The sequence below is a fragment of the Modestobacter sp. VKM Ac-2983 genome (assembly GCF_026967885.1).
In the GTDB taxonomy this organism is placed as follows: domain Bacteria; phylum Actinomycetota; class Actinomycetes; order Mycobacteriales; family Geodermatophilaceae; genus Modestobacter.
Genome location: NZ_JAPVBK010000001.1, coordinates 973,814 through 1,085,516 on the forward strand (window position 1 = coordinate 973,814; position 111,703 = coordinate 1,085,516).

Consider the following 111,703-nt stretch of genomic DNA (forward strand, 5'->3'; position numbering starts at 1 on the left):
GGGTCCCCGAGCAGGGCGGCAGCCAGGCCGAGCCGCTGCCGCATGCCCAGGGAGAACCCGCGCACCCGCCGGTCGGCGACGGCGGTCAGGTCGACGGTGTGGAGGACCTCGTCGATCCGGCATCCGGGCAGGCGGTTGCTCGCGGCGAGCCAGCGCAGGTGTGCCCGCGCCGTCCGGCCGGGGTGCGGTGCGCTGCTGTCCAGCAGCGAGCCCACGGTCCGCAGCGGGTCGCGCAGTTCGGCGTAGGGGGAGCCGTTGATGCGGGCGGTGCCGGCGGTCGGCCGGTCCAGCCCGAGCAGCATCCGCAGCGTGGTCGACTTCCCGGCCCCGTTGGACCCCAGGAAGGCGGTGACCACGCCCGGTGCCACGTCGAACGTCAGCCCGGTCACCGCGGTGACCCCGCCGTACCGCTTGGTCAGTCCGCGTACCTCGATCACGTCGCGCTCCCGTCGTCCGGCATGCACCCACGCTGGCCGACCGGGGGCCCCTGCGCCTCCATCGCGCGATCACGTCGACTCCCTCTCCAGCGGGACGCCGTGGCGGCCGGGAGACGGGATCATGGCCGCGTGCACAGCGTCCTGCGGCCGGCGACCAGCAGGACGACGTGGACGCGCGTCCTGCACCTGGTGGTCGGACTGTGGTTCGCGGTCGCCTGCGCGATGGTCTGGCCGGGGCTGGAGGACACCTCGCCGGGCACGCTCGCCGGGCTCTCGTTGGCCCCGTTGCCGCTGCTGGTGTTGCTTGCCGGCGTCCCGGTGGTGCGGCGCAGCGAGGGCGTCCAGGTGCGCGCCCTGGTGCTGCCCGGCGACGACGACGTCACGGTCGACTCCTCGCGGAGCTGGTCGGACCGGGCGCGGCTGCTGGCCTGGCTCGTCGTGCGGGTCGAGCTCGGCGTGCTGGCCGGGCAGCTGACGGCGGTCACCGTGGCCACCGTGCTGGGCCTCGCGTCGGGGGCGGCGGGGGGTGCCCCGGGCTGGGCCCGCCTGCTGCTCGCCCTGCTGCTGGTGGTCGCGCTGGTGTACGCACTCGCCGCGTTGGGCGGGCTGCTCGCGGCAGCGGCCCGGCACCTGCTGCACCCCTCGGCGGCCGAGCGGCTGGCCGCGCAACGGGCCCGCACCGAGCGGCTGCAGGAGCGCACCCGGCTGGCCGCCGAGCTGCACGACTCGATCGGGCACGCGCTGACGGTCACGCTGCTCCAGGCCGGTGCCGCGCGAGAGGTCGCCGGCCGGGACCCGGCGTTCGTCGACGGCGCGTTGCGCGCCATCGAGGACTCCGCCCGGCAGGCCACCACCGACCTGGATCGGGTCCTCGGCCTGCTGCGCGACACCTCCCGCCCGCCCGTGGCGGCGCCCACGCTGGCCGACCTCGACCGGCTGGTGCACTCCGCCGAGGCCGCCGGGGCGCAGGTCGACCTGCACGTCGCCGGCCAGCTGGCCGACCTGCCGGGGCAGCTCTCCGAGGAGGGCTACCGGATCGTGCAGGAGGCGCTCACGAACGCCCTGCGGCACGCCGGCCCGGTGCCGGTGCGGCTGCGGGTCGAGGTGGACGGCGGGGGACTGGTCGTCGACGTCCGCAACCCCACCCCGGTGGCGCTCCCCGCCGCAGCCGGCACCGGCAGTGGAGTGCCCGGCCTGCGCCACCGGGCCGCCGCGCTCGGCGGCACGGTGGAGGCCGGCCGGGTGGACGACGGCTGGCGGGTCGCCGTCCGGCTGCCGGTGCCCGGATGACCGTCCGGGTGCTGCTGGTCGACGACGAGGAGCTGGTGCGCAGCGGCTTGCGCACCATCCTCGACGCGCAGCCGGACATCGAGGTGGTCGGCGAGGTCGCGGACGGGGCCGTGGTCGTGCCGGCGGTGGTGCGGTTGCGCCCGGACGTCGTCGTCCTGGACATCCGGATGCCGCTGGTGGACGGGATCGAGGCGACCCGGACGCTGCGGCGCCACCACCCCACCGCCCCGCGGGTGCTGGTGCTGACCACCTTCGCCGACGACGAGAACGTGGTCGCGGCCCTGCACGCCGGGGCCGACGGGTTCCTCCCGAAACGGGCGCGGCCGGCCGAGATCGTGGACGCCGTGCGGATAGTCGCCCGGGGCGAGAGCCTGCTGTTCCCGGCCGCGATCCGGTCCCTCGCTGCGCGGCACGCGGGCGGGGGCACGGCCCGAGGTGCGGCGCGGGTGGCGTTGACCGACCGGGAGGCGGAGGTGCTGCGGCTGATGGCGCACGGGCTGAGCAACGGTGAGATCGCCACCGAGCTGTTCCTCGGCCTGCAGACCGTCAAGACCCACGTCAGCAGCCTGCTGCGCAAGCTCGGCGCCCGGGACCGCACGCAGGCCGTGATCGCTGCCTACGAGTCGGGTCTGGTGCCGCTGCGCTGAGGGTTGGGGCCCGGCTGCGCACGATGGCGCAGCCCGTGGGGTCACCGAGCTGTCGACCGGGCAGGACCTCTCGGGCCGCACCGCCTGGACGACGCCCGCCGCCGCGCTCCGCGATGTCTCAAGGGTCCACCTGCGCTCGCCGGATCAGCCGGGCGCCCGGGCCCTCTGTGGCTGCCTCGTCGCCCGGGTTGTACAGCGGGCACCGGTCGAGGGAGAGGCAGCCACAGCCGACACATCCGTCGAGGTCGTCGCGGAGGGCTGTCAGCTCCGCGATGCGCGCGTTGACGTGGGAGCGCCACGACGCCGACAGCGCCGACCACTCGGCGCGGGTCGGTGCTCGGTCGGTGGGCAGCTCGGCGAGTGACTGGCGGATCTGGGCCAGGGACAGTCCGACGCGCTGCCCGGCGGCCACGACGGCCAGCCGGCGCAACGTCCAGCGCGGGTAGCGGCGGTGGCGGCCTGCCGAGCGGGTGCTGCTGATGAGGTCGATCTCCTCGTAGTAGCGGAGGGTCGCCGGGGACAGTCCGGCCCGGTGGGACAGCTCTCCGATGGTCAGCAGCACATCGGCAGCCTCACGGGCTGAGGGGTTGATCTCAAGTCCCCTTGAGATGTGAGGGTCCTCCTGGGTGACGCAGAGCGCGTCGCTGGGCGAGGAGGACAGATGTTCGCCGTGGTCTACCGGTGGCGGCTGCGACCGGGGAGCGAGGAGCAGTTCCGTGACGGCTGGGAGCGGGTGACCCGCGCGATCCGTACCGGTTGCGGCAGTCACGGGTCCCGCTTGCACCGCGCCGCCGATGGCACGTGGGTCGCCTATGCCTGCTGGCCCGATGCGGCCACGCGGGAGCGTTGCGCGTTCGATGAACCCGAGGGGGAGCGGTTGATGTCGGAGTCGGTGGCTGAGCGCTTCCCCGAGCTGACCCTCGAGTTGATCAGCGATCTGCTGACAGAGCCGACCGCAGCCTCGTCACGCCTCCGGCCACCCCTTGACCTTGACACTGTGTGAGTGGGTGACGTGGGTGGCGACATGTTGAGCATCGGGAAACTGGCGTACCGCGCAGGGGTCTCCCGACGCATGCTGCGTCACTGGGAGGAGGTCGGCCTCGTGGCGCCAGCCGAGGTGGACGACAGGACCGCCTACCGGAAGTACAGCCCGAGTCAGACGGGTCGGGTCCGTGCCATTGCGGCACTTCGTGCTGTCGGCTTCGGTCTGGACGCCATCGCCGATCTCCTCAGCGCTGATCTCTCCGAGGCTCGGCTCATGGCGCTGCTCCACGCGCGTGAGGTCGACCTGGCAGCGCAGGTCTCCGAAGCATCGACGCGTCTGCAGGAAGTGCGCCTCCGCATCGACTCCCTACGGGAAGGACGTCGCGTCATCATGAGCTCTCTCGAACTGGGTCCCCTTCCGGGCCTGCACGTGGCGTCGCTGCAGTCGTCGGTGGGCGACGAGTCCGAGATCGGGGTCGCCGTGGAGGAGTTGATCCGCGCGTTGCGCTCCCGTCTGACTGCTGTCGACCGGGACGATGCTGACGTCGTCCTCACCTACGACGGGATGGCGGATGAGCAGTCGATCCGCGTGACGGCCGGCGTGTCCGCCAACGACCAGGAGATCGGCCCCGAGCTCTCGCTCGTCGCCGTTCCCTCGTCCGAGCGCGGAGTGACGGTCCGCTACGAAGCCGCACCCCGGAGCATCGGTGACGCGTGGATCACGCTCGATGCGCAGCTCGAGCAGTACGGCTTGCGCACGCATGGGGTCTACCGGCAGACGCTGACCTCCGCGGGTGGGGTGGTCCTCCAGGCACCGGTGGTCCCCCTGCTCTAGATCCGCTGTTCGTCGGGCAGTGCGTACGGCGTTGGCCGGTCGTTCTGCGGCGACCGCCACGGGAGGGTGCCCCGTTGTGTCGGTGGGGGTGGAACGGCATGCTGCTCGGCATGACGACGACGTGGTGGCCCACCCGCTAGGTGGTCCACGTCCGAGTCCACCTGTTCCGGTGGGCTCGTCGTCGCACGCGGTCCGCCTCCTCCGAGGAAGGACCGCCCGTGCCCTCGCTCCCCACTCTCCGGCCCCTGGACGTCGCTGAGTCCGGTGAACTGCTCACGCTGCAGCGGGCCGCCTACGTCACCGAGGCCCAGCTGTACGGCGACGTCCGGCTGCCCGCGCTCGTGCAGACCCTCCCCGAGCTGCTCACCGAGCTCACGGCCGCCGGCTGCCTCGGGGCCTGGCTGGGCTCTCGACTGGTGGGCGCCGTCCGGGTGTGCGAGGACGACGGCGTCCTGCACATCGGCCGGCTGGTGGTCGCGCCCGACCTGCAGGGTCAGGGCATCGGCAGCCGGCTGCTGGCCGCTGCGGAGGCCGCCACGCGACTGCCCCGGGCGACCCTGTTCACCGGTGCGCGCAGTACGGGGAACCTCCGGCTGTACGCCCGGTGCGGGTACGTGGAGAGCGCCCGCGAGGAGCTGCGGCCGGGCATCCAGCTCGTGCACCTGGTCAAGCAGTTGGCCGGCACCCGGTGAGCGGCCGGCAACCCGAGGCCCGCAGCATCGGGGAGTTCCTCGTCAGCGCGCGCGATGCCGACGAGTACCAGGCGATGTTCGACCTCACCGACGGCGACCTGACCGGCCGGGTGCTCGACTGCCCCGGCGGCGGGGCGAGCTTCACGGCCACCGCCTGTGCCCGTGGCGTCGACGCGGTCGCTGTCGACCGGGTGTACGGCGCACGGCCGGCAGCGCTGATCGCCCAGTTGGACGCCGAGCTCGCCCGCGGTGCCGCCTGGACCCGGGCCACCGCCGAGCGGTACGCGTGGGGCTTCTACGGTGACCCGGCCGCGCACGCCCGCCGCCGCCGGGAGTCCGCCGGGGTCTTCGCCGCCGACCTGCTCGCTCACCCGGAGCGGTACGTCCCTGCGTCGCTGCCCCACCTGCCCTTCCCCGACGGCTCGTTCGACCTCGTGCTCTCCTCCCACCTGCTGTTCACCTATGCCGACCGCTTGGACCACGACTGGCACCGAGCGGCGCTGCAGGAGATGGTCCGGGTCAGCCGCGGCAGGGTTCGGGTCTTCCCGCTGGTCGACCAGGCCGGTGGACGGCTCACCGGGCTGGTCGAGCACCTCGTGTCCGAGGTGAGCGCAGCCGGCATCGCTGCGGTCCTGCGTCCGGTCCCGTTCGAGTTCCAGCAAGGAGCCCGGGAGATGCTCGAACTCGACGTCTCCCAGCGATGCTGAGGGTTGAGGCCTGGGGCGTGCCGACGTCGAGGACGTCGTCGCTCACTCGCAGAGGGCGGCGTCGACGACGTCCTCGACGTGCACGATCTGCTCCAGCTCGGTGGGCAGCGCGGTGACCGCGAGCATGACGCCGCGCCCGTCCTCGGTGACCGCACCCCGGGTCTCGTAGCCGGGGATGTCGCCGCCGTGGGTCCAGGCGGTGCCGCCGCAGCTGAGCGTGAACGTCTGCAGCCCCAGGCCGTAGGCCTCGTCGCCGCTGGCGGCCGAGCCCGGCGCCGGCACCGTCGACTGCATCTCGGTGTGCATCGCCGGGCCGAGCAGCTCGCCGTCGACCAGGGCGGTGAAGAAGTCCAGCAGGTCGCCGGGGCTGGCGACCAACTGGCCGGCGGCCCAGCCGAAGGCCGGGTCCTGCACGGTCACGTCGGCGTACTCGGCCCCCGGCTCGGCGGCGTAGTACCCGTGCGGGTGGTCCCCGCGGAGCTCCTGCTCGCCCTCGTGCGGCCAGTAAGTGTCGTCCAGATCGAGCGGCTCGATGATCCGGGTGGTGATCTCCGCGCCGATCGGCCGGCCGGTGACCTCCTGGACGAGCAGCCCGGCCAGCACGTAGTTGGTGTTGCTGTACTCCCAGCCGGCGTCGGGGGCGAAGGAGGCCGGCCGGGCCAGCGCGATGTCGAGCAGCTGATGGGGCTCGACGTAGCGGTGCTGCACCGCGAGGTAGTCGGCCACCACGACGTCGTCGTAGTCGGGGAGCCCGCTGGTGTGCTGCAGCAGCTGGCGCACGGTGATGGCGTTGCCGTCGCCGCCCGGTCCACGCACGAGCCCGGGCAGGTACGTCTCGATCGGGGCCTCCAGGTCGACCAGGCCTTCCTCGACCAGCTGCAGGACGACGGTGGCGACGAAGGTCTTGGTGTTGCTGGCGATCCGCACCTCGCCGTCGACCGGCACCGGCTCGCCGGTGGTCAGGTCGCCGACCCCGGCGGTGAGGTGGTGCACCCGGCCACCCGGGCCACGGACGGCAGCGAGCGCGCCGGGGAACCCGTCGTCGACGACGAGCGCGTCCAGCTCACCCTGCAGGGCGTGCACCGGCCGGGCGGCATCAGCCGCAGCGTCGTCCGGGCTCAGCAGGCCGGTGGCGCCGGCGGCTGTCACCGTGGCGGCGGCGACCAGCAGCGTGGCCCAGGTGCGGCGGGGGACGGGGGAGCGGTTCGGGTCGGTGGCTGCGGACACGGGGACTCCTCGGAGCAGGTCGGTCGTGCGGACCTCCCGAGCCTGTCCGGGCAGGCCCCGCCGATCGATCCCGCCCAGGGGTCACCCGAGGTGGCGCAGGCTGCACCCAGGCGTGGGTGCAGCCTCAGCCCTCGATCGAGGCGCAGGCCGACCAGGCGGCGCCCTCGGCCAGGACCTCGTCGTCCAGCGGCAGCACGATGAGCGATGTGCCGTCCTCGTCGGCCAGCAGGTCCAGGTCGAACTCCCCGGCCAGGGTGTCCAGCCGGCCGACCTCCAGCTCGGTGACCGGCAGGGCCGGCAGGTCGGCCACCGGGGCGCCGTCGATCGCGTCCTCGGTGCAGCCGCCCTCGCTGACCAGGAGCATGTCGTGGTCGCCCGGGGCCAGTCCGCTCGCCTCCACCTCGATCTCCGTCCCGAGGTCGGTGCTGGTGAAGGTGGCGGTGCCCAGCACGCTGCCCTCGGGATCGACCAGCTCGCCGGTCAGGTCGACCAGCACCTCGGGTTCCTCGGTCACCTCCCCGTTGCCCAGCCCTTCGAAGGAGCCCCCGACGCCGGCCGTGCTCTCGCCCCCGCAGGCGGTGAGGCCGAGGGCGGCGGCGGCGGTGGCGGAGAAGAGCATCGTCCGCTTCACAGGGAACTCCTTCAGGTCGTGGGCATGGTCCGGGAGGGGACTGCCCCTGTTCCCCGCGTCCCATTCCCGTCGGTCACCGACTCGATGCCGAGCCGTGACCTGGGCCAGCGGGTAGGAACGACACATGGAGTTCCGACACCTGGGCCGCAGCGGCCTGAAGATCAGCGAGATCACCTACGGCAACTGGATCACCCACGGCGGGCAGGTGGAGGCCGAGGCGGCGAACGCCTGCGTCCGGGCCGCCCTTGACGCCGGCATCACCACCTTCGACACCGCCGACGTCTACGCCGGTGGCCGGGCCGAGGAGGTGCTGGGCGCGGCCCTGGCCGGTGAGCGGCGCAGCGGCATCGAGCTGTTCAGCAAGGTCTACTGGCCGACGGGGCCCGGTCGGAACGACCGCGGACTGTCCCGCAAGCACGTGCTCGAGTCGATCGACGCGTCACTGCGCCGCCTCGGCACCGACTACCTGGACCTCTACCAGGCGCACCGCTACGACTACGAGACGCCGCTGGAGGAGACGATGCTGGCCTTCGCCGACGTCGTGCGCAGCGGCAAGGCCCTCTACATCGGCGTCTCGGAGTGGCGGGCCGAGGAGATCCGGGCGGGGAAGGCCCTCGCCGACGAGCTCAACATCCCGCTGGTCTCCAACCAGCCGCAGTACTCGGCGCTCCACCGGGTGCCCGAGGCGGAGGTCATCCCGGCCTCCCGCGAGCTGGGCATCAGCCAGATCGTCTTCTCCCCGATCGCCCAGGGCGTGCTCACCGGCAAGTACCTGCCGGGCCAGCCCGTGCCGGCCGGCTCGCGGGCGACTGACGAGAAGGGCGGCGGGGCGAACATGATCGCCCGCTGGATGAAGGACGACGTCCTGGAGCGGGTGCAGGAGCTCAAGCCGATCGCCGACGACCTGGGGCTGACGATGGCCGCGCTGGCGGTGGCCTGGGTGCTGCAGGAGGAGAACGTCGCAGCGGCGATCATCGGGGCCAGCCGGCCGGAGCAGGTGACCGACAACGTCAAGGCCTCCGGGGTCCGGCTCGACGACGACGTCAGGAAGCGGATCGACGAGGTGCTCGCCCCGGTGGCGCTGACCGACCCCGCGCTGACCAAGAGCCCCGACCCTCGGCCGTGAGACCGGGCCGGGCCGGCTCATCGGAGCCCGCCCGGCCCGGCTCGGTCAGGACGGCCGCTGCTGGGGCTGCGGGGTGGTGGCCGGGCCGCGGCCGTGCGGCGGGCGGCGGCCGGCGACGTGCCCGGTGTGCGGGACCGGCGAGGGCTGGTGGGTGTCCCGCGGGGCGTCCCGGTGCGCGTCCCGCTGGGCGGGGGTGATCCGGGGCAGCTCGCTGGTGAGCCAGCGGACCGGACGCCGCTGGGCCGGACGACGGGCGGCGAGGAAGTCCAGCGCGATCGCCGCCGTCCACGACTGGTCGCGGCTGCCGAGCGTCTCGCCGGTCACCGGCTGGTAGTACTCGGCGAAGTCGCAGTCGATCAGCTGGGACAGCCCGGCCAGCCGCAGCTGGTTGGCCGCCTCCGGCTCGCCGGAGCGGTTCAGCGCCCAGGCCATCAGCCAGTTGAGCACCGGCCACTGCGGCCCGCGCCAGTAGGTCTGCTCCCGGAACGCCGGTGAGGCCGGGGAGACCGAGGGCATGACCGGCCAGCGCAGCCGGGAGTGCCCGCACCAGCGCGGCCCGAGCAGCAGGTCGCGCTGCCGGCGGGTGAGCGCCTCGTCGCCGCCGCACACCAGCGGGGCGAACCCGGCGGCGCTCTCCACGTCCAGCCACTGGCCGGTGCGCAGGTCCAGGTCGCGGGCCAGCCCGGTCCGCGGGTCGACCGAGCGCAGCACGCCGGTGCGGAACCGGCGGGCGATCGCCCGGGACTGCTCGACGCCCCCGGCCGTGCCTCCGCCGATCCCCAGCTCCTCGCCCATGTCGGCGAGCAGGTCGCTGGCGGCGGCCAGCAGCGCCGACACCAGCACGTCGCCCACGACGAAGTCACCGGTCGCCCGGTAGGCGGTGTCGTCGTAGCGGGTGCGGACCTTCTGCTCCAGCAGCCACAGGTAGCGGGCGTACTCGGCGTCGGTCGGCCGCTGCGACGGGTCCGCGACGTGGGCCAGGTCGGCTCGGACGAACGGCGGCATGTCCGGCTGCGGGTGCACGTTGGCGTACGGGGAGTCCCAGCGCGGGGAGTCGTCCATCCCGGACTCCCAGCCGTGGTGGATCTCCACCAGCCCGTAGGAGTACGGGTCGCGGGCGGTCGCCAGGTAGGAGTGCCAGGCCAGCCACTGGTCGAAGGTCTCCCGCACGAACTCCTCGGCCAGCTCCTGGTCGGCGCCGCCCTTCCGGCGGGCGTCGTGCAGGATCCGGGACAGCGCGATGACGTGGATCGGCGGCTGGCAGATGCCCGACGTCAGCACCCCGGCCGGGCGGGCGGCGGCCACCTGGGTGCGCCAGCGCTCCGGGCCGGGGAAGTAGTCGCTGGGCTCGTGGAACAGGATGTGCGGGATCATCCCGGTCGCCCACTGCCCCGACAGCAGGCTGCGCAGCTCGTTGAGCGCCCGGGGGACCGAGACCGTCGCGATGCCCAGCGCCACGAAGCCGGCGTCCCAGCTCCACATGTGCGGGTAGAGGGTGGGGGAGGCGACGGTGAAGGCGCCGCGGTCGTTCGCCCGCAGGACGTAGCCGGCGCGGCCGGACATCAGCCCGATCTCCACTGCGCTCGGTTGGGACACGGTCATCTGCTGGTCCGCTCCTCTCGCCGGTGCCCGGCCATCCTCACCCGGAACGCTCGGGGACGCCGGTCCCTCGCGGACATTTCACGCGAACGTCACGCTGCAGTCGTTGACCGCCACGCCAGCAGCTGTCTTCGTGCCCCTCCGGGGTGACCCGCTCCAGCGATCACCTCCCCGTGCCGATCACGATCGGACAAGGTGGACGGCACGGCCGCGCGTCCAGGGACGGGCGCAGCGGTCGGGGAACAGCAGGAGGTACGGACGAGGTGGCAGACGTGGTGGCCGGAGCCGGTCGAGCAGGCGCGATCGGCGACGGCCGCGCAGCGCCGACCCCGGTCGGTGGCTGGGCCGCCGCTCTGGACGCCGTGCTCGCCGACCCCGCCCAGCCGCGGCTGGTCTTCCAGCCGATCGTCGACCTGCGTCGCGGCGTGGTCGCCGGCTACGAGGCGCTCTCCCGGTTCGACGGGCCGGCCGGGTGCGGACCGGACCGGTGGTTCGCCATGGCCGACGTGCTCGGGTTCGGCCCCCGGCTGGAGGCCCGGGTCGTCGCAGCCGCCCTCCGCGTCCGCGCCGACCTCCCCCCGCACCGCTTCCTCAGCGTGAACATCAGCCCGCACCTGCTCACCGAGCCCGAGCTCGCCGATCTGCTGCTGGCCGAGGACGACCTCTCCGGCCTGGTGCTCGAGCTCACCGAGCACGTCCCGGTGGAGGACACCGGCCCGCTCCTGCGGCTGCTGGACCGGCTGCGGGCGGTCGGTGCCGCGATCGCCCTGGACGACGCCGGTTCGGGCTACTCGGGGCTGCAGCAGCTCGCGCTGCTGCGGCCGGACTTCGTCAAGCTCGACCGTGCCCTGGTCGACCATGCCGACCGGGACGAGGCCAAGCTGGCCCTCGCCGAGCTGCTGGGCACGTACGCCGGTCGCCTGGACGCCTGGCTGCTGGTGGAGGGGATCGAGCGGCCCGAGGAGCTGGAGGCGTTCGTCCGGCTCGGGGTGCCGCTGGCCCAGGGGTACCTGCTGGCCGAACCGGGGCCCGGCTGGCCCGAGCTGCGCCCCGGGGTGTCCGAACGTCTGCAGGCGATGGCCGCCGGCAGCGCCGCCGTCGACCAGGTGGCCGCGCTGGTGGAGGTCGTGCCCACGGTCCGCTCCGGTGATCCGGCCGGTGACCCGGCGGCGCTGACCGCAGCTGCTGACCTGCTGGCCGCCGACCCCGGTCTCGACCTCGTGGTCGCCGTCGACGACCTGGGCTGCCCGGTCCACCTCATCCGTCCCGGCTCCCGGGACGACGAGCCGGGCACCGACGTCCAGCTCATGCCGGTCAGCCTGCGGGTGCGGCCGGCCGCGCAGCTGGTCGACGTGGCCACCCGGGCGATGACCCGGGTCGCGGCCCGTCGCTTCGACCCGGTGCTCTGCGTCGACGAGCTGGGCCGGCTGCTCGGGCTGGTCCGGGCGGAGCGGATGACCCTGCGGCTGGCCGAGCTGTACGGCGGCGCCGACGTCGCGCCCACCCGCCCCGTCCCCGGCCCGGCGCCCGCCGAGCCACTGCTCACCTCAGGAGTCCCTCGATGAAGGAGTTCGACTGCGCCGACGTCGTCCCCGGCTGCGGAGCCAGCTTCCGCGCCCCGACGTCCGGCGAGCTGATCGCCCACGGCCGGCTGCACGCCCTGCACACCCACGGCAAGGCCGAGCCGGACATGCCGGCGGTGGACGTCGCCGTCCGCGCGGCCATCCGCGACGTCGGCTGAGGCGGTCGGTCCCGCCCAGCCCTTCCCGGTCCTGCTCAGCCCTTCTCGGCCGAGGCCCGGTGGGCCTTGACGACCACGAGGACGTCCTCGCTCTGCAGGGTGCCGATCAGCGGGTCGTCGAAGCGCAGCGTGCGGCCGCCGCGGGCCACGGACAGGACGACGTCCCGCAGCTGGCGCGGCCCCAGGCCGACCTCGGACTGGCTGACCGTGCGCTGTGCGAGGTCCAGCCCCCGTCCGCTGGTCAGCAGGTCCTCGACGACCGCGACCACGCCGGGCTGGTCGGTGGACAGGCCGAGCAGCCGCCCGGAGGTGGCCGAGGAGGTGATCACCGAGTCGGCGCCGGACTGGCGCAGCAGGCTGGCGTTCTCCTCCTCGCGGACGCTGGCGGTGATCGGCACCGTCGGGTTGAGCTGCCGCACGGTCAGGGTGATCAGCACGGCGGCGTCGTCGCGGTCGGCCGCCACGACGACCGCCCGGGCCTTCTCGACCGACGTGCGGCGCAGCACCTCCATCCGGCCGGCGTCACCGAGCACACCGGTGAACCCGGCGGCGGTGGCCTCGTCGATGGCCCGGGGATCGGGGTCGACGACCAGGATGTGGTCGGCGTCGGTGCCCGTGCTGAGCAGGGCGCGGATGGCGCTGCGGCCCTTGGTGCCGTAACCGCACACGATGACGTGCTGGCGCACGCGAGACCTCCAGCGTCGGATCCGGAACTCCTCCCGGGAGCGCGCGGTGAGCGCCTCCAGGGTCGTCCCGATGAGAACGATCAGGAACATGACGCGCAGCGGCGTGATCACGATGATGTTGACCAGCCGTGCCCCGGGGGTGACCGGGACGATGTCGCCGTAGCCGGTGGTGGAGAGGCTGACGGTCGCGTAGTAGGTGGCGTCCAGCAGGCTGATCTCGCCGCCCTGGTTGTCCGCGTAGCTGTCCCGGTGCAGGTAGACGATCAGCACCGTGGCGATCAGCACGGTGGCGGCGATGATCACCCGGCGCCAGACCTGCCGGGCCGGGGACTCCTCGGTGTGCGGCAGGTGGACGCCGGTGCGGTCCTCGATCACGGTGCCCCGCTCCCTCTGCCCGTTCACCGGGCCGGCTGCTCGCACGTCACCGGCGGGACGATAGCCGCCGTGGCTGGGGACTGCGGCCCGGCGGGGCGGTCAGGACGGGGTGTCGGCCGGTCCGGGGTTGGGCTGCGGCCCGCCGAGCCGGTCCGCCCCGGGCGGTGCCTGCACGGCGGCGAGCACCCGGTCCAGCAGGCCGTGCAGCGTCGCTGCCTCCGCCTCGGTCAGCCCCAGGACGGCGGGCCGGCCCAGGTCGGCCAGCACCGGACCGGCGGCCAGCAGCGCCTGGTGGCCGGCCTCGGTGAGGTGCACCTCGGCCCGCTGGCCGCGGCGGACCGGCCCGGGCCGCTCGACCCAGCCGGCGTCGACCAGCCCGTGCAGCAGGGCGCTCATGCTCTGCGGCGTCAGCTGCAGCCGGCGGGCCAGCTCCGCGGAGGTGAGCGTGCGGGCGCGCGCCAGGTGGACCAGCACCACGAAGGTGTGCGGTCGCAGCCCGACGGTGGCCAGCTGCCGGGCGAAGAGCGCGTTGACCGCGGCACCGGCCCGGGCCAGGGCGTAGGCGGGGATGCCGGCGGGGTCCTCGGCGAGCCAGGGGGGCAGCCCGGCGCCCGGGCCGTCGCCGTGCACTGGATCCGCCACGGAGGACACCGTAGGTTGTCGACAGAGCATCAGTCTCCTGATGCTTACGGTCGAGGGGGACGAGATGGGTCGACTGGCCGACTGGGTGCTCGGGCACCGCCGGATCGTGGTGCTCACCTGGCTGGCGCTCGCCGTCGTGGGCGGGGTGCTGGCGCCGACCACGATCGACCGGCTGGGGTTCGACTTCTCCACGCCCGGGCAGCCCGCGTACGAGGCGAACCAGGCCATCGTCGAGCAGTTCGGCACCGGCGGGGGCGTCGACCCGCTGGCGGTCACCGTGGCGCTGCCCGAGGGCAGCAGCATCGCCGAGAACCGCGAGGAGCTGGCCGCCGTCGTCGACCGGCTGCGGCAGCCCGGCTGGCGGGTGGCCAGCCCGCTCGACGAGGGCACGGCGGCCGAGGTGCTCGCCGCCGAGGGCACCGCGGTCGTGCTGGTCTGGCCCCCGGCGGTCGAGGGTCCGGCGCCCTACGCGGCCGCGCTGCCCCAGCTGGAGGGGGCGCTACAGGGGGTCACCGTGGCCGGGGTCGAACCGGTCGTCACCGGCACCCCGCTGCTGGCCGAGGGGGGCGGTGAGGAGCGGCCGATCATCGTGGAGATCGCCTTCGGCGCCGGCGGGGCGATCGTCGTCCTGGTGCTGGTGTTCGGCTCGCTGCTGGCGCTGGTGCCGCTGCTGGTCGCCGCGGTGGCGATCACCACGACCTTCCTGCTGGTGCTCGCGCTGACCACGGTCACCGACGTCAGCTTCATCGTGCAGTACCTGGTCGGGCTGATCGGGCTGGGCGTGGCGATCGACTACTCGCTGCTGGTGGTCATGCGCTGGCGGGAGGAGCGTGCGGCCGGCGCCGACGACCTGACCGCGGTGCGCACCGCGATGACCACCGCCGGCCGCGCGGTCGTCTTCAGCGGGGTCACCGTGGCGATCTCGCTGCTGACCCTGGTGGTGCTGCCGCTGCCCTTCCTGCGCACGGTCGGCTTCGGTGGGCTGTTCATCCCGCTGGTCAGCGTGCTCGTCGCGCTCACCCTGCTGCCGGTCGTGCTCGCCTCGGCCGGGCGCCGGCTGGAGTGGCCGCGCCGGGAGGCGCGCGGCTCGGAGAGCCGTACCTGGCGCCGGATCGGGACGACGGTGGTGCGGCACCGCTGGGTCTCCGCGGTGCTGGCGACCGCGCTGCTGCTGCTGCTCGCCTCCCCGGTGCTGGGCATCCGGCTGGGCTCCCCGCAGGTCTCGGCGATCGCCACCGGGTCCTCCCCGGCGGCGACCGCCTTCCAGGAGCTCACCGGCGACGGCCTCCCGGCCGGGCTGGTCCGCCCCGTGGAGGTCCTCACCGGGGACCGCACTGCGGCCGTCGAGCGGCTGTCGGAGGTCGAGGGCGTGGCCGGGGTGCTCGCGCCCGAGGGGGAGGCCTGGCAGGCCGGCGGGACGGGGCTGGTGGACGTCGTCCTCGCCGACGACCCGTCGTCCATGGCCGGCCGGGAGGCGCTGACCGCCGTCCGGGCGGCCGCCGACGAGCTCCCCGGGACCCGGGTCGGCGGCACCGCGGCCGGCGACGCCGACTCGGTCGAGGCGATCTACGGCAACGCCTGGTGGGTGCTGCCGCTGGTCGTCGTCATCACCTTCGCGCTGCTCGCCCCGGCGCTGCGCTCCATCTGGCTGCCGGTCAAGGCGCTGCTGCTGAACGTGGTGTCGATCGCGGCCGCCTACGGGATGACCGTGTGGATCTGGCAGGAGGGGAACCTCACCGACACCCTCTTCGGCGCCTCCGCCACCGGCACGCTCACCTTCTGGGTGCCGGTGGCCGCGTTCTCGTTCCTGTTCGGGCTGTCGATGGACTACGAGGTCTTCATCCTGTCCCGGATCCGGGAGGGCCGGGACGCCGGGATGAGCACCGACGAGGCGACCGTGCACGGCGTCGCGTACACCGGCCGGCTGGTCACCTCGGCGGCGCTGATCCTGTTCCTCGCCTTCGTGGCGCTCTCCACGGTGCCGGTCGTCGACGTGAAGATCTTCGCGACGACGCTGGCGCTGGGCATCCTGCTCGACGCCACCGTGGTCCGCGGGGTGCTCACGCCCGCACTGGTCGCCGTGCTCGGCGACGTCAACTGGTGGTGGCCGTTCGACCGTCCCCGGCACCTGCCGGCGCACGCGGCCCCGCGGCACGGGGCCCCGCGGCACGCTCACGCGCGCTCAACTCGCGCTTGAGCACCTTGCCGGCCGGCGACACCGGCAGGGCGTCGACGAAGACGACGTCGCGCAGCCGCTTGTACGGCGTCACCTGCTCGTTGACCACCGCCATCACGCCCGTGGCGGTCAGCGCCGCACCGGCGTCGTCGGCCCGGCGCACCACGTAGGCGACCGGCAGCTCGCCGGCCTCCGGGTCCGGCCGGCCGACCACCGCGGCGGCCGCCACCCCGGGCGTGCCGAACAGGATCTCCTCCAGCTCGCGCGGGAAGACGTTGTAGCCCTTGTAGAGCAGCATGTCCTTGGTCCGGTCGACGATCGACAGGTAGCCGTCGGCGTCCAGCACCCCGACGTCGCCGGTGTGGAACCAGCCGTCCGGGTCGATCGACTCGGCCGTCGCGTCGGGCCGCCCGGCGTAGCCGCGCATCAGCTGCGGGCCGCGGAGGCAGACCTCGCCGCGCTCGCCGGCCGGCAGCGGGTCACCGCCGCCCAGCGGACGGATGCTGACCTCGGTGTCCGGCAGCGGGACGCCGACCGTGCCGGGCTTGCGGATCCCCGAGGTGTGCGGCGGGTTGCCGGTCGCCATCATCGTGACCTCGGTCAGCCCGTAGCCCTCGGCGATCACCACCCCGGGCACCAGGGCCGCCATCCGGTCGATCAGCGGCACCGGCAGCGGGGCCGCGCCGCTGGAGAAGCCGCGGACGCCGGACAGGTCGGCCTCGGCGATGCCCGGGACCTGCAGCAGCGCGACGAAGACCGGCGGCGCGCCGCCGATGCTGGTCACCCGGTACCGGACGGCGTCGGCCACGTAGAGCGCCGGGTCGAACCGGTCGTGGACCACGACGGTGGCGCCGCTGAGCACCTGCCCGTTGAGGTACCCGATCACCCCCATCGCGTGGAACCAGGGCGTCAGGTTGATCAGGGTGGCGGTGCCCAGCCGGGTGGGGTGCTCGGCCGGGTCGCCGAACTGGTCGAGCGTGACGTCTCCCTCGGCGTCCAGCGCCGGCATCGAGCCGGTGGTGAAGCAGGCCGACTGCAGCACGTTGGTGACCACGGCCCGGTGCGGCAGCTCCACGCCCTTGCTGACCCCGGTGGTGCCGCCGGTGTAGGCGAGGTGCGCCAGGTCGGTGACCGGGTCGAGGTCGGCGTCGCGGTGCGCGTCGGTCGGGTCGGCGGCCAGCAGGTCCCCGAGGGAGACCGCGCCCGGCAGGTCGGCGAGGTCGACGGCGGCGGTCGGGTCGCCGATCTGCTGCGGGCCGGTGACCACCACGGTCTGCACCCCGGTCTCGGGCAGCGCCAGCCGGACGACGGGCAGCACCGGCTCCCAGGTGACCAGTGCCCGGGCGCCGGCGTCGGCCAGCTGGTGCGCCAGCCCGGCCGGGGGCAGCAGCGGGTTGGTGGGGGAGAAGGTCGCCCCGGTCAGCAGCACGCCGTAGTAGACGGCCGGGTACTGCAGGCAGTTGGGCAGGTGCACGGCGACCACGTCACCCCGGCCGATGCCGCGAGCCGCGAGCCCGGCGGCCACCGCGTGCGCCCGGCGGCCCAGCTCGGTGAACGACAGCTCGACGTCGTGGTGGACGAACGCCGTCCGGTCGCCCCACCGGCGCACCGCGGCCCGCAGCACCGAGCCGACCGGGACGAGCGGGTAGCTCAGCGAGCGGGGCAGCCCGGGCGGCCAGGGGGAACGCCCGGCAGACGGCTCGGTCGGTGCCGGGGTGCTGCCGGGGGCCTGCGTCGTGGTCATCCGTCGTCCTCACGGTCGGCGTCGTTGCCGAGCGCCAGAGTGGCGTACGTCACTCGCTGCGTCGAGACCGGTGGCGTGCGTCAGGATGACCTGATGAGCTCGCAGCGCACGGCCCTGGTCCTCGGCGGCGGCGGCGTCACCGGCATCGCCTGGGAGATCGGGGTCCTCGCCGGGCTCGCCGACGCCGGCGTCGACCTGACGTCGGCCGACCTCGTCGTCGGCACCTCGGCCGGCTCGGTGGTCGGTGCCCTGGTGACCACCGGGGCCGACGTCGAGTCGCTGCACGAGCGGCAGCTGGAGCCGGTCGGCCCGCAGGAGACCGCGTCGCGGATGGGCCGCGGCACGCTGGCCCGGTACGGGCTGGCCATGCTGCTGGCCCGCCGCGACGACGTCGCCTTCCGCCGCCGGATCGGCCGGCTGGCGCGCACCGCCGCCGACACCGGCCGGACGCCGTCGGAGGAGGAGCGCCGGGCCGCGATCGAGCGGCGGCTGGCCGGCGCACAGTGGCCCGACCGGCCACTGGTGGTCACCGCCATCGACACCGAGAGCGGCGAGTTCACCCCGTTCACCCGCGACTCCGGGGTCGACCTGGTGACCGCGGTGGGCGCCAGCTGCGCCGTCCCCGGGGTCTACCCGCCGGTGACCATCGGCGACCGGCGCTACATGGACGGCGGCATGCGGTCAGCGGCCAACGCCGACCTGGCCGCCGAGTACGAGCGGATCGTGGTGATCGCCCCGCTGCCCCGCGGCGCCGGCCCGATGGCCAGCGTCGACGCCCAGGTCACCGGCCTGGTCAGCCGGGTCGCCGTCGTCTCCCCGGACGAGGCCAGCCGGGCCGCGATCGGCAAGAACGTGCTCGACCCCGCCGCCCGTGCACCGTCGGCCCGCGCCGGGCGCACCCAGGCGGCGAGCGTCGCCGCGCGGGTCGCCGAGGTGTGGCACGGCTGAGTCCGGGCCCCCGACCCCCACGAGAGGACAGGCCATGACCGCACCGGTGCTCACCGAGGTGACCGACGGGGTCGGGGTGCTCATCCTGAACCGGCCGGCGGCGAAGAACGCCGTCGACCTGGCGACGACCGAGGCCCTGGCGGCCGCGATCGACGAGTTCGAGGCCCGCGACGACGTCGCCGTCCTGGTGCTCACCGGGGCGGGCGGCACGTTCTGCGCAGGCATGGACCTCAAGGCCTTCGCGCGGGGCGAGCGGCCGCGGATCGAGGGCCGCGGGTTCGCCGGGCTGACCGAGGCGCCGCCGGCCAAGCCGCTGATCGCCGCGGTCGAGGGCTGGGCGCTGGCGGGCGGCTGCGAGCTGGCGCTCTCCGCCGACCTGGTGGTGGCCGCCCGGGACTCCCGGTTCGGCATCCCGGAGGTCAAGCGCGGGCTGTTCGCCGCCGGTGGCGGGGTGCTGCGGCTGGCCAAGGCGCTGCCCTACCAGCGGGCGATGGAGATGGCGCTCACCGGCGACCCGCTGCCCGCCGAGGAGGCGCACCGGTTCGGCCTGGTCAACACCCTCACCGAGCCCGGCGGTGCGCTGGCCGGTGCGCATGAGCTCGCCGCCCGGATCGTGGTCAACGGCCCGCTCGGGGTGCGGGCCAGCAAGCAGCTGATCGCCGGGTCGGTCGGCTGGACCGACCGGGCCGCGCTGGACGCCCAGCGGGAGCTGGCGGACCGGGTGTTCGGCTCGGCCGACGCGCTGGAGGGCGCCCGGGCCTTCGCCGAGAAGCGCCCCCCGGTCTGGCGCGGGGAGTGAGCTCTCCGGCGTGGCGGTGACCCGCTGACGCGACCCGCCGGGCGACTCGCCGACCACGCCGGCCGACTTCACCGGGTGTTCGCCGGGCATTGCCTGTGCGGCGGCTGAGGTCCCACTGTGCTGGGTGGCGGGCCGCCGGCGATGGTCGCCGTCCGAGCCCGTGGGGGTCCCGATGAGCCGTACGTCCCGGCTGTCCGCCGCTGTGCTGACCGCCCTGCTCGCCGTCCTGCTGTCCCTGGTGGTCGCCCCGGCGTCCTCGGCCACCCCACCGGGCGGCGCGCACCACGGCGCCGACCCCGCCGAGGAGCTGCTGGTCATCGGCCACCGGGGAGCCTCCGGGTACCGGCCGGAGCACACGCTCGCCTCCTACGAGCTGGCCGCCCGGATGGGCGCGGACTACATCGAGTGCGACGTGGTCAGCACCGCCGACGCCGTGCTGGTCTGCCGGCACGAGAACGAGATCTCCGGCACCACCGACGTCGCCGACCGCCCGGAGTTCGCCGACCGGCAGACGACCAAGACGGTCGACGGGGTGGAGCTGACCGGCTGGTTCACCGAGGACTTCACGCTGGCGGAGCTGCAGACCCTGCGCGCGGTCGAGCGGCTGCCGGAGCTCCGGGAGGAGAACACCCTCTACGACGGCCTGTTCGCGGTGCCGACCCTGGACGAGTTCCTGGAGCTGCGCGAGGACCTCAGCCGTGAGCTGGACCGGGAGATCGGGGCCTACATCGAGACCAAGCACCCCACCTACTTCGACGGGATCGGGCTCTCGCTGGAGGAGCCGCTGCTCGCCGACCTGCGCGAGGCGCGCCTCGACCGCCGCAACTCCCCGGTGTTCCTGCAGTCGTTCGAGACGACGAACCTGCGTGAGCTGGACGCGGCCGGGGTGAAGGTCCCGCTGGTGCAGCTGCTGTCGGCCAGTGGCGCCCCGGCCGACCTGGTCGCCGCAGGTCAGCCGTACACCTACGCCGACCTGTCCACCGCGGTCGGCCTGGCCGTGATCTCCCGGTACGCCGACGGGGTGGGCCCGGAGAAGTCCCAGGTGATCCCGGTCGAGGAGGACGGCACGCTGGGGGAGCCGACCTCCTTCGTCGCGGACGCCCACGCCGTCGACCTGCTGGTGCACCCGTACACGTTCCGCAACGAGAACGAGTTCCTGCCGGCCGAGCTCGACGAGGGCGTCGACCCCGCGGCCTACGGCCGGGCGCTCGAGGAGCAGCTGGCCTTCTGGGCGGCCGGCGTGGACGGGATCTTCACCGACAACCCGGACACCGGCGTCCTCACCCGCGACCTCTTCCTGGAGGAAGGCGCAGAGCTGGCCCCGGCCGCCTGAGGCGGCAGCCGCCTGAGGAACGGCGAGTGGCAGCTCAGCGGGCTTCCCCGACCCGGGAAGCCCGCTGGGCTGTCACGCGGTGAGTGCGGCGGCGATCCTCGCCAGCAGGACGGCGGGGGAGTGCAGGTCGGCGGCGGTGACGAACAGCACCCGCCAGCCCGCAGCCTGGAGGGACTCGATCCGCCGACGGTCCGCGGCGACGCGGGTGGTGTGCCATGCGCCCTCGTACTCGAGTGCGATGCGGCGCTCCGGCCAGGCGAAGTCGACCCGGGCCAGGAACACCCGGCCGCGGCGGACCACGTGCTGGGCCACCGGTGGCGGCAGCGACGACCGGGAGAGCAGCAGCCGGAGCCGGGTCTCCGGGGCTGAGGCGGCCAGCCCGTCGGCGAGTGCGCAGGCCGTCCGGGCTCGGCGGCACCCACGGCCGGTGAGCTCGGCGGCCGTCAGCTGCAGGGGCGCCAGAATGGTGGTCCGCGCCGCGACGAACCGGTCCAGCAGGACGACGCCGTCGTCGAGCGGGAGCCGCCCGGCGAGCTCCAGCGCCGTCGTCTCCGGGGACGTCGCACGGACACCGCCGACGGGGCGCACCCGTTCTCCGGGTACGGCGCGGCGGTGCACCACCACGCCGGGAGCGGCACCGCGGGGCGCACCCGGGGCGACGGTCACCTCCACGTCGTCCGCCGGGCCGGCGAGGTCGGCCAGCCCCCAGAGCACCGCGGCGCTGACCCCGGAGACGACGCCGTGCGGGAGCAGCAGTCGTCCCACCGCCTGCGCGCGCACGGTGTGGGTGACGTCGAGGGCGGCATCGGCGTAGACGTCGGGGAACAGTCGCACCCAGGCGCGACTGCGGAGGTCGTCCGGGCTCAGCAGGCCGCTGCGGACGGCGGTCGTGCCGCGGAAGACGCGGCCGCGGAGTGGATCGGGACGGCGGGTCGGACGGGGCACCGCCGCACCCTGGCGCAGCAGGGCAGATCGCCGCTGGCGTCGTCCACAGCCGGTGAGTGACAGCTCAGCGGGCTTCCCGGGTCGGGGAAGCCCGCTGGGCCGTCACTCGGTGCGGGAGTTCACGCCTCGTCGTGCAGGTGGCGCAGCAGGGTGTCGCCGATGTCGCGCATCGCGGCGACCTGTTCCGGGCTGAGCTGGTCGAACAGGTGGCTGCGCACGCTCTCCACGTGCACCGGAGCCGCCCCCTCGAGTGCGGCGAACCCCTCGTCGGTGAGGACGGCGAGCTGTCCACGGCCGTCGTCGGGGCAGACCTGCCGGCGCACCCACCCGCGTTCCTCGAGCCGGGAGACGGCGTGGGACAGTCGACTGCGCGAGGACAGGCACCGCTCGGCGAGCTCGCTCATCCGCAGCTGCCGGCCCTCGGTCTCGGAGAGCTGGACGAGGATCTCGTAGTAGGCGTGCGAGATGCCCGTCTCGCGGGTCAGTTCGCGGTCGAGCCGGTCGTCGAGCAGCATCCAGCTGTACAACCAGGCGCGCCAGGCGCGCTGCTCGTCGGGGTCCAGCCAGCGCGTCGCGGCGGGCGGAACCGCGACAGGTGTGGCCGCCGTCCGCGCCACGGGGGACACGTCACTCGTCATGGGGCGAGGGTACTGGCGGAATGCTCAAGCATTCAACTACGCTACGCCCCAAGCAATCGATCAAACGCTCAACCACTTGGAGATCACCATGGCCAGCATCACCCAGATCCCCGGCTACGTCGTCGGCACGTGGGACATCGACGCCTCCCACTCCACCGTGGGCTTCGCCGTCCGCCACATGATGGTCAGCAAGGTCCGCGGCTACTTCCGCGAGTTCTCCGGCGAGATCGTCACCGCCGAGGACCCGGCCCAGTCGACGGTGCACGCGACGGTCGACATGGACTCGATCGACACCCGCCAGGAGCAGCGCGACGCACACATCAAGTCCGCTGACTTCTTCGACGTCGGCAACCACACGGTCATGGACTTCCGCTCCACCGGCGTCCGCAACAAGGGCGAGGACTGGGTCGTCGAGGGGAACCTGACGATCAAGGGCATCACCAAGCCGGTCACCCTGGCCCTGGAGCTCAACGGCTTCGGCCCCGACGCCTACGGCGGCACGCGCGCCGGCTTCTCCGGCAAGACCTCCATCTCCCGCAAGGAGTTCGGCGTGGACATCGACATGCCGATGGACGGCGGCGGCGTCGTCGTCGGCGACAAGATCGAGGTCGAGCTCGAGATCGAGGGCGTGCTCCGCACCGCCTGATCAGGCACCCGTCGCGCACAGGGCCTCCACCCGCTCGGGTGGGGGCCCTGCTGCGTCTCAGGGCAGGCGCTGCTGACCGGTTCGCCGCCGGCCCTCCGTGAGCAGCGCGCCCAGCCGGTCGCCGGTCACCGGCGGGGAGAGGTGGTGGCCCTGCGCGTAGGTGCACCCCACCCGGCGGGCCAGCTCCAGCTGCGCCGCGGTCTCCACCCCCTCGGCGAGCACCGCCATGTCCAGCGCCGCACCGAGCGCGGCGACCGCGCCGAGGAGCGCCTCGGGGGCCGTGGCGGCGGCGGGCAGCGGCCCGGCGACGAGGGCGCGGTCCACCTTCAGCACGTCGGCGGGCAACGAGGCCACCGCCGCCAGCGAGCTGTACCCGGCCCCGAAGTCGTCCAGGGCGATCCGGACGCCGTGGCTGCGCAGCTCGCGGAACTGGGCCACGGCGTGTTCCGGGTCGCGGGCCAGCGCCGTCTCGGTCAGCTCCAGCACGAGGTCGCCCGGGTCCAGGTCTCGCTCGGCCAGCGCCTGGCGGACGTCGTCGACCAGCGTCCCCGAGGAGAGGTGGACGGCGCTCACGTTCACCGCGACGGCCAGGTCGTGACCGTCGGCCTGCCACGCCTCGGCCTGGGCGATCGCCGTCCGCAGCAGCCAGCGGGTGATCGGCACGATCATCCCGGTCTCCTCCGCGACCGGGATGAACTCGGCCGGCTCGAGCCAGCCCCGGTGCGGGTGCTCCCACCGCAGCAGTGCCTCGCACCCGGTCACCGTGCCGCTGGGCAGGTGCACCACCGGCTGCCAGTGCACGGTCAGCTGGTCCAGCGCCGCAGCCGCCCGCAGGTGGGTGACGACCTGGCGCCGGTCCTCCAGGGCGGTGCGCAGGGTCGGGGTGAAGTGCAGGTGCTGGTCCCGGCCGTCGGACTTCGCGGCGTACATCGCGGCGTCCGCGTCCCGGAGCAGGTCCTCGGGTCCGGTGTGCGCCAGGTCGGAGGTGGCCGTCCCGATGCTGGCGGTCAACGACAGCCGCGTCCCGGCCAGTTCGAAGGGCTCGTCGAAGACGGCCCGGAACCGCTGGGCCAGCACCTCCCCGGCCGGGGCATCGCAGTCGCGGGCGACCACCACGAACTCGTCTCCGCCCAGGCGCCCGACCACGTCGCTCGTGCGGGTGCGCTGCGACAGCCGAGCCGCCAGCTCCTGCAGCAGCAGGTCGCCGGTGGAGTGCCCGAGCGAGTCGTTGACCTGCTTGAAGCCGTCGACGTCCAGGTAGAGGACGGTCACCGGGCCGCCATCCTCGGCCAGGGCCCCGGTGATCGTCTCGTGCAGGGCGGCCCGGTTGGGCAGCTCGGTGAGGTGGTCGTGCCGGGCCTGCCAGGCGGCCCGCTGCTCGGCCCGCACCCGGTCGGTGATGTCGGTGTGGGTGACCACGGCGCCCGGCCCGCCGTCCACCGGGAAGACCTGCAGGTGCCACCAGGTGCCGGCGGTGCCGGTGCCGGCGGTCGGTGGGGAGTAGTCGAGGGAGAACGACGGCGCCCGCCGCTGGAGCACCGCCTCCAGCCCTTCGACCGCCCGCTGGGCGTCGGGGTCGCCGGTCGCGGCCAGTGCGCGGCAGGCGGCCAGGTAGTCGTCACCGGCGCGGCTGGCGGCCGGCCGGCCCGCCGTCGCCCCCTGTGCCCACGCCGTGTTGGTGGTCAGGATGGTGCCGTCGTCGCTGAGGATCGCGGTACGCGCCGGCAGTGCGTTGAGCACCCCGCGGATCAGGGAGGACTCCGCGGCGCGCTCCTCGTCGAGCGTGCGCCGTTCGTGCACGTCGCGGAAGAACAGGACCAGGTCGTCGAGGACGGGGTAGGCGCGCACCTCGAACCACCGGTCCAGCGGTTCGTAGAAGAACTCCAGGTGCTGGTTGGACCGGGTCGATCGGGCCCGCCGGACCAACTGCTGCCACGGCGCACCGGGCCGGTCCGGGAACTGGGTCCACAGCACCTGGCCGACGAGCTCGGCGGCCGGCCGCTCGAGCAGCCGTTCGGCGGCGTCGTTGACCCAGGTGTAGCGGTACTCCGCGTCCAGGAAGCAGACCGCCTCGCTGATCGAGGACAGCGCCTCGGTCGCCCGCTCGCGCCAGGACCCGTCGGCCACCCACGGTGGTGGGTCGCTGTGCTGGGTCATGGGGACTCCTCGCACCGTCCGGACGGACTCGAGCGGCGAACCGTACCGCCCAGGGTCACCGATCAGCTGCTCGTGCGCAGGCTCGACCGCACCGGTCCGTGCCCGCTGGGAGACTGGTGGACATGTCGACCACGACCCTCAGTCGCGTGCAGGCCCGCTTCCCCTCGGCCGTCGCGGTGGCCATCGGGCTGGCCGCCGGGTTCGGCGTCGCCCAGGGCACCGGCGTGCGGGCGCTCGGCGGCGTCGTGTTCGCCGCCGGCGGCCTGGCTGCCGGCTGGCTCTGGTACCGCCGTCGCGGGGCAGCGGTGGCCGCGGCCCTGGCGGCGGGCTACGTGGCCGCCTTCGTCGGTGCGCACGTGCTGGCCCTCGGCGTCGGCTGGCCGTCCTGGCTGGCGGTCGGGGTGGTCACGGTGCTCGCCGCAGGGGTCTCCTGGGTGGTGGCCGACCGTCCGTCGTCCTGAGGCCTCGGTCCAAAGGCTCGTCCCGAGCCCGCGAGGGATGAGGGCGACCAGGGTCCTTCGAGAGTGGTAGACCGGTCACAGCCGCTCGGAGGGGGCCCGTCGTCCCCTACCATGGGAAGGTCTCGGCCGCCCGTGCCGTTACACCTGACGCGCGCCGCTGCGCGCAGACCCCCACGCGATCCCCCGAGGTGCCTCTCCGCATGCCCACCCGCAACGACCTGCGCAACGTGGCGATCATCGCCCACGTCGACCACGGCAAGACCACCCTGGTCGACGCCCTGCTCCGGCAGGCCGGTGCCCTCGGGCGCTCGAAGGGCGAGGGGACGGACAACGACTCCACGCAGGACCGGGTCATGGACTCCGGCGAGCTCGAGCGCGAGCGCGGGATCACCATCCTGGCCAAGAACACCGCGATCCGCCTCGCGGACGAGGACGGCAACCCCGTCGTCGTGAACATCGTCGACACCCCGGGCCACGCCGACTTCGGTGGCGAGGTGGAGCGTGCGCTGTCGATGGTGGACGGTGTCGTGCTGCTCGTCGACGCCTCCGAGGGCCCGCTGCCGCAGACCCGGTTCGTGCTCCGCAAGGCGCTGGCGAAGGGGATGCCGGTCATCCTCGCGGTCAACAAGACCGACCGGCAGGACGCCCGCATCGAGGAGGTCGTCGACGAGACCTACGAGCTGTTCATGGAGCTGCTCGAGGACGCCGGCCTCCCCGCCGAGACCCTCGAGTTCCCGATCGTCTACTGCAACGGCCGTACCGGCCAGGCGTCGCTGAACAAGCCCGAGAACGGCACCGTCCCGGACAGCCCGGACCTCGGCCCGCTGGTCAAGACGCTGCTGGACACCGTGCCGGCGCCGGTCTACGACGCCGAGGAGCCGCTGCGCGCGCAGGTCACCAACCTCGACGCCTCGCCGTTCCTGGGCCGGCTGGCGCTGCTGCGCATCCACTCCGGTGAGATGAAGCGGGGCCAGCAGGTGGCCTGGTGCAAGGCCGACGGCACCATCACCCGCACCAAGATCACCGAGCTGCTGGTCACCGAGGGCCTCACCCGCACCCCGGCCGACAGCGCCGGCCCCGGCGACCTGATCGCCATCGCCGGCATCGAGGACATCATGATCGGCGACACCCTCGCCGACCCGAACGACCCGCGCCCGCTGCCGGCGATCACCGTCGACGAGCCGTCGATCTCGATCACCATCGGCATCAACACCAGCCCGATCTCGGGAAAGTCGGGCAAGAAGCTCACCGCCCGGCTGATCAAGAACCGGCTCGACCAGGAGCTGGTCGGCAACGTCTCGGTGCGGATGCTGCCCACCGAGCGCCCGGACACCTGGGAGATGCAGGGCCGCGGCGAGCTGGCGCTGGCGATCCTGGTCGAGCAGCTGCGCCGCGAGGAGTTCGAGCTCACCGTCGGCCGCCCGCAGGTGGTCACCAAGGAGATCGACGGCAAGCTGCACGAGCCGGTCGAGCGGGTCACCATCGACACCCCGGGTGAGTACGTCGGCACGCTGACCCAGGCCCTGGCCGTCCGCCGCGGACGGCTGGAGAACCTGGTGCACCACGACACCGGCTGGGCGCGGATGGAGTACATCGTCCCCTCGCGTGGCCTGATCGGGTTCCGCACCGAGTTCCTCACCGAGACCCGCGGCACCGGCGTGCTGAACCACAACCTCGAGGGCTACGAGCCGTGGCTGGGCGACATGCGCGCACGCCCGACCGGCTCGCTGGTCGCCGACCGCACCGGCGTGGCGACGACGTACTCGATGTTCTCGCTGCAGGAGCGCGGCCAGATGATGGTCGAGCCGGGCACCACGGTCTACGAGGGCATGGTCATCGGTGAGAACTCGCGTCCGGACGACATGGACGTGAACATCACCAAGGAGAAGAAGCTCACCAACATGCGCAAGGCCACCTCCGAGGAGCTGGAGCGGCTCATCCCGCCGAAGCTGCTCAACCTGGAGCAGGCGCTGGAGTTCTGTGCCGAGGACGAGTGCGTGGAGGTCACGCCGGGCGCGGTCCGGGTGCGCAAGGTGGAGCTGGACCAGACGATCCGCGGCCGGTCCCGGAACCGGAAGCCCAAGCCGTGAGCGCGGACCCTTCGGGGTCCTGACCGAACGCCGTCGTCCCGCTGGGGACGGCGGCGTTCGTCGTCCTGCGGCAGGACGCGCGGACGAGGACTGCCGATGCGGGTGGGTCCAGTGTGTCGAGAGTTGTGGGTCGGTCACGGTTCGTGATGGCTGGCCGGGTGGGTCCGGTGCGTTCGCCGGCTCTCCTCGTGGCGCGCCGGGGTGTCGCAGCGGCGGTCGTAGGTTCCGGTCCGGAGAGGTGGGCTCGGCAGGGGAAGGCCGGGCACACCTGGGGGAACGGTGTGAGAGGTGGTCGGGAAGCCGATGACGGTCCAGCGGGCAGCAGGTTTCCGGAACGGGATCGACGTGCGGGTGCGTCTGCGCCCGGCGACGGCACCGACCGACGGCACGTTCGACGGGGCGTGGTGGCCGCGCAGCCGGCTGCTGTCGGTCGAGCTGCCCGAGCTGGCGGCGGCGCTGCAGAGCCTCGGCGTGCGGATCGACCGGTTCACCTACGCCGAGGGGGCCTGGGACGAGCCGCCGGCCCGCAAGGTGCTGATCGGCGGGCGCACCGTGCGCACCGGTGGGTTCGGCAGCATGGACCAGCAGCTGGTCTCCCTGACCGTCGACGGCGACCGGCGGGTCGACCTGCTGGTGGTCCCGCCGGAGGCCGATGCGCTCACCGGCGTGCGGGCGCTCCGGCTGGCCGGCCTGCGCGAGGACACCGGCAACCCGCAGCGCGGGCTGCTCACCGCGCCGTCCCGGCCCCGGGTCCTCCCGCTCACCGGCGTCCGCGCCGGCTGAGCCCGGGGTTGAGCCGGGTCGCCGACCGTCTGGCCGTGTCGGGACCCGGCTCTGCGGACAGTGAGGCGGCTCAGCCCGGATCGGGAGTGAGCCGAGAGCGAACCGGCTGGACGGCGGCGGGTGGCTGCGCTGAGGTCGGGGCATGCGACTCCTGGTCCTCGGCGGCACGCACTTCCTCGGCCGGCACGTCGTCACCGCGGCGCTGGAACGCGGCCACGAGGTGGCCACGTTCACCCGCGGGGTCTCCGGGGCGCCCCCGGCCGGGGCCCGGGCGCTGATCGGCGACCGCGACGACCCGGTCGCCCTGCCGGCGGCACTGGACGGCTGGTCGCCGGAGCTGGTCGTCGACACGTCCTGCCAGACCCGCGCGGCGGCGGAGCACGCGGCGACCGCGCTCGCCGACGTCGCCGGCTACGCCTTCGTCAGCAGCCTGAACGCGTACCGGAACTGGCCGCCCGGGCCGATCGCCGGGGAGCAGGAGCCGACCTGGGACTCCGACGAGGACTCCTACGGGCCGGTCAAGGCCGCCGCCGAGCGGGTGTTGGTCGCAGCGCTGGGGGAGCGGTTCCTGACCGCCCGGGCCGGGCTGGTCGTCGGGCCGCACGACCCGCTCTACCGGCTGGGTTGGTGGCTGGACCGGATCGCCGCCGGCGGTCGGGTCGTCGTCCCGGCGGAGGGGCTGGACCAGCCCATCGCACTGGTCGACGCCCGGGATCTGGCAGGCTGGCTGGTCGAGTCGGTCGAGCAGGGCCGGTCCGGTGCGGTGAACGCCACCGGGCCGGCCGGGATGACCACGTTCGGCGGGCTGCTGGACACCTGCCGGGACGTCACCGGCGGCGACGCCGAGTGGATGCCGGTGCCCGAGGCGGAGCTGCTCGCGGCCGGCGTCCAGGAGTGGAGCCACCTCCCGCTGTGGCTGGCAGCGAGGACCGCCCGCACCGCCTGGGACGTCGACACGACGCGTGCCCGGGAGCTCGGCCTGCCCTCCCGTCCGGTGCGCGACTCGATCGCCGACAGCTGGACCTGGATGCAGACCAGCGAACGCCCGGAGCCCCCGGCCGGCCGGCCACTGCCTGGCCTCCCTCTCGACTTGGAGCGGACCCTGCTGACTGGGGGTTGAACCGCACCGGCTGGGGTCGAGCCGCGTCAGGGCACGGCTCAACCCCAGCCCAGGTGGGTCGACCCGGGCGGCTCACTCTCGCCGGCGGACCCGGACGACCTCGTCGGCGTCGTGGTGGTCGTGCTGGCCGGCCGGCCGCGGTCGGCTGCCGGCCAGGACGACGTCCCACTCCTGCAGGTCCAGGTCGGCGAGCACGTCGGCGGCCGTGGCGAAGCGGTCGGCGCCCCACATGACGGCGCGCTGCTCGTCATGGACGTGGCCGACCCACAGCAGCGTGCCGCCGGGGGCGACCGCCGCCGCCAGCCGCGGCACCAGCGCGTGGCGCACCGCCGCCTCCGGGTGCAGGAAGTGGGCGGTGACCAGGTCGAACGCCGCCTCGGCGGGCTGCCAGGTGGCGACGTCGCCCTGTGCCCACGTCACCCGGTCGCCGAGCCCGGCGGCCGACGCCTGGGCGGCGCCGCGGTCGAGGGCGGTCTGCGACCAGTCCAGGCCGGTCACCTGCCAGCCGCGGGAGGCGAGCCACAGCGTGTCGCCGCCCTCCCCGCAGCCGACGTCCAGGGCCCGCCCCGGCGGGAGGTCGGCCGCCTGGTCGGCGAGCGTGGGGTTGACCCGGCCGCTCCACAGCGCGGTCGCGGCGGCGTAGCGCTCTTCCCAGGAGGCGTGGTCCTGGCCGGTCGAGGTCTGCTGCTGGTGGTCGTGCACCGTTCCTCCTCAGATCCCGTGCCGGCGGTCGCCGAGCACCTGGTCGCACAGTTCGCGTTCGCTCACCGGGGAGAACACCTGCCGGGTGGTCAGGGCCCCCCGGGCGGCCAGGGCTCCTCGGGTGGCCACGGCCCGCCGGGTGTCGTCGGCGATCAGGTCGGCGTTGACCGCCACCGCGGCGTTGAGCCCGGCCGCGGCCGCGCTGATCACCTGCGCCCGGGTGTCGGTGACGTTCCCGGCCGCCCACACACCGGGGACCGCGGTCGCGCCGAACGCGTCCACCGGCACCCCGCTGCCCATGACCAGCTCGCCCATCCGCTGCTCGACCGCCGCGAGCCCGAGGGACTCCAGGACGCCGGCCCGCGCGGTGAACCGCGGGGCCACCACCACGAAGTCGCGGGCGATCACCGTGCCGTCGGCCAGTCGGACGCCGGCGAGCCTCCCGTCGGCGGTCTCCAGGCCGACGACCTCGCCGACGACCACGCTGATGCCCCGCGCGGCGAGCTGCTCCCACTCCTCCTCGGTGGGCTGCGGACCGGTGTGCAGGAAGAGGGTGAGGTCGGCGGTCCACTGCCGCCACATCAGCACCTGGTGCACCCCGAGGGGGCTGGTCGCCAGCACGCCGACCGCCTGGTCGCGCGCCTCCCACCCGTGGCAGTACGGGCAGTGCAGGACGTCGCTGCCCCACAGCTCGCGCACCCCCGGGACGTCGGGCAGCTCGTCGACCAGCCCGGTGGTCACCAGCAGCCGACGGGCGCGCACCGACCGCCCGTCGGCCAGTCGCACCTCGAAGCCGCCCTCGACCGGGGCGGCGGAGGTGACGTCGCCGTCGGCGAACTCCCCGCCGTAGCCGGCCACCTCGCTGCGCCCGATCGCCAGCAGCTCGCGCGGCGGGACGCCCTCCCGCCCCAGGTAGTTGTGCGCGTGCGCGGCAGGGGCGTTGCGGGGCGCCCCGCCGTCCACCACCAGCACCGATCGGCGGGCCCGGCTGAGCGCCAGTGCACCGCTCAGGCCGGCGGCGCCACCGCCGACGACCACCACGTCGTACTCCGTCTCCACCGTGCGCTCCTCTGCTCGGACGGCGGGTCACCTCAGGTGGTGACCCGCCGGATCCGACAGTGCGCCGGGGGAACGTCTCGCGGCAAGGATCGTTGCCGCTACAGCAAAACGGTCAGGAGTGCAGGTGGCCCACCGGCACGCCGTCGGCGTCGACCGGCGCCACCTGGTTGGGGCGCGCAGTGCGCTCGGCCCGGGCTGCCCGCTCCTGCTCGGCCAGCTGCTCCGCCTCGGTGGCCAGCGCCTCGGCCGCCTCCTCCGCGCGCTCCCTGCGGTACTCGCGGAAGGACCAGACCACCGCCGCCGCCCAGGTCGCGTAGACGACCGCCAGGATGACGTACCGGACCGGGTCGCTGGCGCCGACCCACTCGCTGCTGAGCAGGCTCGTCGCGTTGGTGGAGACGATCATGCCGCCGACCCCGGCGCCGAGCAGCCGCGGCGGGACGAAGCGGACCAGCCAGGCGGCCAGCGGTGCGGCGACCAGACCACCGGCCAGCAGGCCGAGCACCCAGTAGGCGTTGATCCCCTGGCTGCCGAGGGCGAGGAGGAAGCCCAGGCTCGCGGCCAGGGAGACCAGGAACTCCGAGGTGTCGATCGAGCCGATCGTCTTGCGCGGCTCCATCCGGCCGCTGGCCAGGATGGCCGGGGTGCTCACCGGCCCCCAGCCGCCACCGCCGGTGGCGTCGATGAAGCCGGCGGTGAGGCCCAGCGGGGCGAGGAAGCGGGTGCGCATCGGCTTGCCCAGCTGGCGCCGGTCGATGCCGCGGAGGGTGAAGCGGGCCAGCAGGTACAGACCCAGGCCCAGCAGGATGAGCGACATCACCGGCGTGGCGACGGCGGTGGAGATGTTCGACAGCACGGTCGCTCCGGCGAAGGCGCCGATCGCGCCCGGGACGCCGATCTTGGCGACGACCTTCCAGTCGACGTTGCCGAACTTCCAGTGCGACAGGCCCGAGGCGAGGTTGGTGCCGATCTCGGCCAGGTGCACCGTGGCCGAGGCGGCGGCCGGGTTGGTGCCGATGGCGAGCAGCAGCGTCGTCGAGGTGACGCCGTAGCCCATGCCCAGGCTGCCGTCGACGAGCTGGGCGCCGAGGCCCGCGAGGGCGAGCAGGATCAGGGTCTTCACAGGGGATGTGCTCCGGGTTCGTGGGTGCGGGCGCGCCGGGTGGGGGCGCAGCGGACCGCGGTGAACGAGGGGCGCCGGACGGCGCGGGAGGTCAGCGGCCGAGACAGACGGCGGTGCTGACCCGGAGCAGGTCGACGTGCAGACGGCTCACCAGGAAGGCGCCGGGGAGGGCCGACGGGCGGCGGGTGGGGTGTCCACCGGTGGCCATCGCCGTCGTCGTCACGCCGACATTCCTACCATGTTGGTAGACATTGTGCGGAAGGGGGCCGGGAGGGCCTGGTCACGTCCGCAGGACGTCGTTGCGCACCGTGGCCCAGGCGACCGCTGAGCCCAGCACCATCGCCGCCGCGCAGAGCACGAGGGCGAGGGAGTAGCCGGAGCTGAACGACGCCGGGTCGGTGTGGTCGTCGCCGGAGAGCCCGACCGCCACCGGCAGCGCCGCGACGGCGAGCAGGTTCGCCGCCCGGGCGACCGCGTTGTTCACCCCGCTGGCCACGCCGGCCAGGTGGTCGGGGGCGGCGCCGAGCACGGTCGCGGTCAGCGGGGCCACCACCAGCGACATGCCCAGCCCGAGGCCCAGCGAGCCGGGCAGCACGTCGACCCAGTAGGAGCTGCCGGCCCCGACCCGGGTGAGCCACAGCAGGCCCCCGGCCGCCACCAGCGGGCCGACGGTCATCGGCAGCCGCGGCCCGATCCGCTGGGCGAGCGCGCCGGCCCGCGCCGACAGCAGCGTGATCACCAGGATCGTGGGCAGCAGCGCGGCGCCGGCCGCGGTGGCGCCGTAGCCCAGGACGGTCTGCAGTTGGAGGACCAGGAAGAACATGACGCCGCCCAGCGCCCCGTAGACGGCCAGGGTGCTGAGGTTCGCGCCGGTGAACTGCCGGTCGGCGAAGACGCCCAGCGGCAGCATCGGCTGGGCCGCCCGGCGCTCCCGGACGACGAACGCCGCCCCGGCCAGCACGCCGACGGCCGCGGCGAGGACCACCTCCGGCTGCCCGGGGTCGCTGCCCGCGGAGATCAGCGCGTCGGTGACCCCGGCCAGGGCCAGCGCACCGAGGACGGCGCCGAGCACGTCGAAGCGCCCGGTGCGCTCGGGGTCCCGGCTCTCCGGCAGGTGCCGGACGGCGACCAGGACGACGACCACCGCGAACGGGACGTTGATCCCGAACACCCAGCGCCAGCCGATCGAGTCGACGAGGAACCCGGCCAGGAACGGGCCGACCAGCCCGGCCAGGCCGCCCAGTGCCGACCACAGGCCGATGGCGCGGGGGCGGTCCCGGTGCCGGAAGGAGGACTGGATGATCGCCAGGCTGCCGGGGGTCAGCAGCGCACCGCCGATGCCCTGCAGCACCCGGGCGGCGACGAGCTGGCCGGTGCTCTGCGCCAGCCCGCAGGCCAGCGAGGCGACCGCGAACCAGACGACGCCGAGCACGAAGACCCGGCGGCGCCCGTACCGGTCGCCCAGCGCACCACCGAGCAGGACGAGCGAGGCCAGCGCCAGCGTGTACCCGGTCACCGTCCACTGCAGCCCGGACAGGGACGAGCCGAGGTCCCGGCTGATCGAGGGCAGGGCGACGTTGACCGCGGTGGCGTCCAGCAGCGCCATGGCCGAGGCGAGCACGGTGGCCAGCAGCACCCAGCGGCCCGGGGCGGTGCCCAGCGCGACCGGCTCGCCGGTGTCCGGCGGCGGCCCGCCGGCCGCCGCGGACGGGGACGAGCTCACCGGGTCATCCTGGTCGATCGGCCGGCCGCCCGGGGAGCAGGGGCCGACGGTGTGGGGTGGCTCTCCTCCGGAGCGGCGCACTGCCGGGAACTGGACGGCGGGCGCCGACGACTGTGCAACCGTGCAGCAGCAGGAGCGGACCCGGCGAGCAGCCCACCGCCGTCCCGGGTCATGGGCGCGGCGACTCTCCGCCGCCGTCCTGCTGGGCGCGTTGCTGGTGCTCGGCGTGCTCGTCGACGTGGGGACCGCCCGCCCGGCCGCCGCGCACGCCACGGTGGTGACGACGACGCCCGCCGATGGCGCCCGGCTGGACGTCGCGCCGGCCGAGGTGGTCATCGAGTTCGACGAGTCGGTCTCCCTGGGCGCCGGCTACGCGCGGGTCCTGGACGGCGACGGGGAGCGCGTGGACACCGGCGCCGCCGAGGTGCGCGACACCACCCTCACCGTGCCGCTGCGCGAGAACCTGCCCGATGCCGGCTACGTGGCCACCTACCGGGTCGTCTCGGCGGACTCCCACCCCGTCTCCGGTGCCTTCTCCTTCGCGGTGGGGAACGGCGAGCTGCTGCCGGCCGGCTCCGTCGGCGAGGGGGACGGCGCGGACCCGGCCGTGGCCGCGGCGCTCCCGGTCGCCCGGTGGCTGGGCTACCTGGGTCTGGCCCTCGGGCTCGGCGTGCCGCTGGTGCTGGCCACCTGCTGGCCGGGGGGCTGGGCGGTGCCCCGGTTGCGCCGACTGGCCGGCGCCGGACTGGCCGCCGTCGTCGCCGGCGGGCTGCTCTCCCTCGTGCTGCAGGGGCCCTACGCCGCTGGGAACGGGCTCGGTTCCCTCGTGGACCCGCAACTGCTGGGCACGACGCTGGACTCGACCTTCGGCCGTACGTTGCTGCTCCGGGTGGTCCTCGCCGGGCTGCTGGCCGCCGTCCTGCTGCGCGGCTGGCGGCGGGGGAGCGCGCCGGGCACCGGCTGGCTGGTCGCCGGCGGGGTGCTCGGCACCGCGCTGGTCCTCTCCGTCGCCGCGATCGGCCACCCGGTCGCCGGGCCGCTGCCCGTGCTGGCCGTGACGGTGGCCGCCGTGCACGTCGCGGCGATGAGCGTCTGGCTGGGCGGGCTGGTCGCGTTGCTCGCCGGCGCCCTCCGCGGGCCGACGCCGGCGGGGGAGCTGCTCGCCGCGCTGCCCCGCTGGTCGGGGCTGGCCGCCGGCTGCATCGGCGCCCTGGTCGTCACCGGCGTGCTGCAGTCGGTGCGCGAGGTGGGGTCGCTGTCCGCGCTGTTCGCCACGACCTACGGCTGGGTGCTGGTCGCCAAGGTCGGGCTCGTGCTGCTGGTGCTGGCCGCCGCCCTGGTGAGCCGGGACTGGGTGCAGCAGCGGGCGGGCACCCGCCGCCGCCCCTCGCGCCGGGTGGTCGCGCACGCGTTCGCGGCCGGCGCGGCCCCCACCGCCGAGGACCTCCCTGCTGAGGACCCCGCTGCGGTCGCGCCACCGGCGACGATCGGCGTGCTGCGCCGGGCGGTGCTGCTCGAGTGCATCGGCGCGGTCGTCGTCCTCGCGCTGTCCGCGGTGCTGGTCGGCACCCCGCCGGCGAAGGCGGCCGTCGCCCAGCCGGTCGAGGTGACCCTGCCGCTCCAGTCGGCCGGCGGCACCGGTGACGCGGGCGCGGTGCAGGTCACCCTCGACCCGGCCACGGCCGGCCCGACCACGGTGCACGTCTACCTCTTCGACGCCGACGGCCAGCTGACCCAGCCGCAGCAGATCGGGGTCACCCTCACCGAGGTCGAGCAGCAGATCGGCCCGCTGGACGTCGACCTCGCCCCGGCCGGGCCGGGCCACTACGTCGCCGACCCGACGCTGCCCACCGCCGGCACCTGGACCTTGACGGTGACCGTCCGGCTGGACGAGTTCACCGCAGTCACCGCCAGCACCGTCTTCCCGGTGAGCTGAACCCCTGCACGTCCCGCTGATCCGAGGAGAACCGTTGTCCCTGTCCCTGCTCCGTCCCGTGCGCCGTCCGGCCGTCGTCCTGCTGGCCGCGCTGCTCGCCTGGGCCGGGCTGCTCGTCGCCGGCACCGGCGTCGCCTCCGCGCACGTCACCGTCTCCTCCGGTGACGCCGCTCCGGGTGGCTACGGCAAGCTCACCTTCCGGGTGCCGAACGAGAGCGACACCGCGAGCACGGTCGGGCTGCGGGTCCAGGTGCCCACCGACACCCCGCTGACCTCGCTGCGCGCGCAGCCGGTGCCCGGCTGGACCGTCTCGCTGACCGAGGCGCAGCTCCCCGAGCCGGTCGAGGTGCACGGCGAGCCGGTCGAGCAGGCCGTCTCGGTGGTGGAGTTCCGGGCCGAGGAGGGGCAGGGCATCGCCCCCGGCCAGTTCCAGGAGTTCGCCCTCTCCGGCGGGCCGTTCCCGGAGACCGACGAGCTGACCTTCAACGCCGTGCAGATCTACAGCGACGGCACCGAGGCCGCGTGGATCGAGCCGACCGTCGACGGTCAGCCCGAGCCGCGGTACCCGGCCCCGGTGCTGTCGCTGGCGGAGGACGCCGGGACCTCGACCGACACGGTCGCGACGACGACCGGCACCGCGGCCGACGAGGGCGGCAGCGGCACCGCCGTCACCGCGCTGGTGCTCGCGGTGCTCGGGCTGCTCGCCGGGCTCGGTGGCCTCTACCTCGGTCTGACCGCGCGCCGACGTACCGTGGCTCCGTGAGCGCTGCGACCCGTCCGGCCCGTACCGGGCTGACCGCCCTGACCCTCGCGACCGGCCTGCTGCTGGCCGGCTGCGGCGGGGACGCCGACGCCAGTGCCAAGGCCACCGGCCACGACCACGGATCGGCGGAGGCCCCGGCCACGCTCGAGGGCGGCGTCCAGGAGGGCGGCATCCAGCTGGTCGACCCGTACCAGAAGCCGGACTTCACGCTCACCGACACCGCCGGCGCGTCGTTCGACTTCGCCGAGCAGACCGCGGACGGGCCGACCCTGCTGTTCTTCGGGTTCACCCACTGCCCGGACATCTGCCCGACCACGATGGCCGACGTCATGCTGGCACTGGGTGAGGTCGACCCGGCGGTGGCCGAGCAGACGTCGGTGGTGTTCGTGACCACCGACCCGGCGCGGGACACCCCCGAGGTCCTGCGGGAGTACCTGGACCGGTTCGACGCCGGCCTGCCGGCCGACTTCATCGGCCTCACCGGTGACCAGGAGCAGATCGAGCAGGCGCAGCTGGCCGCCGGCATACCGGTGGCGCAGAACGGCGGTGAGAGCCACTCCGCGCTGCTGCTGCTCTACGGCACCGACGGGGAGGCCGACGTCGCCTTCGACTCGGCCAACACCGCCCGCGACATCGCCCTCGAGCTGGCTGCCACCGCCGGGTGAGCCCGGGCAGTGTGCGTCCCGGGGTGGGTCGGGTCCTCGTGGTCCTGCTCGGGGTGCTGGCCGTCCTCGCCCTCGCCGCGCCGGCGTCGGCGCACGTGGGCGGCGGCGCGGCGGGCAGTGACTTCTCCGCCGCCGTCCGGTCGGTCTCCCCGCAGCTGCCGGGGGTCACCGTCCGGGTGCTGCAGTTCGGTGACGAGCTCGAGGTGGTCAACGAGACCGACACCGAGCTGACCGTGCCGGGGTACTCGGGCGAGCCCTACCTGCGGATCGGGCCGGACGGCGTCTGGCGCAACGCCGCCAGCCCGGCGACGTACCTCAACCTGGACCGGTACGGGCGCGCGCCGATGCCCGACGACGTCGACATCACCGCAGCCCCCCGCTGGGAGCAGGTGTCCACCCGGTCGCAGTACGTGTGGCACGACCACCGGACCCACTGGATGACCCAGGACCAGCTCCCCCCGGTGGTGACCGCGGACCCGTCCCGGCCGCACACGGTGATCGAGTGGACCGTGCCGATGACCCACGGCGGGACCGACGTCGTCGTCGAGGGCGTGCTCACCTGGAGCCCGCCACCACCGGGCTGGCTGGTCTGGCCCGCCCACCTGCTGCTGCTCGCCGGCGCGGTCGCCGCCGGCTGGCTCGCCCGCGGCCCCCGGCCGCTGGCCGCCGTCCTCGCGCTGGGGGCGCTGGCCTCGGTCCACCACGCGCTGGCCACGCCCGAGCCGCCGAGCAGCGTCTCCTCGCACGTCGGGGCGGTCGTCTCGGCACTGCTCCCGGCCTTGCTGGTGCTGCTGGTGGCGGCGATCGGGGTGCGGGCGGCCGGGCGCGGTCGCGGCGTGCTGACCGGTCTGCTGGCCGTGGTGGCCGGTTGGTTGCTGCTGGTGCAGGGCCTGCCCGACGTCGACGTGCTCTGGACGGCGAACGCGCTGACCGCCGGGCCGCAGCCGCTGGCCCGGGTGGCGGTCGCGGTCCTCGTCGCCGGCGGGCTGGGGCTGGTCCTCGGCGGGGTCGGTGCTGTCCGCCGCTTCCGGGACGACGCACCGACCGGCGACGCACCGACCGGCGGTGCGCCGACCCCGGGTGCCCCCGCCCCGGATGCACCGGTCGGCGAACCCGCCCTGCGCTGACCGGTCGACGTGTCGAGACGTCGACTCGGCATCAGGTCGACTCGGCGACGGGTGGTCTCCAGTCACTTCCGGAACGTTGTGAGGCAGTCACGCGGCGTGTTGTGGCGAACACGCCGGGCAGCGAATTACAACGGTGCAACTAGATGTTTGGATGTGCGCCAGACCGATCCGGAGCCACAGGAGGACGCCGGGGGTTCCAGGAGAGGCAGGCGCATGGGCTCGAGGCACGCCGGCGCGACCGTCCGCCCCCGCGGACGTCAGGCCGCACCGTCCTCGGGCACGCAGCCCTCGGTCACCCCGTCGTCGGGCCTCCTCTCGTCGGTCTCCCCGTCGTCCGGCTCTCCGTCGTCCGGATCCTGGCCGGCCGCCCTCCCGGCCGCCCCGGCGGCGGTCGCCCGCCGGCGTCCGGCCGCACTGCTCGCGGCGCTCGTCGTGGGGGCCACTGTCGCCCTGGTCGGCACCCAGACGCTGCCCGCCGCCGATGCCCGCGAGTCGGTCGAGGTGGCCGAGCTGCTCGGCTCGGACGCCGAGGGGCTGCTGGAGGTCGAGCCGACCCCGCAGCTGGCGATCACCGAGGTCGAGGCGCGCGCCCGGCTGGAGGAGGTCGCCGCCTCGCGTGCCGAGCGGGCCGACCGGGTCGCGAGGGAGCAGGCCGAGGCAGCCGAGGCCGCCGAGGCGGCGGCGGAGGCGGCCCGGCCGAAGGTGTCACCCCCGGTGAAGGGCGCCCGGCTGACCAGCTGCTTCTGCCCGCGCTGGGGGACGATGCACTGGGGGATCGACCTGGCGGCGCCGATGCTGACCCCGGAGTACGCGGTCGAGGACGGCGTCGTCCTGCGGGCGGGTGCGGCCAGCGGCTACGGCCTGGTCGTCTACATCCTGGGCGTCAGCGGTGACGTGACCGTGTACGGGCACATGGAGAAGATCCAGGTCGAGGCCGGTGAGGTGGTCAGCGCCGGTCAGCAGATCGCGCTGCTGGGCAGCCGTGGCCAGTCGACCGGCCCACACCTGCACTTCGAGGTCCACTCCGGGGGCATGGACGGCAAGCGCGTCGACCCGGTGGTCTGGCTGCGCGCCCGCGGCGTCGAGCTGTAGCAGGAACCCCTGCTCAGACCTGGCGATGCCAGGCGGTGACCAGGGTGGGCAGCACGATCCCGATGTGGAACGGCAGCAGGATCGCGCCGAGGAGCACGTTCGTGCCCGGTGCCGGCCAGTCGGCGACCAGCCAGGCGGCGACGGCGGCGAGCTCCAGGGTCAGCAGGGCGAAGCCGATCCGGTAGGCGCGTGCGTAGGCCTCGCCGCGCAGCTGCCACTGGCGCTCGTCGAGCGCTTCGGCCGGCAGCTCCTCCACGCCGCGGGTGCTGCCCTTGAGGGCGCCCAGGCACAGGACGAAGGCGATCAGCAGGACCGCCATGCCGACGGCGAAGGGCACGGGTGCCCGCTCGGCGATGAGGATGAGGCCCGCTTCGGCGACCAGCAGCCCGCACATCGCCACCACCAGCCGGCGTCGGACGCGTGGGGTGCGGGTGTACTCGAAGCGCGGGTCGTCGAGACGGGCGGCGCGCCGCTGGGTGCGGGTGGGGCTGCTCATGAGGACTCCTGGGTGCCGTAGACCTGCTCGGACAGGGTGCGGAACGGGGTGAGGGAGAAGACCGCCTCCATCGGGAGGCCGAAGACGGCGGCCAGCCGCAGCGCGAGGGTGGCGCTCGGGCTGTACTCGCCGCGTTCGAGGTAGCCGATCGTCTGGTAGTGCACGCCGACGGCGTCGGCCAGCTCCTGACGGGACATGCCGCGCTCGGTGCGCAGCAGGGTGAGCCGGTTGTACAGCTGTGGCTCATCGGAGCGCTTGCGCGGCGGCATGTAGCAAAGTTACTACGCCTGATCGCTGACGCGCTATCCCGGGAGGGGCGGGTCCTTCAGGAAGCGGTAGCCCATGCCGGGCTCGGTGTGCAGGTACCGCGGGTGCGCCGGGTCGGGTTCGAGCTTGCGGCGCAGCTGAGCGAGGTAGACCCGCAGGTAGTTGGTCTCCCGCTCGTACGCCGGGCCCCACACCGACTGCAGCAGCTCCCGCTGGCCGACCAGCCGGCCGGGGTTGCGCACCAGCTCCGACAGCAGCGCCCACTCGGTCGGGGTCAGCCGCACCGCGACGCCGTCCACCGTCACCTGCTTGGCGGCGAGGTCGACGGTGAAGTGGTCGGTGACCACCTGCGCCTGCCCGGGGTCGGCGGTGCCCCGGCGGAGGGCGGCGCGCAGCCGGGCGAGCAGCTCGGCCATGTCGAAGGGCTTGGTCACGTAGTCGTCGGCGCCGGCGTCCAGGGCGCCGACCTTGTCCGAGCTGTCGCCGCGGGCCGAGAGCACCACGACCGGGCCGGTGAACCACGGGCGCAGCCCGGCGAGCACCTCGGTGCCGTCGAGGTCGGGCAGCCCCAGGTCGAGCACGACGAGGTCGGGGTGGGCGGCCGCGGCTTCGGCGAGGGCGGTGCGCCCGTCCTCGGCGGTGACCACGTCGAACCCGGCGGCGCGCAGGGTGATCCGCAGGGCGCGGCGCAGCTGCGGGTCGTCATCGACGACGAGCACCCGGCTCACGCCTCGGCCGCCGTCAGCGGGGCCTCGGTCGCGCCGACCGGAGCGGCCGGCAGCGAGACGACCATGGTCAGCCCGCCGCCGGGGGTCTCCTCGGCGGTGAGCGTGCCGTCCATCGCCTCGGTCAGCCCACGTGCCACGGCCAGGCCCAGGCCGACGCCCTGCCCGGCGGGGGAGTCGCCCAGCCGCTGGAACGGCGCGAACATCCGGTCCCGGTCCCGCACCGGCACGCCCGGGCCGCGGTCGACCACGCGCACCTCGACCCGGCCGTCGACGGAGGAGACGTCGACCTGGAGGCCGCCGGGCGCGTGGCCGGCGGCGTTGAGCAGCAGGTTGGCCACCACCCGCTCCAGCAGCCCGGGGTCGGCCAGCGCTGCGGGGACGTCGGTGGCGTCGGGGCGGGTCACTCGCCGCCGCTGGGTGGGGTCCAGCCAGGTGAGCGCTCGGCCGACCACCGCGGCGACGTCGACCGGGTCGGCGGCCGGGGTGACCACGCCGGCCTGCAGCCGGCTCATGTCCAGCAGGTTGTCGACCAGGCCGGTGAGCCGGTCGGCCGACTCGTCGACGGTGGCGACCAGCTCGGCGCGGTCCTCCTCGCTCAGCGCGAGCTCCTCGGTGCGCAGGGCGGAGGCGGCGGCCTTGATCCCGGCCAGCGGGGTGCGCAGGTCGTGGCTCACCGCGGCGAGCAGCGCGTTGCGCATGCTGTTGCCCGCGGCGAGCCGGGAGGCCTCCGCGGCCTGGGCGGCGAGCCGGCCCTGCTGCAGGGCGACGGCGGCCTGCTCGGCGACGGAGACCAGCACCTTCCGGTCACCGGCCGGCAGCGCGCGCCCGCACAGCCGCAGGGTGAGGGTGTCGGTGACCGCGACGTCGTCGACCTGGTCGTCGGCGCCGGGCTCGCCGCAGGTCCCGACGGTGTGCTCGCGGCCCTCGGCGCTCTCCACCATGGTGACCGCGCGCAGGCCGAACGCCTCCCGGATCTGCTCCAGCAGGCTGGGCAGGGCCCGGTCGCCGGCGAGCACCGAGCGGGACAGCGAGGCGAGCATCGCCGTCTCGGCGCGGGAGCGGGCCGCCGCGGTGGCCCGGCGGGCGGAGCGGTCGACGACGGCGGCCACCGCCACGGCCACGACCACCCCGCCGAACAGCGAGACGACGTCGTCGACCTGGCTGACCGTGAGCCGGCCGGTGGGGGCGGTGAAGAACCAGTTGGCGACCAGCCCGCCGGCGACGGCGGCGGCCAGCGCGGGCCCCAGCCCACCGACGATCGCCACCGCCGTGACGAGCAGGACGAAGGCCAGCAGCACGCTGGCCAGCGACAGTGCCGCCTGGGCGGCGATGCAGCTCAGCGCCAGCACGGGGACGCCCACCACGGCCACCAGCCAGCCCAGCCAGCGGCGCCGCGCGGTCAGCGCCCCCTGGCTGCGGGGCAGCCGCCAGCCCTGCGACCCGGCGGCGGAGTGGGTGACGATGTGCACGTCGATCTCGCCGGAGCCGGCGATCACCCGCCCGCCGATGCCGCCGCGCAGCGCCCGCGCCCACCGCGGGCGCCGGCTGGTGCCGATGACCAGCTGCGTGGCGTCGACGCCCCGGGCGAACTCCAGCAGGGCCTCGGCGACGTCGTCCCCGACGACCTGGTGGTAGCTGCCGCCCAGGCTCTCCACGAGGGCCCGCTGGGCGCGCAGCGCCCCGGAGGAGGCGCCGGCCAGGCCGTCGCCGGAGAGCACGTGCACGGCGAGCAGCACGCCGTTGCCGCTGCGCCGGGCCACCCGGGAGGCGCGGCGGATCAGCGTCTCGCCCTCCGGGCCACCGGTGAGGGTGACGACCACCCGCTCGCGGGCCTCCCAGACGTGGTCGATGGCGTGGTCGTGCTTGTACGTGCGCAGCCCCTCGTCGACCCGGTCGGCGAGCCACAGCAGCGCCAGCTCGCGCAGTGCGGTCAGGTTGCCGACCCGGAACCAGTGGCCCATCGCGGCGTCGACCCGCTCGGCGGGGTAGACGTTCCCGTGCGCCAGGCGGCGGCGCAGCGCCTCGGGGCTCATGTCGACCAGCTCGATCTGGTCGGCCCGGCGGACCACCGCGTCGGGCACCGTCTCCTGCTGCGGGACGCCGGTGATCTGCTCGACCACGTCGTTGAGGCTCTCCAGGTGCTGCACGTTGACCGTGGTCAGCACGCTGATCCCGGCGTCCAGCACCTGCTCGACGTCCTGCCAGCGCTTCTCGTGCCGGCTGCCCGGCACGTTGGTGTGCGCGAGCTCGTCGATGACGACGACGTCCGGGCGGCGGGCGAGGACGGCGTCGACGTCGAGCTCGTCGAGGGTGACGCCGCGGTGGGTGACCCGGGCGCGGGGGAGCACCTCCAGGCCCTCGACGGCGGCGGCGGTGCGCGGCCGGCCGTGGGTCTCGACCAGGCCGACGACGACGTCGCAGCCCCGCTCGCGGCGCCGGTGGGCCTCACCGAGCACGGCGAAGGTCTTCCCGACGCCGGGGGCGGCGCCCAGGTAGATGCGCAGCGTGCCGCGGGCCATGCGCCCATGATCACCCCGGGCACCTACAGTCCGACGCGGCCGGGCGTCAGGATCGCGTCAAGACCACCCCCGGTGGGTGACGGCGGACGCCCGGGTTCAGCCGACCTGGCGGTGCGGCACGGGCCGGTGCCGCAGCCGGCGGCGGGCGATCAACGCGCCGGCCAGGACGGCGACCGCGGCGGCCGGCACCCAGCCGGCCTCGTCGGCGACCTGCTGCCCGAGCTCCCGGGACAGCAGGACGACGGTGGTCGCCCACGCCGTGCTGCTGGCGACGACGACCGGCCCCAACAACCGCAGCGGCACGCCCGCGCCCCCGGCGACGCGGGGCGTCAGCGTCCGGGTGACCGCAGCCCAGTGCGCGGCGGCGAGCACCAGCGCCGTGTGCCCGGGCGACCGGCTGGTCAGCCACGCCTCCGCCTGCCGCACCGCGGGTTCGACCCGGGTCCGCAGTCGGCCCTGCGGTGGGCCGGTCGTCCGGCGGTGGTGGCCGCGCAGCCAGCCGTGCACCGCCCCACCGGCGCTCGCGGCCGCGGCGACGGCGATGGGCAGCGCGGGGTGCGTGCCGGTGGTTGCCGACCACAGCCCCAGGACGACGAGGGTGGTCGACCCGGGCAGCAGCACCCCGGCGATCACCCCGCTCTCCAGGGCCAGGACCAGCGCGGCGACGCCGAGCACCAGCACCGCCGGCCAGCTGCCGACCTGGTCCAGGGCGGCGGTCACCATGGGCGTGCCCTCGCCGTCGTCCGCATCTGCTGCCCCCCCTGGTCGCCGTCGTCCCGACGGTGGTCGGTGCCGCTGGCGATCGGCTGGGCTGAGCCTGTCGGGAACCGGTGCCCCGGCACATCAGGGATTCCCCTGATCCCTTGACCGCGGGGCCCGGCGACGCGACGGTCGACCCTCAGGAGGAGATGCCGTGAGCAGCACGTCAGGACCGGTCCGATGAGCCGCGCGAGCGAGGACTCGAACCGGCGGATGCTGCGCGCCCGGGACGCGATGGACCGCTCCTACGCCGAGCCGTTCGACGTCCCGACGCTGGCCCGGCTCGCGCACGTGTCGGAGGCGCACTTCATCCGCACCTTCCGGGCCACGTTCGGCGAGACGCCGCACCGGTACCTGCAACGGCGGCGGGTGGAGCGGGCGATGTGGCTGCTGCGCAGCACCGACACCACGGTGACCGACGTCTGCATGACCGTGGGGTTCACGAGCCTGGGCACGTTCAGCCGGGTGTTCACCGAGATCGTGGGGGAGCCACCGAGCGTGTACCGGCGTCGTGGTCCGCTGGCGCCGGTGCCCTCCTGCTTCGGCATGCGGTGGCTGCGGCCCAGCGGAGAGACCGCAGTTTCGGAGAAGCCCGGGGACGCTGCCCGCCCCTAGCGTCCTGACCATGTTGAACACCATCTCGATCACCTCCCTCTACGTCCTCGACCAGGACCAGGCGCTGGACTTCTACGTCGGCACGCTCGGTTTCGAGGTGCAGACCGACCAGCAGTTCGGGCCGATGCGCTTCCTCACCGTGGCGCTGCCCTCCGACCCGGGGCACGCGGTGCTGCTCGAGCTGCCCGCCCCGCCGTCGGTGAGCCCGGAGATCGCCGGCCAGGTGCGTGACCTGGTCACCAAGGGCGCCGGCGGCGGGCACCTGTTCTTCACCACCGACGACGCGCGCAAGACCCACGCCGAGCTCAAGGAGCGGGGGGTGGACCTGCCGGAGGAGCCGATCGTGCAGCCCTACGGCATCGACTTCGGCTTCCGCGACCCGTTCGGCAACTCGGTCCGCGTCGCCCAGATGACCCCGCCGCCGTCCTGATCCCCCCCAGGGGCCAAAGTCGCGATTTTGGCCCCTGGGGGTCGGTCCGTCAGGACGGCGTCAAGGTCGCCACCCCCCGCCGTCAAGGACTCGTCAAGACACCCGTCAGGACCGCTGAGCGCTCCTAGCGTCGCCGCTCGGACGTGGACGACGACCGGTCGTCCACCCGGATGCGGATGAAGGTGCTCTCGACGTGACCGACGTGGTCTACGTGCTCCTGACGCTGGTGGTCTTCGGGCTGCTGGCGCTGGCGGTGCGGGGGGTGGAACGGCTGTGACCTGGGTCGCGTTGGCCGTGGCCGCCGGGCTGGTGCTCTACCTGCTCGCGAGCCTGCTGTTCCCGGAGCGGTTCTGATGAGCAGCACCGCAGCCGGCTGGCTGCAGGTGGCGTTGCTGGTGGTCGCGCTGGTCGCCGTCCAGAAGCCGTTGGGCGACTGGATGGCCCGCGTCTTCACCACCGACGCCGCCCCCCAGGGGCCAAAATCGCGACTTTGGCCCCAAGGGCACTGGCGGGTCGAGCGGCTGGTCTACCGCGCCGTGGGGGTGGACGCGGACTCCGAGCAGCGGTGGCCGGTGTACCTGCGAAGCGTGCTGGCCTTCTCGCTGGTGTCGGTGCTCTTCCTGTACCTGCTCCAGCGCGTGCAGCAGTGGCTGCCGCTGGACAACGGGATGGCGGCGGTGAAGCCGGGCTCGGCCTGGAACACCGCGATCAGCTTCGTGACCAACACGAACTGGCAGGGCTACAGCGGCGAGTCGACGATGGGCCACCTGGTCCAGATGACCGGGCTCGCGGTGCAGAACTTCACCTCCGCCGCCGTCGGCATCGCGGTGGCGGTCGCGCTGGTGCGCGGCTTCGCCCGCAGCGGCACCGACCGGCTGGGCAACTTCTGGGTCGACGTGACCCGGGCGATCACCCGGGTGCTGCTGCCGCTGGCCACGGTCGCCGCCGTCGTCCTTGTGCTCGGTGGGGTGGTGCAGAACCTGTCCTCGGGCACCGACGCGACGACGCTGGCCGGGGCGACGCAGTTCCTGCCCGGCGGGCCGGTGGCCTCTCAGGAGGCGATCAAGGAGCTGGGCACCAACGGCGGTGGCTTCTACAACGCCAACTCCGCGCACCCGTTCGAGGGCCCGAGCGCCTGGATCTCGCTGTTCCAGGTGTTCCTGCTGCTGGTCATCCCGTTCTCGCTGCCGCGCACCTTCGGCCGGATGGTCGGTGACCGCCGGCAGGGCCTGGCGATCGTCGGCGTGATGGCCGGCCTGGCCACCGCCTCGCTGGCGCTCACCAGCTGGGCGCAGGCCCGGGCCGGGGGAGCGGCGCTGCAGCTCGCGGGAGCCGCGACCGAAGGCCAGGAGGTCCGCTTCGGAGGGCCGCTGTCGACACTCTTCGGGACGGCGACGACGCTGACCTCGACCGGCGCGGTCAACTCGATGCACGACAGCTACACGCCCACCGGCGGGATGCTGGTGCTGGCGAACATGATGCTCGGCGAGGTCGCGCCCGGCGGGGTGGGCTCCGGGCTCTACGGGATGCTCGTGCTCGCCGTCGTCGCGGTGTTCGTCGCGGGGCTGATGGTCGGGCGCACCCCGGAGTACCTGGGCAAGAAGCTCGGCCGCCGGGAGATGACCCTGGCCTCGCTGTACGTGCTGGTCACCCCAGTGCTCGTGCTCACCGGAACGGCGGTCGCGGTGGTCACCGACACCGGGCTGAGCTCGCTGCTGAACAGCGGGCCGCACGGGCTGAGCGAGGTGCTCTACGCCTTCACGTCGGCGTCAAACAACAACGGCTCGGCGTTCGCCGGGCTGAGCGCGAACACGCCCCTCTACAACACCGCCCTCGGCCTGGCGATGGCCTTCGGCCGCTTCCTGCCCATCGTCCTGGTGGTCGCGCTGGCCGGCCGGCTCGCGGCGCAGGGCAAGGCGCCGGTGACCGCCGGGACGCTGCCCACCCACCAGCCGCTGTTCGTCGGCCTTCTGGGCGCCGTCGTCCTGGTCGTCGTCGGCCTCACGTACTTCCCGGCGCTCGCGCTGGGCCCCCTCGCCGAGGCCCTCGCATGACCCCCACCTCCCCGGGGCCAAAGTCGCGATCTTGGCCCCTCCTCTCGACTGAAGGACTGTCATGACAACGGCGCTCGATCGTCGTCCCCTCTCCACCCCGGACCCCCGACCCACGCAGCGCGCATCGATCGAGTGGGGTCCGGCGCTGGCCGGCGCCGTCCGCAAGCTCGACCCGCGCGGGCTGGTGCGCCAGCCGGTGGTGTTCGTGGTGTGGGTCGGCTCGGTGTTCTCCACTGTGCTGGCGCTCACCGACCCGTCGGTGTTCGGCTGGCTGATCGCCGGCTGGCTGTGGCTGACCGTGCTGTTCGCCAACGCCGCCGAGGCCGTGGCCGAGGGGCGGGGCAAGGCGCAGGCCGACACCCTGCGCAAGGCCCGGCAGACCACCGTCGCGTACCTGCTCGACGGCACCGAGGTGCCCGCCGCCGACCTGCGGCCGGGCATGCGGGTGGTCGTGGTGGCCGGGCAGGTGATCCCGGGGGACGGCGACGTCGTCGAGGGGATCGCCAGCGTCGACGAGTCGGCGATCACCGGGGAGTCGGCGCCGGTGATCCGCGAGTCCGGCGGTGACCGGTCGGCGGTGACCGGCGGGACGACGGTGCTGTCCGACCGGATCGTCGTGGAGATCACCAGCAAGCCGGGGGAGACGTTCGTCGACCGGATGATCGCCCTGGTCGAGGGCGCCTCCCGGCAGCGGACGCCGAACGAGATCGCGCTGAACATCCTGCTCAGCTCGCTGACCATCGTGTTCCTGATCGTGGTCATCACCCTGCAGCCGCTGGCTGTCTACTCGGGTGCCGAGCAGTCGCTGACCACGCTGATCGCGCTGGTGGTCTGCCTGATCCCGACCACGATCGGGGCGCTGCTGTCGGCGATCGGCATCGCCGGGATGGACCGGCTGGTGCAGCGCAACGTGCTGGCGATGAGCGGCCGCGCGGTCGAGGCGGCCGGCGACGTGAACACCCTGCTGCTGGACAAGACCGGCACCATCACCCTCGGCAACCGGCAGGCGTCGGAGTTCGTCGCCGTCGGGACGGCTTCGGAGGCGGAGGTCGCCGACGCCGCGCAGCTGGCCTCGCTGGCCGACGAGACGCCGGAGGGCCGCAGCATCGTCGTCCTGGCGAAGGCCAGCTACGGCCTGCGCGGGCGGGACGACCTGCCGGGTGCGGAGTTCGTGCCGTTCACCGCGCAGACCCGGATGAGCGGGGTCGACCTCCCCGACGGCCGGCAGCTCCGCAAGGGCGCCGCGGGCGCGGTGCTGGCGTGGGTGCGGGCGCAGGACGGCCCGGTGCCGCCGGAGGTCGGCGACGTCGTCGACGGCATCTCCGCCGCCGGCGGGACACCGCTGCTGCTGGCTGTTGCGCACGGCGGCTCGGCTCGGGTGCTGGGCGTCATCCACCTCAAGGACGTCGTCAAGGAGGGGATGGCCGAGCGCTTCGCCGAGCTGCGCCGGATGGGCATCCGCACGGTGATGATCACCGGCGACAACGAACGGACGGCGCGGGCGATCGCCACGGAGGCCGGGATCGACGACGTCCTGGCCGAGGCGACGCCGGAAGACAAGCTGGCGCTGATCCAGCGCGAGCAGTCCGGCGGCCGGCTGGTGGCGATGACCGGTGACGGGACGAACGACGCCCCGGCGCTGGCGCAGGCCGACGTCGGGGTGGCGATGAACACCGGGACGACCGCGGCCAAGGAGGCCGGCAACATGGTCGACCTGGACTCCGACCCGACGAAGCTGATCGAGATCGTGGAGATCGGCAAGCAGCTGCTGATCACCCGCGGGTCGCTGACCACGTTCAGCATCGCCAACGACCTGGCCAAGTACTTCGCGATCCTGCCGGCCATGTTCGCCGGGGTCTTCCCGGGGCTGGACGCGCTGAACGTGATGCGGCTGAGCTCGCCGGAGTCGGCGATCCTGTCGGCGGTCGTGTTCAACGCGCTGATCATCGTGGCGCTGGTGCCGCTGGCGCTGCGCGGCGTGAGGTACCGGCCGGCGTCCGCGTCGGCGATGTTGCGCCGCAACCTGCTGCTCTACGGCGTCGGCGGCGTGGTGCTGCCCTTCGTCGGGATCAAGCTCATCGACCTGCTCGTCTCTCTCATCCCCGGGATCGCGTGATGTCCGCTCTGCGTTCGGGCCGCCAGCTGGTGGCCGCCGTCCGTGCCCTGCTCGTCGCCACCGTGGTGCTCGGGCTGGCCTACCCGCTGCTGATGACGGGCGTAGCCCAGGTGATCGCGCCGGCCCGCGCCGACGGGGCGCTGGTGTCGGTGGACGGCTCCGTGGTCGGGTCGTCGTTGATCGGCCAGTCGTTCACCGACTCCGACGGCGACCCGCTGCCCGAGTACTTCCAGTCCCGACCGTCGGCATCGGACTACGACGGTGCGGCGTCCGGTGGGTCGAACCTGGGGCCGAACTCCGAGGAGCTGGTCGCCGCGGTGGGGGAGCGGCGGGCTGAGGTGGCCGCCTTCAACGGGGTCGCGGAGTCCGAGGTGCCGGCCGACGCGGTGACGGCGTCCGGGTCAGGGCTGGACCCGGACATCTCGCCGGAGTACGCGGCTCTGCAGGTGGCCCGCATCGCCGAGGCGCGCGGGGTGCCGGTGGACGACGTCCAGGCGCTGGTGGACGAGCACACCGCCGGGCGGGACCTCGGCTTCATCGGGGCGCCGCACGTGCGAGTGCTGGACCTCAACCTGGCCCTCGACGAGCAGCTCGGCGCAGGGGGCTGACGACACGGTGCCCGGCGGGGACCCCTACGCCGGGCACCGTTCACCCTGATGTAGTCTTCTCCACGGCTCGGACACACCAGACCGGGTCAGCAAGGGGCTGTGGCGCAGCTGGTAGCGCACCACACTGGCAGTGTGGGGGTCAGGGGTTCGAGTCCCCTCAGCTCCACCCTTGCGATCAGGCCGTTCTCCATCCGGAGGGCGGCCTGACTCGTCTTATGTGGGGTCAGCCTCAGCGGCTAGCGCACTTGGCGGAGCACCCAAACCAGTTGGACTCGTTGTAGACGAGTAGCTCGACGGCGATGAGCTACTCGAACGGGGCAATCGCACTGACTACTGCGGGTGAGTGAACAAGGGCCAGGAACAGGGAACCGAGGGGGGTGGGTCATTTGCCAACTGGACCAGAGCATCAGCGTTACGGAGTGGGCACGGCCGGAGCTGGAACGAGTGAAGCCTGTCGCTGCACCATCGGTGAAGACCATAACGACTATGGAGTGCTCATGGGCGAGGTCAATGCTGCTGATAACGAGGACGACCAAGACGGCGGTGAGACGGTCAGCGTCTACGACGCAGCGGACATCTGGCTGTCTCACGGCATGGACGACGACTACACCCTCGGCTACAGCGAGGATGAGTTGCGGCGCGCAGCTGGTCTTTAGAGTTCCTAAGGGGTGCATCCGTTCACTGATTGTGCGCGTACAGGGCACGCTGCCGACGACCTTGATCGCAGTTCCAAAAGTGGGTCCGTCATCCTGGCGACCTGACGAATCTCGGAGTAGGGACGGGTCACGCCGTTGCCTGCGTCAAGACCAAGTTGGTTACGAGCTTCTACAGAGGCGACACCTGGTGTGTCAACGGCTCAGCGTTTCCAAGCGAGGGTAGACACGCCGGTTCGCATAGACACTTGCCTCGTCCCGACCTACTACGCTGCGTGAGTATGGGTGACTTCATTTCATGGTGGACTACTGAGCGGGTCTCGGTTTTCTTGGGACCTGCGTTGATCGCCGCGGTCTGTACGCTGGCGGGAACTTTGTACTTGAAGAAGAAGGATCAGCAATGGCGGGAAGAAGATAAAAAGGAGCGCGCAGAAGAACGCGCGTTTGATCGGCGCGAACGCGCCAAAGAAGGCCGGATTGCACTGGCGAAACTCGGACCGAGCGAACGTAAGATGGTGCTATATGCACACGTCCTGGAATGGATGCAAGACGTGGACCGCGTGATTCCTGCGTGGGGAACAGCTGGTCGATGGATCCTGGAGCGCCTCGACGAGGTTATCGCGAGAGCGCGGCCGGAAACTCTCAAGTCCGACTGTCAGTCTTGGGGTTCACCGGGCGCCCTTGCGATCATTGAGGCGTTCGAGGAACACGTTTCAGAGGCCTATGAAGCCATATCAGATCGGCATGCGTTGCACTCCAAAGGGAAGGAGCACCGCGAGACTCGCGCTAAACTTCCGAAAAGCGAAGTACTAGAACTTTCAAGAAGCGCCACCGCGCAGTTCACTCGGGCGATGAAAGGTATCCACCAGAGTAGGCGGGACTTTCAACTCTTGGCTTCCTCGGAGCTGGAGGATCTGGGGAATGTGCCGGACGGAACTACGACCCACCCTTGAGCTGCAGGGGCCCGGGCCGGCAGGACGCTATGCGTAGCTCTCTGTCGCAACTCCCTAAGTGGCCTTAGCGAGCAGCCGCCGCACTTCAAGCCACGGCGTTTTCGTGGCCCTTGTGCTCGCTTGCGTAGGACAGTCCCTCTGCTTAGGTCCTCTCGATGGGCTGGTCGACGTTAATCTCGCGCCAGGGTCGTTCTGACAGCTGCTGCTCAGGAAGTCAATGCGCCTGCGTCCGCTCCAGCTCTGCCTGAAGTGCAGCTGATGCCGCGCAGGATGCTCAGTATTTGGGTCAGGTGGGAATCCACGGCTTCGGCCATGGTCCGAACGGCGGCTTCCTTCTCGAAGGGGGGCTGGCTTCGTGCATGCGGCACCGTCGCTGGCCGCGCATGGCGGGCTGGGCGCATGACCCGCCGTCTCGGCGCGTAGCCCCACACCTGGGCATGTGGTCGCCCGGGTCGGGGACGCGCCGCCGTGCTGCACGCGCACGGGTCGGTCCGTGGCCGCTGCGTCTGTGAAAAACCGGCGACGTTCAGTGGGGAAGCGCCTCGCTCACGACGCCGCTGGCCCGAACAACGATCGACGAAGCGATGGGTTGGCTGATGCCCAACGGCTCGCCGCCCCGAAAGATCAGTGCTTCGAGCGACGCGATCTGGCGTGGCGACCGTCTGGGCTGGCGTGGCGTCCTCAGGGCGGGAGTCGAGCCGACCGGTGCTGAGGCTGCGCTGCCGTCCTCACAATCGGGACTCAAAACTTGTATGCTCCGGAACACTCACTTAGGAGTGTGAATGGCAGAAGCCAGCGAGTCCCCAGCTACGCCCAGCAAGTCTGCCAACAAGGGTGTCCGACAGGGATTGCCCAGGCAGGGCTTGCGGCAAGCCGAGGAGATGGCCAAGGCCCTGTGGACCGTCGCCAAGGGTAGCGATACGCCATTGGGGGTCCTTGCAAACGAACTCGGCCACACGAGCACAAAAAGCAGCGCGCTGGATTCAAAGCTGGCACTGCTAAAAGGTCTCGGAATCACGCAGACGGTCAGTGGCAACATCAAGCTGTCGCCGCTCGGGCGCGACCTGGTTCAGGAGTACGACCCAGAGAAGCGACGGCTGGCCCGAGTGAAAGCCATGGTGACGCTCAAGGCGTACAGGGAACTGGTAGACAACTTTGTCGACCAGGAGTTGCCTCCCCGGGTGACTCTGGCGGCAAAGCTAGAACACGAATACGCGAAAAAGAAGGAATTCGCCGAAGATGCAGCAAATGCCTTCCTGGATAGCATTGAGTTCGCGAAGATGCTCGACGCCAACGGTGTCCTGCGGCGAGACGGTGTCGCTGCGGCCGAGACTGTGGTTGACGAAGAGTTGACCGCCGAGGAAGGGGACGCCGCCGCGGAGGAGTTGGACGACGCCCAGGATCGCGAGGACGCGGCGAGCGACGAGTTCGAAGACAGTCGCGACTCAGGTCGCGCTGGTGGCGGGACATTGGCTCCACGAGCCTCCCTCGCCGTCACTCTCGATCTTTCCAACTTCGCCGCAGATGACGTGATCCAAATCCTTGTTGCCCTCGGTCTCGCTCAGGCAAAGAGCTAGGCGTGGATGACTCAATCGTTCTGAGTGTGAGTGCAGCCCATTTGCTCGATGCCATTCGCGCCCTCTCACGGGGTGAGAAGGCGTCGGATGACGCTCGGTACCTACTCGCTCGATGCGGCTTCGAAGACAGCGGCGAATTGACTGAGGCCGGGCTCGCGCTATTCCGGTTAGCATGGGTTCGTCGGCAGACTGAGGAGGCCGACCGCGCGTTGGGTCAGGCGTTGCGACAGCTAACCCCCCTGCAAGTCATTGAGCAGGAGCTGAATGGCCTCGGACCTGTATCGGAGGAAGGGGTCCTCGATCTTCTTCTTCAGCACAGGGCTGTACCTGCAGGAATCACAATTCAGCAGCTGCGTCCAGTCTTTCACTGGATGAACCGCGTAGGTGTGCTGGCCTATTCAAACAAGTTCAAAACCGTGCGAAGCCTAATGCGGGATCCTGATGTTGCGCTGCCCGGAGAGGTGGTCAACTTGGCGGCCATGATCTCCCCAAGAACCCCGTTCTCCAACCTAGTGAGGCTTCGAAGACTTCTGCGCCCTCTTGCCGGGGTGGTCTGGTGGGCTGACCCTCACTTTGGCGCTCGTGCACTCGAAGAACTAGTTGAAGAGGTCGATGTCTCGAAGGTTACGGAGATCCGAATACTTTCCGGCAACGCATCGGGCGTGGTGTCCGACAAGTCGGCCAGGGACTTCAGTCGGTTCGTAGACGAGTTGGCTCAACGTGGCGTGCCTGCTGAATGGCGGGTCGACGCTGAACGCGATTGGCACGACCGGTGGCTCGTTGATGAACGGTCAGTATGGAATGTGCCGCCGGTGAATACGCTCTTCAAGAATGACTATAGCGAAATTCTCCCGGCTGCCGAGCGGCCTCCGCTTGAACTGTGGTGGGGCCGCTCGACGCCAAGGACCTAGCCGCGCGCGCGTGCATGGCGTACTTGATGTCGTACCCGTGCACGGCCACCAGCTCGGGCCGGTTGTGTGGGCGCCCGTCTCCCCGGTCATCGCCGCCCGCTGCGCGGAGAGGTAGCCGAGGAACCGGTCGGCGGCCAGCTGCGAGATGAGCCGGTGGGCGGTCTCGACCAGCTCTACGCCTGCGTCGTCGCGGTGCATCAGCCCGGCGTCGGGCACGAACAGCGGTAGCAGCACGATCGGGTTGCCGGCCAGCGCCAGCCGCGCCCACTTGCGCGCGGAGCAGATGACGACGTCCAGGTCGCCGGCGCCTGAGCGGTTCGCCAGGCCGCCGGGGCGGTCCCATGCCGTGTGCCGCCGGTTCTACTCGGACTCGACCATCGTCGAGTCCGCGCCCGTGCCGGTGGGCACCCGGGCGATGCCGGTGACGAACATGGCGGCTCGAGGCAGGTGCCCATCTCGTCGCGGTCGTCCTGGTCGGGGACCGACGTCCCGTGCACGCCGAAACCGAGCTGCACCCGCAGGATCGTGCCCTGCTCGGGGATCCGCCGCGCCTCCTCGGAGGCGTGCGGGTGGGGGTAGCCGGCCGGCAGGCTCGCGTCGCCGCGCACGACGGCACCTGGCTGCGCAATGCCTCGGCCGGCATGGCGCCAGGTTGTCAGCACGACTCTGGCGAGAGCCAGCAGATACTCGTGCCGTGAGGGACGAGGACGCGCGGCACGCAGCACCCGGGCTGGTGCAGCTCGGCAGCGCCGTGACCGCCGTCCTTGACGTGATCCGGTCGGCGGGTGCGTGCGGGACGCACTGCTGACACCGGGACGCCGCCCCGCGGACGTCGACGTCGAGGTGTTCGGGCTGACCTCGACCGGGTGGCCGCGGCCCTGGTCCGGGTCGGGCGGGTCGACGAGGTCGGCCGCGCGTTCGCCGTCCTCAAGGTGCGCCGGGACGGCGGGGACCTCGACGTCGCGGTGCCGCGGGTCGTCCCCACGTCCGGTGGGGCGCCGGTCGCCGACCCCGCGGCGTCGCTGTCCGAGGCGGCGCACCGCCGCGACTGCACGGCGAACGCGCTGATGTACGACCCGGCGACCGAGGAGGTCGTCGACGTCGTCGGCGGCCTGGGCGAGCTGCGGGACGGCGTCCTGCGGCACACCGGCCCGGCCTTCGCCGAGGACCCGCTGCGGGTCCTGCGCGGCGCCCAGTTCACCGCGCGATTCGGGTTCCGGCTGGCGCCGGAGACGGCGGAGCTGTGCCGCAGCCTGCTGCCCGCCTACGACGGACTGCCTCGCGAACGCGTGTGGGGCGAGTGGCGTAAGACCGCGGAGAAGGGGCGCCACCTCACCGCGGCGCTGGCGGTGCTGGCCGAGTCGGGTTGGCTGGCCACCGTGCCGCAGCTGGCCCGGCTGTCCGGACCGCCGCAGGACCCGCGCTGGCACCCCGAGGGCGACGTCCTGACGCACTCGGGCCTGGCGGCCGACGCCGCGGCAGTGCTGGCGGACGACGCGGGGCTGACCGGTGACGACCGCGCTGTCGTCGTCCTCGGGGCCCTGCTGCACGACCTGGGCAAGGCCCGCTACACGCAGAACCGGGCCGACGGGCGGATCACCTCGCACGGCCACGCCGAGGGCGGGGTCGCTCCGGTCGAGTAGCTGCTCAGCTCGATCGGGGCGCCGGCGGCGCTGATCGCCCGCATCGCACCGATCGTGCGCGAGCACATGACCGCCATCACCACGGGCGGCCAGCCCAGCGCCGCCGCCGTCCACCGGCTCGCCCGCCGCCTCGAGCCGGCCTCGATCACCGAGTGGTCGCTCGTCTGCGGCGCCGACCACGCCGGTCGCGGCGCCGGCTCGGGCCCCTACCCGACGACGTCCTGGCTGGAGGTGGCCCGCGTCCTCTGGCGTGGACGACCGGCCGGGAGCGCCGCAGCTGCGCGGGAGCGACCTCATCGCCCTCGGGCTCACGCCGGGACGGCAGTTCAGGCTAGTCGTGCGGGCAGCCCTCGCCGCCCAGGGCGACGAGGAGTTCTCCGACCACGCTGGCGCAGTCGCCGGCTGTCCCAGCTGGAGGCCGACGGGCGGTTGGCCCAGCTCCTGGCCCCGCAACCGGACGTCGACCGCGCCTGACGCACGGGCCGGTCGGACACCAGGTACGTACGAGCAGCACGGTGTTGACGTCAACCGTCCGCTGACCGGGCCCGCCCTGACCAGGCGCTGTGTACTCAGATCGCCGTAGTCAGAGCCTGCGTCTGCACGACGACGGGACCCCTGCCCGGACGACACGCTCCTCGGGACAACCACCACGACAACTGGGGTGTACCGACATGGCAGGTCTGCTCGATCGTCTCGGCCGCTTCTCCTTCCGACGGCGGTGGTCGGTCGCTGTGGTCTGGCTGCTCGTCCTCGCCGGCGCCGTGGCGGCCGCCGTCACGTCCGAGGGCCCGGTGAACACCCGGGCGACCATCCCGGGCATCGAATCGCAGGACGCCTTCGACCTCCTCGCCGAGCGCTTCCCGGGCACCCCCACGGACAGCGCATCGGCGACCCTCGTCTTCGTCGCTCCCGACGGCGGGTCGTTGGAGGAGCCGGCGAACCAGGCGGCCGTCGAGGCGGCGCTGGCCACCGTCGCCGACAGCCCGCAGGTGATGCGAGTGGTACCGCCCTCGGCGGGCGCGAGCATCAGCGCCGACGGCACGACCGGCTTCGCGTCGGTGAGCTACGACGTGCCCTCCGCTGAGGTGACCGACGAGTCGCGCGTCGTGCTGGAGGAGGCCGTGGAGCAGGCCCGGGACGACGGGCTGACCGCGGAGATGCGCGGCTCGGCGCTCAAGAGCCCCACCAGCATGAGCGCCACCGAGCTCATCGGGGTCGCGATCGCGGCCCTCGTCCTGCTGCTGACCTTCGGGTCGCTGGTGGCCGCGGGGCTGCCGCTGCTCACCGCGATCATCGGGGTTGCCATCTCGTTCCTGGGCGTCTGGGCCGTGGCCGGTCCGCTGGGGATGGCGATCACCAGCGGGATGCTCGCGCTGATGCTGGGGCTCGCGGTCGGCATCGACTACGCCATGTTCGTCGTCTCCCGGTACCAGGAGGAACGCCAGAGCCAGGACGATGCCGAGACGGCGGCCGGCCGCGCCGTCGGCACCGCCGGGTCCGCGGTCGTCTTCGCCGGGACGACGGTGGTGATCGCGCTCGCCGGGCTGCTCGTGGTCGGCATCCCGTCGCTGACCAAGATGGGGCTGGCCGCCGCCGGCGCCGTCGTCGTGGCGGTCCTGGTCGCGCTGACCCTGGTGCCGGCGCTGCTGGGCATGTTCCCGAACCGGGTCCGGTCGCGGTCGCAGCGGCGCGGAGCACGCACGAACCCCCGCGTCCCGGTGGCCCGGACGTGGATGCGGTTGGTCCGCCGCCGCCCGCTGCTGGTCACGGTGGCCGGGGTCGCGGTGCTCGCCGCGGTCGCCGTCCCGGCGTTGTCGTTGCAGCTGGGCACCCCCGGCGACGCCTCGCTGCCGACCACGGCCACCGAGCGCCGGGCCTACGACCTGCGGGCCGAGGCGTTCGGGCCCGGCTCCAACGGTCCGCTGACGGTGGTGGTCGACGCCCGCGGGGCCGGCGACCCCGAGACCGCGGTGACGGCCGTCGCGGACGACCTCGCAGCGACCGACGGCGTGGCCTCGGTGTCGACCCCGACCTTCAACGAGCAGGGGGACACCGCGATCCTCACCGCCGTCCCCACCACCGGGCCGACCGACGAGCGCACCGAGGCCTTGGTGGAGTCGCTGCGCGACGCCCGGCCGGCCGTCGAACGCGCCCAGGGTGTCAGCTACGAGATCACCGGGACGACGGCGCTCGACATCGACATGGCGCAGAAGACCCAGTCGGCCCTCGTGCCCTACGTCGCGCTCGTCGTCGGTCTCGCGGTGCTGCTCCTACTGGTGGTGTTCCGCTCGATCTGGGTGCCCATCAAGGCCGCGGTCGGCTTCCTGCTCTCGCTCTTTGCCTCGATCGGGGTGATCGTCGCGGTCTTCCAGTGGGGCTGGGCAGGTGATCTGCTCGGTGTCGAGCAGACTGGCCCGGTCATGAGCCTGATGCCGATCCTGCTGGTGGGGATCGTGTTCGGGCTGGCCATGGACTACGAGGTGTTCCTGGTGTCACGGATGCGGGAGGCGCACGTGCACGGTGTGCCGGCCCGCGAGGCGGTCGGCACGGGCTTCGCGCAGAGCTCGAAGGTCGTGGTCGCCGCCGCGGTGATCATGATCGCGGTCTTCGGCGGGTTCGCGGCGGCGTCGGAACCGCTGATCAAGATGGTCGGTCTCGGGCTCGCCGCGGCGGTCTTCTTCGACGCCTTCGTCGTCCGGCTGACGCTGGTGCCCGCCGTTCTGCAGCTGCTCGGCGAGCGGGCGTGGTGGCTGCCTCGCTGGCTGGATCGGCTGCTGCCGAACGTCGACGTGGAGGGCGCGTCGCTGGTTCCCGCACCGGCCGAAGCGCAACCGGACCTGGCGCTGAGCAACCGCTGATGAGCACCGGCCGGATCGGGGGGCGGGACGCGGCGGCCGCGCTCGTCGCGTTCCTCTTCGCCGCCCTCGGTACCAGCATCGACACCGAAGGCATCGTCGGTCCGGCCGTGCTCGTCCCCGGCGTGCTGCTCAGCCTGGTCGCCAGCGGCGCGCTGTTCACCGCGGCCCGGTGGCCGCGCGCCGCGACGGCCGTGGCGATCTGCTGCGAGACCGCCGCCTGCGCGCTCGGCTACCTGCCGACGCCGTTGCTGCTGGCCCCGCTGATCGGCTGCCTGTACTGGCTCGGGGTCGTCGGGTCGGTGCGGGCGGTCGCCTGGTGGACCGGGGCCGCGGTGGCCGCGGTGATCCTCGGCGGCCTGATCGACACCCCCACCGGCGGCTCGCTGGTGTTGCGGACCGTCGGCGTCGCGCTGTGGCTGCTGCCGGCGGTGTTCGCCGGCCGGACGACGCAGGCCCACCGGTCCTACCTCGAGGTGGTCCGGGCTCGCGCCGAGGACGCCGAGCGGAGCCGGGACGACGAGGTCCGGCACCGGGTGGGCGAGGAGCGCCTGCGCATCGCGCGGGAGCTGCACGACGTCGTCGCCCACCACCTCACGGTGGCCCACGCGCAGGCCGGCACCGCGGAACACCTGCTGGACCGGCGTCCCGAGCAGGCCCGGGAGCTGCTGGCCGGGCTCAGCGTCTCCACGTCGGCGGCGCTCCAGGAGCTCAAGGCGACCGTGGCGGTGCTGCGCACCTCCGACGACGACCCCCCGGCCGACACCGTGCCGGCACCGGGCCTCGACCAGCTCGACGAGCTGGTCGAGCCCTGCCGGGCGGCCGGGATCGAGGTCACGGTGGTCCGCGAGGGGTCGGCGGCGTGCCTGCCCCGGCTGGTCGACGTCACCGCCTACCGGGTCGTCCAGGAGGCGCTGACCAACGTCACCAAGCACGCGGTTGCGCCGTCGGTGACGATCACCGTGGAACGCACCGGGGACACCTTCTGCGTGGAGGTGGTCAACACCGGCTCCCGGCCGGGGCCGGTCGGAGCCGGGTACGGCCTGGTCGGGATGCGCGAGCGCGCGCTGGCGCTGGGCGGCACGGTGGTCGCCGGCCCGGTCGGGCCCGACCGCTACGCCGTCACGCTCGCCGTGCCGCTGACACCCTGGGAGGAAGCCCGATGATCCGGGTGCTGCTGGCCGACGACCAGGCGCTGCTGCGCTCGACGTTCCGGATGCTGATCGACTCCGAGGACGACCTGACGGTCGTCGCCGAGGCCGCCAACGGCGCGGAGGCGGTCGACCTCGCCCGTCAGCACCGTCCCGACCTGGTGCTGATGGACATCCGGATGCCGGTCCTGGACGGGCTCGCCGCCACCCGGCAGATCTGCTCCGCCACCGACCTGACCGGTACGCGGGTGCTGATCCTGACCACCTTCGAGTCCGACGAGCACGTGGCGCACGCGCTCCGCGCCGGGGCGAGCGGCTTCCTGGGCAAGGACGTCACGCCTGCCGAGCTGCTCGCCGGGATCCGGACCGTCGTGGACGGCGAGGCCCTGCTCTCGCCGGTTGCCACCCGGGTGCTGGTGAACCGCTTCCTCGCCAGTCCGGACGGCATCGGCGACCTGCCGCGCGGACTGCTCCCGAGGTTGACCGACCGCGAGCGCGAGATCACCGGGCTGGCCGCGCTCGGCCTGTCCAACCAGGAGATCGCCGACCGGCTGGTGGTGAGCCCGCTGACGGTGCGCACCCACGTGCACCGGGCCATGACGAAGCTGGGCGCCCGCGACCGGGCACAGCTGGTCGTCATCGCCTACCAGGAGGGGCTGGTCCGAGCGCCCTGACCGGCTACCGCACCACCGATGGAGCCGGGCGCGCCTGGGAACGAGTCAAGAAGCGTTGTGCGGTACTCCGGCCCGGGGTGCCGTCCGGCTGTGGCGGAGGAGGTCCAGGGCTGCGGCGGACGGCGTCCCGGGCGCAGCGGTGTAGAGCAGCACGCGGTGGCCGGCGTCGTCGGGTGGGGTGAGCACCTCGAACGCCACCTCCAGGTCGCCGACCTCCGGATGCCGCAGCTGCTTGGTCCCGGAGACGCAGTTTGCCACCGGGTGCCGCGCCCAGAGCCGGGCGAACTCCGCGCTCTGCACGGTCAGCTCGCCCACCAGCCGGGTCAGCTCCTCGTCGTCCGGCGACCGTCCGGCCAGCACGCGCAGCGATGACACGGCCCGCTGCGCCTCGTCGTCCCACCGGCTGTACAGCTCGCGGGTGTGCGCGTCGAGGAACAGCAGCCGGGTCATGTTCGGGCGCTCGGCCGGGCGGTGCGGTGAGTCGAACGGCAGGTGCCCGGCGACCAGCCGGTGCCCGAGCGCGTTCCAGCCGAGCACCTCGCTGCGCCGGCCCAGGACGACCGCCGGGGTGTCCGGCATCGACTCGATCAGCCGCAGCATCCCCGGGCGGATCACGTCCGGGCGCGGCCGTGCACGACGCCGCGTGGTGGTGCGGGCAAGGGTGCGCAGGTGCGCCCGCTCGTCGGCGTCCAGCTCCAGTGCCCGGGCCAGCGCATCGAGGACCGCCTCCGACGCGTTCGCGCTGAGCCCCTGTTCCAGCCGGGCGTAGTACGTGGCGCTCACCCCGGCCAGCATCGCCAGCTCCTCGCGCCGCAGCCCGGGCACCCGCCGCGCGCCGTAGCCGCGCAGGCCGACGTCCGCCGGCTGCAACGCCGCGCGGCGCACGCGCAGGAACTCCCCGAGCTCGGTCATGGGCTCATCCTGCCGCCGGCCACAACACCCAGCCTGTCCCTGCCAGTGACAGGCAGACGGGGGTGTGGTTGTCCGGCCGGCACCAGCGCAGCGTCGCCGGGGTGACCACTCTCGCCCCACCGACCCGGCAGCGCGCCGCCCTCGCCGTGCTGCTCACCGCGAGCTTCACCCTCGCCGTCGACTTCTCCATCCACAACGTCGCCCTGCCCACCATCGGTGCGGACGTCGGCTTCCGCCTCGCCGACCTGCAGTGGATCGCCACCGCCTTCGCGCTCTGCGCCGCCGGGCTCACCCTGCTCATGGGCCGGGTCGCCGACCTCGCCGGACGGCGGCGGATGTTCCTGCTCGGCATGGCCCTGCTCGGCGCCGGCTCCCTGCTCGGCGGGCTGGCGACCACGCCGGCGGTGCTGCTCACCGCCCGGGTCGCCCAGGGGGTCGCGACGGCGATCGTCGTCCCGGCCGCGCTGGCGCTGCTGCTCGGAACGTTCCCCGAGGGCCCGGCCCGCGACCGGGCGCTCGGGCTGAACGGTGCGCTGATGGCCGCCGGGTTCACCACCGGGGCCGTCCTCGGCGGGCTGCTGACCGACCTGCTCAGCTGGCGGTGGGCCTTCTTCCTCAACGTCCCGGTCGCCGTCCTGGTGCTGATCGTCGCGCCGCGGGTGCTCGTCGAGCGCCCGGCCGAGCAGCGCACCCGGCTCGACGTGCCCGGTGCGGTGACCGTGACGTTCGGGCTGCTCGCGCTGGTCTTCGGGCTGACCCGCGCCGCGTCGCACGGCTGGACCGACGGCCTGACGCTGCTCGCCTTCGCCGTTGCCGTGGCGCTGCTGGTCGCCTTCTTCGCCGTCGAGCGGGGGACGGCGTTCCCACTGGTGCCGCTGTCGGTGCTCCGCCGGCGCAGCGTCGCGATCGGCAACATCGCCGGGGCGCTCGCCTTCGTCACCGAGACGTCGCTGGTCTTCCTGCTCACCCTGTACCTGCAGGAGGTGCTCGGCTACAGCCCGCTCGGCGCCGGGCTGGCGTTCGCCGTCCTCGGACTCGGCACTGTGGCCGGTGGGCTGCTCGGGCCCCGGGTGATCGGCCGGTTCGGCAACCGGACGGCGATCGTCGGCGGCTTCGTCGTCCAGGCCGTCGCGACGCTGTCGCTGGTCTTCGTCTCCGAGGCCGCGGCGTCGATCTGGCTGGTGCTGGCGGCCACCTTCGTGGGGGGAGTCGCCAACCTCGTCGTCATCGTCGGGTTCATGGTCACCGCGACGTCCGGGCTGCCCGAGAGCGAGCAGGGGCTGGCCACCGGGCTGACCACGATGAGCCAGCAGATCGGCATCACGCTCGGGACGCCGGTCATGAGCGCCGTCGTCACCGCGGTGGTGCTCGGCGGCTCCGGGGTACTCGACGGCGTGACGACGGCGATTGCGGTCAACGGTGCGCTCTGCCTGCTCGGCGCGGCGGTCGTGGCGGTGTGTCTCGGCTCGGGAGCGCTACCCGGGCGGCGGACGGCTCACTAGCGTGCCGGCATGGACAGCCAGGTCGGCGGGGTCTCGGTCCACTTCGCCGAGCACGGGACGGGCGTGCCGCTCGTCGCGCTGCACGGTGCCGGCGTCGACCACCGGGAGATCGAGGCGGCGGTCGAGGCCGTCGTCCCGGACGCCGGCCTGCGCCGGGTCTACCCGGACCTGCCGGGGATGGGTCGATCGACGGCCGAGGGGCTGAGCAGCAACGGCGACGTCGTCACGCTGCTCGCCGGCTTCCTCGAGCAGCTGGCCGAGCAGCCGGTGCTGCTGCTCGGGCACTCCTACGGCGCCTACCTGGCCCGGGGCCTGGCCGCCCGACGTCCGGACCTGGTGCGCGGCCTCGCGCTGGTGTGCCCGCTCGGCGAGCGGACCGGACAGGTGCCCGAGCACGAGGTGGTCCGCCAGGACGACGACGCCCATGACGAGCTGGCGCCGGAGCAGCGGGCGGGGTTCGACGAGTACTTCGTGGTCCGGACCCGGGCGACCGCCCGCCGCTACCGCGACCACGTCGTCCCGGGCACGACGCTGGTCGACGAGGCCGCGCTGGGGCGGGTCTTCGCGGGGTGGTCGATCGACCTGGGCGGCTACGACGGGCCCACGCTCATCGTCGCCGGCCGCCGCGACTCCACCGTCGGGTACGCCGATGCGGTCGGTCTGCTCGGCGACCACCCGCACGCCACCCTGGCGGTCGTGGACGACGCCGGCCATGCGCTCGTGCACGAGCGGCCGGAGGTGTTCGGCGCGCTGCTCCGTGAGTGGATCGACTGCGCCCGCCTCAGTCCCTGATGGGGCACTGGAGGTTGATCGGGTTGCCGTCCGGGTCGCGCACGTGGGCGACGCGCATGCCCCACGCCATGTCCGTCGGGCCGCCGGTGACGGAGCCGCCGTGTGCGCGCACGGGGTCCAGGAGCGCGTCGACGTCGTCGACGCCGATCCCCAGCAGGGTGCGGTTGCCGGCGGGCGGCTCGGCCTCCCGGACGAGCCCCAGCACCGAGTCACCGATGCGCAGGCTGAGGAAGAACGGCGGCTCGCCGTCGTCCTCCGGCGGGGTCCGCTCGACCACCTGCGCGCCCAGGGCGCCGACGTAGAAGTCTCTCAGGCTCTCCGGGTCAGCGGTGAGGATCATGGGCAGGATCGTGGGCACGGGATCTCCTTCGGGTCGTCTTGCAGCACCGACTCCGGGATGACCGGGAAGTCATCGGCCCGGCCGTCAGCGGGAGTTGAGTCGGGCCGCCTGGCGGGTCAGGTGGTCGCGCTCGGCTGCGTTGCCCGCCAGGGCGGCCGCCTCGGCGTAGAGCCGCGCCGCCGTCGTCCGGTCGCCGTCTTTCTCGTGCAGGTAGGCGGCTACGGCACGGTGGCGGGGGAGTGCGTCGTCCAGCTGGGCGAGCGCCGCCAGGCCGGCGCGTGGACCGTCGGCCTCGCCGACGGCGACCGCTCGGTTGAGCCGCACGACCGGGCTGCCGGTCAGCCGGACCAGCTCGTCGTACCACTCCACGACCTGCACCCAGTCGGTCTCCGCGGCCGACCGCGCGTCGGCGTGCAGCGCCGCGATCGCGGCCTGGGCCTGGTACTCGCCCAGCTGGTCCCGGACCAGGGCGGCCTGCAGGACGTCGACCCCCTCGCTGATCAGCGCGGGGTCCCACTGGCGGCGGTCCTGCTCGGCGAGGGGCACCAGGCTGCCGTCGGGCGCGGTCCGCGCGGCGCGTCGGGCGTGGTGGAGCAGCATCAGGGCGAGCAGCCCCGCCACCTCCGGGTGGTCGACGGCGGCCGCGAGCTGCCGGGTCAACCGGATCGCCTCCGCAGCCAGGTCGACGTCCCCGGAGTAGCCCTCGTTGAACACCAGGTAGAGGACGCGCAGCACGGTGGCGACGTCGCCGGGCTCGTCGAAGCGGACGCCGGACACGGTGCGCTTCGCCCGGCTGATCCGCTGGGCCATCGTCGCCTCGGGCACCAGGTAGGCCGCGGCGATCTGGCGGGTGGTCAGCCCGCCGACGGCGCGCAGCGTCAGCGCCACCGCCGACGACGGCGTCAGCGAGGGGTACGCGCTCAGGAAGTACAGCCGCAGCGTGTCGTCGGCCGACGGCACCGGGCCCGGTGCTGGCTCCTCGTCGACCAGCTCCTCGCGCCCGCGGCGGGCGGCCTCCGACCGGGTCGCGTCGAGGAACCGGCGCCAGGCCACGGTCACCAGCCAGGCGGGCGGGTCCCGCGGCGGGTCGGCCGGCCAGCTGCGCACCGCCTCGACCAGCGCGTCCTGGACGGCGTCCTCGGCCGCCGCGAAGTCGGCTCCGCGGCGGACGAGGACGCCGATCACGCCCGGGACGACGCTGCGCAGCAGCACCTCGTCCACGGGTGGGCTCACTCCGTGACGGTCGGCGGCTCGGACATGACCGGCCGCAGCTCCAGCCACTCCCGGATCGGCTCGCCGCCCGGCCCGGGAGCCGCCGACAGCTCCCCGGCCAGCTCGACCGCGCGCTCGTAGCTGTCCACGTCGATCACCATCCACCCGGCGATGAGGTCCTTGGTCTCGGCGAACGGCCCGTCGGTGACCGGCGGCCGACCTTCGCCGTCGTACCGGACCCACGTGCCCTCTTGCGCGACGCCCTGGGCGTCGACGAACTCGCCGGTCTCGGTGAGCTTCGCCCCGAAGTCACGCATGTACTGGATGTGCGCCGAGACCTCGTCCGGCGTCCACTGGTCCATCGGCGCGCAATCGAGCGACTTCGAGGTGCTGCGGTAGTGCTTGAGCATCAGGTACTTGGCCATGGTGGCTCTCCTCGGTGCGGGTGCGGCCCATCGTGGCCGCGGACACCCCAGGGACGGAACCGGCTGCGCGTTCTCGACATCGGGCGGTGGCCGGACGGTCGTGCGGGTCGTTCTCGGGCTCTCCGCAGCGGTCCGACCAGTGCGCCCTGGCGGTCTGTCAAGGTCCTAGGGAAATCTGTGGACAAGCGTCTGACCTGCGGATTCGAGTTGTATCAGTGGCTTGGTGCCGATATCATTCGTACACACGTTCGAACCGGTCGGGAGGTGTCATGAGCGAGTTGCAGTCGGCTCTGGACGCCCTGGCGGCCGAGGACCTGCATGGGTTGACGGATGGCGCTGTGTTGGACCGGACGACGTTGCTGGTGCAGCTCGGCAATCGGGTCGCTGCGGAGTTGACCCGCACGGTGCGGCACGCAGAGCTGATGCAGGCTGCGGAGTACGACGGGTTGAAGTCGATGCGGTCGTGGTTGATCGGGCATGCGCGGTTGACGCAGACGGAGGCGTCGCGGATCGTGCGGTCGGGGCGGGTGCTGGAGCACTTCCCGGCCTTGGCGGCCGGGTTCGCTGGCGGGCAGATCACGGCGGCGCAGGTGAACGTGGTGGCGGAGAAGATCGGCCCCCGCGAGGTCGCGCGGGCCGAGGAGCAGGGCATCGACCTGGGTGCCTTCGACCAGGTCTGGGCGCAGGTGGCCACGGAGTCCCCGCACGAGTCGCTGGTGGCTGCGGTGCAGGCCTTCGAGAACGCCTTGGACCCCGACGGTCCGGAGCCCGATCCGACCGAGGGCCGTCGGTTCACGATGGTCAAGCACGCCGATGGGACTGTCACCGGCCGGTTGGAGCTGGATGCCGTCGGTGGGGAGAAGGTGCAGGCGGCGATCGAGTCGATCGTGCAGGCCGACCGCCCGAAGGGTGATGAGCGGACGCGGTCGCAGCAGGACGCCGATGCGTTCGTGCAGTTGGCTGACAACCAGTTGGCCTCGGGGAATCTGCCGGTCTTGCGGACGGTGAAGCCGCATGTGGTGGTGGGCGTCGACCTGGATGACCTGGTCGACCCGGCTACCGGTGCCGGGGCGGGGGAGCTGGGGTTCGGGGCGACGATCTCCGCGGCGCGGGCCCGTTACCTGGCCTGTGACGGCAGCATCTCCCGGATCGTGATGGGCCCCGACGGCGTGCCCCTCGACCTCGGGAGGGATCACCGGGTGGTCACCCCCGGGCTGCGCAAGGCAGTGGAACGGCGGGACAAGAGCTGCGTGTTCGCCGGCTGCGGCGCCCCGAGCTGGTGGTGCGACGTCCACCACCTGATCCACTGGCTGCACGGCGGTGAGACGTCGCTGCAGAACTCAGCGTTGCTGTGCGAACGGCACCACACCAAGGTCCACCACGGATTCCGGGTCGAACGAGATCCCAGCGGGCGATGGCGCACCTACCGCCCCGACGGCACCGAGATCCTCATCGGAGCACTGGCGCACTGATCGGCCCGGTCCCGGCAGCCGGCCACGGTCCCACCGTGTCCGGCTGCCGGTGCGCGCGTGCAGCCGTCACGTCGCCCGGCTACCGGAGTTGTCCGGCTACCGGAGTTGTCCGGCTACCCGAGTTGCCTGGCTACCGGAGTTGGCCGGCAGCCAGAGTTGCCGGCCGTCAGAGGTTCCCGGCCGCCAGGGTTGCCGGCCGCCAGGGTGGCCCGGCCACCGCAGTCGCCTGGTCCGGCGCACTCCGGATCAGGGGCCGGTCGCGACGCCGGCCACGGCGAGGGGACCGAGGTGGTTTCCCGACGCCGCCCCGGGGCAGCGGACCGGGAGCATCGAGCACGTGCAGTCGCGAGGGACGGGAGGCCGACGAGGTGAGGCTCTCCGACGTCGCGGACGAGCTGTACGGGTTGCCGCCGGACGAGTTCATCGCCGCACGCGACGCGCGGCGCAAGGAGGCGCGGGCCCAGGGCGACCGGGAGCTGGCGGAGGAGATCGGCGGGCTGCGGAAGCCGACGACCGCGGCCTGGGTGGTCAACACGCTCGTGCGGCGGCAGCCCGACGAGCTCCGCCAGCTCGTCGACCTCGGGGCCGACCTCCGCGAGGCGCAACGCGACCTCGAGGGCGACCAGCTGAAGGAGCTCACCCGGCAGCGCCGTGCCGTGGTGCTGGCGCTGACCCGGCAGGCCCGCTCGCTGGCGAAGGAGCTGGGCCGGCCGGTGAGCGACTCGGTCGCCGGTCAGGTCCAGGACACCTTGCGCGCGGCGGTCGCCGACGAGGACGCCGGACGCGCGACGCTGTCCGGCCGGCTCACGTCGCCGCTGTCCTACTCCGGCGTCGGGACGGCCGACGTGCAGGGCTCGGTGGCCACCCTCCCGCAGGGGGAGGACGACGCACCGGCCCCGGCCACCCGCGGCGACCGCGCGCCGGGGGAGGACCGGCGGCAACGCGCCGCGGAGCGGCAGCTGGCCGGTGCGCGGGAGGAGCTGGCCGACGCCGAGACCGCCGCCGCCGACGCCCAGGCGGACGCGGAGCGGGAGCGGGAACAGCTGGCGGGGCTCAGCACGCGGCAGGAGCAGCTGCGCGCGCGGATCGGCGAGCTCGAGGCGGAACTGCGCCAGGCCGAGCAGGAGGCCGGTGAGGTGACCGCGGACCTGTGGGGCGGCCAGCGGCGGCGGGATGCCGCCGAGCGCCGGGAGCAGCGTGCGAACACGGTGCGGGACCGTGCCCGGGCACGTGTGCAGCGACTCGAGCAGACCGCGACCCCCGGCGGTGCAGCGCCCTGAGCTCCCCGCCTCGGCCACGGTCCCGCACGGCATGAGCCCTCCCTGCACGGGTAGGGCGCCTGCAGGCGACGCGAGGAGGCGGTGGCAGTGGCTCGAGCCATCTGGACCGGGGCCCTGGGCTTCGGGCTGGTGAACGTGCCGGTCGGGTTGTACTCCGCGACCGAGGACAAGTCGGTGCACTTCAACCAGTTCGAACGGGGGACCTCCTCCCGGATCCGGTACCGGCGGATCAACGAGGACACCGGCGAGGAGGTCGACTACGACGACATCGTCAAGGGCGAGGAGATCGGTGACGGTCGCTACGTCATCGTGGCGCCCGAGGAACTGGAGGAGATCGCGCCGGGGCGCTCCCGGGTCATCGACATCTCCGACTTCGTCGACGTGGCCGAGATCGACCCGATCTACTACCAGAAGACCTACTACCTGGCTCCGCAGGACGACCAGGCGCAGCGGGCCTACGCCCTCCTCCTGCAGGCGATGGAACGCGCCGGCCGGGTAGGGATCGCCACGTTCGTCATGCGGTCCAAGCAGTACCTGGCCGCCATCCGGCCGCAGGGCGAGGTCCTGACCCTGGAGACCATGTTCTTCGCCGACGAGGTGCGGGACCCCGTGGACGAGATCGAGCAGCTGCCGGTACGCCAGTCCTTCACGTCCCGCGACCTCGACATGGCGGTGTCCCTCATCGACTCGATGACCACCGAGTGGGATCCCGGCAACTACCGGGACACCTATCGCGACCGGGTCAACGAGCTGATCGAGGCCAAGCGCCGCGGCGACGAGGTGGTCACCGAAGGCGAGCCGGAGACCGCCTCGAACGTCGTGGACCTGATGGAGGCGCTCAGCGCCAGCGTCGCGAACGCCAAGGGGCACCGACCGGGCAACGCCCAGGACACCGGCGGGCTGACCACGCGCCGGGCAGGGGCGGACGCCGACGGCGGGGACGCCGACCGGCCGGGTGAGGACCTGGGCGACCTGTCCAAGAAGGAGCTGTACGACCAGGCCCAGGAGCTCGACGTCGCCGGCCGGTCGACGATGACCAAGGACGAGCTGGAGGACGCCGTGCGGGCGGCCCGCCAGGGGGACGGGCGCGCGAGCAAGGCGTCCTGACCAGGCCGGCTCAGGCGTCCTCGCGGTCCGGGCTCTCCAGCCGGAAGAAGTTGCTCTGGTTCCCGTCCTTGCGCTCCTCCTGGTAGAGGAAGTTCAGCTTCCGTGCGTCGAAGGTGTCGAACCACTCGTCCCAGCTCACCTGGCGCAGGTTCTCCGAGTCACCGGTGAAGTCGAACCGCAGGACGCCGAGGTGGTCGCCGTGCTCGGTCCCGTCGACGGTGGCCGGCACCCCACCGCGTTCCTCCGCCCACTTCCGGATCACCTCGTGGCTGGAGGTGGCGAGGCTGCGGCCGGCGCGCTCGGGGTCCTCGTCCAGCGAGGTGATCTCCTGCGAGTACTGCAGCGAGCGCGACGTCTCCTCCCCGAGGCGCAGGTGACCGTCGTCGGGACCGCGGTCCCCTGGCTGGCCGGCCTCGCCGTCCTCCGACGCTCCGCCGCCGGCCGCCTTCCCCGTGCGGTGGGCATCGGAGATCGCGCTGACCAGTTCCTCCTTCTTCATCGAGGAAGTCCCCCCGATGCCGGCGGCTCGGGCCTGTTCGCGCAGGTCGTCCAGCTTCGTCGCGCGCAGTTCGGTCTCGCTGAGGTCGGGGGTGTTCGGGGTCTCGTTGGTCACGGTGTCCTCCTCATCCGGATCGCACCCGGCGACCCGTCTCGTCGTCCAGTCCGGCCGTGCGACTGCGCCCTACCCGTGGTGGACGGGCCCACGCACGGTCAGGTCCGGGCCGGCGGCCGCCGTCACCAGGCGACGGGACCGTGCCGGTCGGTGAAGGTGCCGGTCGGCCCGTCCGCCCCGATCGACGCCATCGCGACGATGGCGTCCGTGCCCTCGGTGACGGTCTGCGAGCCGGCGTGGCCGTTGAAGTCGGTGGCCGTGTAGCCGGGGTCCACCATGTTGATCCGCAGCTCCGGGAGGAACTGGGCGTAGACCGCGGTGAGCATGTTGACCGCCGCCTTGCTGGCCGAGTACCCGAGCGAGGGGACCGAGTGCTCGATCCGGGTCTCGTCGGAGCGCACGGCGAACGAGCCGAGCCCGCTGGTCACGTTCACGATGACCGGCTGCTTCGACTCACGCAGCAGCGGCAGGAAGGCGTGCGTCGTCCGGACGATCCCCACGGTGTTGGTGTCGAGCACGGCCACCAGGTCGGGGCCGGTGTACTCGTCCACCGCGCCGATCGGTCCGGGGATGCCGGCGTTGTTGACCAGCACGTCGAGCCCGCCGAAGCGCTCGCGCACCTCGGCCGCCGCGGCCGCCACCGACTCGTCGGAGCTCACGTCGATGCGCACCCACTCGACCCCCAGCTCCTCGGCCGCGCGCTGACCCCGCTCCGGGTCGCGGGCGCCGATGACCACCCGGTGCCCGAGCCCCTTCAGCCGTCGGGCCGCCTCGAAGCCGAGGCTCTTGTTGCCGCCAGTGATCAATGTCGTCGTCATGCGACCGACGGTGCCCCCGTCCGGGCGACGTCCGGTGGTCCCGCTGGACCGTGTGACCGGCAGTACCACCCAGCTCGCCTGCGGTGGACGACGATGGGCGCATGGTCGATCGAGGGGACTTCGCGGCACTGCTCCGCGCATGGCGGGAACGCCTGCAGCCGGCCGCCGTCGGGTTCCCCACGGGGCAGCGCCGCACCGCGGGCCTGCGCCGGGAGGAGGTCGCCCTGCTGGCCGGGGTCTCGGTCGACTACCTGGTCCGGCTGGAGCAGGGGCGGGCAGCGCGTCCCTCGGCGCAGGTCGTCGCCTCGCTGGCCCGAACGCTGCAGCTCTCGGACCTCGAACGCGACCAGCTCCACCTCGCCGCCGGCCTGCCGGCCCCGCTGCCCAGCGCCGTCCCCACGCACATCCCGGCCAGCGTGCAGCGGCTGCTCGCCCGGCTCCCGGACGTCGCCATCGGGGTGTGGACGGCGCACTGGACGCTGCTCACCGCCAACGCGGCCTGGCGGTCGCTCCTGGGTGGGATGGACCCCGGGCTCAACCTGCTCGTCGCCGAGTTCACCGGCACCGCACCGCAGGTGGTGTGGAGCGAGGGTGACCATGAACGGCACGAACGGGCGCTCGTCTCCGACCTGCGCGGCGCCCTGATCCGCTACCCGGACGACCCGTCCGCGCGGGCCGTGCTCGCCGAGCTACGGGGCAACGAGCGCTTCGCCCGGCTGTGGGCCGAGGGCACCGTCAGCGAGCACCGCGTGCAGGCGAAGACCTTCCTGCACCCACTCGTCGGTGAGGTGACGCTGGACTGCGACGTGTTCACCGTCATCGGCACCGACCTGCGCATCGTCACCTACACCGCCGAGCCCGGCACCGAGGACGCCTCGCGGTTCGACCTGGCCCGCACGCTGGGCGTGGCCGAGGTCAGCGCTGGTCGGTCAGGCTGACGAAGCCCCACACGTGCTTGCGGCCCTCCTCGGGCGCCCACCCGTGGGACGCGCAGAGCCGGGCGATGAGGTGCAGGCCCAGGCCGCCGAAGGCAGGGTCCCGGTCCACCGCCGGCACCGGCGCGTCCAGCGGGTCGGCGTCGGTGACGTCGATCAGCCAGCCCGTCGGCGTCGCGGTGACGGTGGTCCGCACCGGTGGGAGTCCGTGCCGGACGCCGTTGGACGTCAGCTCCTCGAAGGCCAGCAGCAACCGCTCGAGCGCCGACCCGTCCGCGTCCCCGTCGCCCCGGCCGGCCGGGAGCGCCTCGTCGCGCAGTCGTCGGCGGCACCGGGTGAGGTCGGCAGGACGCCGGAGCTCCCAGTTCCACGACGCCCACACCTGCGTCGGGCGCGGTGGTTCCAGCAGCGGCCAACCGGAGCGGCTCACTCGGTCTCCTCCAGGGAAGCGGGCACGACGTTGAGGCCGGCCTCGGCCGGGCGGGGACGGTCCTGGGGGTGCAGCCGGACGGCGACCAGTGCGACGTCGTCGTCGGGTCGGCCGTGCACCATCTGGTCCAGCACCCCGTCGCAGAGCTCGTCGAGCGTGGCACCGGCCAGGCCGGCGACGGCGTCGACGAGCCGCTCCAGGCCGTCGTCGAGCGTGGCGTCGCGGCGCTCGATCAGCCCGTCGGTGTAGAGCAGCACGCTGGCGCCCGGCTGCAGGGTGAGCGCCCGTTCCCGCCGCTGCGCCGCGGGGTCGACGCCCAGCAGGAGGTCGGCGCGCCCGTCGTCCAGGACCGTGATCTCGCCGTCCGGGCTGATGACGAGCGGTGGCGGGTGCCCAGCGCTGGCCCACACCAGCCGGGTCACCCCCTGCCTCAGCTCCTCCGGGGTCTGCTCGAACCGGGCGATCGCGGCGGTGGCGATGGTGCGCACCATCAGCGTCTCCATCGACTCGTCGAGGCCGCGCAGCACCTCGACCGGCCCCGCGTTGCTGTACGCGGCGATCCCGCGCAGCAGTCCGCGCAGCTGGCCCATGGCGGCCGCGGCAGCCGTGTCGTGCCCGGCGACGTCCCCGATGACCAGCATGGTCGTGCCGCCCGGCTGCAGGAACGCGTCGTACCAGTCGCCACCCACCTGCGCCGCCTCGGCGGCGGGCAGGTACCGGACCAGGATCTGCGCGTGGTCGGGCTCGGGTGGGTCGGTGAGCAGGCTGCGCTGCAGGCTCTCGGCGATCGTGGCCTGCGCGTTCGCCGACCGGGCGTTGTCCAGCGCCAGGCCGATCCGGTCGGCGACGTCCTGGGCGGTCGAGCGCCAGTCGCGGGCGAGCGGACGGGACGCCGCGCAGAGCAGGGTCAACGCGCCGAACACCTTGCCGCGACCGCGGAGCGGCAGCTTCACCGCCCGGGCATCGCCCAGGAGGTCCAGCTGGCGGCGCGCCTCCCCGGCGGGCAGCAGGGCCGCCAGCTCGGCGGTCGACAGCGTCTCCGGCCGGCCCGTCTCCAGCACCCGGGTCAGCGGTGAGTGCGCCAGCGTCTCGGCCCGGGCCGAGACGTAGCGGTCGAGCACCGGGCGCAGCGCCGGGTCGGCGTGCGCCCAGCCGACGTCCCAGGGGCGGCCGGTGCCGTCGACCACGGTGACGATGCAGGCGTCCGCCAGGCCCGGCACCAGCGCGCTCGGCAGCCCGGCGACGGCGGCGGGCACGTCGACGGCCTCGGCCAGCTCGGCGTTGACCCGGGCCACCAGTGCGAGCCGGGCCGCGGAGGCCTCCGCCTCGGCCTCCGAGCGCTTCCGGTCGGTGACGTCGGAGAAGTAGAGCGACACCCCGTCGGCGGTGGGCCAGCAGAGCACGTCGTACCAGCCGTCCAGCGGAGCCGGGTACCAGGCGGTGAACGACTGCGGCTCCCGCGTCTCGACGGCCGTGCGGTAGGCGGCCTCGTAGTCGGTGCCCACCGTGTCGGGGAAGACCTCCCAGATCGTGCGGCCCAGCAGTTCGTCCCGGGAGTGGCCGAGCAGGCCTTCGGCGGCCGGGTTGAGCAGGGTGAACCGCCACTCGGTGTCCAGGGAGACGAAGCCCGACGGCATCGCCTCGACCGTGCGCGAGGTGCGCCGCTCGATCTCGCGCGCGGCCTCGACCTCCCCGGTGCGTGCGGTCAGCTCCGCCTGCAGCCGCTGCACCTGGGCCAGCAGGTTCTCCTGCCGGTCGGCGTCGGACCGCGCGGACTCCTGTTCGCGCACGTAGTCGGTCAGGTCGTCGACCCGCTGCAGGAACATCGCCAGCTTGCCGTCCTCGTCGAGGACGGGGATCGCGATGAGCGCCCACCAGCGGTCCTCGACCAGCCCGGTGTCGGGGTTGACCACCGGGTAGCGCTCGATCGGCAGGGCGTCCGGTCGGCCGGTGGCGCCGGCGCGTTCGAACGACCGGGCGATGTACGGGACGCCCTCGGGGTCCAGCGCGTCGGGCGCCGGCGGGAACGCGTCGAACAGCCTCCGGCCGACGATCTGCTCCGGCACGACGCCGACCGTCCGCAGGTAGGCCGAGTTCGCGTAGTGCACGACCAGGTCGGGGGAGAGCACCAGATGGGCTGTCGGCAGCGCGGCGAACAGCATCGCGAAGTCAGGAACCAAGACCTTCTCTCTCGTCCGCCCCGGTGCACGTCGTGCCCGAGACCGTCGAGTCTCCCAGAGTCCTCCCGAACGGCTCGGTGAACTGCATCGACGACAGGTGGCAACCTGGCGGCATGACGCAGCCCGATCGGCAGGTCGCCGTCGTCGGCGGGGGAGTGCTCGGTGTCTCGACCGCCGCGCAGCTGGCCGCCCGCGGCGCGCGGGTCACGCTGCTGACCGAGGGCGAGCCGGCCGGCGGCGCGTCGGGACGGTCGCTGGCCTGGCTGAACTCGGCCGGCGACTTCCCGGCCGAGTACCACCGGCTCCGCGTGCTCGGCCTCCAGCGGTACCGGGCCTTCGCCGCACGCCCCGACTCGACCGCGCACGTCGTCTTCGACGGCGGCCTCCGCTGGGGCGACGGCGTCCGCGCCTCCTTCGATCACCAGCGCGACATCGGCTACCCGGCCGAGTGGCTGGGTCGCGCCGACGTGGCCGCCCGCCTGCCTGGGGTGGCCGTCGACGCGGTCCCGGACGACGGGGCGCTGTTCAACCCGGACGAGGGCTGGGTCGACCTGCCGTCGCTGATCGGTCAGCTGGTGCGGGACCTGGAGGCGGCCGGGGGAGCGGTGCGCACCGCGGTCGGCCGGTGCGACGTCGTCGTGGCGGGCGGCGGGGTCACCGGCGTCCGGACCGGGACCGGCGACGTCCTCGCCGCCGATGCGGTGGTGCTGGCCACCGGAGCCGACGTCCCGCGCGCCCTCGCCGGGCTCGGCGTGCACGTCCCCGACGCAACCTCCAACGCGCTGCTCCTCCGCACCCCGCCGTTCGGGCACCGGCTCCGGGCCGTGCTGAACACCCCGCGGGTGGCCCTGCGCCCGGCGCCCGGCGGCGGGATCGTCCTGGACGCCGGCTGGTCGGAGGAGCAGGTGGTCCGCCGGGACGACGGGACCTTCGACGTCCAGGACGCGACGGTGCAGGGCCTGCTGCACGAGGCCTCGCGGGTGCTCGCCGGTCACCCGGTTCTGACGTGCGAGTCCCGCGGGGTCGGGCGCAAGCCGATCCCCGGCGACGGGCACCCGGTGCTCGGCGCCGTCCCGGGCGTCGACGGGCTGACCGTTGCCTTCACCCACAGCGGCGCGACGCTCGGCCTCATCGCCGGGGAGCTGCTGGCCGGGGAGGTCCTGGACGGAGCGCCGAGCCCCCTGCTGGCTGCCTTCCGGCCCGCCCGGTTCGGCTGACCAGCCGGGGGGGTCAGCGGGCGGCGACGGGGTCCGGGACGCCGAACTCCGCCAGCGCGCCGGTGTACCGCTTCGGCAGGGGAGCGGCGTACTCACCGCGCTTGCCGGTGCGCAGCCCCAGCCGCACCAGCCCCTCGACCGTCGCGACGGCCGCCGCCACCCCGTCGATCACCGGCACCCCCACCCGCCGGGTCAGCTCCGCGGCGAGGTCGGCCATCCCGGCGCAGCCCAGCACGATCGCGTCGACGCCCTCGGTCGCCACGACGTCCGCGCACTCGGCGGCGATCCGCGCGCGGGCCGCCGGGTCGGTCTCCAGCGCCAGGACGGCGATCTCCACGGCCCGGATCGTGCGGCACTGCTCCCGCACCCCGTACCGGCCGGCGAGCTCCCAGGCCCGGCCGGTCGTCCGCTGCAGGGTCGTCACCACGCCGAAGGTCCGCCCCAGGTACGTCGCCGTCCGCATGCCCGCCTCGGCGATCCCCACCACCGGCCCGGCTGCCACCTCCCGTGCGGCGTCCAGCCCCGGGTCGCCGAAGCAGGCGATCACGTGCCCGGCGGCGCCGGCCTCCTCGCCGACCGCGACCTGGGCGAGCAGCCCCGGCACGGCGAGCGCCTCGTCGTAGTGGCTCTCGATCGAGGCCGGCCCCATCTCCGGGTGCACGGCGACCACCACGGTGCCCGGGCCGGCGGCGGCCCGGGCACTGCGCCCGATCAGGTCGGTCATCGACGCGGTGGTGTTCGGGTTGACGACCTGGATCAGCACGGCCTCAGACCAGGGTGCCGTCGGAGACGCCGGGCTCGGCCGGGTCGAGCAGCAGGATCATCGGCCGCACCCGCTCCAGCCCGGCGAAGAGCACGAAGCCGAGGCCGCAGCCGATGAACCAGCCGTAGTCGCCCACCGAGGTGAACAGCGTCAGCAGGATCGTCGGCACCCCGGCGCCCAGCACGGCGAGGACGGCGTTCGGGTTGTAGCCGCCGCGGAACCAGTACCGGCCGGTCGGGGACATCGAGTACATGTCGTCGACGGCGACCCGCTGCTTGCTGGCCAGGTAGTAGCCGGCGATCAGGATGCCGAACAGCGGGCCGATCAGGCTGCCCAGGATGCCGAGGCTGAACCGGATGCCCTCGGCGCTGTCGTACCAGTTCCACGGGGTGAGCAGCACCGAGCCGACGGCGGCGATCATCCCGCCGGCGCGCCAGCTGATCTTCTGCGGTGCCACGTTGGAGAAGTCGAACGCCGGGGCGATGAAGTTGGCGACGATGTTGATGCCGACGGTCGCGATGACGAAGGTCAGCCCGCCCAGCAGGATCGCGAAGGTGGAGTCGATCGCCTCGACGGTGGCGATCGGGTCGGTGATCAGCTCGCCGAACACCGGCACGGTGGCCGAGGCGCAGACCACGGTCAGCAGCGAGAAGAAGAGGAAGTTCAACGGCAGGCCGAGCAGGTTGCCGCGCTTCACCGCGGCGAAGCTCTTGCCGTACCGGGCGAAGTCGCCGAAGTTCAGCATCGGGCCGGAGAAGTAGGAGACCACCAGCGCGATCGCGCCGAGCATCGTGGAGACCGTCGCCCAGCCGCTCAGCGTCGGGCCGGTGTGCAGGGTCAGGTCGATGTTGGACCAGCCGGCCTCCGAGACCAGGTAGCCGGCCAGCACGATCATGACGACGTAGACGGCCGGGCCGGCGAAGTCGATGAACCTCCGGATCGTCTCCATGCCCCGCCAGAACAGCGCCGCCTGCGCCACCCAGAGCACCGCGAAGGAGATCCAGCCCAACGCGGCCAACCCCAGGAACGACGGCTCGAGCAGCGCCTCGGCCCCCGGGACGAACTTCAGCCAGATGATGTTCAGGCTGCTCGCGGCCAGGAAGGTCTGCACCCCGTACCAGGCGACCGCGATCAGGCCGCGGATGATCGCCGGGATGTTGGCGCCCTTGACGCCGAAGACGGCGCGGTTGATCACCGGGTAGGGCACGCCGGTCATCTGGCTCGGCTTGGCCACCAGGTTGACGAACACCTGCACGATCACGATGCCGACGACCAGCGCGACGAGCACCTGCCAGGCCGCGATGCCCAGGGCGAAGAGGCTGCCCGCGGTCACGTACCCGCCGACGCTGTGCACGTCGGACATCCAGAACGCGAAGATGTTGTACGAGCCCCAGCGCTGCTGGCGCAGCGGGGCGAGGTCCTCGTTGGTGAGCCGGGGGTCGTAGTCGGCGCCGATCAGCGCGCCGCCGGGTGCGGCGGCCGAGGGCGCCGTCCCGGTCGGGGGGACGTCGGTCGCGAGCGCGACCGGCTCGGGGGACGTGATGGCCATGGGGGCTCCTGCGGATCGTCGGCTGGTGCGGGCAGCGGCGGGTCACGAGCTCGTCGACGTACCTGGAGCGGCGGGGGAACGGCCGTCCGGGAGCGACGCGGCGAACGCTAGGGAGCCGGTGTTGCTGCCGGATGTCCGCGCGGGTATATCCGCTGCCGGCTCAGCCCTCGGTGGGGATCGCGGCGACGATCTCCTGCAGGCGGGCGTAGTGGGCGGCGGTCACCGAGGTCAGTGCTGCGGCGTCGCCGGCGGCGAAGGCGTCGAGCATGGCGACGTGGTCGGCGGCCAGCGCCGCGGTCGCGGCGGCCGACGCATGCGACATCGGCCGCCCGGGCTCGGTGACGTTCCACGCCCGTTCGAACATCTGCAGCAGGCGGTGCATCTGGCACGGGGCGATGAGCGCCAGGTGGAAGCGCCGGCTCCAGCGGTGGTGGTCGTCCGCACCGCCGGCGGCGGTCGCCGCCTCGAGTTCCCGCAGCGCCGCCGCGGCGACGGCGACGTCCCGCGGCGTCGCGCGCGGCACCGCGGCGGTCTGGGCGGCGGTCTCCAGCGACGCCCGGACGACGTAGAGCTCGGCGAGCTCTGCCCGGCTCAGCCGCGCGACGACGTAGGCGCCGCGCAGTTCGTGCGTGACCAGCCCCTCGGCCACCAGCGTCTTCAGCGCCTCGCGCACCGGGATCCGGCTGAGGGAGAACCGGGCGGCGACGTCGTCCACCGGGATCGGCGCGCCGGGCCGGACCAGGCCGGCCAGGATGGCCGTGCGCAGCTCCTCCAGCACGAGCGCCTGGGACGGGGTGTCGCGGGCGCTGGCCAGCGCAGCGACCCAGGGCGCGGGAGGGCGCTGTCGCGACATCCCACCGTCTCCCTCCCGCCGACCGGAGGCCGGGACGCTAGCGGAGGCGTGTTTCCGGCACGTTGACCCGCCGTCACCCCGCCGCCGCGTGCCGACCACTGTCGGCTCCCCGGAGTTCACCCATCGGGCATGGCGCCCATCCCGGTGTTCCCTTTACGGTCGTCCTCGTCCGGAGCCGGGCGTCGCTCGATGCCCGACCCGGCCGGAGCACGTGGACGGCCACAGGGGGAACTGGTGCCTGACCTCATGCCATGCGAGCACGTGCAGGGCCTCGGCTGATGGGCCGCGCCCGTTCCGGACGGCAGACGAGGACCCGGTCCAGCCGGGTACGAGCCCCTGGCGTCGTCGCCAGCGCGGGCATCACCACCGCCCTGGTCGCCTTCCTCCCCGCGGCCAGCGCCGCACCCGGCGAGGCCCCGGCGCGGCCGCAGTTCGCGCGACTGGTCGCGGTGGAGGCCGATGCGCTCGTGCCCCGCCCCCCGTCCGCGCCGGGGGGCGACGTCGCGCCACCGACCGCACCGCCGACCGCACCGCTGCTCGAGACCGTCGCGGTCGGGACGGACGTCGCAACCAGCAGCGCTCCCGCCACCGTCACCCCGACCGGCGGGGCCTCACCGCTCGCGGCGGGGGGCATCCCGTCGACCGCGCTGACCGCTTACCAGCACGCCGCCGCTCTCTCTCCCGCCGACTGTGGCATCAGCTGGACCCTGATCGCCGCCATCGGCCGGGTCGAGTCCAACCACGGCCGCTTCGCCGGCGCCGTCCTGCACACCGACGGGCTGTCGAGCCCGCCGATCATCGGCATCCCGCTCGACGGCAGCAACAACACCGCCCGGATCCTCGACTCCGACGGCGGGCGGCTCGACGGCGACACCGTCTACGACCGTGCCGTCGGCCCGATGCAGTTCATCCCGACCACCTGGGCGATGTACCCCAGCGACGGCAACGGCGACGGGCGCAGCGACCCCTTCAACATCAACGACGCGGCCGTCGCCACCGGGGCGTACCTCTGCGCCGCGGGTGGGGACCTGTCGACGCCGGCCGGTCAGGCGCGCGCCGTCTTCGCCTACAACCACTCCGACAGCTACGTCGCCTCGGTGCTCGGGCTGGCCGCCACCTACGCCGGGACGACGCCGGAGCCGGTGCCCACCCCGGCCGGGCCGGCGATCGCCCCGCCGCCCGCCGACCCGCCGCCCGCCGACCCGCCGCTCGCCGCGCCGCCCGTGGTGGAGCCGGCTCCCGCGCCGGTCGAGCCGCCGCTGCTGGCCGCGGCGCCGCCACCGGTGGTGCCCGAGCCCGAGCCGACCCCGGAGCCCGAGCCGACTCCGGAGCCCGAGCCGACTCCGGAGCCCGAGCCGACCCCGGAGCCCGAGCCGACCCCGGAGCCCGAGCCGACCCCGGAGCCCGAGCCGACGCCCGTCCCGGAGCCGACGCCGGTCCCCGAGCCGGCCCCGCAGCCGGAGCCCGCGCCGACGCCCGTCCCGGAGCCGGAGCCGGAGCCGGAGCCGGAGCCGGAGCCGGAGCCGAGCGTGGAGCCGGTCCCGTGCGGCGTCGAGTTCGAACCGGTCGCGCCGGTCGTCGTCGACGTGGTCGACGGCGCCGGGGACCCGGCCCTGACGGCGGCGGTGACCCAGCTCCTCACCGACGCCGGCCTCACCCTCGGCACCGTCAGCACCTCGGACGTCACCACCTCGGCGATCGAGCATCTCGACGGTCAGGAGGAGCAGGTGCGGCAGCTGGCCGAGGCGCTCGGCGTCGTCCCGCTGCTCCGGCCGGCGACGGGGGAGCACCTCACCGTCGTGCTGGGCTCCGCGGACGCCGCGCCGCTGGTCGAGGCGCTGACCACGCTCGTCGGCCCGGCCTGCGACACCGCACCCATCGAGGAGACCGACTGAGCGGCGGCGACACCCAGACGTTCTTCGGCTCCCGGGCCGCCACGTGGGAGGAGAGGTTCCCCGACGACAGGCCCCGGTTCGAGCGGGCCGTCGCCGAGCTGGGGGTGCACCCCGACGACGCCGTCCTGGACGCTGCCTGCGGCACCGGGCGGGCCCTGCCGGTGCTGCGCGCCGCCACCGGCCCGGCGGGCCTGCTCGTCGGCCTGGACCTGACCGCGGAGATGCTCGCCGAGGCCCGGCGGCGCGGCCGCGGGGAGCTGGCGCGGCTGGTCCGCGGCGACGTCACTCGGCTGCCGTTCGCGGACCGGTCGTTCGACGTCGTCTTCGCCTCCGGGCTGGTCTCCCACCTGCCCGACCCCGACGCCGGCCTGCGTGAGCTGGCCCGGGTCGCCGTGGACGGTGCCCGGCTCGGGCTCTTCCACCCGGTCGGCCGCGCCGCGCTGGCCCGGCGGCACGGCCGGGAGCTGACCGCCGACGACGTGCGCAGCGAACCCCGGATCCGGGAGCTGCTCACCTGCACCGGCTGGCAGGTGACCCGCGTCGATGACGCCGAGGACCGCTGGCTCGTGGTCGCCGTGCGGCGCGAGCGCCCGTAGCCGGCCGGCTCGTGCCTGCCCGGGGGAGCGGCTTCCGCGTGTCACCCTGTGCGGCGTGCTGCACCCGACCCGGCCTCGCCTGACGTGAGCGGAGCCCTGCTCGCCGCCGTGGTCGCCGGGGTCGGCGGGGCCCTCGCCGGCCGGGTCGCCGACTCGCTGGCGCTGGTCGCCCCCCGCCGCGCGGGGGCCGGCGAGGGAACGGTCGCGGTCCGCGTCGACTGGCGGGCGCGCGCGGTGGGCACCCCGTGGCCCGAGCTGGCCGGGGCCCTGTGCGCTGCGGCGGTGACCCTGCGGTTCGGCTGGACGGCGCAGCTCCCCGCGTGGCTGTGGTTCGTCGCGATCGGGTTGCTGCTGACCGTCGTCGACCTGCGCGAGCAACTGCTGCCCAACCGGGTGCTGCTGCCCGGGCTGCTCGGCGGCCTCGCCCTGCTGACCGTCGCCGCCGGGGCCACCGGGGACTGGCCGGACCTGGGGCGGGCCGTGCTGGCCGGGGGAGCGGCGTTCGCCGTGCTGCTGGCGATGGCGTTGATCTCCCCGAGCGGCCTGGGCATGGGCGACGTCAAGCTGGCCGCCCTGCTCGGCCTGTACCTGGGCTGGCTCGGCTGGCCCGTCGTCCTGGCCGGCTTCTTCCTCGGGTTCCTGCTCCAGGCCGCGGTGGGGCTCGCGCTGCTCGCCACCCGGCGGGTGGGACGCCGGACCGGGCTGCCGTTCGGGCCCGCGTTGCTCGCCGGTGCCCTGGTGGTGGCCGTGCTGACCGAGGACTGGCTCCTGCCCCTCGCGTGATCCCGAGGGCCTGATCCGGGGAGCGGGCGTTCACCCGTCCGGGTGGGTGGAGGGGTGGTTGGGCTGTGCCCGGGACGGGGCGCGTCCGAACAACGGGGTGACGACCGCGACCCGGGCCATCCGACCCGACCAGCCGACGGTCCGTTCCCTCAGGAGCTCACGTTGGTCAGCCTGTTCCAGACGCTGCACACCCTGTCCTACGTCACCGCCGATCGCGTCGCGGACCGACTGCGGTCGGTCAAGGAGGAGAAGGGCGCCTCCGCCGTGGAGTACGCGATCCTCGTCGGCGCCATCGCGCTCGTGGTCGCGGCGGCCGTCCTGGTCTTCGGCACCAAGCTGAAGGCCCTTTTCGAGGGCATCTCGCTCCCCTCGACCTCCCCGGCCCCCAAGAGCTGACGGCGGCACCGCCGACCGTCTCCCCCGACCCCCACGACAGGAGCACCTCCGTGTCCGGCAGCCCTGACCGGCTCCGCCGCCGTCCCGCTCGCCGGCTCCTCGGCGAGCGGGGCGCGGCGGCGGTCGAGTTCGCGCTGGTCATCCCGGTCCTGCTGCTCCTGCTGCTGGGGATCATGGAGGTCAGCGCCGCCTTCAACACCCAGGCCACGCTGTCGGCGGCGGCCCGGGAGGGCGCTCGGTCCATGGTCACGGCCGGCACCCAGGCGTCGGCGCGGTCGGCCGTGCAGACCGCGGCCGGCGCGTTGGCGCTGTCCTCGGTCAGCATCACCCCGGCCACCTGCGTGGGGGCGGCGGCCGGCACCACGGTGACGGTGACCGTCACCTCGCGCCGCACCTTCGTCGCCGGCGTCCTCGGGTCGACCGGCGTGGACCTGACCGGGACGGCGGCCATGCGATGCGGCTGACCTCCCGGCTGCTGCGCCGGCTCGGCCGGCGCCGGCTGGCCGACGAACGCGGCGCCGTGGCCGTGCTGGTCGCGGTCCTGCTCGTCCCGTTGCTGGGCTTCGCCGCCATCGCGGTGGACGTCGCCTCGCTCTACGCGGACCGGGAGCAGCTGCGCAACGCCGCCGACGCCGCGGCGCTGGCCGTGGCCACCGACTGCGCGACGGGGGGGTGCGGCAACCCCACCGCGACGGCGACCTCCGCACTGACCGCGAACGCCGGCGCGGCCGATGCGGCCGGCGCCACCCTGCGCACCCCGGAGGTCTCCGTCGGCGGGCACTCGGTCACCGTGACGGTGAGCGCCGACCAGGCGCACTGGTTCGCCCCGGTGCTCGGCATCGACTCCACCCGGGTCACCGCGACCGCCACGGCCACCTGGACGGCCATGTCGCACGGAGTCGCCCAGTTCCCGCTGGCCATCTCCTGGTGCGAGTACAAGAAGCAGATCGCGAAGTACCCGCTGACCAGCACGGTCTCGCACCGGCTGGACTGGGAGCTCAGCTGGCTGACGCTGTGCTCCGGGCCGAGTGGTGGGCTCACCTTCGGCGGCGGGCACGCGCTCACCGGCACGGACTCCTCGTCGGTCTGCCGGGCGACGTCCTCGGTGGGCCAGTACATCGACATCAGCGTCTGGAGCAGCTGGCTGCCCAACCGGTGCTCCGCCAAGCACCTGGACGGCCTCATCGGCACGGACCTGCAGATCCCGGTCTGGGACGACGTCGACGGGTGGCTGTTCGGCGGCTACCGCGCCCACGTCTACGGCTACGCCCTCTTCCACCTCACCGGCTACGAACTGACGTACGGGGAGCCGACGTTCTACGGCTACTTCACCCGCGCCGTCGTACCGCTCAGCGCGACCAGCCCCACCGGCACCACTCCGGCGGCCGACCTCGGCGCCACCTCCATCAGCCTCTCTCCTCAGGGATGACCACCATGCGTCGCGTCCTCGCCGCTCTCGCGGCCCTCGCCCTGGCGGCCTTCGGTGCCGTCGTCCTGATCAGCTACGTGCGGGGAGCCGACGCCCGCGCCGAGGCCGGCGCCCGCCTGGTCCCGGTCCTCGTCGCCGCCGAGAGCATCCAGGCCGGTACGCCGGCCGAGGACGTCGCCGACCTGGTGCGGATCGCGCAGGTGCCCAGTCGCCTGGTCGTCACCGGCTCCGTCGAGGACCTCGCCGACGTCGCCGGCCTGACCACGACCACCGAGCTGGTCACGGGGGAGCAGCTGGTGTTCGCACGCTTCGCCGACCCGGCCGTGGAGGCGGCCGCCGACGGCGAGGTCGAGCTGCCCGACGGCACCGAGGAGGTGAGCCTCACCCTGGAGCCGCAGCGGGCCGTGGGCGGGGTGCTGACCGCCGGCGACCGCATCGGGGTGTTCATCAGCCGGGGCGACCCGACCACGACCGACCTCGCGGTCGGCGACGTGCTGGTGACCCGGGCGGACGGTGCGGACAGCGAGACCGCGGCCATGACCGGCGCGGTGCAGACGGTGACCGTCACGCTGGCCCTCACCCCCGAGCAGGCCGCCGTGGTCATCGGCGGGATGGAGCAGGGCGCCGTGTGGCTGTCGCTCCAGGAGCCGGTCGATCCTGCCGACAACCCTCTGGACAGCAGCATCACGACCACGGGAGCAGACCAGTGAGCACGGTCCTGACCATCGGTGCCGACGCCGACCTCGTCGCGCGGTTCACCGAGGCCGGCAGTGGTGACGTCCTCGCCCTCCGAGCCGATGCGCTGACGGAGGGCGTCGTGCTCCACCACCTCGCCGGTCCGGACGCACCGGCGCTGGTGGTGCTGGGGCCCGGGGTGCCGCTGGCCGACTCCTTCGCCCTCGCCGGGCAGGTCGACGGCGCGGCACCGGGCACCAGCGTGGTCGTCGTCGCCGTCGCCGACCCCGAGCTGTGGATCGAGGCGATGCGCGCCGGCGTCCGGGACGTCCTCTCCCCGCACGCCTCCACCGCCGACGTCACCGCCGTCCTCGACCGCGCGACCGCCCGGGCCGAGGCCCGCCGGGCCGCGGCGGTGGCAGCGCCCCTGGCGCACACCCGCCGGGTGGTGGTCGTCGCCGGACCGAAGGGCGGGGTCGGCAAGACCACCGTCGCGACCAACCTGGCCCTCGGGCTGGCCGGGGCCGAGCCCGGCTCCACCGTGCTGGTCGACCTGGACGTGCAGTTCGGTGACGTCGCCAGCGCGCTGGCCCTGGTCCCCGAGTACACGCTCCCGGACACCGTGCGCGGCGCCGCGAGCAACGACCCGCTCGTGCTCAAGACCTTCCTCACCCGGCACTCGTCCGGCCTGCACGTCGTCGCCGGCAGCGACTCACCGGCCGCGGGGGACGCGGTGACCGCGGCGGAGGTCGCGCGACTGGTCGACATGCTCAGCGCCGAGTTCCGGTACGTGGTGGTCGACACGGCTGCCGGGCTGACCGACCACACGTTGACCGCCCTCGAGCGGGCCACCGACCTGGTGCTCATCGGCAGCATGGACGTGCCGGGCGTGCGCGGGCTGCGCAAGGAGCTGGACGTGCTCGGCGAACTGCAGCTCGTGCCGGCCCACCGCCACCTGGTGCTCAACGGCGGCAGCTCGGCCGGTGGCCTCGCCCTGGCCGACATCGAGCGGACGGTCGGCGCCACGCTGGACCTGGTGCTCCCGCGGCACGCCGCCGTCCCGCTGTCGACGAACACCGGCGTCCCGCTGCTGCTGAAGGGCGGCAAGGACCCGGTCACCCGCGGGCTCCAGACGCTGGTCGGCCGGGTCGCACCCGCTGCAGCGGCCGCGAACGGCCGGCGCGGTCGCCGGCGGGTCGGTGCCCGGTGAGCCTCAGCGACCGTCTCGCCCAGGTGCACGGCCAGGTCTCCGAGGACGCTGAGCCCACCCCGGCGACTGCCGGCCTGTCCTCCCGGTTCGCCGGCCGGATCGGCGCTGACCTGGTCGGCCGTCCGGCGGCCGGCCCCGACACCCTCACCCAGCTCAAGGAGCGGGCCAGCCGCGCGCTGTTCGAACGGCTGGGCGGCAAGCTCTCCGACGCCGACATCCCCGACGAGCAGCTGCACGCCCTGGTGCGGGCCGACCTCCAGCGGGTCATCGCGCACGAGCAGACCCCGCTGTCCGACGACGACCGACGGCGGCTGATCCACGAGCTCACCGACGAGGTGCTCGGCTACGGGCCGCTCCAGCCGCTGCTGGACGACCCGGACGTCACCGAGGTGATGGTCAACGGCCCGGCCACCGTCTACGTGGAACGGGGCGGCCGCATCGTCCGCACCTCCGCGGGGTTCGCCGACGAGCAGCACCTGCGCCGGGTGATCGAACGCATCGTGTCCCGGATCGGCCGGCGCATCGACGAGTCCTCGCCGCTGGTCGACGCCCGGCTGCCCGACGGCTCCCGGGTCAACGCGATCATCCCGCCGCTGGCCTTCAGCGGCTCTTCCCTGACCATCCGCAAGTTCGCCCGCCGGCCGCTGCAGGTCGCCGACCTGATCGAGAGCGGCACCCTGACCCCGGACATGGCCGAGCTGCTGCGCGCCTGCGTGGCGGCCCGGCTGAACGTCATCGTCTCCGGCGGCACGGGCACCGGGAAGACGACGCTGCTCAACGTGCTCTCCTCGTTCATCCCCGAGGGCGAGCGGATCGTCACCATCGAGGACGCCGTCGAGCTGCAGCTCCAGCAGGAGCACGTCGTCCGGCTGGAGTCCCGCCCGGCCAACATCGAGGGCAAGGGCGCGATCAGCATCCGCGACCTGGTCCGCAACTCCCTGCGCATGCGCCCCGACCGGATCATCGTCGGTGAGGTCCGCGGCGGGGAGAGCCTGGACATGCTGCAGGCGATGAACACCGGCCACGACGGCTCGCTCTCCACGGTCCACGCCAACTCCCCGCGCGACGCCGTCGCCCGGCTGGAGACGCTCGTGCTGATGGCCGGCATGGACCTGCCGCTGCGCGCCGTGCGGGAACAGGTCACCTCGGCCGTCGACGTGATCATCCAGGTCTCCCGGCTGCGCGACGGCAGCCGACGGGTCACCCACGTCACCGAGGTGCTCGGGCTCGAGGGCGACACCGTGACGCTGCAGGACGCCTTCCACTTCGACCACTCCGCGGGCAGCGATCACGACGGCCGCCTGCTCGGCCGGGCGGTGCCCACCGGCATCCGGCCGCGGTTCCTCGAACGGTTCGCCGAGCGTGGGGTCACGGTCGCACCGCGCGTCCTGGGGGTGCCGCACCTGGTGCCGGTCGGGGGCGGGGGCCGATGAGCCCGCTCGTCTGGTCCGGTGTCGCCGCCTGCGCACTGGCGCTCGCCCTCCTGGTCGCGCTGGTCGCCGTCCCCCGGCGTCCCCGGGTGGAGATCACCCGGCTGGACCCGACGGCGGCCCCGGCGCTGCGCGGGCGGTCGGCGGTGGCTGCCGCGGCGAGCAGGCTCGGTGACCGGGCGCTCCGGCAGCTGCGGCGCCGCGACGCGCTGGCGGCCGCGCTGGAACGGGCCGGAGTCCACCGGACACCGGCCCAGGTGGTCGGCGGCACCGTGGTGGGCGCGCTGCTGGGTGGACTCGGCGGCGGCCTCGTCGGTGGCCTGCCGGGCGGGCTCCTGCTGGCGCCGGCCGCCCCGCTCGCCGTCGTGCTGGCGCTGCAGGTGCGCAGCCGCCGCCGGCGGTCCGCCTTCGCCGAGCAGCTCGACGACACGCTGCGGCTGATGGCCAGCAGCCTCCGCGCCGGGCACAGCGTGCTCCGGGCGCTGGAGGCCGTCTCCCACGACGGTGCCGCGCCCACGGCCGAGGAGTTCTCCCGGGTGCTCAACGAGGTCCGGGTGGGGCGTGACGTCGTCGCGGCGCTGGACGAGGTCGCCGAGCGGATGCGCAGCGACGACTTCGGCTGGATCGCCCAGGCCGTCGCCATCCACCGTGAGGTCGGCGGCAACCTGGCGGAGGTGCTCGACCGCGTGGGCGCCACCATCCGGGACCGCGGGCAGCTTCGACGTCAGGCGCAGGCGCTGTCGGCGGAGGGTCGTGCCTCGGCCGTCGTCCTGCTGGCGCTGCCGGTCGTCGTCGGTGGGGCGATGCACCTGGTGTCGCCGACCTACATCGGCCGGCTCCTGGACGGGCCCACCGGCCTGGCCATGCTCGGGACGGCCGTCGTGCTCATGGTCGTCGGCGCCGTCTGGGTGCGCCGCGTCGTGACGGTGACGTTCTGATGCCCACGCTGGTGTGGGTGGCGGTCGCCGCCGTCGTCCTCCCGCTCGCCGTCCTCACCCAGCTCGCGCTGTCCCGGTCCGGGAAGACGATGGCCGCCGCCCGGCACAACCTCACCCGCGGCCTGGTCAGCCTCTCCGCCGAGGTGGGCACGCTGGAGGCCCGCGGCACCGGCGCCGGCGCCGTCCTGCGTGCGCTGACCCCCGAGTCGGCGGCCCGCCGGATCCGCCGCATGATCGACGTCGCCGGGCGTCCGGCGAGCTTCACGATGACCCGCGCGCTGTGGGCGAAGCTCGTGCTCGCCGCCGCGGCGGCGCTGCTCGGCGCCCTGCTCGTGGTGGAGTTCCCCGGGCTCCCGGCCGGGCTCGTCGCCGTGGTCGCGGTGCTGGCGGGTTACCACCTGCCCGAGGCAGCGCTGTGGGCTCGCGGGCAGGAACGTCGGCAGCTGATCGGGCGAGAGCTGCCGGACGTCCTGGACCAGATGACCATCGCCGTGGAGGCCGGGCTGGGGTTCGAGGCCGCACTGTCCCGGGCGGCCACCACGGGCCGGGGTGCGCTGGCCGAGGAACTGGTCCGCACCCAGCACGACATCGCCGCCGGCCGGCCACGGCGCGCGGCCTACGACGCCCTGGCCGCTCGCACCCGGGTCGCGGACCTGCGTCGGTTCGTCGGTGCGGTGAACCAGGCCGACGTCTACGGCATCCCGCTCGCCGACGTGCTGCGGGTGCAGGCCGACGAGATGCGCCTCAAGCGGCGGCAACGTGCCGAGGAGCAGGCGATGAAGGTGCCGGTCAAGGTCACCTTCCCGCTGATGGTCTGCATCCTCCCGGCCCTGATGATCGTGGTCGTCGGCCCCGCCGTCCTGGGCCTGCTGGAGGCGCTGGGCTGATCCGCCGGCCGCCGGCTCAGGCCGGTGCGTCGATCGGCAGGCCGACGTAGAGCATGCCGACGAGCGCGCCGGCGGGGGAGTGCACGCCGGCGTACGCGGTGAAGTACGGCTTGCCCGCGACGGTGGCCGGGCCGGTGTAGACCTGCCCGCCGAGCACCGCCGCCAGCACCGGGTTCCGGTCGCCGTCGGTGCCGGTGGGGGAGAGGGCGGTGCCGATGTTCCGCCGCCCCTGCGGGTTCACCACCGTGGTCGCCACCCGCACCATGCCGCCGGCGTCGTCGAGCCGCTGGAACAGCGTGCAGGTGCCGCCGACCTGGGCCACCACGTCGTCGACCAGCGGTGACCGGTGCCGTGGGTCGTCGTCCCACGGCAGCACCTCCCCGCCGAGCAGCAGCTCGGGCAGCCGGACGGTGCGCGTCGCCGAGGTCGCCTGGTCGGTGACGGTCCGCCCCTGGAGCTCCTGGCCCACGTCGACCCCGCCGGCCTCGTCGAGCAGGTCCTGGGCGAGGGTCAGCGCCCGGCGGACGTAGACCAGCCGCTGGCTGTCGGCCAGCTCGGCGACCGCCTGGGTGATCCGGGCCGACCCGCTGGCCGCCCGGTCGACGTTGTCCACCACCCGCTCGGTGGCGGCCCGCTGCTGCGCGACGGCGGCGGCGATCGCGTCCTGCGCGTCGGCGATCGAACCCAGCGTGCCGGTGATCCGGCCGATCGCGGTGACCGCCTGGCGGGTCTCGGACTGCACCGCCTCGATCTGCGCGCCGATGTCCTCGGCGGCCTGGGCGGTCCGGCTGGCCAGCTGCTTGACCTCGTCGGCCACCACGGCGAAGCCTCGGCCCACGTCGCCGGCGCGCGCCGCCTCGACGTAGGCGTTGAGCGCGAGGAACCGGCTCTGCTGGCTGATCGCCGCGATCAGCCGGACCATCTCGGTGATCGACTCGCTGGCCTCCTGCAGTGCGGCGATCCGTTCGTCGACCGCGCGGGCGTCCCGCACGGCCTCCTCGGCGACCGCCGACGCCCGGGTGGTGCTCGAGGAGATGTCCGTGATCGCCGACCGCAGCTCGGTCAGCGACTCGGCAGCCTGCCGGGAGGTGTCGGAGACCTCGCGGCTGGCCGAGGAGAGGACGCCGGCCTGCTGCGCGGCGACCGCCATGCTGGCGTCCTGCTCGGGCGGGCGCCGGGTGCGCGGGGACGCCGCCGGACGCGGGGCAGCGGTCGCGGGCTGGTCGGCCAGGGGCACAGGGCCGCCGGGCACGGGGCCGCCGGGCACGGGGCCGCCGGACGCGAGGCCGCCGGGCACCGGTGCGGAGCCCCGTGAGGACGGGAAGCGCACGACTCGACTCCTCTCGGACGCAGGCGACGGAGCCGGGCGCGGGTCGCCAGCGGGGTCGCGCGGCCAGCCTAGGGGCCGCTGCGGTCGAGAACGTGCTGGTGAGGGCGGCGCGCCGGACGAGGCCCGGCGGGAACGTTTGCACGGCCCGGTCGACGGCCGCGCCCCTCGTCAGGTCAGCGGAGCCGCGTCGTCAACCGGATCGACAGTCCGTCCGGCCCGTCGACGACGTCGACGTGGTCGCACAGCTGGCGGGCCAGCCACAGGCCCATCCCGCCGTGGGAGAGGTCGTCCCCGTGCGCGGGGCCGTACCCGGCGAACGGGTCGTCCATCCCGGCGCCGCCGTCGCTGATCCGGCAGACCACCCGGTCGGCCGACGCCCACAACCGCAGCTGGACCGGCGGTCCGCCGTGCCGCACCGCGTTCGCGCTCATCTCGTCGATCGCCAGGTGGAGGTCCTCCAGCGCGTCCCGGGAGCCGTGCAGCTGCGTCAGCCGGGCGCCGACCGCGTGCCGCAGCCCGGCGAAGTCCTTGGCGTCGTCGACCTGGAGCAGCGGCTCGGTGGACTCCAGCGGCTCGTCCGGGACGGGCAGTTCGCGCAGGTAGTCGGCCGGCTCGGTGAAGAGCGGGTTGGGTCGGCGGCCGTCGGCGCTGACCAGGTGGGTGTGCGTGCGCAGCCCGCACTCGACCAGTTCCGGAGGGAGCTCCTCCACGTCGAAGGCGCAGAGCCCCCAACTCGGCCAGGAGCGCATCGCCTCGTTGACCACGGCCTCGTAGCGCTGCCACTCCAGCCACTCGCGCGGCGTCCTGCCGAAGTCGGTCTCACCGACCACCCGCAGCCGGTGGCGGCCGCGGGCGGTCTCCCGCTCGACGAGCCGCCGGACCGCCGTGATCGCCGTGGGGGTGCGGGCTCGGTAGACCTCCTGCCGGGGCACCACGTGCACCCGCTCGTCGTCGCCGAGTGCGTCCCGGAGCATGGCGGCCGCGGGGTCGTTGATGGTGATGACGGCCGCTTCGCCGGCCTCCAGGCCGGCCCGCAGAAAGGGGACGGCGACGGCGGCCAGCTCCTCGGCCGAGCTGTGCAGGACCAGGTCGTGCCGGAACGTGGCCGGACCCAACTGGTCCGGTGATGCGTGCACGGGGTGGGTCCTTCCGTTTCGTCGGGGTCGATCGAGGCCGCGGGGGATGGGCCCACGGTAGGCCGATGTCAGCCCGGCGGCTCCGCGCAGGCCCCGCAGGACCGTCTGGACCTCACCCTCATCGGCTCGCCGGGTCGTCCGGGACGACGTCGGGCACCCGGCTGGGGCCGGCCTCTGCCGGGCGCGGGCCGTCCTGCGGGTGCAGCCGGACGGCGACCAGGGCGACGTCGTCCTCGGGCTCCCCGTCGACCAGCCGCGCGATCAGCTGGTCCAGCAGGTCGGCCAGCGGGAGGTCGGCCAGCTCGGTCAGGTGCGTCCGGAGCCGGGCCAGCCCGGTGTCCAGGTCGGCGTCCCGGCGCTCGATCAGCCCGTCGGTGTAGAGCAGCACCGTCGACCCGCGGTCCAGGGTGACCACCGACTCGGTCCGCTGGAACGTGGCGTCGACGCCGAGCAGCAGGTCGGCCTTCCAGTCGGCGAGCACCGCCACGCTGCCGTCGGGCTGCAGCGCCAGCGGCGGCAGGTGCCCGGCGTTGGCCCAGATCATCCGGGTCAGCCCGCGCACCCGCTCGTCGTCGGTCTGCTCGAACCGGGCCACCGCGGCGGTGGCCAGGGTGTCCAGCTGCAGCAGCTCCATCGCCGAGTCCAGCCCGCGGAGCACCTCCACCGGGCCGGCGTCGCTGTAGGCGGCGATGCCGCGCAGCAGGCTGCGCACCTGGCCCATGGCCGCCGCCGCAGCGGTGTCGTGCCCGACGACGTCCCCGATGACGAGCATCGTGGAGCCGCTCGGCTGCAGGAAGGCGTCGTACCAGTCCCCACCCACCCGGGCCGCCTCGGCCGCAGGCAGGTAGCGCACCGCGATCTCGGCGTGGTCGGGCTCCGGTGGCTCGGTCAGCAGGCTGCGCTGCAGCACCTCGGCCATCTGCTGCTGCTGGGCGAACAGCCGGGCGTTGTCCAGCGCCAGCCCCGCCCGGTCGGCGACGTCCTGGGCCACCGCGACGTCGGCGTCGGTGGCGGCGTGCCCGTCGGCGTAGGCCAGGGTCAGCAGCCCGAGCGTGCGGCCGCGCGCCCGGAGCGGGATGGCCACCTCGACCGCGGGCGCCAGCACGGTCAGCAGGTCCCGGGCCTGCCCGGGCGGCAGCAGGTCGAGCACCTCGGAACCGGCGAAGGACACCGCATCGACGGCGTGCAGGGCGCGGCCCACCGGTGCGGCGATCGGCATGGCGTCCAGCCGCACCTCGGCGTAGCGCTCCAGCACCGACCGGCTCGCGGGGTCCACGTGCCAGCTGCCGACGTCGCGGGGCTGGCCGTGGGCGTCGATGACCGTGACGATGCACCAGTCGGCCAGCGCGGGGACGACCAGCCGGGGCAGCCGGGCGGTCGCCGACTGCACGTCCAGGGCACCGGCGAGCTCGGCGCTGACCTGGGCCAGCAGCGCCAGCCGGCGGGCGGACCGTTCGGCCTGCTCCTGCGCCTGCCGGCGGGCGGTGACCTCGATGGCGTAGACCGACAGCCCCTCCGGCGTCGGCCAGGCGCGCACCTCGAACCAGCCGTTCAGCGGCGCGGGGTAGTGCGTGTCGAACGCGACCGGTTCGCCGGTGGCGACGGCCCGGCGGTAGTTCTCCTCTATGTTGCTCCCGACCGCAGCCGGGAAGGCATCCCAGATGACCCGGCCCAGCAGGTCGTCACGGCTCTGCCCGATCAGCCGCTCGGCCTCGGCGTTGACGTGCACGAAGCGCCAGTCGGCGTCCAGGGAGTAGAAGCCGGCCGGCATCGCTTCCAGGAGGCGCACCACCCGCGCCTCGGCGGCGAGCTCGGTCGTCGCGTCGTAGGCCACCCCGATCAGCCGGGCCGACGCCCCGTCGGGGCCTCCGAGCGCCCGGCCACGGGCCGAGACCCACCGGGTGTGCCCGCCGGGCAGGACGATCCGGTACTCGGCCTCGAAATCCCCGCACGTGTCGATGGCGCCCTGCAGCGCATCGCCCACCCGGGGCAGGTCGTCGGGGTGCAGGCGGGCGTTGAACGCCTCGATGCTCTGCTCGAAGCTCGTCCGGTCGTAGCCGAACATCTCGATCAGCCGGTCGTCCCAGAGCAGCCGGCCGCTGCGCAGGTCCCAGTCGAACGTCCCGATCCGCGCGGCGTCGATCGCCAGTCGCGCCCGCAGCCGATCGCCTGCGGCGTCCTCCTGGAGGTCGCCGACGTGCGTGGGTTCTGCCACTGCCACCCACTTCACCTGGTCGCCCGACATCCGGGTCGGGAGCCTCGTCGCTCGCTGTTGAGCTGCGGGAGTTATGTCACGCGCGACCGAGTCGAGGCAAGCCTGCCGACGAAGATCACGTCGACGGCGTCAGCCGCCGGGGCACCGGTGTCCGGGCCGGCGGGCGATTGTGCGATAACACCTGACATGGACATCCGCACGGCTCCGGCATGAGCAGTCCGTCCCCGGCGCCGTCCGCGCCACCCCGCGTGGAGGGCGCTGCCGTCGACAAGGGCCTCAAGACCGGTGCCCTCGGCCTGGTCTCCTCGATCGTCCTGGCCGTCTCCTCGACCGCCCCGGCCTACGCGCTGGCCGCGACGCTCGGGTTCGTCGTCATCGCGGTGGGGGTGCAGGCCCCGGCGATCATGCTGCTGGCGTTCGTGCCGATGTGGTTGGTCGCGGTCGCCTACTCGGAGCTGAACAAGCGCGAGCCCGACTGCGGGACGACGTTCACCTGGGCCGCCCGGGCCTTCGGGCCACGCACCGGGTGGATGGGCGGCTGGGGGATCATCGCCGCCGACGTCATCGTGATGGCGAACCTCGCGCAGATCGCCGGCTCCTACGGCTACCGGCTGGTCGGGCTCGACGGGCTGGCGGAGAGCGCCTTCTGGACGACGCTGGCCGGCGTCGGGTGGATCGCGGTGATGACCTGGGTCTGCTACCGCGGCATCGAGCCGACCGCGCGGCTGCAGCAGGTGCTGCTGTCCGTCGAGGGCGTCGTGCTGCTGGCCTTCGCGGTGTACGCCCTGGTGAAGGTCTACGCGGGGACGGCGCCGGAGGGCTCGCTGACCCCGTCGCCGTCCTGGCTGTGGCCCGCCGGGATCGGCTGGCCGGCGCTCACCGAGGCCGTGCTGCTGGCGATCTTCATCTACTGGGGCTGGGACTCCGCCGTCGCGGTCAACGAGGAGACCGCGGACCCGACCCGGTCGCCCGGGCGGGCGGCGCTCATCTCCACGGTGCTGCTGGTCGGCATCTACACCGTGGTCTCCGTGGCGACGGTGGCCTTCGCCGGCGTCGGGGCCGAGGGCATCGGGCTGGGGAACGAGGCCAACGCCGAGGACGTGTTCGCCGCCCTCGGGGCGACGGTGTTCGGGGACGACGTCCTCGGGCGGGCCTTCGAGGCGCTGCTGATCATCTCGGTGCTCACCTCGGCGGCGGCCTGCACCCAGACCACGATCCTGCCCACCGCCCGCGGCACGCTGGCGATGGCCGCCTACGGCGCGCTGCCCCGGTCCTTCGCCCGGATCCACCCGCGGTACCTCACGCCCACGGTGTCCACCGTGTGGATGGGGATCGTCTCGATCGCCTTCTACGTCGGCCTGACGATCGTGAGCGAGAACGTGCTCATCGACTCGATCACGGCCACCGGCATGCTGATCGCCTTCTACTACGGGCTCACCGGCTTCGCCTGCGCCTGGCAGTTCCGCCGGGCGCTGCGCGGACCGCGGGACGTCCTCATGCGGCTGGTCCTGCCCCTGCTCGGCGGGGTGTTCATGCTCACCGTCTTCGTGCTGGCCTGCGTCGCGTACGCCGACCCCGGCTACGGCGAGACGGTGATCGGCGGCGTCGGTGGGGTGTTCGTGGTGGGCATCGGGGCGCTGGTGCTGGGGCTCCTGCTGATGGTGGTCTACAGCCGGGTGGCGCCGGCGTTCTTCCGCGGCGAGACGATGCCCGCCGACACCGGGGTCGGGCTCGGCTGACCACCCCCTTCAGGGTGAGCCGGCGCTCCAGCGACCCGTCGTCACTGCCGACACCAGCAGAGACGAAAGGGGCCGGTCATGATGACTCTGGCGTGCAGTGCAGTGGCTCAGGCGGGGATGGCAGCGGCGACGGCGTCGCTGGACGACACCACGGCGGACTCGCTGATGTTCGTGGCCGGCTGGCTCACCACGGCCACCGACCTGACCGCGCAGGCGATGCTGCTGCGCGACCTCGGCGCGAGCTTCGACGTCCTGATCTAGGAAGACCCGGCCGTGCTGGGCAGCGCGCGGCGGTTCGACCCGAGGTCCGCCTGGTCCGCGGCACGCCGCCCGGCGTGCCAGCCGGCCGGGTCGACCGTGCTCCCGCCGCGGCGGCGCAGCGACGGGAAGAGCTCTTCGACCGCGCGATCGACCGCGGCCGACCGTGCGGCCAGCACCGGCGCCAGCTCGGCGCCGTAGTCGACCCGGGCCTCGGCGGTCGCCTGGTCGCGCGCCTGGGTGAGCCGCTCCTCCAGCCGCTGGGCGAAGGAGTAGAGGAAGCCACGGCGGAACGGCGTGGACCGCGCCCGGGCCCCGCCGCTGTGCGCCGCGTCGGCGAGCGCACGGGCCGCCTGCAGCAGCAGTGAGGTGACCAGCAGCTCCACCAGGTCGACGTCGTCGCGGAAGCCCACCAGGGTCGCGATGCCCAAGGTGGGCAACAGCACCACGCGGACCCCGTTCGCCGTACCGACGGCCTGCACCACGGCCGCCTTCGCCTCGGTGTGCGGGTCGTCCAGGTGCAGCCGCCGGGCAACCACGCCGGCCGGGGAGCCGTCCCCCCGCTGGGCCAGCACCGCCGTGTCGATGGCGTGCCGGGCCATCAGCGACTGCGCCTTGGCGGTGAGCGCCTCGGCCTCCTCGGTGAACTCGGTGGACTCGGCCTTGGCCAGCAACGACCGGATCCGGTGGAGCACCTTGCCGTCGGTCTCGCTGCCCGACGCCTCGACCGGCCACAGCGCAGCCGACCACCCGCTGGGCGGGGGGAGCAGCTGCTCCAGCCGCGGCAGTGCGCGGAAGAGCCCGATCACCCGCAGCACGTCGCGCCAGGCGGCGGCCGGCTCGATCCGCTCACCCCGCCACCACTCGGTGACCGACCGGTGCCCGGTGGGCAGCGCCGCCAGCTGGGCGGCCCACGCCTCCGGCGGCGCCGCGGCCGCTGCGCCGGCCTCTGCGGCGACGACAGCAGCCACCAGCCGGGCGCCCCGCTGGCTCACCTTCCGGCGCGCGACGTGGACGACGTCGGCCGGCTGCCAGCCGCCCTCCCACAGCCGGGGCAGCGCCTCGGTGAGCACCTGCTGGGCCCGGCCGTCGCTGTCCACGCCGGTGTCCCGGCGGACCAGCCGCGCCACGACCGGGTCGAGCTCGGCGGCCTGCACCCCGGGTTCAGCGGCCAGCCGGCCGCCGGCCTGCAGCAGCATCAGCACCTCGTCGGCGGTCATCGGTGGTCCTCTCCTCGTGCATGCGGGGCCGGCGTGCCCTGGACCAGGGTGCGGCCCACCCCCGCTGCTCCGGCCGGTGCCCGGGCAGCTGTGGACCCGGCGTCCCGTTGTGGACACCGGCGGGCGGCTCAGGCGCGGGGGTGCACCCGCGAGGCCGCCTCACGGGCGGTGGCCCGGGCGCTGTCGACGTCCTCGGCGCGGGCCAGCGCCACGCCCATCCGCCGACGGGTGAAGCTCTCCGGCTTGCCGAACAGCCGCAGGTCGACCCCGGGCAGCGCCAGCGCCTCGTCGACCCCGTCGAAGGTGATCCCGGTGGCCTCCACCCCGCCGTAGAGGACCGCCGAGGCACCCGGGTTGCGCAGTGCGGTGTCCACCGGCAGGCCGAGCAGGGCGCGGGCGTGCAGCTCGAACTCGTTCTGCCACTGCGTCGTCATCGTCACCATGCCGGTGTCGTGCGGCCGCGGGCTCACCTCGGAGAACCACACGTCGTCCCCGCGGACGAACAGCTCGACGCCGAACACGCCCAGGCCGCCCAGCTCGGCGGTCACCGCCGCCGAGATCGCCTGCGCGCGGTCCAGCGCCACGACCGACATCGGCTGCGGCTGCCAGCTCTCGACGTAGTCACCGGCCTCCTGGCGATGGCCGATCGGCGCGCAGAAGGCGGTGACCGTCTGCCCGTCCCGCAGCGAGCGCACCGTCAGCAGGGTGATCTCGTAGTCGAAGTCGACGAACCCCTCGACGATGACCCGGGTGCCGGCGACCCGGCCGCCGGCCATCGCGTGGTCCCAGGCGGGCCCGACGTCGTCCGGCCCGTCGAGCTTGCTCTGGCCCTTGCCCGAGCTGGACATCACCGGCTTCACCACGCACGGGAAGCCGACCTCCGCGGTGGCGGCCCGCAGCTCGTCGAGGGAGTCGCAGAACCGGTAGGCGCTGGTGGGCAGGCCGAGCTCCTCGGCGGCCAGCCGGCGGATCCCCTCGCGGTCCATGGTCAGCCGGGCGGCCCGCGCGGTCGGGACGACGCGCACCCCCTCGGCCTCCAGCTCGACCAGCGTCTGGGTGGCGATCGCCTCGATCTCCGGGACGACGACGTCGGGCCGCTCGGCCTCGATCAGCGCCCGCAGCTGCGCCGGGTCGCTCATGGTGAGGGTCCGGGCGTGGTGGGCGACCTGGTGACCGGGGGCGTCGTCGTACCGGTCGGCGGCGATGGTCTCCACCCCGAGGCGCTGCAGGGCGATCAGCACCTCCTTGGCCAGTTCGCCGCTGCCCAGCAGCAGCACGCGGGTGGCCGAGGGAGACAGCGGAGTGCCCAGGGAGACCATGCGGACAGGCTAGAGAGCGCCCGCCAGCGGACCCGGGCCGGACGACTGGCCCGTCACTGCCACGGCCGGAACCCGCCGGTCAGCGGGCCGGGGCGTGGCTACGTTGCTCGCGTGACCGACCTCGCCTCCCGCGCCCGCACCCTCCTCGACCTGCACAGGGCACCGGAGCTCCTGGTGCTCGCCAACGTCTGGGACGTCGTCTCTGCCCGAGTCGTGGCGAGCACCCCGGGCGTGCGCGCCCTGGCCACCGCGAGCCACGCGATCGCGGCCACGTTCGGCTACGCGGACGGCGAGCAGATCCCGCTCGACCTGCACCTGGACATGGTCGGTCGGATCGTCGCCGCCGTGGACCTGCCGGTGTCGATGGACCTGGAGGCCGGCTACGGCGACCCGGGGGAGACCGCCCGCCGGGCGATCGAGGTGGGCGTCGTCGGCGGCAACCTGGAGGACCAGGTCCGCCCACTGGACGACGCGGTCACCGCGGTCGAGGCGGTGCTGGACGCCGGCCGGGACGCCGGCATCGACTTCGTGCTCAACGCCCGCACCGACGTGCTCCTGCTGGCCGAACCCGGTGCCGACCGCGACCTGCTGCTCGACGACGCCGTGCGCCGCGGACGCGCCTACCTGGCGGCCGGCGCACAGGTGGTCTTCGTGCCCGGTGTGGTGGCCCGGTCGGAGATCGAGGCGCTCGTCGACGGCCTCGGCCGCGGGCGGGTCTCATCGATGAGCGTCCCCGGGGCCTCCCCGCCGGGACGGGAGCTGGCCGAGCTGGGCATCGCGCGGGTGTCCACCGGACCGTTCACCCAGCGGGTGGCGTTGACCGCGCTCCAGGACGCCGTCGTCGAGCTCGTCGCCGGCGGCACCCTCCCGCCCGCCACCCGCTCACTGAGCTGACCGCCCGCGTGCGCTGCTGCGGCGCCCTCGGCGGGCGCGCCCAGGGGTGAGCTGGGACACGCTCGGTGGCTGGGTGGGGGGTTCGGGCGGAGCATCGGGGGCAGGACGTCGAGGACGACGACGAGAGAGAAGGCACTGCCGCCATGACCGATCTGCTCCTGCCCGCCGACTTCTTCGGTTTCCAGACACTGCTGTCCGATGACGAGCAGAAGGAACTGCTGGCGCTCCGCGAGTTCCTCGAGTCGGAGATCAAGCCGCGGGTCAACGCCGCCTGGGCCTCCGCCGAGTTCCCGCACGACCTGATCCCGAAGTTCGCCGAGGCCGACATCGTCGGCCGCTCCTACGACTGGGAGGGCCGGCCCCGCGCCTCCCGGCTCTACACCGGCTTCCAGGCCATGGAGCTGTCCCGGGTCGACCCGTCGATGGCCACCTTCCTGGGCGTGCACAACGGCCTGGCGATGGGCTCGATCATGGTGCTCGGTTCCGAGGAGCAGCGGCAGCGCTGGATCCCGTCGATGATGCAGATGCAGACGATCGGCGCCTTCGGGCTGACCGAGCCGGAAGGCGGCTCCGACGTCGCCCGCGGCATGCGCACCACCGCCCGGCGGGACGGCGACTCGTGGGTCCTCAACGGCGCCAAGCGCTGGATCGGCAACGGCACCTTCGCCGACGTCGTGGTGGTCTTCGCCCGCGACGAGGCCGACGACCAGGTGAAGACCTTCGTCGTGGAGAAGGGCACCCCCGGCTTCACGGCCACGAAGATCGAGGACAAGTTCGCGCTGCGCACGGTGCAGAACGCCGACCTGACCTTCGCCGACTGCCGCATCCCGGCGGACAACAAGCTCGAGGGCGGCAACTCCTTCAAGGACGTCAACAAGGTGCTCAAGGTGACCCGGGGCGGCGTCGCCTGGAGCGGTGTCGGCTGCCAGCTGGGCGCCTACGAGGTGGCGGTGGCCTACGCCAAGGAGCGGCACCAGTTCGGCAAGGCGATCGGCTCGTTCCAGCTGATCCAAGACCTCCTCGCCCGGATGCTGGGCAACGTCACCGCCAGCCTGGGGATCACCGTCCGGCTGTCCCAGCTGCAGGAGACCGACGACCTGCGCGACGACCAGGCCGCGCTGGCCAAGAGCTACGTGACCAGCCGCGGCCGGGAGACCGTCGCCTGGGCCCGCGAGCTGTTCGGCGGGAACGGGATCGTGTTGGAGAACGACGTCATCCGGTACTTCGCCGACGCCGAGGCCCTCTACTCCTACGAGGGCACCCGCGAGATGAACACCCTCATCGTCGGCCGCTCGATCACCGGGATGAGCGCCTTCGTGTGAGCCCCGCGGCTCACCCCTCCGGGGCTCACCCCTCCGGGGCGGTGGGCCCGGCCAGGGGTGCAGGAACCACCACCTGAGGACGATCATCAGCAGGGACGCCCCCGTGGCGTTCCTGCTGGAAGGGCCAGGACCGGACGGTCCTGGGGAAGACAGCTGCATCCGACGACGAGGCCCGGCCCCCCCGAAGGGGACCGGGCCTCGTTGTGTCGTGCTGTGCCGTGGGTCAGGAGGAGGAAGCCTGCCCCTGGACCTTCTGCTTGGAGCCTTGGGCCTCGCCCTTGACGTCCTGCGCGGCGTGCTTGCTCTCGTCCTTCACGTTCTTCGCGCCTTCCATGGCCGTCGACATGACCGACCCGGCAGCGCTCGTGGCGGCCGGCTTCAGGTTCTCGCCGATCTCCTGCGCCACGTTCTTCGCCTGCTCCTTGGCCTGCTCCTTGAGCGGCTCGGAGTGCTCCTTGATGGCGGACTCGGCCTGCGAGGCCAGCTGCTTCTCCTTCTCGCTGGTGGGCAGCAGGGAGGAGACGAGCCAGCCCACGCCGAAGGCGATCAGGCCGGCGGCCAGGGGGTTGCCCTGGGCCTGACGCTGGAGCTGCTCCGGGGCGTGCTGGAGCGTGTCCTTGGCGCCCGAGGCAGCGTGCTGGGCGCTGTCGGCGGCGTCGGAGGCCTTCGACCCCATCTGCCCGCCCTTGTCCTGAGCCGTGCCGAACACCTTGTCCTTCATGCCACCCACGCTGCTCTTCGCCTTGCTGACGCGACGGTCGACCACACGTGAGGGGTTGACCTTGTCGTTCAGGGCGTCGACGTCGTAGCTGAGGTTGGCGCGGGTGTCCTCGATCTCACGTCGGATCACATCCGGGTCACTGCTGGTCATGTCTGTCTCCTGTCCGGTCAGTGGGGCTTGACGGCGTCGGGGACCTGCTTGAGGGTCTCCACCGTCTGCTCGGGCTTGGGGTTGATCGTCTTGAACCGGCTGAGGTCCACCTGCGTGAGCCGCTTCGGGTCGACCTGCTTGAGCCGCTTCGGGTCGATCTGCTTGAGCTTCTTCCGGCCCATCGCGGCCAGGACCGCGGCGATGAGGCCCCAGACGACGGCGACCACCAGCGTTGCCCACGCCAGGTTGTCGAACAGGTAGGCGAGGCCCCACATGGCGGCCAGGCTCAGGAACAGCACGAGCATGGCGCCGGCGAAGGCTGCGCCACCCAGCATCCCGGCGCCCTTGCCGGCCTTGGTCGCCTCCTCCTTCGCGATGGTGGTGGCCTTGTTCGCCTCCTCCTTCGCGATGGCGGTGGCCTTGTTGACCTCTTCCTTCGCGATGGTGGTGGCCTCGGTGGCCTCCTGCTTGAGCTCGGCCTTGGCCAGCTCGAGCTCCTGGCGCATCAGCGTGGACATGTCCCGGCTGACCTGACCGATCAGGTCACCGACCGAGGCGTTGTGCTCCCTCGGCTCCTCGGTGGTGCCTGCGCTCACCGAGGAGGCGCCGCTGAGGGGCTGGGTGGTGTTGCCGTAGGCGTCCGGGGTGTAGCCGGTGCCGGTGTCCGGGGCGTAGCCGGTGCCGGGCTGGCCGGCGGTCGGGGAGGTCACAGTCGTCCCTCTCGGGTCGTGCCCGTCGGGTCGTCCCAGCCGGTGGTGGTCGGCTCGGCGGTGCCCGGCGTGCCGTACGGCGGCGGCGGCACGGTGCCGGTGGCCGCAGGAGCCGCGTAGCCCTCGGTGGCGTACCCGGTGGCCGGCGGGGTGGCGACGTAGTTCGTGTCGGTGGTGTCCCGGCGGGCGCTGGCCTCCACGCCGGAGGAGTTCCGGCCGGACCGGTCGTTCCCACCGGAGCTGCCGTTGTCCTTGTGGGCAGCCGCCACGCCGGTGGTCAGCCGGCCGGCGACGACGCCGGCGAGAGCCGCACCGAGCATGAAGACGCCGGGGCGACGGCGGGCGAAGCTGCGCACGTCGTCGATCAGCTCGCTCGGCTCGCGGTTCTGCAGCCAGCTGGCCACCTCGTCGACCTTCTCACCGGCCTGGCGGACCAGGTCGGCGGCGGGGCCGGACGGGGCCTCGCCGCTGCCCTCGGCCATGCCCCGCAGCTGCTGGGCGACCTGGCCGAGGCCCTCGCCGGCCTTGGTGGTGCTGTTGCGTGCCTGCTCCTGCAGCTGCTCGCGGCCCTGGCCCAGGAGGTCCTGCGCCTGGCGCATCGTCTCCTGGGTGACCTCCTTGGCCTGGTCGGTCGCCGTGGACGCGACCTGGCCGCCGGACTGCTGCGCGGTCTGGCCGACGTTCTTGGCCTGGTCCTTGGCGACGTCCTTGGTGGAGGCGTCCTGCGCGCTGCCGGGGGGTGACTGCGTCGGGGTGTCGATGGAGTGGGTCATCGTTCCTCCTCGTCGTGCGTCGGGGTCTGGGGTGGTGCTGTGGGTCCTGAGTCCTGCTGGGCGTCCGTGCCCGGTCGACCTCGCCCGCACGAAGGCACCGCCACGGCCATCTCGCGGATGGCCGGCTCGGCAGCACCGGGCGGCGGGACGGCGTGCAGGCACCTCAGGTGCCCATGGGCGTGGCGTTTCGGAGGTCCCACCGACGTCTCGGTGGAACGCCGTTCCGTCGGAGCACCTGGTACCCGTGCGGTCGGTCAGGTCAAACGACGGTCGGTGAATTGCTGGTGTCGAAGATGATCTGCGCGACGACCTGCGGGAACGCTCCTGGCCGTCGGCGGGGTGTGATCGGCGCACCGCGTAGGCTCGCCCTCCGGTGAGGGCAGGCTGCCCTTCCTTCGGGTGACGAGGTGAGGAGGCGTGATGAGCAGCGCGACAGACGGCCGGCCACGGCGTCCGCGGGTGGCACGGGTCGGGGAGGTGCTGCGCACCCACCGGGTGACGCCGCACTTGATCCGCGTCGTGCTGGGTGGTGAAGGGCTGGCCGGGATGCCGGTCGGCGAGTTCAGCGACCACTACGTGAAGCTCGTCTTCCCGCCGCCGGGCGCGCCCTACGCCGCACCCTTCGACGCGGAGCAGGTGCGCGCCGACCTGCCGGCCGAGCTCTGGCCCGTCACCCGGACCTACACCGTGCGCAGCTGGGACCCCGACACCGGCGAGCTGACCATCGACTTCGTGCACCACGGCGACGTGGGCCTGGCCGGGCCGTGGGCGGCGCAGGCCGCCCCCGGTGACCGGATCCAGATGTCCGGCCCCGGGGGCGCCTACCTGCCCAGCCCGGACGCCGACTGGCACCTGCTGGTGGGCGACGAGAGCGCGCTGCCGGCGATCGGGGCGTCCCTGACCCGGCTGCCCGCCGGGGCGCGGGCGCTGGTCTTCGTGGAGGTCGCCGGACCGGAGGAGGAGCAGGCGGACCTGGTGCTCGGCGAGGGCGTGCAGCTCACCTGGGTGCACCGCGGCTCGCAGCCGCCGGGGGAGGCCCTGGTCGCCGTCGTCCGGGCGCAGTCGCTCCCGGAGGGCACCGGGCACCTCTTCGTCCACGGGGAGGCGGGGCTGGTCCGGGAGCTGCGGCTGCACCTGCGGGCGCAGTGCGGGCTGGCGCCCGAGTTCACCTCCATCTCCGGCTACTGGCGGCGCGGTCGCACCGAGGACCGTTGGCAGTCCGAGAAGCCGGCCTGGAACGCCGAGGTCGAGGCCGCGGAGCAGGCCCTCGTCGGGTGACCGTCGCCGTCGCGCCCGGCCCGCGGGCGCGGCGCCGGCCGCGGTCCTAGGGTCGGTCCATGCCGCTGGAAGGTGAGTACGAGCCGAGTCCGGAGAAGTGGGTCCGTGACCAGGTGGAGGTGTACGAGCGCACGAGTGGCCGGGAGGGCAACACCCTTCCCGGGCGCACCGAGCCGGTCGTCGTCTTCACCACCCGTGGTGCGAAGAGCGGCAAGGTCCGCAAGAACCCGCTGATGAAGGTCGAGCACGGCGGGGTCTACGCGATGGTCGCCTCCCAGGGCGGCGCACCGAAGCACCCGACCTGGTACTTCAACCTCAAGGAGCATCCCGACCAGGTCACCGTCCAGGACGGCGACCGCGTCTGGGACGGCGTGGCGCGCGAGGTCACCGGCGAGGAGAAGGCCGTGTGGTGGGAGCGGGCGGTCGCGGCGTTCCCCGACTACGCGGAGTACCAGCGCAGGACCGACCGGGAGATCCCGGTCGTGCTCGTCGAGCCGAGGTCCTGACCACAGGTCCGGCGCCGGTGGTCGTCGTCACCGGGGCCAGCGACGGCATCGGTGCTGCGGCGGCCCGCCGGCTGCACCGTGGTGGCGCCCAGGTCGTGGTGGTCGGTCGGTCGCCGGAGAAGACCGCCGCGGTCGCCGCCGAGCTGGACGGCGCCCGGTCGGCGACCGTCGACCTCGCCCGGCTGGACGACGTCCGGCGGTTGGCTGCCGAGCTGGCCGAGCTGCCCCGGATCGACGTCCTCGCGCACAACGCCGGCGCCTCCTTCGCCCGGCGGGAGCTGACCGAGGACGGCCACGAACGGACCGCCCAGGTCGACCACCTCGGGCCCTACCTGCTCACCCGGCTGCTCGAGGAGCAGCTGCGCGCCTCGGGAGCGCGGGTGGTGACCACCTCGTCGTTCATGCACTGGGTCGGCGGGGCGCGGCGCGGTCACCTGCTCGACCGGGTCGGCCCCCACCTCGCCAGCCGCGCCTACGCCCGGGCGAAGTGGTGCAACGTGCTGTTCACCCGGGAGCTGGCCCGCCGGTGGGCCCCGGAGGTCAGCGCGACGTGCTTCGACCCCGGCGCGGTCGCCTCGTCGTTCGGGACGACCTCCGGCGGCATCACCGGCCTGCTGTTCCGGACGCCGCTGACCGCCTTCATGCGGACCCCGGCCCAGGGCGCGGACACCCTGGTCTGGCTGGCCACCGCGGACGACGGGTGGCGCAACGGCGGCCACCACGCGGACCGGTCACCAGCCTGGTCGGCGCCGTCGGCCAGGGACGACGCCCGGGCCCGCGAGCTGTGGGAGCTGTCGGCGCGGCTGGTGGGCCTGCCGGCCTGAGCCGGCCCGCCGCCGGACGGACCGGCCCAGGGCTCAGGAGAAGCCGACCACCGCGTGCGGGGTGTAGGGCTCCTCGAGCCGGGCGATCTCCTCCTCCGACAGCCGCAGCTCCACCGCCGCGACCGCGTCGTCCAGGTGGCGGTCCTTGGTGACGCCGACGATCGGCGCGGTCACCACCGGCTTGCTGAGCACCCAGGCCAGGGCGACCTGCGCCCGGGGCACCCCGCGGGCCTCGGCGACCTCGGCCACCCGCTCGACGATCACCCGGTCCTCCTCGTTGTAGAGCCTGCTGCCGAACTCGTCGGTCTCCGACCGGTTGGTCTGGGAGTCCCAGTCGCGGGTCAGCCGGCCGCGGGCCAGCGGGCTCCACGGGATCACCCCGATGCCCTCGTCGGCGCAGAGCGGCAGCATCTCCCGCTCCTCCTCGCGGTTGAGCAGGTTGTAGTGGTCCTGCATGGACACGAACCGGTGCCAGCCGTGCTCGCCGGCCCGGTGCAGCGCCTTGCCGAACTGCCAGGCCCACATGCTGGAGGCGCCGAGGTAGCGGACCTTCCCCGAGCGCACCGCGGAGTCCAGGGCCTCCAGCGTCTCCTCGATCGGCGTGGCCGGGTCCCAGCGGTGGATCTGGTACAGGTCGACGTAGTCGGTGCCCAGCCGGGTGAGGCTGGCGTCGAGCTCGGCCAGGACCGCCTTGCGGGAGAGCCCGGCGCCGTTCGGCCCCGGCCGCATCCGACCGTGCACCTTCGTCGCCAGGACGACGTCCTCCCGGTCGGCGAAGTCGCGGATCGCGCGGCCGGTGATCTCCTCGCTGGAGCCTGCCGAGTAGACGTTCGCGGTGTCGAAGAAGGTGATCCCGGCGGCGAGCGCCTTCTCGATGACGGCCCGGCTCTCCTCCTCGGGCAGGCTCCACGGGTGCCCGCCGCGGGCGGGGTCGCCGAAGCTCATCATCCCGAGACAGAGGCGGGACACCTGCAGGCCGGTGCTGCCCAGACGCGTGTACTCCATGGCCTCTCCTTCCCCCGGCGTGGCCGCGCGCAACCCCGGGCGGACGAGCTCAGGGCAGCTCGGCGTACCGCTCCTGCACGGCGGCCAGCACCGCCGCGGGCAGCTCGGTGAACGGCTCCAGCTCGATCGGCCGGGCCTTGCCCCGGCCCACCCGCCAGACGCCCACGACGCGACCCCGGTGCACTGCGGTGGCCCGGAAGACCCCGTTGTTGCCGGGCACGATCCGGTCGGCGAACTCGGCCGGCACGGTGCAGCTGCGGTCGGCGTAGCCGAGCACCAGTTCGTCGAAGCCGGGCAGCAGGTGCACGCCGTCGGCCTCGGCGCGGGCGGCGGCCAGCCGGTCGGGCGTCGCCGGGTCCAGCCAGTGCTCCGTGCCGTCGACGACGAGGCGCTCCAGCTGCGGTGCGGCGATCGCCAGCCCGGCCTTGACGTCGCGGACGAGGACCCCGGCCCAGCGGACCAGGTCCTTCACGGTCGCCGGGCCGTGCGAGGTGAAGAACCGCAGGGCCAGCTCGCCGAGGGCCTCCTCGCGCTCCAGGCGACGGGGGGCGCGCACCCACTCGTCGAGCAGCACGAACTGCTGGTCGCCGTCGGCGGTCGGGCCGAGCACGAGCGTGCCGGTCTGGGACAGGTACCAGAGCAGGTGGTAGCCGCGCTGACCGGTCGTGGGCACGCCGCCAGCCGAGATCGTAGCGAGGAGCTCGGCCCGGGACGACCGTCCACCGCCGCTGAGCGCGTCGAGGGTCAGCTCCCGTGCCCGCTCGATCTCGGCGTCGGTGATGCCCAGTGATGCCCGTCTGGTGGACGCGCCGGCCAGCACCCGCGGGCCGAGCAGCTCCAGCATCCAGGGCAGGTCCTCGGCGGCGGTGAGGTGCAGCGTGCCGCGCATCGGCCAGGAACGGACCACCTCGCCGGCGTCCAGCGCAGCCTCGACCGCGGCCCGGGTGCCGCCGACGGTGCGCAGCGCGACCGAGGTGAGCGCGCCGGGCAGGTCCTGCCCCTGGACGGCGGTCGACCAGCGCACCGCCTCGGCCGGGGTCGGGCATCGTCCACCGATCAGCCGCTGCGCCGCCATCCGCAGCTGGGCCAGCTCCACCGTCATGCCGACACCCTGGCAGCCGGTGCCGACAGTGCGGGCCCGCGCACGGTCCGGTCAGCGCACCAGGTGCAGGTAGACCATGTCCTCGGCGTCGGGCTCGGTGGTGAGCGGGTCGAACCCGACCGCGGTCGCCGTCCGCAGGCTGGCGGTGTTGTCCGGCTCGATGCCGAGCACGAACTGCTCGACGTCGGCGAGCGCGTCGGCCGTGCCGAGGGCCCGCAGCGTCGCCGACCCGTACCCGCGGCGCCAGCGGGCCGGGTCGACCACGTACGCGGCGCCCATCGTGCGGCGCTCGTCGACGGCGGTGACCTGGCCGGTGGCCGGGTCCCACTGGGTCCAGCGGTCGTAGACGTCGCCGCCGATCAGCGCGACCGGGTCGCCGTCCGCGTCCAGCGCGACGGACGAGTGCGCGCGCAGCACGGTCCGGCCGCGGAACTCCTCGCCCCGGGCGGCGGTGCGCAACGCCAGCTCGCGCTCGGGCCAGCTGCGGCCGCCCAGCCGCCGTTGCACCGCCGGGTGGTCGAACCAGGGCAGCACCCGCGGCAGCAGCTCGGGCTCGAACGGCACCAGCCGGGGCGTCGGGCACTCGGGCACCCCCTCACCCTGCAGCACCGTCACGGCGACGTCATCCGGAGGCAACGACGAGGCCCTAACGTCGCAGGTTCCCCGGGGAGAGGAAGCCGATGACCGCCGTCCCGCTGGTCGACCTGGCCCCGTGGACCACCGGTGACCCGGACGCCCGGCGGCGGGTGGCCACCGACGTCGACCGGGCCCTGTGCGAGGTCGGCGTCCTGATGCTCACCGGCCACCCGATCAGCTCCGCCCTCACCTGCTGCGTGCGGGAGGAGGCGCGGTCCTTCTTCGCGCAGCCGCCGGCCGCCAAGGCGGCGCTGGCCTGCTTCCCGGGTGGGCGCGGTTGGGTGCCCCCGGGTCCCGCCCGGAGGTCCGCGCCGCCGCCGGACCTCAAGGAGCAGTTCGGCTTCGGCCCGGAGCCCCGACCCGATCCCGGTGCCTGGCCGGCGGGCACCCCGAGCCTGCGGCCGGCCGCGACCGCCTTCGCCGTCCGCTGTGCAGCGCTCGCCGCGGAGCTGCTGCGGGTCCTCGCCCTGGCGCTGGACCTGGACGACGACTTCTTCGTGTCGCGCTGCCCCACGGACGCCTGGTGCGCCGACCTCACCTGGCACCCGGGACGCGAGGCCGTCGGATCGGTCGCGCCGGGACAGCTGCGGGTCGGCCCGCACACCGATGCCGGCGTCCTGACGCTGACCGACCGCCAGGCCGGGCTGGGTGGGCTGCAGATCCGCACGCCGGACGGCGCGTGGGTCGACGCACCGCACGTGCCGGGTGCGCTCACGGTCAACGCCGGCGACCTGCTGGCCCGCTGGACCGGCGACCGCTGGCGCTCCGCGCCGCACCGGGTGCTGCCACCGCCGGTCGAGGCCCCGGCCGAGGAGCTGCTCTCCCTCGCACTGCGCCAGGACGCCGATCCGCTCGCCGTCGTCGAACGGCTGCCCACCGCAGCGGCCGGGCCCACCCGCTACCCGCCGGTGACCGCGGGGGAGTTCCTCCGGGAACGGCGGGAGTCCGTCCCCGTCGGCTGACGTCGTACCGTGCTCGCATGATGGGGATGGGCAATCTCGGCCCAGAAGGACGACGTCGGCAGCGGCTGGTCGCCGGGGTCATCGTGGCGGCGATGCTGCTGGCCGCCGGGGCGGTGCTGTTCAGCGGCGTGCTGTGAGCGACGGCGACCCGGACGTCGACGCCTGGTTCGTCGCGGCCGGCCCGCGGGAGGCCGAACTGCGGGCCACCGACGCGCTGGTGCGGGCCGCCGCGCCCGGCATCGACCGGCAGCTCGTGCCGATGGGCCGCGGGCAGATGCTCGGGTACGGCTTGATGCCCTACCGGCCGCGGTCGGCGAAGGAGACGACGATGTGGCCGCTGATCGGGCTGGCTGCGCAGCAGCGGCACATCTCGCTCCACGTGTCGGCCGTCGTGGACGGCGCCTACCTGGCCGAGTCGCGGGCGGCAGAGCTGGGTGCGGTGTCCTGCGGCAAGAGCTGCATCCGCTTCACCTCCCTGGACCGGGTGGACACGGCGGCGCTCGACCGGCTGCTGCGCGACGCCGTGGCCAGCACCGACCGCGGGGAGAACGGCTTCTCCGGCTGACCTGCCCGTCGCAGCAGGGCAGCTCGGCGTCCTCCGTAGCCCGGCCGGGGCCTAGGTCCCTGGTGCGTGCGCCGGCGACGGTGCAGTCTGGTGCCGGAGCAGGACCCCGGGGGGACGGGCCGGTCGGCGGCGCGCGGGGCACGAGCACCGGAGGGCCCACGATGCCGTTGGCCGCGCTGTACACCATCGCACCGGACCCGTCGGTCGACCTCGCCGTGGACCTGGCCGTCGACCGGCTGGCCGACGAGTTCGGGGAGCGGCCGCAAGAGGTCCGCCTCGTGGTCCAGGAGTGCCGGCGGCAGCTCAGCGGCGCTCCCGCCGGTGCGCTGCCCGAGCTGGTCGAGCGGCTCGCCCGGCACCGCCTCGGGCGGCCGAGGGACTGAGCCTCCAGGGGCCGGTGGGCTGACCGGCCGGAACCGGGTGGCGCCGTCGGCGATGATGGCGGCATGGGCTACGTCGACGTCACCGGCATCCGGTTCACCCTGCCGGACGGGCGGGTGCTGCTCGACGACGTCGCCTTCCGGATCGGGGAGGGCGCCTGCGCCGCGCTGGTGGGGGAGAACGGCGCCGGCAAGACCACGATGCTCCGGATCATCAGCGGTGACCTGACGCCGGACGCCGGTTCGGTGGCCCTCATCGGCGGGCTGGGCGTCATGCGCCAGTTCATCGGCTCGGTGCGCGACGACACCACCGTCCAGCGGTTCCTGGTCGACCTCGCGCCGCCCGCCGTCCGGCAGGCCTGGCACGCCGTCGAGGACGCCGAGCTGGCGATGATGGAGGCCGACGACGAGCCGACCCAGATGGCCTACGCCACCGCGCTGGCCCACTGGGGTGACGTCGGCGGCTACGACGTCGAGGTCACCTGGGACACAGTCACGGTCGCCGCGCTCGGCGTGCCCTTCGACGGCTGCAAGTACCGCGAGCTGAACACGCTCTCCGGCGGTGAGCAGAAGCGGCTGGCCCTGGAGTGCCTGCTCCGCGGCCCCGACCAGGTGCTGCTGCTCGACGAGCCGGACAACTACCTCGACGTCCCCGGCAAGCGGTGGCTGGAGGAGCGGCTGATCGAGACCCGCAAGACGGTGCTGTTCGTCAGCCACGACCGGGAGCTGCTGGCCCGGGTCGCCGACCGGGTGGTCACCGTGGAGGGCGGGACGGCGTGGGTGCACGGCGGCGACTGGGCCGGGTACCCGGCTGCGCGCACCGCCCGGCACGAGCGGATGGCCGAGCTGCGCAAGCGCTGGGACGAGGAGCACGAGCGGCTGATCGACCTGGTCCGCACGCTGCAGCAGCAGGCCAAGAACTCCCCGGCCATGACGTCGACGTACCACGCGATGCAGACCCGGCTGGCCAAGTTCGAGGCGGCCGGTGCACCGCCGGAGCCGCCGAAGGAGCAGCACGTGGCGATGCGGCTGCGGGGTGGTCGTACCGGGGTGCGGGTGGTGATCGCCGAGCAGCTGGAGCTCTCCGGGCTGATGGGCGCCTTCGACCTGGAGGTCGAGTACGGCGACCGGGTCGCCGTCCTGGGGTCCAACGGGGCCGGCAAGTCGCACTTCCTGCGCCTGCTGGCCGGCCAGGAGGTCGCGCACACCGGTGACTGGCGGCTCGGGGCGCGCGTCGTCCCCGGGTTCTTCGCCCAGACCCACGCCCACCCCGAGTGGCTGGACCGCACACTGGTCGACCTGCTCTGGCACGGCGAGGCCGGGCGGCCGGGCGTCGACCGCGGCCGGGCGATGGCCGCGCT

Annotated in this window: 110 protein-coding genes and 1 tRNA gene (2 of these 111 cut by a window edge); 67 read left to right on the top strand and 44 right to left on the bottom strand. The window is 73.7% G+C overall.

What is annotated here, in order from left to right:
- On the bottom strand, positions 1-437 hold the 5' portion of the coding sequence (locus O2W18_RS04660) for an ABC transporter ATP-binding protein (protein WP_269186387.1). 289 nt of this gene lie to the left of the window's left edge; only the first 437 of its 726 coding nucleotides appear in the window; the start codon lies at positions 435-437; its stop codon lies off the left edge, out of view.
- Positions 438-566: 129 nt separating this feature from the next.
- On the opposite strand from O2W18_RS04660, the gene O2W18_RS04665 reads away from it, so the two are divergent.
- Both O2W18_RS04665 and O2W18_RS04670 read left to right on the top strand, forming a co-directional pair.
- Positions 567-1,727 carry a sensor histidine kinase gene (locus tag O2W18_RS04665; RefSeq protein WP_269186388.1) on the top strand — a complete coding sequence of 387 codons (1,161 nt, stop codon included), beginning with the start codon at positions 567-569 and terminating at the stop codon, positions 1,725-1,727.
- Positions 1,724-2,374, top strand: a complete 651-nt coding sequence (locus tag O2W18_RS04670) for a response regulator transcription factor (protein ID WP_269186389.1) — start codon at positions 1,724-1,726, stop codon at positions 2,372-2,374. The genes O2W18_RS04665 and O2W18_RS04670 overlap by 4 nt, the downstream gene beginning before the upstream one ends.
- A gap of 118 nt (positions 2,375-2,492) precedes the next feature.
- On the opposite strand, the gene soxR is transcribed toward O2W18_RS04670, so the two are convergent.
- A complete protein-coding gene (gene soxR, locus O2W18_RS04675) occupies positions 2,493-2,936 on the bottom strand; it encodes a redox-sensitive transcriptional activator SoxR (protein WP_269186390.1) in 444 nt (147 codons plus the stop codon).
- A 99-nt stretch (positions 2,937-3,035) separates the two neighbouring features.
- Here soxR and O2W18_RS04680 point away from each other — a divergent pair, with 99 nt between their 5' ends.
- The 4 genes from O2W18_RS04680 to O2W18_RS04695 all read left to right on the top strand — a co-directional run bounded on the left by O2W18_RS04680 (position 3,036) and on the right by O2W18_RS04695 (position 5,592).
- Positions 3,036-3,377: an antibiotic biosynthesis monooxygenase gene (locus O2W18_RS04680; RefSeq protein ID WP_269186391.1), complete on the top strand. Its 342-nt coding sequence runs from the start codon at positions 3,036-3,038 to the stop codon at positions 3,375-3,377.
- A complete protein-coding gene (locus O2W18_RS04685) occupies positions 3,378-4,193 on the top strand; it encodes a MerR family transcriptional regulator (protein WP_269186392.1) in 816 nt (271 codons plus the stop codon).
- Between the two features lie 218 nt (positions 4,194-4,411).
- Positions 4,412-4,885: a GNAT family N-acetyltransferase gene (locus O2W18_RS04690; RefSeq protein WP_269186393.1), complete on the top strand. Its 474-nt coding sequence runs from the start codon at positions 4,412-4,414 to the stop codon at positions 4,883-4,885.
- The gene (locus O2W18_RS04695) at positions 4,882-5,592 is read left to right on the top strand and encodes a class I SAM-dependent methyltransferase (protein ID WP_269186394.1); all 711 of its coding nucleotides are present in this window, start codon (positions 4,882-4,884) and stop codon (positions 5,590-5,592) included. Before O2W18_RS04690 ends, O2W18_RS04695 begins: the two co-directional genes overlap by 4 nt.
- A 42-nt stretch (positions 5,593-5,634) precedes the next feature.
- Here O2W18_RS04695 and O2W18_RS04700 read toward each other — a convergent pair whose 3' ends face one another.
- Positions 5,635-6,819, bottom strand: a complete 1,185-nt coding sequence (locus O2W18_RS04700) for a serine hydrolase domain-containing protein (protein WP_269186395.1) — start codon at positions 6,817-6,819, stop codon at positions 5,635-5,637.
- Positions 6,820-6,943: 124 nt separating this feature from the next.
- Entirely contained in the window at positions 6,944-7,450 is a 507-nt protein-coding gene (locus O2W18_RS04705; protein WP_269186396.1) for a hypothetical protein, read from the bottom strand.
- Between the two features lie 124 nt (positions 7,451-7,574).
- On the opposite strand from O2W18_RS04705, the gene O2W18_RS04710 reads away from it, so the two are divergent.
- Positions 7,575-8,576: an aldo/keto reductase family protein gene (locus tag O2W18_RS04710; protein WP_269186397.1), complete on the top strand. Its 1,002-nt coding sequence runs from the start codon at positions 7,575-7,577 to the stop codon at positions 8,574-8,576.
- Between the two features lie 45 nt (positions 8,577-8,621).
- On the opposite strand, the gene ggh is transcribed toward O2W18_RS04710, so the two are convergent.
- A complete protein-coding gene (gene ggh / locus O2W18_RS04715) occupies positions 8,622-10,178 on the bottom strand; it encodes a glucosylglycerate hydrolase (RefSeq protein WP_269186398.1) in 1,557 nt (518 codons plus the stop codon).
- 260 nt (positions 10,179-10,438) lie between these two features.
- On the opposite strand from ggh, the gene O2W18_RS04720 reads away from it, so the two are divergent.
- Both O2W18_RS04720 and O2W18_RS04725 read left to right on the top strand, forming a co-directional pair.
- The gene (locus O2W18_RS04720) at positions 10,439-11,740 is read left to right on the top strand and encodes an EAL domain-containing protein (protein WP_269186399.1); all 1,302 of its coding nucleotides are present in this window, start codon (positions 10,439-10,441) and stop codon (positions 11,738-11,740) included.
- Positions 11,737-11,916 (top strand): DUF1059 domain-containing protein, encoded by a 180-nt coding sequence (locus tag O2W18_RS04725; protein WP_269186400.1) that lies wholly within the window; start codon positions 11,737-11,739, stop codon positions 11,914-11,916. The genes O2W18_RS04720 and O2W18_RS04725 overlap by 4 nt, the downstream gene beginning before the upstream one ends.
- Before the next feature lie 35 nt (positions 11,917-11,951).
- Here the strand turns inward: O2W18_RS04725 and O2W18_RS04730 are convergent, their stop codons facing one another.
- Positions 11,952-13,004: a potassium channel family protein gene (locus tag O2W18_RS04730; RefSeq protein ID WP_269186401.1), complete on the bottom strand. Its 1,053-nt coding sequence runs from the start codon at positions 13,002-13,004 to the stop codon at positions 11,952-11,954.
- 72 nt (positions 13,005-13,076) lie between these two features.
- Positions 13,077-13,619 (bottom strand): MarR family winged helix-turn-helix transcriptional regulator, encoded by a 543-nt coding sequence (locus O2W18_RS04735; protein ID WP_269186402.1) that lies wholly within the window; start codon positions 13,617-13,619, stop codon positions 13,077-13,079.
- A gap of 40 nt (positions 13,620-13,659) precedes the next feature.
- Here O2W18_RS04735 and O2W18_RS04740 point away from each other — a divergent pair, with 40 nt between their 5' ends.
- Positions 13,660-15,816 (top strand): MMPL family transporter, encoded by a 2,157-nt coding sequence (locus O2W18_RS04740; protein WP_269186403.1) that lies wholly within the window; start codon positions 13,660-13,662, stop codon positions 15,814-15,816.
- On the opposite strand, the gene O2W18_RS04745 is transcribed toward O2W18_RS04740, so the two are convergent.
- Positions 15,713-17,539, bottom strand: coding sequence for a class I adenylate-forming enzyme family protein (locus O2W18_RS04745; protein ID WP_269186404.1), 1,827 nt, complete (start codon positions 17,537-17,539; stop codon positions 15,713-15,715). The genes O2W18_RS04740 and O2W18_RS04745 overlap by 104 nt on opposite strands.
- A 93-nt stretch (positions 17,540-17,632) precedes the next feature.
- On the opposite strand from O2W18_RS04745, the gene O2W18_RS04750 reads away from it, so the two are divergent.
- The 3 genes from O2W18_RS04750 (at position 17,633) to O2W18_RS04760 (ending at position 20,619) form a co-directional block, all read left to right on the top strand.
- A complete protein-coding gene (locus O2W18_RS04750) occupies positions 17,633-18,487 on the top strand; it encodes a patatin-like phospholipase family protein (protein ID WP_269186405.1) in 855 nt (284 codons plus the stop codon).
- A 34-nt stretch (positions 18,488-18,521) separates the two neighbouring features.
- A complete protein-coding gene (locus O2W18_RS04755) occupies positions 18,522-19,286 on the top strand; it encodes a crotonase/enoyl-CoA hydratase family protein (protein ID WP_269186406.1) in 765 nt (254 codons plus the stop codon).
- A gap of 172 nt (positions 19,287-19,458) precedes the next feature.
- Positions 19,459-20,619 (top strand): glycerophosphodiester phosphodiesterase, encoded by a 1,161-nt coding sequence (locus tag O2W18_RS04760; protein ID WP_269186407.1) that lies wholly within the window; start codon positions 19,459-19,461, stop codon positions 20,617-20,619.
- Between the two features lie 72 nt (positions 20,620-20,691).
- Here the strand turns inward: O2W18_RS04760 and O2W18_RS04765 are convergent, their stop codons facing one another.
- Positions 20,692-21,564: a type IV toxin-antitoxin system AbiEi family antitoxin gene (locus O2W18_RS04765; protein WP_269186408.1), complete on the bottom strand. Its 873-nt coding sequence runs from the start codon at positions 21,562-21,564 to the stop codon at positions 20,692-20,694.
- A gap of 119 nt (positions 21,565-21,683) precedes the next feature.
- Positions 21,684-22,202 carry a MarR family winged helix-turn-helix transcriptional regulator gene (locus O2W18_RS04770; RefSeq protein ID WP_269186409.1) on the bottom strand — a complete coding sequence of 173 codons (519 nt, stop codon included), beginning with the start codon at positions 22,200-22,202 and terminating at the stop codon, positions 21,684-21,686.
- Between the two features lie 88 nt (positions 22,203-22,290).
- Here O2W18_RS04770 and O2W18_RS04775 point away from each other — a divergent pair, with 88 nt between their 5' ends.
- On the top strand, positions 22,291-22,848 hold the full coding sequence (locus O2W18_RS04775; RefSeq protein WP_269186410.1) for a YceI family protein: 558 nt from the start codon (positions 22,291-22,293) through the stop codon (positions 22,846-22,848).
- 57 nt (positions 22,849-22,905) lie between these two features.
- Here the strand turns inward: O2W18_RS04775 and O2W18_RS04780 are convergent, their stop codons facing one another.
- Entirely contained in the window at positions 22,906-25,005 is a 2,100-nt protein-coding gene (locus tag O2W18_RS04780; protein WP_269186411.1) for a putative bifunctional diguanylate cyclase/phosphodiesterase, read from the bottom strand.
- 122 nt (positions 25,006-25,127) lie between these two features.
- Between O2W18_RS04780 and O2W18_RS04785 the strand changes: the two genes are divergently transcribed.
- From O2W18_RS04785 to O2W18_RS04800, 4 genes are all read left to right on the top strand, one after another.
- A complete protein-coding gene (locus O2W18_RS04785) occupies positions 25,128-25,466 on the top strand; it encodes a hypothetical protein (RefSeq protein WP_269186412.1) in 339 nt (112 codons plus the stop codon).
- A 200-nt stretch (positions 25,467-25,666) separates the two neighbouring features.
- Positions 25,667-27,556, top strand: coding sequence for a translational GTPase TypA (gene typA, locus O2W18_RS04790; RefSeq protein ID WP_269171143.1), 1,890 nt, complete (start codon positions 25,667-25,669; stop codon positions 27,554-27,556).
- 303 nt (positions 27,557-27,859) lie between these two features.
- Positions 27,860-28,339 carry a DUF5994 family protein gene (locus O2W18_RS04795; RefSeq protein ID WP_269186413.1) on the top strand — a complete coding sequence of 160 codons (480 nt, stop codon included), beginning with the start codon at positions 27,860-27,862 and terminating at the stop codon, positions 28,337-28,339.
- A gap of 142 nt (positions 28,340-28,481) precedes the next feature.
- On the top strand, positions 28,482-29,459 hold the full coding sequence (locus O2W18_RS04800; RefSeq protein ID WP_269186414.1) for an NAD-dependent epimerase/dehydratase family protein: 978 nt from the start codon (positions 28,482-28,484) through the stop codon (positions 29,457-29,459).
- A gap of 72 nt (positions 29,460-29,531) precedes the next feature.
- Here the strand turns inward: O2W18_RS04800 and O2W18_RS04805 are convergent, their stop codons facing one another.
- The 5 genes from O2W18_RS04805 to O2W18_RS04825 form a co-directional block, all read right to left on the bottom strand.
- Positions 29,532-30,161: a class I SAM-dependent methyltransferase gene (locus tag O2W18_RS04805; protein WP_269186415.1), complete on the bottom strand. Its 630-nt coding sequence runs from the start codon at positions 30,159-30,161 to the stop codon at positions 29,532-29,534.
- 9 nt (positions 30,162-30,170) lie between these two features.
- Positions 30,171-31,220 carry an NAD(P)/FAD-dependent oxidoreductase gene (locus O2W18_RS04810; protein ID WP_269186416.1) on the bottom strand — a complete coding sequence of 350 codons (1,050 nt, stop codon included), beginning with the start codon at positions 31,218-31,220 and terminating at the stop codon, positions 30,171-30,173.
- 112 nt (positions 31,221-31,332) lie between these two features.
- Complete coding sequence (locus O2W18_RS04815) at positions 31,333-32,343, bottom strand: sulfite exporter TauE/SafE family protein (protein ID WP_269186417.1); 1,011 nt, start codon at positions 32,341-32,343, stop codon at positions 31,333-31,335.
- A gap of 91 nt (positions 32,344-32,434) precedes the next feature.
- Positions 32,435-32,566, bottom strand: a complete 132-nt coding sequence (locus O2W18_RS04820; protein WP_269186418.1) for a putative leader peptide — start codon at positions 32,564-32,566, stop codon at positions 32,435-32,437.
- A 57-nt stretch (positions 32,567-32,623) separates the two neighbouring features.
- Positions 32,624-34,066, bottom strand: coding sequence for an MFS transporter (locus tag O2W18_RS04825; protein WP_269186419.1), 1,443 nt, complete (start codon positions 34,064-34,066; stop codon positions 32,624-32,626).
- Between the two features lie 121 nt (positions 34,067-34,187).
- Here O2W18_RS04825 and O2W18_RS04830 point away from each other — a divergent pair, with 121 nt between their 5' ends.
- From O2W18_RS04830 to O2W18_RS04850, 5 genes are all read left to right on the top strand, one after another.
- Positions 34,188-36,002 carry a copper resistance CopC/CopD family protein gene (locus O2W18_RS04830; RefSeq protein ID WP_269186420.1) on the top strand — a complete coding sequence of 605 codons (1,815 nt, stop codon included), beginning with the start codon at positions 34,188-34,190 and terminating at the stop codon, positions 36,000-36,002.
- A 34-nt stretch (positions 36,003-36,036) separates the two neighbouring features.
- Complete coding sequence (locus O2W18_RS04835) at positions 36,037-36,765, top strand: YcnI family copper-binding membrane protein (RefSeq protein ID WP_269186421.1); 729 nt, start codon at positions 36,037-36,039, stop codon at positions 36,763-36,765.
- On the top strand, positions 36,762-37,430 hold the full coding sequence (locus O2W18_RS04840; protein ID WP_269186422.1) for an SCO family protein: 669 nt from the start codon (positions 36,762-36,764) through the stop codon (positions 37,428-37,430). Before O2W18_RS04835 ends, O2W18_RS04840 begins: the two co-directional genes overlap by 4 nt.
- A 23-nt stretch (positions 37,431-37,453) precedes the next feature.
- Positions 37,454-38,557 carry a hypothetical protein gene (locus tag O2W18_RS04845; protein WP_269186423.1) on the top strand — a complete coding sequence of 368 codons (1,104 nt, stop codon included), beginning with the start codon at positions 37,454-37,456 and terminating at the stop codon, positions 38,555-38,557.
- A 213-nt stretch (positions 38,558-38,770) separates the two neighbouring features.
- On the top strand, positions 38,771-39,649 hold the full coding sequence (locus tag O2W18_RS04850) for a M23 family metallopeptidase (RefSeq protein ID WP_269186424.1): 879 nt from the start codon (positions 38,771-38,773) through the stop codon (positions 39,647-39,649).
- Between the two features lie 13 nt (positions 39,650-39,662).
- Here O2W18_RS04850 and O2W18_RS04855 read toward each other — a convergent pair whose 3' ends face one another.
- From O2W18_RS04855 to O2W18_RS04875, 5 genes are all read right to left on the bottom strand, one after another.
- Positions 39,663-40,145 carry a hypothetical protein gene (locus O2W18_RS04855; RefSeq protein WP_269186425.1) on the bottom strand — a complete coding sequence of 161 codons (483 nt, stop codon included), beginning with the start codon at positions 40,143-40,145 and terminating at the stop codon, positions 39,663-39,665.
- Positions 40,142-40,414, bottom strand: a complete 273-nt coding sequence (locus tag O2W18_RS04860) for a helix-turn-helix transcriptional regulator (protein WP_269186426.1) — start codon at positions 40,412-40,414, stop codon at positions 40,142-40,144. Before O2W18_RS04860 ends, O2W18_RS04855 begins: the two co-directional genes overlap by 4 nt.
- Before the next feature lie 33 nt (positions 40,415-40,447).
- The gene (locus O2W18_RS04865; protein WP_269186427.1) at positions 40,448-41,140 is read right to left on the bottom strand and encodes a response regulator; all 693 of its coding nucleotides are present in this window, start codon (positions 41,138-41,140) and stop codon (positions 40,448-40,450) included.
- Positions 41,137-43,659, bottom strand: a complete 2,523-nt coding sequence (locus tag O2W18_RS04870; protein ID WP_269186428.1) for an ATP-binding protein — start codon at positions 43,657-43,659, stop codon at positions 41,137-41,139. The genes O2W18_RS04865 and O2W18_RS04870 overlap by 4 nt, the downstream gene beginning before the upstream one ends.
- 96 nt (positions 43,660-43,755) lie before the next feature.
- On the bottom strand, positions 43,756-44,382 hold the full coding sequence (locus O2W18_RS04875; RefSeq protein ID WP_269186429.1) for a hypothetical protein: 627 nt from the start codon (positions 44,380-44,382) through the stop codon (positions 43,756-43,758).
- Positions 44,383-44,598: 216 nt separating this feature from the next.
- Between O2W18_RS04875 and O2W18_RS04880 the strand changes: the two genes are divergently transcribed.
- The 11 genes from O2W18_RS04880 to O2W18_RS04925 all read left to right on the top strand — a co-directional run bounded on the left by O2W18_RS04880 (position 44,599) and on the right by O2W18_RS04925 (position 54,335).
- A complete protein-coding gene (locus O2W18_RS04880) occupies positions 44,599-45,033 on the top strand; it encodes a helix-turn-helix domain-containing protein (RefSeq protein WP_269186430.1) in 435 nt (144 codons plus the stop codon).
- A gap of 10 nt (positions 45,034-45,043) precedes the next feature.
- Positions 45,044-45,463 carry a VOC family protein gene (locus O2W18_RS04885; RefSeq protein WP_269186431.1) on the top strand — a complete coding sequence of 140 codons (420 nt, stop codon included), beginning with the start codon at positions 45,044-45,046 and terminating at the stop codon, positions 45,461-45,463.
- A gap of 273 nt (positions 45,464-45,736) precedes the next feature.
- A complete protein-coding gene (kdpF, locus tag O2W18_RS21690; protein WP_442929125.1) occupies positions 45,737-45,817 on the top strand; it encodes a K(+)-transporting ATPase subunit F in 81 nt (26 codons plus the stop codon).
- Positions 45,817-47,517 carry a potassium-transporting ATPase subunit KdpA gene (gene kdpA, locus O2W18_RS04890; RefSeq protein WP_269186432.1) on the top strand — a complete coding sequence of 567 codons (1,701 nt, stop codon included), beginning with the start codon at positions 45,817-45,819 and terminating at the stop codon, positions 47,515-47,517. The genes kdpF and kdpA overlap by 1 nt, the downstream gene beginning before the upstream one ends.
- Positions 47,518-47,578: 61 nt before the next feature.
- Positions 47,579-49,633, top strand: coding sequence for a potassium-transporting ATPase subunit KdpB (gene kdpB / locus O2W18_RS04895; RefSeq protein WP_269186433.1), 2,055 nt, complete (start codon positions 47,579-47,581; stop codon positions 49,631-49,633).
- Complete coding sequence (kdpC, locus tag O2W18_RS04900) at positions 49,633-50,241, top strand: potassium-transporting ATPase subunit KdpC (RefSeq protein WP_269186434.1); 609 nt, start codon at positions 49,633-49,635, stop codon at positions 50,239-50,241. Before kdpB ends, kdpC begins: the two co-directional genes overlap by 1 nt.
- A 93-nt stretch (positions 50,242-50,334) precedes the next feature.
- Positions 50,335-50,407, top strand: a tRNA-Ala gene (locus O2W18_RS04905).
- Between the two features lie 331 nt (positions 50,408-50,738).
- Complete coding sequence (locus O2W18_RS04910) at positions 50,739-50,897, top strand: hypothetical protein (RefSeq protein ID WP_269186435.1); 159 nt, start codon at positions 50,739-50,741, stop codon at positions 50,895-50,897.
- A 278-nt stretch (positions 50,898-51,175) separates the two neighbouring features.
- Positions 51,176-51,847 carry a hypothetical protein gene (locus O2W18_RS04915; RefSeq protein ID WP_269186436.1) on the top strand — a complete coding sequence of 224 codons (672 nt, stop codon included), beginning with the start codon at positions 51,176-51,178 and terminating at the stop codon, positions 51,845-51,847.
- An 881-nt stretch (positions 51,848-52,728) separates the two neighbouring features.
- A complete protein-coding gene (locus tag O2W18_RS04920) occupies positions 52,729-53,424 on the top strand; it encodes a hypothetical protein (RefSeq protein WP_269186437.1) in 696 nt (231 codons plus the stop codon).
- A 2-nt stretch (positions 53,425-53,426) separates the two neighbouring features.
- A complete protein-coding gene (locus tag O2W18_RS04925; RefSeq protein ID WP_269186438.1) occupies positions 53,427-54,335 on the top strand; it encodes a hypothetical protein in 909 nt (302 codons plus the stop codon).
- On the opposite strand, the gene O2W18_RS21695 is transcribed toward O2W18_RS04925, so the two are convergent.
- On the bottom strand, positions 54,216-54,659 hold the full coding sequence (locus O2W18_RS21695; protein ID WP_442929126.1) for a DNA polymerase beta superfamily protein: 444 nt from the start codon (positions 54,657-54,659) through the stop codon (positions 54,216-54,218). The two genes, O2W18_RS04925 and O2W18_RS21695, sit on opposite strands and share 120 nt — an antisense overlap.
- A 542-nt stretch (positions 54,660-55,201) precedes the next feature.
- On the opposite strand from O2W18_RS21695, the gene O2W18_RS04930 reads away from it, so the two are divergent.
- The 4 genes from O2W18_RS04930 to O2W18_RS04945 all read left to right on the top strand — a co-directional run bounded on the left by O2W18_RS04930 (position 55,202) and on the right by O2W18_RS04945 (position 60,658).
- Positions 55,202-55,978, top strand: coding sequence for an HDIG domain-containing metalloprotein (locus O2W18_RS04930; RefSeq protein WP_269186439.1), 777 nt, complete (start codon positions 55,202-55,204; stop codon positions 55,976-55,978).
- 671 nt (positions 55,979-56,649) lie between these two features.
- Positions 56,650-58,836 carry an MMPL family transporter gene (locus tag O2W18_RS04935; RefSeq protein ID WP_269186440.1) on the top strand — a complete coding sequence of 729 codons (2,187 nt, stop codon included), beginning with the start codon at positions 56,650-56,652 and terminating at the stop codon, positions 58,834-58,836.
- Entirely contained in the window at positions 58,836-59,999 is a 1,164-nt protein-coding gene (locus tag O2W18_RS04940) for a sensor histidine kinase (protein WP_269186441.1), read from the top strand. Before O2W18_RS04935 ends, O2W18_RS04940 begins: the two co-directional genes overlap by 1 nt.
- Positions 59,996-60,658, top strand: coding sequence for a response regulator (locus tag O2W18_RS04945; protein WP_269186442.1), 663 nt, complete (start codon positions 59,996-59,998; stop codon positions 60,656-60,658). The genes O2W18_RS04940 and O2W18_RS04945 overlap by 4 nt, the downstream gene beginning before the upstream one ends.
- 45 nt (positions 60,659-60,703) lie before the next feature.
- Here the strand turns inward: O2W18_RS04945 and O2W18_RS04950 are convergent, their stop codons facing one another.
- Positions 60,704-61,570, bottom strand: coding sequence for a helix-turn-helix domain-containing protein (locus tag O2W18_RS04950; protein WP_269186443.1), 867 nt, complete (start codon positions 61,568-61,570; stop codon positions 60,704-60,706).
- Between the two features lie 101 nt (positions 61,571-61,671).
- Here O2W18_RS04950 and O2W18_RS04955 point away from each other — a divergent pair, with 101 nt between their 5' ends.
- Both O2W18_RS04955 and O2W18_RS04960 read left to right on the top strand, forming a co-directional pair.
- On the top strand, positions 61,672-63,072 hold the full coding sequence (locus O2W18_RS04955; RefSeq protein ID WP_269186444.1) for an MFS transporter: 1,401 nt from the start codon (positions 61,672-61,674) through the stop codon (positions 63,070-63,072).
- A gap of 9 nt (positions 63,073-63,081) precedes the next feature.
- A complete protein-coding gene (locus O2W18_RS04960; RefSeq protein WP_269186445.1) occupies positions 63,082-63,864 on the top strand; it encodes an alpha/beta fold hydrolase in 783 nt (260 codons plus the stop codon).
- On the opposite strand, the gene O2W18_RS04965 is transcribed toward O2W18_RS04960, so the two are convergent.
- The 3 genes from O2W18_RS04965 to O2W18_RS04975 all read right to left on the bottom strand — a co-directional run bounded on the left by O2W18_RS04965 (position 63,854) and on the right by O2W18_RS04975 (position 65,841).
- A complete protein-coding gene (locus O2W18_RS04965; protein WP_269186446.1) occupies positions 63,854-64,222 on the bottom strand; it encodes a VOC family protein in 369 nt (122 codons plus the stop codon). The two genes, O2W18_RS04960 and O2W18_RS04965, sit on opposite strands and share 11 nt — an antisense overlap.
- Before the next feature lie 66 nt (positions 64,223-64,288).
- A complete protein-coding gene (locus O2W18_RS04970; protein ID WP_269186447.1) occupies positions 64,289-65,437 on the bottom strand; it encodes an RNA polymerase sigma factor in 1,149 nt (382 codons plus the stop codon).
- A complete protein-coding gene (locus tag O2W18_RS04975) occupies positions 65,434-65,841 on the bottom strand; it encodes a YciI family protein (RefSeq protein WP_269186448.1) in 408 nt (135 codons plus the stop codon). The genes O2W18_RS04970 and O2W18_RS04975 overlap by 4 nt, the downstream gene beginning before the upstream one ends.
- Before the next feature lie 269 nt (positions 65,842-66,110).
- On the opposite strand from O2W18_RS04975, the gene O2W18_RS04980 reads away from it, so the two are divergent.
- From O2W18_RS04980 to ku, 3 genes are all read left to right on the top strand, one after another.
- Complete coding sequence (locus O2W18_RS04980) at positions 66,111-67,313, top strand: HNH endonuclease signature motif containing protein (protein ID WP_269186449.1); 1,203 nt, start codon at positions 66,111-66,113, stop codon at positions 67,311-67,313.
- A 368-nt stretch (positions 67,314-67,681) separates the two neighbouring features.
- Positions 67,682-68,593, top strand: a complete 912-nt coding sequence (locus O2W18_RS04985; protein WP_269186450.1) for a hypothetical protein — start codon at positions 67,682-67,684, stop codon at positions 68,591-68,593.
- Between the two features lie 87 nt (positions 68,594-68,680).
- Positions 68,681-69,700 (top strand): non-homologous end joining protein Ku, encoded by a 1,020-nt coding sequence (gene ku, locus O2W18_RS04990; protein WP_269186451.1) that lies wholly within the window; start codon positions 68,681-68,683, stop codon positions 69,698-69,700.
- Between the two features lie 10 nt (positions 69,701-69,710).
- Here ku and O2W18_RS04995 read toward each other — a convergent pair whose 3' ends face one another.
- Together O2W18_RS04995 and O2W18_RS05000 are read right to left on the bottom strand one after the other, a co-directional pair.
- On the bottom strand, positions 69,711-70,313 hold the full coding sequence (locus O2W18_RS04995) for a Rho termination factor N-terminal domain-containing protein (protein ID WP_269186452.1): 603 nt from the start codon (positions 70,311-70,313) through the stop codon (positions 69,711-69,713).
- A gap of 122 nt (positions 70,314-70,435) precedes the next feature.
- Positions 70,436-71,131: an SDR family NAD(P)-dependent oxidoreductase gene (locus O2W18_RS05000; RefSeq protein WP_269186453.1), complete on the bottom strand. Its 696-nt coding sequence runs from the start codon at positions 71,129-71,131 to the stop codon at positions 70,436-70,438.
- A gap of 101 nt (positions 71,132-71,232) precedes the next feature.
- Between O2W18_RS05000 and O2W18_RS05005 the strand changes: the two genes are divergently transcribed.
- A complete protein-coding gene (locus tag O2W18_RS05005) occupies positions 71,233-72,069 on the top strand; it encodes a helix-turn-helix transcriptional regulator (RefSeq protein WP_269186454.1) in 837 nt (278 codons plus the stop codon).
- On the opposite strand, the gene O2W18_RS05010 is transcribed toward O2W18_RS05005, so the two are convergent.
- Both O2W18_RS05010 and O2W18_RS05015 read right to left on the bottom strand, forming a co-directional pair.
- Complete coding sequence (locus tag O2W18_RS05010) at positions 72,047-72,496, bottom strand: ATP-binding protein (RefSeq protein ID WP_269186455.1); 450 nt, start codon at positions 72,494-72,496, stop codon at positions 72,047-72,049. The two genes, O2W18_RS05005 and O2W18_RS05010, sit on opposite strands and share 23 nt — an antisense overlap.
- Positions 72,493-74,676 (bottom strand): SpoIIE family protein phosphatase, encoded by a 2,184-nt coding sequence (locus O2W18_RS05015; protein WP_269186456.1) that lies wholly within the window; start codon positions 74,674-74,676, stop codon positions 72,493-72,495. The genes O2W18_RS05010 and O2W18_RS05015 overlap by 4 nt, the downstream gene beginning before the upstream one ends.
- A gap of 113 nt (positions 74,677-74,789) precedes the next feature.
- On the opposite strand from O2W18_RS05015, the gene O2W18_RS05020 reads away from it, so the two are divergent.
- Positions 74,790-75,893 carry an NAD(P)/FAD-dependent oxidoreductase gene (locus tag O2W18_RS05020; RefSeq protein ID WP_269186457.1) on the top strand — a complete coding sequence of 368 codons (1,104 nt, stop codon included), beginning with the start codon at positions 74,790-74,792 and terminating at the stop codon, positions 75,891-75,893.
- A 13-nt stretch (positions 75,894-75,906) separates the two neighbouring features.
- On the opposite strand, the gene O2W18_RS05025 is transcribed toward O2W18_RS05020, so the two are convergent.
- The 3 genes from O2W18_RS05025 to O2W18_RS05035 form a co-directional block, all read right to left on the bottom strand.
- Complete coding sequence (locus O2W18_RS05025) at positions 75,907-76,656, bottom strand: aspartate/glutamate racemase family protein (protein ID WP_269186458.1); 750 nt, start codon at positions 76,654-76,656, stop codon at positions 75,907-75,909.
- Between the two features lie 4 nt (positions 76,657-76,660).
- Positions 76,661-78,205, bottom strand: a complete 1,545-nt coding sequence (locus tag O2W18_RS05030) for an NCS1 family nucleobase:cation symporter-1 (protein WP_269186459.1) — start codon at positions 78,203-78,205, stop codon at positions 76,661-76,663.
- 160 nt (positions 78,206-78,365) lie between these two features.
- Positions 78,366-79,058, bottom strand: coding sequence for a GntR family transcriptional regulator (locus O2W18_RS05035; RefSeq protein ID WP_269186460.1), 693 nt, complete (start codon positions 79,056-79,058; stop codon positions 78,366-78,368).
- 278 nt (positions 79,059-79,336) lie between these two features.
- Here O2W18_RS05035 and O2W18_RS05040 point away from each other — a divergent pair, with 278 nt between their 5' ends.
- The 11 genes from O2W18_RS05040 to O2W18_RS05090 all read left to right on the top strand — a co-directional run bounded on the left by O2W18_RS05040 (position 79,337) and on the right by O2W18_RS05090 (position 89,297).
- Positions 79,337-80,953 (top strand): lytic transglycosylase domain-containing protein, encoded by a 1,617-nt coding sequence (locus O2W18_RS05040; protein ID WP_269186461.1) that lies wholly within the window; start codon positions 79,337-79,339, stop codon positions 80,951-80,953.
- Positions 80,954-81,057: 104 nt separating this feature from the next.
- Positions 81,058-81,549 (top strand): class I SAM-dependent methyltransferase, encoded by a 492-nt coding sequence (locus O2W18_RS05045; protein ID WP_331254054.1) that lies wholly within the window; start codon positions 81,058-81,060, stop codon positions 81,547-81,549.
- Between the two features lie 84 nt (positions 81,550-81,633).
- Positions 81,634-82,332: a prepilin peptidase gene (locus O2W18_RS05050; RefSeq protein WP_269186462.1), complete on the top strand. Its 699-nt coding sequence runs from the start codon at positions 81,634-81,636 to the stop codon at positions 82,330-82,332.
- A gap of 162 nt (positions 82,333-82,494) precedes the next feature.
- Positions 82,495-82,728 (top strand): Flp family type IVb pilin, encoded by a 234-nt coding sequence (locus tag O2W18_RS05055; RefSeq protein WP_269186463.1) that lies wholly within the window; start codon positions 82,495-82,497, stop codon positions 82,726-82,728.
- A gap of 50 nt (positions 82,729-82,778) precedes the next feature.
- Entirely contained in the window at positions 82,779-83,192 is a 414-nt protein-coding gene (locus O2W18_RS05060; protein WP_269186464.1) for a TadE family protein, read from the top strand.
- A complete protein-coding gene (locus O2W18_RS05065) occupies positions 83,183-84,157 on the top strand; it encodes a pilus assembly protein TadG-related protein (protein WP_269186465.1) in 975 nt (324 codons plus the stop codon). Before O2W18_RS05060 ends, O2W18_RS05065 begins: the two co-directional genes overlap by 10 nt.
- 5 nt (positions 84,158-84,162) lie before the next feature.
- A complete protein-coding gene (gene cpaB, locus O2W18_RS05070; RefSeq protein ID WP_269186466.1) occupies positions 84,163-84,867 on the top strand; it encodes a Flp pilus assembly protein CpaB in 705 nt (234 codons plus the stop codon).
- Positions 84,864-86,042, top strand: a complete 1,179-nt coding sequence (locus O2W18_RS05075) for an AAA family ATPase (RefSeq protein ID WP_269186467.1) — start codon at positions 84,864-84,866, stop codon at positions 86,040-86,042. Before cpaB ends, O2W18_RS05075 begins: the two co-directional genes overlap by 4 nt.
- A complete protein-coding gene (locus tag O2W18_RS05080) occupies positions 86,039-87,475 on the top strand; it encodes a CpaF family protein (protein WP_269186468.1) in 1,437 nt (478 codons plus the stop codon). The genes O2W18_RS05075 and O2W18_RS05080 overlap by 4 nt, the downstream gene beginning before the upstream one ends.
- On the top strand, positions 87,472-88,410 hold the full coding sequence (locus O2W18_RS05085; RefSeq protein ID WP_269186469.1) for a type II secretion system F family protein: 939 nt from the start codon (positions 87,472-87,474) through the stop codon (positions 88,408-88,410). The genes O2W18_RS05080 and O2W18_RS05085 overlap by 4 nt, the downstream gene beginning before the upstream one ends.
- A complete protein-coding gene (locus tag O2W18_RS05090) occupies positions 88,410-89,297 on the top strand; it encodes a type II secretion system F family protein (protein ID WP_269186470.1) in 888 nt (295 codons plus the stop codon). Before O2W18_RS05085 ends, O2W18_RS05090 begins: the two co-directional genes overlap by 1 nt.
- Positions 89,298-89,313: 16 nt before the next feature.
- On the opposite strand, the gene O2W18_RS05095 is transcribed toward O2W18_RS05090, so the two are convergent.
- From O2W18_RS05095 to O2W18_RS05105, 3 genes are all read right to left on the bottom strand, one after another.
- Entirely contained in the window at positions 89,314-90,447 is a 1,134-nt protein-coding gene (locus tag O2W18_RS05095; RefSeq protein WP_269186471.1) for a Cache 3/Cache 2 fusion domain-containing protein, read from the bottom strand.
- Positions 90,448-90,800: 353 nt separating this feature from the next.
- Complete coding sequence (locus tag O2W18_RS05100; RefSeq protein WP_269186472.1) at positions 90,801-91,763, bottom strand: sensor histidine kinase; 963 nt, start codon at positions 91,761-91,763, stop codon at positions 90,801-90,803.
- A 118-nt stretch (positions 91,764-91,881) separates the two neighbouring features.
- On the bottom strand, positions 91,882-93,984 hold the full coding sequence (locus O2W18_RS05105) for a SpoIIE family protein phosphatase (protein ID WP_269186473.1): 2,103 nt from the start codon (positions 93,982-93,984) through the stop codon (positions 91,882-91,884).
- A 203-nt stretch (positions 93,985-94,187) separates the two neighbouring features.
- Between O2W18_RS05105 and O2W18_RS05110 the strand changes: the two genes are divergently transcribed.
- Both O2W18_RS05110 and O2W18_RS05115 read left to right on the top strand, forming a co-directional pair.
- Positions 94,188-95,717: an APC family permease gene (locus tag O2W18_RS05110; protein WP_269186474.1), complete on the top strand. Its 1,530-nt coding sequence runs from the start codon at positions 94,188-94,190 to the stop codon at positions 95,715-95,717.
- 117 nt (positions 95,718-95,834) lie between these two features.
- Entirely contained in the window at positions 95,835-95,978 is a 144-nt protein-coding gene (locus O2W18_RS05115) for a hypothetical protein (protein WP_269186475.1), read from the top strand.
- Here the strand turns inward: O2W18_RS05115 and O2W18_RS05120 are convergent.
- A complete protein-coding gene (locus O2W18_RS05120) occupies positions 95,975-97,195 on the bottom strand; it encodes a DUF2786 domain-containing protein (protein ID WP_269186476.1) in 1,221 nt (406 codons plus the stop codon). The genes O2W18_RS05115 and O2W18_RS05120 overlap by 4 nt on opposite strands.
- A gap of 128 nt (positions 97,196-97,323) precedes the next feature.
- On the bottom strand, positions 97,324-98,514 hold the full coding sequence (gene purT / locus O2W18_RS05125) for a formate-dependent phosphoribosylglycinamide formyltransferase (protein WP_269186477.1): 1,191 nt from the start codon (positions 98,512-98,514) through the stop codon (positions 97,324-97,326).
- A 111-nt stretch (positions 98,515-98,625) separates the two neighbouring features.
- Between purT and O2W18_RS05130 the strand changes: the two genes are divergently transcribed.
- Positions 98,626-99,408: an isocitrate lyase/PEP mutase family protein gene (locus O2W18_RS05130; RefSeq protein ID WP_269186478.1), complete on the top strand. Its 783-nt coding sequence runs from the start codon at positions 98,626-98,628 to the stop codon at positions 99,406-99,408.
- Positions 99,409-99,551: 143 nt separating this feature from the next.
- Positions 99,552-100,730: an acyl-CoA dehydrogenase family protein gene (locus O2W18_RS05135; protein WP_269186479.1), complete on the top strand. Its 1,179-nt coding sequence runs from the start codon at positions 99,552-99,554 to the stop codon at positions 100,728-100,730.
- Between the two features lie 223 nt (positions 100,731-100,953).
- Here O2W18_RS05135 and O2W18_RS05140 read toward each other — a convergent pair whose 3' ends face one another.
- From O2W18_RS05140 to O2W18_RS05150, 3 genes are read right to left on the bottom strand one after another with little or no spacing between them, the layout of a single operon-like run.
- Positions 100,954-101,601 (bottom strand): DUF3618 domain-containing protein, encoded by a 648-nt coding sequence (locus O2W18_RS05140; RefSeq protein ID WP_269171209.1) that lies wholly within the window; start codon positions 101,599-101,601, stop codon positions 100,954-100,956.
- A gap of 17 nt (positions 101,602-101,618) precedes the next feature.
- On the bottom strand, positions 101,619-102,311 hold the full coding sequence (locus O2W18_RS05145; protein WP_269186480.1) for a phage holin family protein: 693 nt from the start codon (positions 102,309-102,311) through the stop codon (positions 101,619-101,621).
- A complete protein-coding gene (locus O2W18_RS05150) occupies positions 102,308-103,084 on the bottom strand; it encodes a hypothetical protein (RefSeq protein ID WP_269186481.1) in 777 nt (258 codons plus the stop codon). Before O2W18_RS05150 ends, O2W18_RS05145 begins: the two co-directional genes overlap by 4 nt.
- Positions 103,085-103,504: 420 nt before the next feature.
- Between O2W18_RS05150 and O2W18_RS05155 the strand changes: the two genes are divergently transcribed.
- The 3 genes from O2W18_RS05155 to O2W18_RS05165 are packed head-to-tail and all read left to right on the top strand — an operon-like array spanning position 103,505 to position 105,692.
- Entirely contained in the window at positions 103,505-104,362 is an 858-nt protein-coding gene (locus O2W18_RS05155) for a siderophore-interacting protein (protein ID WP_269186482.1), read from the top strand.
- A 59-nt stretch (positions 104,363-104,421) separates the two neighbouring features.
- Entirely contained in the window at positions 104,422-104,868 is a 447-nt protein-coding gene (locus O2W18_RS05160) for a nitroreductase family deazaflavin-dependent oxidoreductase (RefSeq protein ID WP_269186483.1), read from the top strand.
- 17 nt (positions 104,869-104,885) lie between these two features.
- Positions 104,886-105,692, top strand: coding sequence for an SDR family NAD(P)-dependent oxidoreductase (locus tag O2W18_RS05165; RefSeq protein WP_269186484.1), 807 nt, complete (start codon positions 104,886-104,888; stop codon positions 105,690-105,692).
- 33 nt (positions 105,693-105,725) lie between these two features.
- Here the strand turns inward: O2W18_RS05165 and O2W18_RS05170 are convergent, their stop codons facing one another.
- From O2W18_RS05170 to O2W18_RS05180, 3 genes are read right to left on the bottom strand one after another with little or no spacing between them, the layout of a single operon-like run.
- Positions 105,726-106,697, bottom strand: coding sequence for an aldo/keto reductase (locus tag O2W18_RS05170; RefSeq protein WP_269186485.1), 972 nt, complete (start codon positions 106,695-106,697; stop codon positions 105,726-105,728).
- Between the two features lie 49 nt (positions 106,698-106,746).
- Entirely contained in the window at positions 106,747-107,799 is a 1,053-nt protein-coding gene (locus O2W18_RS05175; RefSeq protein ID WP_269186486.1) for a winged helix DNA-binding domain-containing protein, read from the bottom strand.
- A 51-nt stretch (positions 107,800-107,850) separates the two neighbouring features.
- The gene (locus tag O2W18_RS05180; protein WP_269186487.1) at positions 107,851-108,414 is read right to left on the bottom strand and encodes a GNAT family N-acetyltransferase; all 564 of its coding nucleotides are present in this window, start codon (positions 108,412-108,414) and stop codon (positions 107,851-107,853) included.
- 65 nt (positions 108,415-108,479) lie between these two features.
- Between O2W18_RS05180 and O2W18_RS05185 the strand changes: the two genes are divergently transcribed.
- The 4 genes from O2W18_RS05185 to O2W18_RS05200 all read left to right on the top strand — a co-directional run.
- Complete coding sequence (locus O2W18_RS05185) at positions 108,480-109,397, top strand: isopenicillin N synthase family dioxygenase (protein ID WP_269186488.1); 918 nt, start codon at positions 108,480-108,482, stop codon at positions 109,395-109,397.
- Between the two features lie 133 nt (positions 109,398-109,530).
- Positions 109,531-109,962 carry a DUF1801 domain-containing protein gene (locus O2W18_RS05190; RefSeq protein ID WP_269186489.1) on the top strand — a complete coding sequence of 144 codons (432 nt, stop codon included), beginning with the start codon at positions 109,531-109,533 and terminating at the stop codon, positions 109,960-109,962.
- A gap of 161 nt (positions 109,963-110,123) precedes the next feature.
- The gene (locus O2W18_RS05195) at positions 110,124-110,345 is read left to right on the top strand and encodes a hypothetical protein (RefSeq protein WP_269186490.1); all 222 of its coding nucleotides are present in this window, start codon (positions 110,124-110,126) and stop codon (positions 110,343-110,345) included.
- 63 nt (positions 110,346-110,408) lie between these two features.
- Positions 110,409-111,703: the 5' portion of an ABC-F family ATP-binding cassette domain-containing protein gene (locus O2W18_RS05200; protein WP_269186491.1), read on the top strand. 325 nt of this gene lie beyond the right edge of the window; 1,295 of the gene's 1,620 nt are visible here — the first part of the coding sequence; it begins with the start codon at positions 110,409-110,411; its stop codon lies beyond the right edge, outside the window.

Coding starts and splice junctions, on each gene's coding strand:
- O2W18_RS04670 (WP_269186389.1), top strand. CDS start 1,724: ATGACCGTCCGGGTGCTGCTGGTCGACGACGAGGAGCTGGTGCGCAGC.
- O2W18_RS04680 (WP_269186391.1), top strand. CDS start 3,036: ATGTTCGCCGTGGTCTACCGGTGGCGGCTGCGACCGGGGAGCGAGGAG.
- O2W18_RS04710 (WP_269186397.1), top strand. CDS start 7,575: ATGGAGTTCCGACACCTGGGCCGCAGCGGCCTGAAGATCAGCGAGATC.
- ggh (WP_269186398.1), bottom strand. CDS start 10,178: ATGACCGTGTCCCAACCGAGCGCAGTGGAGATCGGGCTGATGTCCGGC.
- O2W18_RS04725 (WP_269186400.1), top strand. CDS start 11,737: ATGAAGGAGTTCGACTGCGCCGACGTCGTCCCCGGCTGCGGAGCCAGC.
- O2W18_RS04740 (WP_269186403.1), top strand. CDS start 13,660: ATGCTTACGGTCGAGGGGGACGAGATGGGTCGACTGGCCGACTGGGTG.
- O2W18_RS04745 (WP_269186404.1), bottom strand. CDS start 17,539: ATGACCACGACGCAGGCCCCCGGCAGCACCCCGGCACCGACCGAGCCG.
- O2W18_RS04750 (WP_269186405.1), top strand. CDS start 17,633: ATGAGCTCGCAGCGCACGGCCCTGGTCCTCGGCGGCGGCGGCGTCACC.
- O2W18_RS04755 (WP_269186406.1), top strand. CDS start 18,522: ATGACCGCACCGGTGCTCACCGAGGTGACCGACGGGGTCGGGGTGCTC.
- O2W18_RS04760 (WP_269186407.1), top strand. CDS start 19,459: ATGAGCCGTACGTCCCGGCTGTCCGCCGCTGTGCTGACCGCCCTGCTC.
- O2W18_RS04770 (WP_269186409.1), bottom strand. CDS start 22,202: ATGACGAGTGACGTGTCCCCCGTGGCGCGGACGGCGGCCACACCTGTC.
- O2W18_RS04775 (WP_269186410.1), top strand. CDS start 22,291: ATGGCCAGCATCACCCAGATCCCCGGCTACGTCGTCGGCACGTGGGAC.
- O2W18_RS04780 (WP_269186411.1), bottom strand. CDS start 25,005: ATGACCCAGCACAGCGACCCACCACCGTGGGTGGCCGACGGGTCCTGG.
- O2W18_RS04785 (WP_269186412.1), top strand. CDS start 25,128: ATGTCGACCACGACCCTCAGTCGCGTGCAGGCCCGCTTCCCCTCGGCC.
- typA (WP_269171143.1), top strand. CDS start 25,667: ATGCCCACCCGCAACGACCTGCGCAACGTGGCGATCATCGCCCACGTC.
- O2W18_RS04795 (WP_269186413.1), top strand. CDS start 27,860: ATGACGGTCCAGCGGGCAGCAGGTTTCCGGAACGGGATCGACGTGCGG.
- O2W18_RS04800 (WP_269186414.1), top strand. CDS start 28,482: ATGCGACTCCTGGTCCTCGGCGGCACGCACTTCCTCGGCCGGCACGTC.
- O2W18_RS04850 (WP_269186424.1), top strand. CDS start 38,771: ATGGGCTCGAGGCACGCCGGCGCGACCGTCCGCCCCCGCGGACGTCAG.
- O2W18_RS04855 (WP_269186425.1), bottom strand. CDS start 40,145: ATGAGCAGCCCCACCCGCACCCAGCGGCGCGCCGCCCGTCTCGACGAC.
- O2W18_RS04860 (WP_269186426.1), bottom strand. CDS start 40,414: ATGCCGCCGCGCAAGCGCTCCGATGAGCCACAGCTGTACAACCGGCTC.
- O2W18_RS04870 (WP_269186428.1), bottom strand. CDS start 43,659: ATGGCCCGCGGCACGCTGCGCATCTACCTGGGCGCCGCCCCCGGCGTC.
- O2W18_RS04875 (WP_269186429.1), bottom strand. CDS start 44,382: ATGGTGACCGCCGCCCTGGACCAGGTCGGCAGCTGGCCGGCGGTGCTG.
- O2W18_RS04880 (WP_269186430.1), top strand. CDS start 44,599: ATGAGCCGCGCGAGCGAGGACTCGAACCGGCGGATGCTGCGCGCCCGG.
- O2W18_RS04885 (WP_269186431.1), top strand. CDS start 45,044: ATGTTGAACACCATCTCGATCACCTCCCTCTACGTCCTCGACCAGGAC.
- kdpA (WP_269186432.1), top strand. CDS start 45,817: ATGAGCAGCACCGCAGCCGGCTGGCTGCAGGTGGCGTTGCTGGTGGTC.
- kdpB (WP_269186433.1), top strand. CDS start 47,579: ATGACAACGGCGCTCGATCGTCGTCCCCTCTCCACCCCGGACCCCCGA.
- kdpC (WP_269186434.1), top strand. CDS start 49,633: ATGTCCGCTCTGCGTTCGGGCCGCCAGCTGGTGGCCGCCGTCCGTGCC.
- O2W18_RS04910 (WP_269186435.1), top strand. CDS start 50,739: ATGGGCGAGGTCAATGCTGCTGATAACGAGGACGACCAAGACGGCGGT.
- O2W18_RS04915 (WP_269186436.1), top strand. CDS start 51,176: ATGGGTGACTTCATTTCATGGTGGACTACTGAGCGGGTCTCGGTTTTC.
- O2W18_RS04920 (WP_269186437.1), top strand. CDS start 52,729: ATGGCCAAGGCCCTGTGGACCGTCGCCAAGGGTAGCGATACGCCATTG.
- O2W18_RS04935 (WP_269186440.1), top strand. CDS start 56,650: ATGGCAGGTCTGCTCGATCGTCTCGGCCGCTTCTCCTTCCGACGGCGG.
- O2W18_RS04940 (WP_269186441.1), top strand. CDS start 58,836: ATGAGCACCGGCCGGATCGGGGGGCGGGACGCGGCGGCCGCGCTCGTC.
- O2W18_RS04945 (WP_269186442.1), top strand. CDS start 59,996: ATGATCCGGGTGCTGCTGGCCGACGACCAGGCGCTGCTGCGCTCGACG.
- O2W18_RS04950 (WP_269186443.1), bottom strand. CDS start 61,570: ATGACCGAGCTCGGGGAGTTCCTGCGCGTGCGCCGCGCGGCGTTGCAG.
- O2W18_RS04960 (WP_269186445.1), top strand. CDS start 63,082: ATGGACAGCCAGGTCGGCGGGGTCTCGGTCCACTTCGCCGAGCACGGG.
- O2W18_RS04975 (WP_269186448.1), bottom strand. CDS start 65,841: ATGGCCAAGTACCTGATGCTCAAGCACTACCGCAGCACCTCGAAGTCG.
- O2W18_RS04980 (WP_269186449.1), top strand. CDS start 66,111: ATGAGCGAGTTGCAGTCGGCTCTGGACGCCCTGGCGGCCGAGGACCTG.
- O2W18_RS05000 (WP_269186453.1), bottom strand. CDS start 71,131: ATGACGACGACATTGATCACTGGCGGCAACAAGAGCCTCGGCTTCGAG.
- O2W18_RS05005 (WP_269186454.1), top strand. CDS start 71,233: ATGGTCGATCGAGGGGACTTCGCGGCACTGCTCCGCGCATGGCGGGAA.
- O2W18_RS05020 (WP_269186457.1), top strand. CDS start 74,790: ATGACGCAGCCCGATCGGCAGGTCGCCGTCGTCGGCGGGGGAGTGCTC.
- O2W18_RS05030 (WP_269186459.1), bottom strand. CDS start 78,205: ATGGCCATCACGTCCCCCGAGCCGGTCGCGCTCGCGACCGACGTCCCC.
- O2W18_RS05035 (WP_269186460.1), bottom strand. CDS start 79,058: ATGTCGCGACAGCGCCCTCCCGCGCCCTGGGTCGCTGCGCTGGCCAGC.
- O2W18_RS05040 (WP_269186461.1), top strand. CDS start 79,337: ATGGGCCGCGCCCGTTCCGGACGGCAGACGAGGACCCGGTCCAGCCGG.
- O2W18_RS05065 (WP_269186465.1), top strand. CDS start 83,183: ATGCGGCTGACCTCCCGGCTGCTGCGCCGGCTCGGCCGGCGCCGGCTG.
- cpaB (WP_269186466.1), top strand. CDS start 84,163: ATGCGTCGCGTCCTCGCCGCTCTCGCGGCCCTCGCCCTGGCGGCCTTC.
- O2W18_RS05085 (WP_269186469.1), top strand. CDS start 87,472: ATGAGCCCGCTCGTCTGGTCCGGTGTCGCCGCCTGCGCACTGGCGCTC.
- O2W18_RS05090 (WP_269186470.1), top strand. CDS start 88,410: ATGCCCACGCTGGTGTGGGTGGCGGTCGCCGCCGTCGTCCTCCCGCTC.
- O2W18_RS05095 (WP_269186471.1), bottom strand. CDS start 90,447: ATGGCGGTCGCCGCGCAGCAGGCCGGCGTCCTCTCCTCGGCCAGCCGC.
- O2W18_RS05110 (WP_269186474.1), top strand. CDS start 94,188: ATGAGCAGTCCGTCCCCGGCGCCGTCCGCGCCACCCCGCGTGGAGGGC.
- O2W18_RS05115 (WP_269186475.1), top strand. CDS start 95,835: ATGGCAGCGGCGACGGCGTCGCTGGACGACACCACGGCGGACTCGCTG.
- O2W18_RS05120 (WP_269186476.1), bottom strand. CDS start 97,195: ATGACCGCCGACGAGGTGCTGATGCTGCTGCAGGCCGGCGGCCGGCTG.
- purT (WP_269186477.1), bottom strand. CDS start 98,514: ATGGTCTCCCTGGGCACTCCGCTGTCTCCCTCGGCCACCCGCGTGCTG.
- O2W18_RS05135 (WP_269186479.1), top strand. CDS start 99,552: ATGACCGATCTGCTCCTGCCCGCCGACTTCTTCGGTTTCCAGACACTG.
- O2W18_RS05140 (WP_269171209.1), bottom strand. CDS start 101,601: ATGACCAGCAGTGACCCGGATGTGATCCGACGTGAGATCGAGGACACC.
- O2W18_RS05150 (WP_269186481.1), bottom strand. CDS start 103,084: ATGACCCACTCCATCGACACCCCGACGCAGTCACCCCCCGGCAGCGCG.
- O2W18_RS05155 (WP_269186482.1), top strand. CDS start 103,505: ATGAGCAGCGCGACAGACGGCCGGCCACGGCGTCCGCGGGTGGCACGG.
- O2W18_RS05160 (WP_269186483.1), top strand. CDS start 104,422: ATGCCGCTGGAAGGTGAGTACGAGCCGAGTCCGGAGAAGTGGGTCCGT.
- O2W18_RS05170 (WP_269186485.1), bottom strand. CDS start 106,697: ATGGAGTACACGCGTCTGGGCAGCACCGGCCTGCAGGTGTCCCGCCTC.
- O2W18_RS05175 (WP_269186486.1), bottom strand. CDS start 107,799: ATGACGGTGGAGCTGGCCCAGCTGCGGATGGCGGCGCAGCGGCTGATC.
- O2W18_RS05185 (WP_269186488.1), top strand. CDS start 108,480: ATGACCGCCGTCCCGCTGGTCGACCTGGCCCCGTGGACCACCGGTGAC.
- O2W18_RS05195 (WP_269186490.1), top strand. CDS start 110,124: ATGCCGTTGGCCGCGCTGTACACCATCGCACCGGACCCGTCGGTCGAC.